Consider the following 111595-nt stretch of genomic DNA (forward strand, 5'->3'; position numbering starts at 1 on the left):
CGGGCTGACCGTGCCGTACGTGGTCATGGAGCTGGTCGACGGCGGCCCGCTCAGCGGCCGGCTCGGCCGCGACGGGCAACTGCCCTGGCGGGAGGCGCTGACCATCGGCGCGGAGGTCGCCTCGGCGCTGGCCACCGCGCACGCCCGCGGCGTGGTGCACCGGGACGTGACGCCCGGCAACGTCATGCTCACCCCGACCGGCGTGAAGGTCGTCGACTTCGGCATCTCGGCGCTGGTGGGGGAGAGCGACAAGGGCCCGGACGGGGCGCTGCTCGGCACGCCGGCCTACCTCGCCCCGGAGCGGTTGGACAACGGTCACGTCTCGCCGGCCACCGACGTCTACGCGGTCGGTCTGCTGCTCTACCGGATGCTCACCGGCCGGCTGCCGTGGCAGGCCAGCACCACCACCGAGATGCTGCGTGCCCACATGTACCGCGACCCGGACCCGATGCCGCCGGTGCCGGGGCTGCCCGGTCAGGTCGCCGACCTGGTCCAGCGGTGCCTGGCGAAGCGCCCGGAGGACCGCCCGCCCACCCCCGGGGTGGCCCGGACGCTCGCCGAGGCGGTCGGGATCGCGTCGATCGTGCCGGTGTCACCGGCGTTCGGCGTCGTCGACCCGGCGCTGACCGAGAACGCCGACACCACGATCCTGCCCTGGTCGGCGGCGACCGACGCGCTGCCGTACTCGGCGATCCGCACCCGGACCCGGCGGTCGGCGGCGCGCCGGCGCAGGGTGGAGGCCGGGGTGGCCGCCGCCGGGCTGATCGCGGTCACCGCCGCCATGTGGGGGGTGACGTCGCGGAGCCCGGCCAGCGGTGGGGTGGAGCCGACGGAGGCGCGGATGGGGCTGCCCGAGCCGGCGCCCTGCGCGGTCGACTACTCGTTGCGCCGCGACACCGGCAAGGACTTCTCGGCCGAGCTGACGCTCACCAACACCGGCACCCGGGAACTGCGCGACTGGACGATGAGCTTCAGCTTCCCCGGTAAGCAGGCGGTCACCACGGCCCGGCCGCCGGCCCGCCAGGTGGGGCGGACCGTCTCGGTGGCGGCCCCGGCGGCGACCCCCGCGCTCGCGCCGGGCGCGTCGACGAAGCTCACGCTGGCCGGGCGCTACACCGGCAGCAACACGCTGCCGGTGGAGTTCGAGGTCGGTGGCCGGGCATGCGGGGTGCAGGTGTCGGGCATCGCCGGGTCGGTGCCGGTCACCACCGCGCCAAAAACCAAGGCGCCGGCCAAACCGCCCACGAAGACCACGAAGAGCACCGCCAAGAGCGGGCCGGCGAAGGCGAAGCCGGCGCCGAAACCCAAGGCGGAACCGCCGAAGCCCGGCAAGAAGGGCAAGGAGGGCGGCAAGGGAAAAGGGTAGGCGAAGCGCCGAAGGGGGGTGGGCCCGGCAAGAAGGGCAAGGGCAAGGGCCCGAAGGGCTGACGGTCAGGTCAGCGCCGCGAAGCGTTGCACCTGGGTGATGCTGCCCTCCACGATGAGCACGCTCTGCGGTGCCAGCACGGTGTCCGGGCCGGCATAGCGGAACGGCTCGCCCGGCAGCTTCGCGCCGACCACCATCACCCCGTACCTGTCGCGCGGGGCCACCTCGCGCAGCGCGCGCCCGACCAGCGGCGCCGGCACCCGGACCTTGGCGATCGCGAAGTCGTCGCCGAACTCGATGAAGTCGAGCATCCGGCTGACGATCAGGTGCGCCACCCGCTCGCCGGTCTCCGCCTTCGGGAACACCACGTGGTGCGCGCCGACCGAGTGCAGGATCTTGGCGTGCTTCTCCGAGGTGGCTCGCGCCCAGATCTGCGGGACGCCCAGCTCGGTCAGCGCCAGCACGGTGAGCACACTGGCCTCGACCGACGCGCCGATGGCGACCACCACGCGGGCGAAGGCGGCCACGCCGAGCTGGCGTAGCGCCACCTCCTCGGTGGCGTCGGCCTGCACCACCCGGTCCAGTTCGGCGGACCACCGCTGGACCCGTGCCGGGTTCCGGTCGATGGCGAGCACCTCGTGGTCCAGGCGCGCCAGCGCGCCGGCCAGGTGGTAGCCGAACCGGCCCAGGCCGATCACGACGACACCGGCGTCGTCCGAGTGTCTAGCCGACAATGGGTTGCTCCTCCGGATAGCGGTACAGGCGTCGTCGGGTGTTCAACGCGATCGCCGACCCGAGGGTGAGCGGTCCGATCCGGCCGATGTACATGAGCACGACCAGCAGGTACTGGCCGGACTCCGGCAGTCGCTGGGCGAGGCCGACGGTGAGGCCGGTGGTGCTGAACGCGGAGGTGATCTCGAACAGCGCGGCGTAGAGCGGCACCCCCGTGGTCAGGCCGATCAGCCCGACCGTGCCGGCGGCCACCAGAGCCAGGCTGAGCAGGGCGACCGTCAGCGCCTGCCGCTGGCTGGCCCGGGACACCCGGCGCCGACCGACGGTGGTGTCCGGCTCGCCACGCAGTTCCGCCCAGATGGCGAAGCCGAGCAGGAAGAACGTCGAGACCTTGATGCCACCGGCGGTGCTGGCGCTGCCACCCCCGATGAACATCAGGCCGGTCAACATCGGGTAGCTCTCCTCGGTGAGCCGTCCGACGTGGATCACGTCGAAGCCGCCGGTGCGGCTCAACGCGATCTGGGCGAACGCGGCGAGCACCTTGCCCGGCACGTCGAAGGTGCCGAGCGTGAACGGATTCGCCCATTCGGCCAGCAGCAGGTAGCCGGAGCCGGCGGCGGTGAGCACCACGCTGCCCCAGACGGTGAGCTTGGTGGCGACCGCCCACCGGCGGGGTCGTCGCCACTCGCGTACCGCCTCGAACAGCGCCGGGAAGCCGAGTCCACCGATGATCGCGCCGACGCTGAGCGGCAACGCCACCCACGGGTCCCGGGAGAACGCGACCAGCCCGTCGGTGTAGAGCGTGAAGCCGCCGTTGTTGAACGCCTGGACCGAGTGGAACACCGCCGACCAGAGCGCCCGCCCGGGCGGGTAGTCGTAGACCAGCCAGAAGCGACCGCCGACCACGGCGGTCATCAACGCCTCGGTGACGAACACGGTGGCCGCGATGCGCAGCAGCAACCGGCGTACGTCGCCGAGGCCGAACTCGGCGGTCTCGGCCTGCACGAGCAGTCGGTTGCGCAGGCCGAGCTGCCGGGAGACCGCCAGGATCACCAGGGCGGCGCCGCTCAGGATGCCGAGCCCGCCGAGCTGGGTCAGCACGGTGATCATCGCGAGTCCGAAGTGGTTCCAGTAGTTCGGCGTGTCGGTGACCTCCATGCCGGTCACCGACACCGCCGAGGTGGAGGTGAAGAGCGCGGTCAGGAACGGCGTCCAACGCTGGTGGCTGGTGGCCCAGGGCAGCATGAGCAGCCCGGCGCCGACCAGGATCACCGCCAGGAACCCGAGCGGCACCAGCCGTACCGGCTTCCGGAGCAGACGGCGCACCACGTCATCTTCCGTCCGGAGATTCACCGGCAGGTCAGGAACCGACCAACTGGACGTCAACCACGCCGGGTCTGCTGGGCGTACCCATCGACGACAGGAGACTGCGTTGCGACGTACCCTTTCCGCCCTCGGCGTGGCCGGCGCGCTGCTCGCGGCGGCGGCCGTGGTGGTGCCGGCCGTGGCCGCCCAGGCCGGCCCGGACGCCCGCGCCGACCGTCCCCGTGCCGCCCCGCGACCGCTGGTGATCGGCCACCGGGGCGCGAGCGGCTACCGCCCGGAGCACACCCTGGAGTCCTACCGGCTCGCCATCCGCCAGGGCGCCGACTTCATCGAGCCGGACCTGGTCTCGACGAAGGACGGCGTCCTGGTGGCCCGGCACGAGAACGAGATCTCGGGTACGACGGACGTGGCCGCGCACCCCGAGTTCGCCGCCCGCAGGGCCACGAAGACCATCGACGGGGTGACGGTGACCGGCTGGTTCACCGAGGACTTCACCCTGGCCGAGTTGAAGACGCTGCGGGCCAAGGAGCGGCTGCCCCAGGTGCGGGTCACCAACACCGCCTTCGACGGGCAGTTCGAGATCCCGACGTTCCAGGAGGTCGTCGACCTGGCCCGGACCGAGTCGAAGGCCCGCGGCCGGACCATCGGCGTCTACCCGGAGACGAAGCACCCGACCTACTTCGCGTCGATCGGCCGCGCGCTGGAGGAGCCGCTGGTCGCGGTGCTCCGCCGGAACCGGCTGACCCACCGCGACGACCCGGTCTTCGTCCAGAGCTTCGAGACCGCCAACCTGCGCAAGCTCGACAAGATGATCGACGTGCGGCTGGTCCAACTCATGGACGCGACCGGGGCGCCCTACGACTTCACCGCGGCCGGCGACCGCCGGACCTACGCCGACCTGGCCACCGCCGCCGGCCTGGCCTGGGTGTCCCGGTACGCCGACGGCGTCGGCCTGAACAAGAACCTGATCGTGCCCCGTGACGCCACCGGTCGGCTGCTCGCGCCGACCTCGGTGATCCGCGACTCGCACCGGCTCGGCCTGGTGGTGCACGCCTGGACGTTCCGCGCCGAGAACCAGTTCCTGCCGCTCGACTTCCGGCTCGGAGCCGACCCGAACGCGCGCGGCGACATCACGTCCGAGTACGAACTCTTCTTCGGCCTGGGCCTGGACGGCGCGTTCGCCGACCAGCCCGACACCGCCGTGGCGGCCCGCGCCGGTCGCTGACGTCTGCTCACCAGTGGGGGTGCCCGCGCTCGCGTGGGCACCCCCACTGCTCCTTGTCGTCGGCGAGGTCGTCGGCGAGCACGCCCGACGGCCCGCCACCGGGCCGTTGGGGAATCGTTCAGACAATGAAGGCGAGAGATCGGTCGGAAAGCGGCCTCACCCTTCCCATGCGTACGGATGTTCGACAAGATGGGCACTTCGCGATCGGGAGGAGGGCGCATGGCAGACAAGAGCGCCATCGAATGGACGGAAGCAACCTGGAATCCCACCACCGGTTGTGACCGCATCTCCGCCGGCTGCGACAACTGTTATGCGTTGACCCTGGCGAAGCGCCTCAAGGCCATGGGCTCGACGAAATACCAGACCGACGGCGACCCGCGTACCTCCGGTCCCGGGTTCGGTGTCGCCCTGCACGCCGATGCCCTGGACGTTCCGCGCCGCTGGCGTGACCCGCGCACCGTTTTCGTCAATTCCATGTCAGACCTATTTCATGCCAGGGTTCCCCTCGACTACGTCCAACAGGTGTTCACCGTGATGCGCGAGACGCCGCGGCACACCTTCCAGGTGCTCACCAAGCGAGCGGCGCGATTGGCGAAGGTCGCTCACCAGCTCGACTGGCCAGCGAATGTCTGGATGGGCGTGAGCGTCGAGGACGGCACGCACCAAGAGCGGGTCGACCAGCTGCGGGAGGTGCCGGCCGCGGTGCGCTTCATCTCGGCGGAGCCGTTGCTCGGCCCACTGTCGGACCTGAATCTCGACGACATCGACTGGTTGATCGCAGGCGGAGAATCTGGGCAGGGCTGCCGGTCGATGGACCCGGCGTGGGTCCGTGACCTACGGGATCAGTGCAGGTCTGCCGGCACCGCCTTCTTCTTCAAGCAGTGGGGCGGGCGTACGCCGAAGATCGGGGGTCGGCTGCTGGACGGCCGGACCTGGGACGAGATGCCACTGCCCCGCACGCTCGCGTCGGCCTAGGGAGCGCAGAGGTCTAGCGATCCCGTCACGGGCGCCAGACGACCTCTTTCCAGAAGTCGCCCGTGCCGGGTCCGCTGATCTGTCCCTGCCGGTGCAGCGCCTTGACGGCCTGCCGCACGTGCGGGGCCCAGGCCTGTCCGAGCACCTCACCGTAGACCTCAGGCACGCGATCCACGATCTTGAAAGACGCATGCTGTTCCAGCATCTTCACGAGGTTCCGCTCGATCGTCCGCGACCAGCGCGGAGCGTTCTCGGCCTTGTACTGCTCGGCATCGAAGACGGGGCCGTCGCCGAACAACGTGTCACCTAGTACGGCAGCCGCCATTCGTGATCATGGTGGGAATTCGAGGTTGAGGCGGCGGGCGTAGTGGGCTCGTTTGGCTCGTGCTTGGTGTCGGCGTCGCCATGTTGACCAGCGCAAACGGTAGGCGATGCTGCGGGTCGGCCGGATGAGCAGGATGTTGATCAGGCGGCGGATCTCGTTGACGGTCAGCTCGATCATGTCGGGTTGACCGTGACGGTCTGCTGTTCGGGCGTCGGCGGCGCAGATCGCGAGGACCGCGAGGGCTGCCAGGGCCAGGGTGGTGAACCGGTGCCAGGACGTCCAGCGGCGGACTTGGTGCTGGTCAAGACCGACCTGACCCTTTCCGGCCTGGAACGATTCCTCCACGACCCAACGAACTCCCGCTACCCGCACGAGCTGGGCGAGGGTGGCCGGGCCGGGTGTCCAGCAACGGTAGAAGGCCAGCTCACCGGTGGTGTTGTTGCGGCGGATCAGCAGACTGTGCCGGCCGTCGTCGTCCGAGTCGCCGTCGGCGCCGACGTCGGTCAGCCATGCCCAGTCGTAGAACCGTGGCCCTTTCGACCCGTCGCCGGCACTGCGCCGGGTCCACGCGGTGGCAGGCAGGTCGGCGGCCAGCCGGTCGGCGCGACAACGGGTCTTCCCGCCGTCGATCGGCACGAGATGATCGCAGGAGACCGCCAGGACGTAGCCGAGGCGCAGTTTGCGCAGTTCACCCCGCAGCCGAGTGTTGTTGCCGTAGGCCTCGTCCGCAGCGACCCATCGGGCCGGGACCAGGGCTTGAACAGCGGCGGTGATCATGTCGTCGGCCAGCTCGGATCGGGTGGCGAACGCGACGTCGTCCGGGACGCCGGCCTGCTCACACCGCTGTCGATCGTCGGTCCAGGACTTCGGTAGGTAGACCCGGCGGTCGATCAGGGTGTGGCCGTGTCTGCTCGCGTAGGCCAGGAACACGCCAACCTGCGCGTTCTCGATCCGCCCGGCGGTGCCGGTGTATTGGCGCTGGACACCGACGGTGTGCACACCTTTTTTCAGATCGCCGGTCTCGTCAACGACGAGGACCCCGTCGGGGTCGCCAAGCCGGTCGACGACGACCTGTCGCACGTCGTCACGCACCGCGTCGGCGTCCCACTTCGCCCGATACAGCAACCTCTGCATCGCGTCCGGCCGGCCATGCCCGGCCTGCTCCGCCAACTGCCAACACGTCTTGATTTCGATATTCGTGAGCAGCCCTGTCACGAACGCCGCCGCCGCCCGCCGCGGCTCCACCCGCCCGAACCGTCCCGCGAACGCATCGCACACCCCGGCCAGGACCTGCCGCCACCGGGCAGGGTCTACGCTGTGGCACGCGGCCACCGCCAGATCTGAAGTTATGTCCACAGCAGACAGACGATCACGCGGTGGCCGCACCTCGTCTACCGACCCCCACCAGCAACATCTCAAACGGCGGCTGCCGTACTAGGTGATCGCCGCGGCGAAGCTGTTCCCTCACCCAAGCCTCCTCCCATTCGACACCGGCCTTACCCAGGGTGTCGGCGAAGTGCCAGGCCCCTTCGCCGTGCCTGGTGAACAGAGTGAGGACATACTTCGGCGCGAGGCCGGGCCGGGGCCGCACGGGCATGCGCACCGCCTGGTAGTCCGATCCCTCGGTGAGGTTCCGGGCGTACCTGTCCGCGACCCGCAGTGCGACGTCGGTGGCACGCTCGTCGTCTCGCGCGTCCGACACCTTGGCGAAATAGTCGCGCCACCAGGCCCCACCGAGGAACCGGTCCAGTCGCGCGGCGGCTTTCTGTTCGCTCCCCGACAGGCCGCTGGGGCGCTGGCCGGCGACATGGACGGCGCGTCCCATTCGGGCCACGGTGGAGACGCTGAAGTGCAGCAACACCTCGGTGGGCGGCCAACTGGGCCGACTGAGCAACCGGGCGCGGATCAGGTCGAAGTCGAGGGCCGGACCGAAGGGATCGAGGAAGGCGAAGAGCGAGGAGCCCTTGGCCCGAGCCAACAACTCGGGGAGGTACTGGTCGAGGCTGCCCTGACGCAGTTCACGTTGGACCGGGCCGCCCTTCTCGCGGAGGACCTGTTCCAGGTTCGCGTAGCTGTCCGGGTCCTGTTCGACGAAGAACGCCAGCACGTCGCGGAAGCCCTGAACGAACTCGGCGCACCGGGACAGGAGCAGCGGTGAACCCGGCTCCCCGCCGTCGTACTCGCCTCGGCCGGCGTAACCGTCCAGGAAGACGATCGGGTTGCCCTGGCCCGTCTTGGACGCGAACACCACCGGATAGCGCTTGAGAATGCCGTGCTTGAGCACGGCGGCTGCCTTCTTGGAGCGGAAGAATTCGTCGTTCGCGGACAAGAGCCCTCTCCACATCACTTACTTATGGTGATGCGAAGATAGCCCTCCGTTATGACTCGCGCTCGCCGTGGGATGGCTGTCGTGAAGTGCTTGGACCGCCCGCGTTGCCTGGTGAGCAGTGGTGATGCCCTCGGTGGAGGCGCGAAGGGCGGCATCGTAGTCCATGATCTGACACCGTCACGTGTCCTAGCCTCATGTGCCGCGGTTCACGACCCGGGTGAGGTCTCGTGGCTGGGCGTGGACATCGGCCCGTACACACCCATGGCGTTCCAGTCACAGTCCGTTCAGCCCGTGGGTGGAACGCTATGAGTGTCTCGGAGGGCCGGAGACGCCCATAGCGTTCCAGTGACGGCCCCTCCGACTGGTGGGTGGAACGCTATGGGTGTCTTGGAGGGCCGCAGGTAACGCGGCTCGGTTGGTGTGCCTCGATGACCTGTCGGCAGGTCCGGGCGTGAGTCGTCTACGCCATCAAGTTGCTAGGCAGCCGGAGGCTATCGGGCCGGAGGGTCGGCGACGTAGGTGCCGCGGCCGGGTTGGCCGGTGATCAGCTCGCGATCGTGCAGCAGAGACAGCGCCCGCGAGGCGGTATTCATGTGGACGTCGTAGCTCTCGGCCAGCTCGCGGGTCGAGGGCAGCTTGTCGCCGGGCCTGAGCTCGCCGCTTTTGATCTTCGCGGCCAACTCGTTGGCGATCTGACGGTATGGGGCTTCGGCTGTGGGCATGGTGAGACTCCGGTCGGTTCGGCACCACCGATCATGCCGGGCCTACACCAGCAACTGCAACAAGCAGAAAGCCCGAAGTGGACGCTCAACCTACACAGGTATTTTGGGTAGGCTGACCCGCGTCCGGCTCCGGTTGGTTCGGCAAATCACGGGAGTCGGGCCCGAGGTGGGCTCCGGGGTCGTGCCGCCGCTCTGGGCTGCGGTCTCGGGGTCGCCTCCACGGCTGGTGAGGAGGACTTGTGGAGAACATGAGCCGGGCGCGGTTCGTCGTACACCTGCCGGTGCTCGTAGCCGACCTCGACGGCGCCCGTGGTTTCGCCCGGGCGATCTGCCGTGCGCTCGGGTTCCTGGCCGACGTGGAGCGGGCCGGGACGACCGTGTCGAGGGAGGACGAGCAGTCCGTACGTCACTGGGTCTGGTGCGACCGGTTGCTCGACGGCGGCCGGCGTTGCCCGCGGGCGGCCGGGCACGACGGTGAGTGCGGTCCGGCGGGCCTGACCCGAGCGTGACGAGCATTCACCATCGGCAAAGTGCCCCAGCAAACGGACATTTCACCCAATACTGGCCTGGTTGTCCTGCGACAAGGGCAGGCGCTGTACGGGGGTTGTGAATGTCCATTCCTACGATGACACGTGCGCGGCGCCGGTGGTGCGCGACCGCCGCCCTGACCCTGGTGGGCGGCCTGCTGCCGCTCATCGGCCCGCAGGCGGCGACGCCGGCCCCGGGCCGCCGACGCCAACAACGCGACGCTCGTCGTCAACAAGGGCGGCGACCGCACCGGCGAACAGACCGTCGGACCGCTGGCCGGCGCCACCTTCGACTTCTACGCGGGCGTCAGCGGGACGCGGCCCGGCCCGGGCGCCACGCCTGACGCGTCCTGCACCACCGACGCCGGCGGCACGTGTGCGGTCGACGTGCCCGGGCGGACCGGCACGAACCAGGGCTACTGGATCGTCGAGCGCAGCGCGCCGAGCGGCTGGCGCGTCGTCGACAGCCTGGTCACCGGCAACGGGGGCAGCGCGCCGTTCCAGTCCACGCCGTACAACGGGGTGTTCACCGGGGCGGTGGCCAACAACCAGACGTACACGTTCCCGGTGGAGACCACCGGGAACACGAACCGGACGGCGCGTGGCCCGGTCCGGGCCGACGAGCGCGACAACCCGGCGCTGCCCGGCTCGTGCGGCCTGCACGTCGCGTTGCTGATCGACGTGTCCGGCTCGATCCGGCCGGACCTGCCGGTGGTGAAGAACGCGGCGAACGGCTTCGTCGACGCGTTGACCGGCACACCGTCCGAGATCGCGCTCTACACGTTCGCGACGAACGCCAGCGCGGTGCTGAACCCGACTCCGGTCTCCGACCAGTCCGGTGCGGACACGGTCAAGACCGCGATCAACGGCCTCACCGCAGGCGGCAACACCAACTGGGACCAGGGGCTGTGGCAGATCGCCGCCGCGCCGTTCGACTACGACGCCGTGATCATCCTGACCGACGGCAACCCCACCGTCTACGGGCCGCCGCCCGTCCAGGGGCCGGGCAACTTCACCCGCTTCGTGGAGGTGGAGAACGGCATCTTCTCCGCCAACGCGGTGAAGGTCAGAGGCACCCGGGTGGTCGCGGTCGGGGTCGGCGCCGGGGTCTCCGGCGCACCGGACAACCTGATCGCCATCTCCGGGCCGGTCGCCAACTCGGACTACTACCAGACCGACTACGACCAGCTCGCCGCCGTCTTCCGGGAACTCGCCCTGGAGAACTGCCGGGGCACGATCAGCGTGGTCAAGAAGGTGATCCCGCCGGGCGGCGGTGACCCGCAACCGGCCGGAGGCTGGATCATCTCCTCCAGCAGCGCCGGCGTGACCCCGCCGAGCGCGGTCACCGACACCTCCACCGGCGGGGTCAACCTCGCCGTCGACCTCGGCGGCCAGCCGAGCCGGGCGGTGGCGATAGCGGAAACCCCGCAGTCCGGGTTCTCGCTGGTCCAACAGGACGGCCTCAACGCCACCTGCACGGCCAGCGGCCAACCGGTGCTGGTCACCAACAACGGCGACGTCGGATTCAACGTCAACGCGCTCGCCAACGACGCGGTGGCCTGCGTGATCCTCAACCAGGCCGAGGTCGCCCCCACCACGGTGGTGGTGAACAAGACCTGGGTGATCAACGGGCAGACCTATCCGGACCCGGAGCAGAGCGCCGCCTTCCAGGCCGCGTTGCTGCTGCCCGGCATCGACCAGCCGGCCTGGGGCGTGGAGTACCACGACTACCAGGTGGGGCAGTCGATCGTCATCGACGAGGCCATCACCGCGCTGCCGCCGGGCTGCTCGAACACGGCGAGCGGCGACCTCGGCGAAAAGACCCTCGCCGCCGGGACCAACACCTTCCAGATCACCAACACGGCGACCTGTGAGACGAAGCTGGCCCTGGTCAAGTCCGTGCAGAACCCGTACGGGGCGCCCGAGCCGCCGCCGACGGCCTGGGACCTGACCGCGTACGGGCCGAACGGATTCACGGTGAAGAGCGGCGACCCGGCCCGTCCGGTCGTCGAGGACGCGATCTACGCGCTCGGCGAGAGCAACGTCCCCGGCTTCACCCAGACCGTGGTGCCGGGCGCGGTGATCGTCCCGCCAGCGACCGGTAGCTGGAGCTGCGCGCTTCGGCTACGGGACGGCTCGATGGGCAACCCGGGCTTCGACGGCTCCGACGGACGGGTGTCCGTACAGATCGGCCAGACGGCGGTCTGCACCGCGGTCAACCAGGCTCAGCCGGCGCTGCTGACCCTGGTCAAGGAGGTGCGTAACACCCACGGCGGCACCGCGACGCCGACCGACTGGGTGCTCGCCGCCACCCCGCCGGCCGGTTCCGCCACGCCGGTCACCGGCCGTAGCGGCGAGCCCAGCGTGACGAAGGCGGCGGTGAACCCGAACCTGGCCTACACGCTCGCCGAGAGCGACGGGCCGGCCGGGTACGAGCAGGTCGGCGAGCCCACCTGCGTGCTGACCGGCACGTCCACCCCGGTCGAGACGCCGGGGAACGTGCTGACGCCGACGTTCGGGCAGGACGTGACCTGCACGTTCGTCAACGCCGATGTGCCGGTGCCACCGACCACCGGCACGGTCACGCTGGTCAAGGAGGTGGCGAACACCTACGGCGGCACCGCGAAGCCGACCGACTGGGTGCTGAGCGCCACCCCGCCGGAGGGTTCCGGGGCGAACCCGGTCAGCGGGCGCAGCGGTGAGCCGGCGGTGACCGACGCCGAGGTGACGGCCGGCGTGCCGTACGGGCTCAGCGAGAGCGGCGGCCCGTCCGGGTACGAGCTGACCGAGCTGCGCTGCGTCTTCAACGACACCGGCGAGCCGGCGCCCACCCCGGGCGACGTGCTCACCCCGGCCGCGGGTCGCGCGTACACCTGCACCTGGCGCAACGGGCAGCTCGACCCGAACGGGGCGTACCTGACCCTGGTCAAGAAGGTGTGGGGCAAGGCCGCGCCGACCGACTGGACGCTGACCGCGGCGCCGGACAACGCGGCGACGCCGATCAGCGGCCCGTCCGGCAGCCCCGAGGTGACAGCGGTGCCGGTGCAGGCCGGGGTCGGCTACCGGCTCGGCGAGTCGGGCGGCCCGAAGGGCTACCAGCAGGTCGGGCCGCCGGAGTGCGTGCTCACCGGCTCCGGAACCCGGGTTCCGGTGGCGGACGGGGTGGTCACCCCGGCGCGGGGGCAGGACATCACCTGCACCTTCACCAACCGGATGGCGGAGAAGCCGTTCCCGCCGTTCCATCCCGGGAAGCACCTGCCGGTCACCGGCATGAAGCTGACCGGGCTGATCGGTGGCGGCGCGCTGGCGATGACCGGCGGCGTGGTGCTGACCGTCCTGGGCTGGCGACGACGCCGGACGATGTGAGTTGAGCAGGGTCGGCCGCTGAACGGTTGACCGGGGGGCGACGGCCCGGCGGGAGACTTCCCGCCGGGCCGTCGCGTGTCCGCGTCCGCGATGGGCCGAGCCGACATTGTGGCCCGGCCCCCCGTGGTGGGCCGGGCCATCCCGGGTCGGTGGGGTTACGAGGTGGTGTCCGACGTTGTAACGTGCGGCCATCCCGCTCCGGAGACTTGTGTGCGCCGACCACATAGCCCGTGGGTGACGTCACTTCTAGCGTGAGCCGACAACTGACATTCCCCTGTCCTCACCTGGAGTCGCAATGACGATCCGGCACACGCGACGGGTGTTCCTTTCCGCCGCCACGATGATGGCGGCCGCGCTGGCCGCCACGGCCTGTGGCAGCCCGCAGGACACCGCCTCCGGCGGCGGCGACGCCGCGCCGGTCAAGGTCGGCCTGGTCTACTCCCAGTCCGGGCCGCTGGCCAGCTACGGCAAGCAGTACATCGAGGGGTTCAAGGCCGGCCTCGACTTCGCCACCAAGGGCACCGGCAAGGTCGGTGACCGCAAGATCGAGGTGACCGAGGCCGACGACGCGGGCGACCCGGCCAAGGCCGTGTCCGCCGCCAAGGACATGATCGGCAAGGGTACGAAGATCATCGCCGGTTCCACCTCCTCCGGGGTGGCGCTCCAGGTGGCCCCGATCGCCGCGCAGAACAAGGTCCTGTTCATCTCCGGCCCGGCCGCCACCGACGCGGTGACCGGCGCGAACAAGTACACGTTCCGGTCCGGCCGGCAGTCCTGGCAGGACGTGACGACCGCGAAGTCGTTCATCGGCGACGCGGCCGGCAAGAAGGTCGTCGTCTTCGCCCAGGACGGCGCGTTCGGCGACGCGAACGAGGCCGCCGTCAAGGCCGTGATCGGCGGCGCCGGCGCGACCGTGAGCAGCGTCCGCGCCCCGGCCAGCGCCACCGAGTTCACCCCGTTCGCCAGCCAGATCAAGGCCGCCAAGCCGGACCTGCTCTTCGTCGCCTGGGCCGGCACCACCGCCGGCGCCATGTGGCAGACGCTGGACCAGCAGGGCGTCCTCGCCTCCACCACGGTCGTCACCGGCCTGGACATCCGCGCCTCCTGGCCGACGTTCGGCGCGGCCGGCAGCAAGATCTCGTTCCTGTCGCACTACTTCGACGGGGCCAGCGACACCGAGGCGGCCAAGGCCGCCAAGGCGAAGATCCCGGGCGGCACGCTCGACCTGTTCCACCCGGACGGGTTCGCCGCCGCGCAGATGATCGTCCGCGCCGTGCAGGAGGGCGGCGACGACGTGGACAAGATGATCAAGGCGCTGGAGGGCTGGGAGTTCGAGGGCGTCAAGGGCACCATGAAGATCCGCGCCGAGGACCACGCGCTGCTCCAGCCGATGTACCAGGCCAAGCTCTCCGGCAGCGGCACCAGCATGACGGCCACCGCGCAGAAGACCCTGACCGGTGCCGAGACCGCGCCGCCGGTCGCGCAGATGAAGGGCTGAGGAAGTGCTCGCCACCCGCGGTCTGACCTGGCGGATCGGTGAGGTCGCCATCGTCGACTCCGTCTACCTCGACCTGGCGCCGGGGGAGTTCCTCGGCGTGATCGGGCCCAACGGCGCCGGCAAGACCTCCCTGTTCAACCTGATCACCGGCCTGCGCCGGCCCACCGAGGGGAAGGTCCTGCTGGACGGCGCGGACATCACCGCGCTGCCCCCGCACCGGCGGGCCCGGCTCGGGCTCGGGCGGACCTTCCAGGCGTCCTCGGTCTTCGGCTCGCTGACGGTGCGGGAGAACGTCCGGCTCGCCGTACAGGCGCACCGGGGTGGCTCGATGAAGCTGTGGCGGCGGGCGGCGGCCGACCGGGAGGTGGCCGCCGCCGCCGACGCGGCGCTCGACCGGGTCGGCCTGCACCATCGGGGTGCGGCGCTGGCCGGCACGCTCGCCCACGGCGAGAAGCGCAAGCTGGAGATCGCCCTGCTGCTCGCCGGGGAACCCCGGGTGATGCTGCTGGACGAGCCGATGGCCGGGGTGAGCGCCGAGGACGTGCCCGAACTGGTCCGCGTGATCAGGTCGCTGACCGGGGACAGCGGGCGGGCGGTGCTCATGGTGGAACACCACATGGACGTGATCCTGGAGTTGGCCGACCGGATCGCCGTGATGCACCACGGCGCGCTGCTGGCCTGCGACACCCCGGACACGGTGATGGCCAACGCCACCGTGCAGGAGGCGTACCTGGGGGAATCCCTATGAATGAGCCTGTGCTGTCGGTGGAGGACCTGTCCGTGCGCATCGCCGGGCTGCACATCCTCCAGGGCGTGTCGTTCGAGGTGGCGCCGACCGGCGTCACCGTGCTGCTCGGGCGCAACGGCGTCGGCAAGACGACCACGTTGCGCGCGATCGTCGGGCTGACCCCCCGGGGCGGCGAGGTGCGTGGCACGGTGCGGATGGGCGCGCAGAGCCTGCTGGCCCGTCCCACCCACCGGCTGGTCCGCGGCGGCCTCGGCTACGTGCCGGAGGACCGGTGTGTCTTCGCCGGGCTCACCGTCGCGGAGAACCTGCGGCTGGCCGAACGGCGGGGCACGACCCCGGCGTACGACAAGGTCTTCGCGCTCTTCCCGGAGCTGGACCGGCGCGGACGGCAACGGGCCGGCTCGCTCTCCGGCGGGCAGCAGCAGATGCTCGCGATCGGCCGGGTGCTGCTCAACGACAACCGGCTGCTGCTGGTCGACGAGCCGACCAAGGGGTTGGCGCCGAAGGTGGTGACCGAGGTGGCCGAGGTGCTGGAACGGGTCGCGGAGTCCGTGCCGGTGCTGCTGGTCGAGCAGAACCTGGCGGTGGTGCGGCGACTGGCGTCCGACGCGGTGGTGCTCTCCGCCGGCCGGGTCGCCTGGACCGGCGACGCCCGCGAGCTGCTGCTGGAGACCGCACTGACCAAGTCGCTGCTGGGCGTCGGCTCCGGGGAGGTGCACGCGTGAACACGGTGGTGCTGCTGACGCTGACCGGGCTGGGCCTGGCGGCGCTCTACTTCCTCGTCGCCTCCGGCCTGTCCCTGGTCTTCGGCCTCGCCGACGTGCTCAACTTCGCGCACGGCCTGTTCCTCGGCGTCGGCGCGTACGCGACCTGGTGGGCGGCGGGCAACCTGCCCGGCGCCGGCCCGGACGGCCTCGGCTTCGTGGTCGCGGTGCTCTTCGGGGTGCTGGCCGGCTCGCTGGTGGCGGTGCTGGTGGAGTTGGTGCTGATCCGGCCGCTCTACTCCCGCACCATCGAGCAGGTGCTGGTCACCGTCGGCCTGTCGCTGGCCGGGGTGGCGCTGCTCCAGGCCACCTGGGGCGCGGACCCGCGGACGTTCCCCCGTCCCGACTGGAGCCGCGAGGTGACCGCGGTGCTGGGCGCGCAGGTGCCGAACGCCGGGCTGCTGCTGATCGTCGCCGCCGTGGTGGTGCTCGGCGCGCTGCTGGCGTTCCTGCGCTGGACCCGCTACGGCCTGATCATCCGGGCCGGCGTGGAGAACCGGGAGATGGTGACCGCGCTCGGCATCGACGTGCGCAAGGCGTTCACGCTGGTCTTCGCGATCGGCGGGGCCGCAGCCGCGCTGGCCGGCGCGCTCGGCGGCGTCTACTTCGGCACCGTCTCACCGGGCCAGGGCGGCTCGCTGCTGATCTTCGCCTTCATCGTGGTGGTGATCGGCGGGATGGGCTCGGTGGTCGGGTCCGCGTACGCGGCGGTCGCGGTGGGGCTGCTGCAACAGTTCGTCAACTACTACGGCACGTCCGGCCTGGGTGACCTGTGTGTGGTCGGCCTGCTCGCCGTGGTGCTGCTGCTGCGTCCGCAGGGCCTGGCCGGAAAGGTGGCTCACGCATGACCAACTCGGTGGTCGACGCGCCCCCGGCGCAGGTGCCCGACGAACTGACCCCCGGGCGTTCCCGCTGGCACGGCCTGCGGCCGTACCTGCCGTTGGTGGCGCTGGTGGTGGCGGCGGTGCTGCCCTATTCGACGCTGAACCTGCCCGGGATCTTCGAGGGGCCGCTCAACTCGCCGGGGACGCTGCAACTGCTCGCCATCTGCCTGGTCTTCGGCGGCCTCGCGGCCGGCTACGACCTGCTGTTCGGGCGCACCGGGATGCTCTCCTTCGGGCACGCGCTCTACTTCGCCGCCGGGGTGTACGGCACCGACATCCTGGTCACCAAGGCCGGGCTGCCGCTGTGGCAGGCCGCGGTGCTGACCGTGCTCGGCGGCACCACGCTCGCCGCGCTGCTCGGCGCGGTGGCGCTGCGCACCGTGGGCATCGCGTTCGCCATGGTGACGCTCGCGTTCGCGCAGGTCGGGGCGATCCTGGTGGCCCGGGACTTCGGCGGGCTGACCGGCGGCGAGGAGGGCCTGCCGCTGGACGTGTCCGGGTTGCCGGGGGCACTCGTCGGCGTCACCAACACGGTCAACCTCTACTGGCTGGCGCTGGCCTACCTGGCGCTCGTGGTGCTGGTGGCGCACCGGGTCAGCGGCTCGCCGACCGGGCGGGTGCTGGCCGGGCTGCGCGACGACGAGCGGCGGATCGGGGTGCTCGGGCTCGACCCGTACCGGTTCAAGCTCGTCGCGTTCACCCTGGCCGGCGGTCTGGCGAGCGCCGGCGGCGTGGTCTACGTGCTGATCGTGGGCGGCGCCAGCCCACACATCACGTCGTCCGAGCTGACGTTGTCGCTGCTGGTCATGGTGGTGCTCGGCGGCCCGGGCACCCGGTGGGGCCCGGTGCTGGGCGGCGTCCTCTACATGTACCTGGACCACCGCCTGACCGCGTTCGGCAGCAGCGACGCGGTGAACAGCCTGCCCGCGTTCCTCAGCCACCCGCTGAGCCAGCCCCTGTTCGTCCTGGGCACCGTCTTCATCTTGGCCGTCTACTTCTTCCCGGGCGGCCTGGCCAGCCTCCGTTCCCGCCTGACCTTCCTCCGCACCGCCCTCCGCCCCCGCCGCTGACCCCACCCCACCCCCCACCCGTTGATCAAGGAGTTCGTGTCGGGCTCACCGGCCTAAGATGACGCGAACTCCTTGATCGACGAGGTCGGGGAGAGACCGGGGGAGGAACGGTGGCGGAACAGCGGCGGCTGGCGGTGGTCAGCGGGGGCGGGACCGGGATCGGGGCCGCCGTGGCGCGGGGCCTCGTGGCGGACGGGTTCGACGTGCTCGTCGTCGGGCGGCGGGGAGAGGTGCTGGACGCGGCGGCCCGGGACATCACCGCCGAGAGTGGACGCGCGGACGCCGTCGTGCCGGTGGTCGCGGACCTGACCGACCCGGGGCAGGTGTCGGCGGTTGTCGACGCGGTCGGGGAGCGGAGCGTGGACGCGATCGTCAACAACGCCGGCGGCTACCTCGGCGGGCCGACCGGCACCCTCGACGAGGTGGCCGCCTGGTGGCGGGCCAACCTCGACGCCAACGTGCTCACCGCGGTCCTGCTCACCGAGGCGCTGCTGCCCGCCCTGCGCCGCCCCGGCGGGCGGGTGGTCCTGCTCAGCTCCATCGCCGCCCAGCGCGGCGGGGGCGGGCCCTACTCGGCGGCCAAGGCGGCGCTGCACGGCTGGGCGTACGACCTGGCCGCGCAGCTCGGCCCGGACCGGATCACGGTCAACGTGGTCAGCCCCGGGTACGTGGCCGAGACCGAGTTCTTCGGCGACCGGATGACGCCGGAGGGGCACGCGAAGCGGGTGGCGGCCACCCTGGTCGGCCGGGCCGGGGTGCCGGACGACATCGCCGCCGCGGTGCGCTACCTGGTCGGCCCGTCCGCCGGCTACGTCACCGGTCAGGTCCTCGGCGTCAACGGCGGCTCCGTCCTCGGTCGGTGACGCGACGGGCGGCGGCCCTCCGTGTGGCCGCCGCCCGTCGAAGCGCGTCGCGGGTCAGCCGTTGAGCATCTCGTACGCCGAGGACGGCGCGTTCTGCACGTCCTCACCGGCGGGCGCGTGGCCCGTACACCTCGATGGAGGAGCTGGTGGCGCGGTGCATGCTGCCGCCGGCGGTGAACGACCGGCTGCGGGATCTGCTGCTCTTCCTGCCGCCCGAGCCCTCGGCCGCCCCCACCTCCCCTGGTAGACATGCCTGATGAACCAGGATCGGACGGCCGTGCGGGAACGCGCCGAGGCGGTGCTGCGTCGGCTGGCGGGTGACCACGCCCGGCTGCGCGAGGACCAGTGGCGGGCCATCGAGGCGCTCGTCGTCGACCGGCGGCGGGTGCTCTGCGTGCAGCGCACCGGCTGGGGCAAGTCGGCCGTCTACTTCGTGGCCACCGCGCTGCTGCGCGAGCACGGTGAGCACGGTCCCACCGTGATCGTCTCGCCGTTGCTGGCGTTGATGCGCAACCAGGTCGACTCCGCCGCCCGGGCCGGCATCCGGGCCCGCACCATCAACTCGGCCAACCTCGACGAGTGGGACGAGATCACCGCCGAGATCACCGCCGGGGCCGTCGACGTGCTGCTGATCAGCCCGGAGCGCCTCAACAACCCGGACTTCCGCGACGGCGTGCTGCCGAAGCTCGCCGCCACCACCGGGCTGCTGGTGGTGGACGAGGCGCACTGCGTCTCCGACTGGGGGCACGACTTCCGCCCCGACTACCGGCGGCTGCGAACGTTCCTGGCCAACCTGCCCGAGCGCACGCCGGTGCTGGCCACCACCGCGACCGCCAACGCCCGGGTCACCCGCGACGTGGCGGAGCAGCTGGGCGACGCCCTGGTGCTGCGCGGCACGCTGGACCGGGAGTCGCTCCGGCTCGGCGTCCTCGACCTGCCCAGCCCGGCGCACCGCCTGGCCTGGCTGGCCGACCACCTGGACCGGCTGCCCGTCTCCGGCATCGTCTACACGCTGACCGTGGCCGCGGCCACCGAGACGACCGAGTTCCTCCGGGCCCGCGGCTGGTCGGTGGCGGCCTACACCGGGCAGGCCGAGGACGCCGACCGCCGCGCCGCCGAGCAGGACCTGCTGGACAACAAGATCAAGGCGCTGGTGGCGACCAGCGCGCTCGGCATGGGCTTCGACAAGCCCGACCTCGGCTTCGTGGTGCACCTCGGCGCGCCGCCCTCGCCGATCGCCTACTACCAGCAGGTCGGTCGCGCCGGTCGCGCCGTCGACCAGGCCGAGGTGCTGCTCCTGCCCGGCGTCGAGGACGCCGCGATCTGGCGCTACTTCGCCTCGCTGGCCTTCCCGCCCGAGGAGCAGGTCCGCGCCGTGCTCGCCGCGCTGGACACCTCCCGGCCGATCTCCACCCAGGCGCTCGAACCGGTCGTCGACCTGCGCCGGGCCCGCCTGGAGCTGATGCTCAAGGTGCTGGACGTGGACGGCGCGGTCCGCCGGGTGCGCGGCGGCTGGCTCGCCACCGGCGAGCCCTGGGTCTACGACGAGGCCCGCCTGCGGCGCGTCGCCGACGCGCGCGCCGCCGAGCAGCGGGCCATGCGCGAGTACGCGGCCACCTCCGGCTGCCGGATGCGCTATCTGCGGGAAGGGCTCGACGACGCCGGGGCCCAGGACTGCGGCCGGTGCGACAACTGCGCCGGCCCGCTGTTCGACGCGGCGGTGTCCGCCGAGGCGCTCACCGTCGCGCAGACCTTCCTCGGTCGCCCCGGCGTCCAGATCGCGCCGAAGAAGCTCTGGCCGACCGGGTTGGACGCGGTGGGCGTACCCCTGAAGGGCCGGATCGCGCCGGCGGAGCAGGCGCTGCCCGGGCGGGCCGTGGGCCGGCTGTCCGACCTGGGGTGGGGCGGGCGGCTGCGGGGCCTGGTCGGGCCGGAGGCGCCGGACGGTCCGGTGCCCGACGACGTGGCCGCGGCCGTGGTCGAGGTGCTGAAGGCGTGGGCGCACGGCGACGACCCCTGGCCGCGTCGCCCGGCCGGGGTGGTCGGGGTCGGCTCCCGGACCCGGCCGCAGCTGGTCGGTTCGCTGGCCGAGCGGATCGCCGCGGTCGGCCGGCTGCCGTTGCTCGGCGTGGTCGTCCCGACCGGCCCGGCCGGCTCCGGCGGTCCGCGCGGCAACAGCGCCCAGCGGGTACGCGCGCTGCACGACGCCTTCCGCCTGCCGGACGAGCTGACCGACGCGCTGCCCGGCCTGGACGGGCCGGTGCTGCTCGTCGACGACCTGGTCGACTCGGGCTGGACGATGGGCATGGTGGCGCGCCTGCTGCGCCGCGCCGGCGCGCCGGACGTGCTGCCGCTCGCGCTCGCCACGGTGTAAGGCGGGGCCCCCTTTTAACGCTTTCGGTAGAGGAAGGGGCCCCGCTTGACACCCGGCGGGTGCGAGCGGCGCCACCGTCCGCGCGGGCGTCGTCGGCCGGCGACCCGGCCGGCGGTACCGTGGGGCCATGACCGAGCAGCGACCCGTCGTCCAGACGTACACCGTGACCGGGATGACCTGCGAACACTGCGTCCGTGCGGTGACCGAGGAGCTGTCCGCGCTGCCGGGCGTCGACGAGGTCCGGATCGACCTGGCCGGGGGCACGGCCACGGTCACCAGCGCGGCCCCGCTGCCGGTGGAGTCCGTCCGCGCCGCCGTCGACGAGGCGGGCTACGAACTGGCCGGCGGCGTTGCCTGAGTCCACCGCCTCCGCGGTCGACGGTCCGGCGACCGTCGACCGCGCCCGGCCGGACGGTCCCGTGCCGGAGGCCGGTGGCGCGGCGGCCGGCTCGACCGGCCGCGCGGTCGGTCCCGCCGCCACGGGCCCGGTCGCGGTGGACCGCGAGACGCTGCGGCTGGCCCTGGTGGTCGGCGGCCTGGTGCTGGCCGTGCTGCTCGGCTTCGGGCTGGGCCGGCTGAACCCGCCCGCCAACCCGGCCGGGGCCGCGCCGCCCGACGCGACCTCCGCCGCCGGTGACCACTCCCACGCGCCGGGGACCGGCGCGCACTCCCACGACGGTGCCACGGTCACCCAGGGCGGTGGCGACGGCGCGACCGGCTTGTCGATCAGTTCGGCCGGCTACACGCTCGTCCCGTCCGGTCCGGCGCTGACCGCCGGCCGCGCCGGCGAGCTGCGGTTCCAGATCCGCGACGACGCCCGCCGGGCGGTCACCCGGTTCGCCGTCGTGCACGACAAGCCGATGCACGTGATCGTGGTGCGCCGCGACCTCACCGGCTACCGGCACCTGCACCCCACGATGTCCGCCGACGGGACCTGGTCGGTGCCGTTGCCGCCGTCCGCCCCGGGCGCCTGGCGGATGTACGCGGACTTCACCGCGGTCGCCGACGACGGCCGCCAGGTCGCCACCGTGCTCGGCGCCGACCTTTCGGTGCCCGGCGGGTACGCGCCCCGCCCGCTGCCCGCCCCGGCCACGTCGGCCACTGTCGACGGGTTCACCGCCGCCTACACCGGCACGCCCGAGGTGGGCCGCTCGGCGCCGCTGCGGTTCCGGGTGACCGGCGCCGGTGGCGCCGCCGCGCCGCTGGAGCCCTACCTGGGCGCGTACGGGCACCTGGTCGCGCTGCGCGAGGGTGACCTCGGCTACCTGCACGTGCACCCGGAGCCGGTGCGCGACGGCGACGCGGTGACGTTCTGGTTGACCGCGCCCGGGCCGGGCCGCTACCGGATGTTCCTGGACTTCCAGGTCGGCGGCGTGGTGCGGACCGCCGCGTTCACCCTCACGGTCGCCTGACCCGGGAAGGGGAGGCCGATCAGCCGGCCCGGCGGACCGGGCGGCGGGCCAGGTAGCGGAGCAGGTCGCGGATGTGGTGCTTCTCCTCGGCGGGGACGTTCGGGTCGGCCAGCCGGTCCAGGATCACTCGCACGTCGGCCTCGACCGGGCCGTCCTCGGCGCCTCGGCGACGGGGCACCGAACCGGCGTCGGGCAGGCCCAGCGCGCGGAACGCGGCGGCCACCGGCAGGTCGAGGGCGGCGCAGAAGCCGCGCACCTTGGCCAGCTCGGGATAGTCCTGCCAGTCGCCGGCGAGCCAGCGGAACACGGTGGAGCGGCCGACGCCGGTGTGGGTCGCGAGGTCGGTCACCGTCCAGCCGCGCTCCTCACGCGCATCGTCGATCGCCCGTCGCACGAAACGTGCGAAGGCCATCTGCGGCGAAACCTCGGTGGAGCCCATCCCTCCGAAATCGTCTCCCTCCGGAATCGGCCCTTTCCGCCGGTGCACCCGGCTCTGCGCCCCGAGCCTAGTACGACCGCGCGACAAAACAACTGACTGATCGGTCGGAAGGTCCCGTGGGTGGGACCGACGCAGCGTGAACACTTGCGGACTGTCAACTAGGCTGGACGAAACTCCCCCGGCGACGAGATCAGAGGAGTAGCGCACCATGGCCGAGCCGGACCGTCCCGTCCCGCACCGCCCCGGCGCGGTGAGCCTCTTCTTCGTGGCCAAGGCCGGCGTCTTCGCGCTCGGCTTCTGGATCTGGCTGCTGGTGCTGGCGGCCCAGGGGGATCCGGCGGAGGGCCTGCATCTGGTCGCCGCGACCGGCGCGGTCTGCACCACTCTCGTCGGCGTGGTGCTGGGCGCGCGGATGGCGCTCCAGCGCAACGCCGCCGTCCGGCACGCCGAGCTGAAGCGACTGCTCGTCGACATCTCCTGGAACGCGTTCGCCGCGGCCGGCAACTCCGACCAGCCGGCGAAGGTGGTGCCGTTCCCGAGCGTGTCGCAGGACATCGAGCGGTCCACCAACCGGGGGCCCGGCGAGCGGGTGTCGGCCTTCGACCGGGGCGAGCGTAACCGGGGCGAGCGCCGCCGCTAGCCCGCCGCCCGGTCCGCGAGCAGCGACTCCAGCCGGGGGGTGACACCCCACCGGTCGACCAACTCGCGATATTCGGAGCGGTTGTCGGGGGTCGGCGTGCCGGCGGTCCGCCGGGCGCGGATCAGCAGGTTGCGCGGGGTGTGCCGGGAGTCGACGAACTCCACCACCTCGGCGCGGTAGCCGTGCAGCCGGAGCAGCCCGGCCCGCAGCGCGTCGGTGAGCACGTCGGCGAAGCGCTCGCGCAGGATGCCCTGCCGGGTGAGCAGCTCGTCCGGTCCCGGCGTGGGGCGGGCCCGCAGCTGCGCGGCCAGGTCGTGGTGGCAACACGGGGCGGCGAGCACCCAGCGGGCGCCCCAGCGCACCGCCCGGGCCAGCGCCTCGTCCGTGGCCGTGTCGCAGGCGTGCAGCGCCAGCACCAGGTCCGGGGCCGGATCCACCGGCGCCTCGGCGATGGTGCCGGCCACGAAGCTGACCCGGTCGGCCCAGCCCAACCGTTCGGCCAGCTCGGTGTTGCGCTGACGCTGGTCCTCGCGGACGTCCACGCCGACGAGCGTCACATCCAGGCCGCGCCGGGTCAGGTAGCGGTGGGCGGCGAAGGTCAGGTAGGCGTTTCCGCAGCCCAGGTCCACCACCCGGAGCGGACCGGTGAGGTCGTCGGGCAGGGTGGCGGCGAGCGCGCGCAGGAACGCGTCGACCTGGCGGCGCTTGGCGGCCGACCCGCCGATCGCGTCGAAGAGCGGGTCGCCCGGGTCGAGCAGCCAGTCCTTGGCCCGGTCGTGCCCGACCGGCTCGCCGGTCGGCCGGCTGGCCGCGGCGCGGTGCACCTGGGCCTCGCCGGACTTGGTCACCCGGAGCTGGAGCGTGGCGTCGACGGTCTCCACGTGCCAGTTGCCGAACGGCTCGGCGAGCAGCTCGTCGACGGCGGTGCCGGCCTCCGCGCCGGGGGCGACGTTGCGGGTGTGCGGCCGGGTGCCGTCCGAGGTGGCGATCTGGAGCCGCGCGCCGGCCTTGAGGGTGACCGGGCGTAGCTCCGCGCGGACCACCGCCGGCCGCCGCCCCCGCCGCCGACCGGCGGCCACGGCTCGGGTCAGGTCGGGGCCGAGCAGCAGTTGCCGTACCTCCCGCAGCGCCGCGTCCAACGGTTCCGCCATGGCGTACCCCTTCCTCCTCCGGCCCCCGGCCGGGCTGGTCGGTCATGAGGTTGGCGGCTGCGTCCGCGGCGTGTCGCGCGGCCAACCTCATGATCGACGCCGTCGGCGTCGGGCAGGGAGCGGCCCCCGGAGCTGGTGGGTCCGGGGGCCGTGTGTGCGTGTCCGGTCAGTCGGTGGTGGTGCTGGTGGCCTCGGCGGGCGTGCCGGAGCTGCCGCCACGGCGGCGACGGCGGCGGCGGGGCTTGGCGGCGGGCTCACCGTCGCCGCTGGCCGCCACGGCCGGCTCCGCGCCGCCCTCCGTGGTGATCACGCTGGTCGGCTGCTCGCCGGCCACCGCCTCACCGGCGCGTCGGCGCCGCCGGCGACGCGGGGTGCGGGTGCCCTCCTCGGCCCCGGCCTCGGTCGCCTCGTTGTCGGCGACGGGTCCGCCGCCGGTCGTCTCACCTCCGCGACCGCGCCTGCGGTCGCCGCCACGGCCCCGGCTGTCCCCACCACGGCCCCGGCTGTCCCCACCACGGCCCCGGCTGTCGCCGCGCCTCGACCGGCCACCGCCCAGGTCCTCCTCGACCTCCGCCGACAGGCCGGCGCGGGTGCGCTCGGCGGTCGGCAGCGTGCCGCTGACGTCGCGGGAGATGTCCAGGTCGGTGTAGAGGTGCGTGGAGGTGTGGTAGGTCTCCGGAGGTTCGGGCATGTCCAGCCCGAGGGTCTTGTCGATGATCCGCCAACGGGGCACGTCGTCCCAGTCGACGAACGTCACCGCGACGCCTGACGCCCCGGCCCGGCCGGTGCGGCCGATCCGGTGGGTGTAGGTGTCCTGGTCCTCGGGGCAGTCGTAGTTGATCACGTGGGTCACGCCCGTGACGTCGATGCCCCGGGCCGCCACGTCGGTGGCGACGAGCGTGTCGATCTTGCCGGCCCGGAACGCCCGCAGGGCCCGCTCCCGGGCGCCCTGGCCCAGGTCGCCGTGCACCGCCGCCACCGCGAAGCCGCGGAAGTCGAGATCCTCGGCGACCCGGTCGGCGGCCCGCTTGGTGCGGGTGAAGATCATCGTCAGCCCGCGCCCCTCGGCCTGGAGGATCCGCGCCACGATCTCGATCTTGTTCATCGAGTGGGTGCGGTAGGCGAGCTGCTGGGTCTGCGGCGACGGGCCCGTCTCGGCGGTGTGACCGGCGTGGATCGTCACCGGCCGGCGGAGGAAGCGCCGCGACAACGCGACGATCGGGTCCGGCATGGTGGCCGAGAAGAGCATCGTCTGCCGGTCCTCCGGCAGCATCGCGAGAATCTTCTCGACGTCGTCCAGGAAGCCCAGGTCGAGCATCCGGTCGGCCTCGTCGAGGACGAGCGCGCGCACCCGGTCGAGCCGCAGGTGCTTCTGCTTCTGCAGGTCGAGCAGGCGGCCGGGCGTGCCGACCAGGATCTCGACGCCCTTGCGCAGCGCCTCGATCTGCGGCTCGTACGCCACGCCGCCGTAGATCGGCAGCACCCGGACACCCCGGGTGCGACCCGCGGCGTCGAGGTCCTTGGCGACCTGGATGCCCAGCTCGCGGGTGGGAACGACGACAAGCGCCTGGGGGACGCCGTCGCTGCCCTCGGACGGGGCGAAGACGCGCTCGAGCAGCGGGATGCCGAAGCCGAGCGTCTTGCCGGTGCCGGTCGGGGCCTGGCCGATCAGGTCGACGCCGCGCAGGCCGATCGGCAGCGCGTATTCCTGGATGGCGAAGGCGCGGGTGATGCCCGCGGCGGCGAGCGCCTCGACGGTCTCCTGACGGGCGCCGAGCGCGGCGAACGTGGGTGCCTCCGGCGGGACCGGAGCTGTGGGGGCCAGTGGCTGGCCGATGGTCTGCTCACTCATGTGGATGTGGGGGTGCCCTCTCGTGGTGCGCCCCTCATGTCCTCAGGGCGCGAACGGTTTGGCGCGGGCCACGCGGTCGGCGGCGGTTTCGCCGAGCCGGACCGGGCCGCACGCGCTCCGGGGGACCGGCGCTGATCAGCGAAGCTGAACCTGGTCGGTGCCCACGGCAACTGTCTCATCGTACCTGAACAGCCTCTCAGCCGTCCCGATTCCGGGTGCCGGCCGCGCAGCCAGGGGTGGCTCATGTGAACTGGGTCACATTGCGGTCGGGCGGTAGCCTGCGGCTCGTGTCCGCCCCCGACCCCGCCGCCGTCGACCTGTTCGGCCTCGTCGCGTACGGCGAGCTGCTCGCCTTCGACCGGCTGGCCGCCGATGCCCGGCTCGCTCCCGACCTGCCCCGCCGGGTCGCGCTCAGCGAGATGGCCGCGGCCGAGATCGCCCACTACCGGTGGCTCGCCGACCGGCTCGGCGCGCTGGGCGTGGCCGTCGAGGAGGCGATGACGCCCTACACCGAGGTGTTGCGGGCGTACCACGACTCGACCGAGCCACGGGACTGGGCGGAGGCGGTGACCAAGGCGTACGTGGGCGACGCGCTCACCGACGACTTCCTGCGCCGGATCGCCGACGGCCTGGCCGGGCCGGATCGCGCGCTGCTGCTCGACGTCCTGCACGACTCCCGGTACGCGGAGTTCGCGGCGGCCGAGATCAGGGCCGCGATCGAGGCCGAACCGGGCACGGCCGGCCGGCTCTCGATGTGGGCGCGGCGGCTGCTCGGCGAGGCGCTCTCGCAGGCCGGCCGGGTCGCCGCCGCCGACCGGGGCGCGCTCGTCGCGGTGCTCGGGCGGGCCGGCGTGGACGTGCCGACGCTGCTGCGCGAGCTGACCGAGGCGCACGCCGCGCGGATGTCGGCCGCCGGCCTCAACAACTGAGCTGAGCCGGCCGGGACGACTGAGTCGCCGCGGCGGGTGACCCCGCCACGGCGACCGGCGCGACGCGGATCAGCGGACGGTGAACCCGACGGCGCGGGGCGACGCCTCGGCGATCTCGACGTAGGCGACCTTGCCGACCGGCACGATCACCCGCCGGCCCTTCTCGTCGGTCAGGGAGAGCGTGCCCTCGCTCCTGGCGAAGGCGTCGGTCACGATCTGCTCGATCTCGGCCGGCGACTGCGCGCTCTCCAGGACCAGCTCCCGCGGCGCGTACTGCACGCCGATCTTGACCTCCACTGTGCCTCCTCAACTGGGGCGAAAAAGCCGCCGTGGGAAGGCTATCCGATCGGGCGGCGCGATGTTCAGGCTGACTCACCCTGGAGCGGGAAGCTGGCGATGCCACGCCAGGACAGCGCCGCCACCAGCGCCTCCGCCTCCGGCTTGGCCACCTGCCGGCCGCCGGCCAGCCAGAACTGGGCGGCCGTCTCGGCCGCGCCGACCAGCCCGGACGCGAGCAGCTCGGCGTGCGCCCGGCTGGACCCGGTGTCCGAGATGATGGTGTCGGTGATCGCCGCGATGCAGCCCTGCTCCACCCGCTCCACCCGCTGCCGCACCGCCGGGTCGTTGCGCAGGTCGGATTCGAAGACCAGCCGGAACGCCTCGCTCTCGTGGTCGACGAAGTCGAAGTACGCCCGCACCGCCGCGCCGACCCGCTCCTTGTTGTCCTGCGTGCCGCGCATCGCGTCGTGCACCTTCGCGACGATGGCGTCACAGTGCGTGTCCAGCAGCGCGAGGTAGAGCTCCATCTTCCCGGGGAAGTGCTGGTAGAGAACCGGCTTGGAGACACCGGCCCGCTCGGCGATGTCGTCCATCGCCGCGGCGTGGTAGCCGTGCGCGACGAACACCTCCTGGGCGGCGGCGAGCAGCTGCTTACGGCGCGCCGAGCGGGGCAGGCGGGTGGGCCGGCCGGCGGTCTGAGAACCGTTCCCCACTGCGGTCATGGGAACCTCCGAGTGTCTGCGTCGAGCCGGCACGTATCGCCCGAACCGGGTCGGGTTCGTGAACCCGTCGCGGAATTGGCCCGCCGCTGTAACTTATCGCCACTGTCACCACACGGTAGCCTCAGCGGGGGCGACCAAGGAGCGCGCGGTGAGTGAAGCAGGGCAACCCGGAGCCGCCACCCCGGGAGAGCACGGCGACGGGACGGGTCAGCAGGACGACCCGGCCCGCACCGGCGGCGGATGGGCGCCCCCGGCGGACGGCTGGTCCCGAGGCGCCCCGGCGCCCGGTGGCTGGCCCTACGGTGACCTGGGCGGTGGCTGGGCCGCCTCCTCTCCCCGGCACGGCGACCTGCCGGCCCCGCTGCCCGGTCACGCGGCCGAGGAGCCGCCGCGCGTCAACGGCCGCCACGTCAACGGCGTGCGTCACGCCGGGGAGGAGTCGCCGGTGACCCGCCAGGCGCCGGTGAGTGCCCCACCCGTGGGTGAGCCGCCGCGGGAGAACGACGGCGACCGGCTGGCCGTGCCGGCCCCGCGGCCCGCGCCCGCGGTCGAGCAGCAGCCCGACGCCGCCGCTTCGCGGCACGCCTCGGACGACACCGCCGCGGGACGGCTTCCGCGCTGGGCCGAGAGCGGCCCGACCTCGGCGCCCCCGGCGCTCCAGGTGCCGCCGGTCGGCGCCGCCGCCTCCGGCTTCGAGGTGCCGCCGGGCTTCCACGCGCCGACCGTCGACCCGGCCGCCCCGTCGCTCTCGCGCGGTTGGGCCGACCGGGGTCCGGTCGAGCCGGCCGCCGCCGGCGACCGCGCCGAGCAGCCCTCGCCCGAGCCGCCGGCGCAGCACCCGGCGGACCGCCGCGCGACCGAGGGCGCCCGCGCCGCCGTCGACCCGCGAGGGGCCGGTGCGGACGACCCGGGCGAGCCGGACTGGTCCGGCCCGTCCTGGAACCGCCCGAGCTGGGGCGACGGCTGGGCCCCGCCGTGGGCCCGCACGGACGAGCCGGCCGGGCGCCGGGCCGGCCGCGACGACGAGCCGTCCGCGCGCCGGGCGGTCCCTGACGACGCCTCCGCCCTCCGCCGGGCCGGCCGCGAGGACGAGCCCGCCGACCGGGCGCCCCAGGACGACGAGCCGACCGGTCGCCGGGCCGGCCGCGAGGACCGGGCCGCCGAGTGGGCCCCCGAGCCGGTGCGGCCCTACGAGCCGGTCCGGGTCGAACCGCCCACCGGATACGAGCCACCCCGACCGGAGCCGGTGCGGCCCTACGAGCCGGTGCGGGCCGAGTCGGCCGCCGGGCACGAGACGCCACGCCCCGAGCCGACCCGGCCGTTCCGGCTGCCCCGGGAGGACCCCGAGCCGCGCCCGGCTCACGAGTCGACCGCCCAGCGGCCCTCCTGGGCGGGCCCGCCGGTGCCGGTGACCCCGTTCGGCGCGCGCCCCGATCCGCCCGCCGCCCCGCCGGCCGCGCGTGAGGCGCCGGCCGGTCCGCCGCCGCCTGCCGCGTACGCTCCCGCGCCGGCCGCCCGGGCCGCCGGTGAGCCGGCCGACGAGCCGCACCGCGCGCCGGACCAGGCACCCGCCGAGCCGGCCGGTGTCCCGCCGGTCTCCGCCGCCCCGGCGCCGTTCGACAGCTACCGCCCCCCCCGGCCGACGAGCGCGCCGCCCTACGCGGCCCGCCGGTCCGCCCCCGAGCCGGCGCCGACCGCCGCCGCGCCGGTCGCCGAGTCCCCGTCCGCGGAGCCGGCCCCGGCGGTGCTGCCGCAGCGCGTCCCCGCCGAGCCGGACGTGCCCGTGGTGCCGGAGCCGCCGGCGGTGGAACCGTCCGCCGAGACTCCCGAGCTGGCCCGCATCGCCACCCATCTGCGCCGGGACGACGAGCCCGCGCCGCTGCGCGAACGGCCGGAGGGCTTCGACGTCAACGCGATCCTGGACGCGGTGCGTGAGGTGGCGGGCGTGCGCGACGCCGCGCTCCGGCGCACCCCGGCCGGCGCGCACAGCCTCCGGCTCGACCTGGCCGACGGCGCCGACCCGGCCGACGTGAGCCGGCTGGTGGCCCGCCTGCTCCAGGAGCGGATGGGTCTGGCCGCCGCGCCGCAGAACCTGCCCGGCGCGCCGGCCGTGCCACCGCCGCCGGTCCGCCGCCGGTCCGCCGCGGCTCGCGCCGACCGCCTCGCCGAGCTTCCGCCGCCCGACCCCCGATCCGGTACGCCCCGGTCGCGCGCCGACGACGAGCCGGACGCCCAGGTGACCGGCGCGGTGCCGCCCGGCCCGGCCGGTGACGACACGTCCGCCCGGCCCGGCGTCATGCGTCCGGCGAACCGGCCGGCCGAGAACCGTTCCGGCGAGGGGCGGTTCGGCGGGGTGGAGTCGCGCACCGGCCGGCCGGCCGACACGCCGGTCGAGAGCGCCGAGCCGGGTGGCGAGCCGCCGCGCCGGCGCCGGCAGTCCACCCACCGGGGCCGGGCCACGGTGGACGAGACGTCGCTGGCCGCCGCGCCGACGGGCATGTCCACCGGCAGCCCGGTCACGCTCGGCACCTCCTACTCCGGTGGGCAGATGACCACGACGGAGACTGCTCCGTCGCGACCGCTGGACCCGGGCGGCGCGCCCGGCCCGCGGGTGGTCATCGACCACGTCCTGGTGAGCACGTTCGGGCTGGACGCCACCACCGAGGTCCGTCTGCTCGCCGGGGACCGGGCGGCCGACGGGCACGCCACCGGCCCGGCGGTCGACGGGTACGTGCTGCGGCTCTGCGCGGTGGCCGCCGCCGCCGCGGTGGACGAACTGCTCGGCGGTGGGGACGTCCCGGCCGGCGATCGGGGCCGCTGCTTCGTCGAGCACGCCGCGGTGGTGCCGTTCGGCAACTGCGAGGTGGCGACCGTGGTGGTGCTGCTGGTCTGCGAGGGGTGGGTGGAGCAGCTCGCCGGGTCGGCGCTGGTGGCCGGCGATCCACGGCAGGCGGTGGTCCGGGCCACCCTGGCCGCGGTCAACCGCCGCCTGGAGGCGCTGCTCGCCTGAGGAATTGTGCGGCCGGGGCCGGCGCGGGGAAGACTGGAGGCATGAAGCGTGCCGCACTCTGGCCGGATCATCTCCTCCCCGCGCACCACGTCCCGCCGCCCTGGCCTGGCCGGCACGTGCCGCTCGACGGCACGCTCGTCCACGTCCGGGACACCCCGGCCACCACGCCGGGTGCCGAGCCGGCGCTCTACGTGCACGGCCTCGGCGGCTCCGCGCAGAACTGGACCGACCTGGCCGGGCTGCTCGCGGGCCGGCTCGACGGCCAGGCGATCGACCTGCCCGGGTTCGGGCGCAGCGAGCCGGGCCGGCGCTACACGATCCCGGCCTTCGCCGACCGGGTGGTCCGCTGGATCGAGCACAGCGACCGGGGGCCGGTGCACCTGTTCGGCAACTCGCTGGGCGGCGCGGTCGCGGTCCGGGTGGCGGCGCTGCGGCCGGACCTGGTCCGCACGCTCACGCTGATCTCGCCGGCCCTGCCGTTCCTGGACTTCCGGCGCTCGTTGCAGGGGCGGATGCTGCCGGTGCTGGTGATCCCCCGGGGCGAGCGGCTGGCCGCCTGGCGGCTGGCCCAGCTCGCCCCGGAGGCGATGGCGCAGCAGGTGATGGAGTCGTGCGTGGCGGACCTGACCCGGATCAGCGAGCAGCGCCGGCAGGAGGCGATCGACGAGATCCGGATCCGGTACGAGGCGGCGCACTACGCCGCCGCCTACGTGCGCACGTTCCGGGGCCTGGTCGGCAGCTTCCTGCGGTCGTACCTGCCGGGGGAGGGTGCGCTGTGGCGGCAGGCCGCGTCGGTGCGGGTGCCCACGCTGGTGGTGGGCGGGCGGCAGGATCGCCTGGTCGACGTGCGGGTCGCCCCGCAGACCGCCCGGGTGGTCCCGGACAGCCGGTTGTTGATGCTCGACGACGTCGGGCACGTGGCCCAGCTGGAGGTGCCCCGGATCGTGGCCCGGGCGGTGCTGGCGCTGCTCGACGAGGCGGCGCCGGCCGGGACGCCGGTGCCGGCCGCCTTGCCGGAGCTGGCCGCCACGCCGGGGACGGCGGAGCGGAAAGCGCAGACCACGGCCCTGGTCACCGGAACGGGGGAGAGCGAAAGCGGTCGCGACGTGGCAGGCTGAGCCGGATGCCCAGCTCCCGCCGTCCGCGTGCCGCACGGTCCACGCCTCTTGCCCGCCGGTGGCGTACCGCCGTGGTGGTCTGCGCCTTCCTGGCCGCCGCCGGGATGGGCGTGGGGGTCGCGTTGCGACTGCCGTCGGCCGGCGCGAAGGAGTTGGTGGCCGACGGGTTCGCCGCGCAGTCGCCGGAGCCGGCCCCGGCCGTGGCGCCGTCGTCGGCCGCGCCGCCGCCCGTGACGCCGCGCTCGCCGGTGGCGCCCGTGCTGGCCCTGCCCGGTCCGGTGCCGGCGCACGGCCGGGGCGGTTTCTCCTACGACGACCGGGCCGGCGGCGTGCTGGGCCGGGCGGGGGAGCTGCGCCGGTTCCGGGTGGCGGTGGAGGTCGGCTCCGGTGAGCGGCCAGGTGCCTTCGGTGACGCGGTGCAGCGGGCCCTGGCCGGGCCGGGCAGCTGGGTGGAGAGCGGCCGGTTGCGGTTGCGGCGGGTGGCGCCGGGCGGGCGTTACGACTTCACGATCTATCTGGCCACCCGGGACACCGCGTTGCGGCTGTGCGGGGCGGGCGGGATCGACATCCGCAAGGGCGGCGTGCCGTACACGTCTTGTCGGGTGCCCGGCAAGGTCGTGATCAATCTCGACCGGTGGCGCACCTCGGCACCGCATCTGGTGGCCGCGCGGATGCCGTTGGACACCTACCGGCTCTATGTGGTCAACCACGAGGTGGGGCACCAGCTCGGGCACCACCACGAGGCGTGTCCGGGCCCGGGCCGGCAGGCGCCCGTGATGCAGCAGCAGACGCTGTTCCTCGACGGCTGCCGCCCGAACCCGTGGCCGTACCTGGGCGGGAAGCGGTACGCGGGGCCGTCGTTGTGAGCCGGTTGCGAAAGTTATTCGCGGCATAAGCGGTAAAAGCAGCTATATGCCCGAATTGCGTGTCACGCTGGTGTCATGACGTCGTCGTCCCCGTACGACCCGCCCGAACGTCCCGAACGTCCCGGGCTGCGCCGAATGCGGCGCCGCCGTCGGCGAGCGGTGCTGCTGCTGGCCATGCTCGTCGCGGCCACCGGCGGCGCGGTGGGGATCACCCGGCTGAGCGAGCCGTCGCGACCCGTGCGGGTTCCGCTCGCCGCCGAGCCCACGCTGATGCCGGACGCCGACACCGCGCCGCCGTCGGCCGGGCCGACCGGCTATCCGACCGCCGGCCCCGGCACCTTCGCGGTGGCCGGGGGCCGCTCACCGGTACGCGGCCACGCCGGCCCGCTGCGCCGCTACCGGGTCGAGGTCGAGCGGGGCGCCGGGCCGGACGTCGACGCGTTCGCCGCGACCGTCGACCGGGTGCTCGGGGACCCGCGCAGTTGGATCGCCTCCGGCCTGCTGCGGGTGCAGCGGGTGCCCGAGGCCGCCGCCGCCGACTTCACCGTCTACCTGGCCACGCCGGTCACGTCGGAGCGGATGTGCGCCGAGGGCGGCCTGCACACCGAGCGGTACACGTCCTGCCGGCTGCCCGGCCGGGTCGTGCTCAACCTGGCGCGCTGGATGACGGCGGTGCCCGACTACGGCGCCCCGCTCGACACCTACCGGACCTACGTCATCAACCACGAGGTCGGGCACGAGTTCGGCGAGCTGCACCAGGCCTGCCCCCACCCCGGCGCACCCGCCCCGGTGATGCAGCAGCAGACGTACGGGCTGGACGGCTGCGTGCCGAACGCCTGGCCGTACGTCGGCGGGGTGCGCTACTCGGGCGAGCCGACCGACGGGGTCTGAGTTATTCCCGGTCCCGCAGTTCGGGCCGGGTGTCCCTCGTCATGGCCGATCCCCACCACGGCGAGCGACAATGGCTCGGTCCCACCGCCGATCCCGGGGAGTTCACCGTGTCGTTGCCCCCGCTCGTCGAGCCCGCCGCCGAGCTGACCGTTGACGAGATCCGCCGCTACTCGCGCCACCTGATCATCCCGGACGTCGGGGTCGAGGGGCAGAAGCGGCTGAAGAACGCCCGGGTGCTCTGCGTCGGCGCCGGCGGTCTCGGCTCGCCCGCCCTGATGTACCTCGCCGCCGCCGGTGTCGGCACGCTCGGCATCATCGACTTCGACACCGTCGACGAGTCGAACCTCCAGCGCCAGATCATCCACGGCGTCTCCGACGTCGGCCGCTCCAAGGCCGAGTCCGCCGCCGCGTCGATCCGGGAGATCAATCCGCTGGTGCACGTGGAGATCCACAACACCGCGCTGGACCGGGAGAACGTCAAGGACATCTTCTCCCGCTACGACCTGATCGTCGACGGCACCGACAACTTCGCCACCCGCTACCTGGTCAACGACGCGGCCGTGCTGCTCGGCAAGCCGTACGTCTGGGGTTCGATCTACCGCTTCGACGGCCAGGCCTCGGTCTTCTGGGCCGAGCACGGCCCCTGCTACCGCTGCCTCTACCCGGAGCCCCCGCCGCCCGGCATGGTCCCGTCCTGCGCCGAGGGCGGCGTGCTCGGCGTGCTCTGCGCGTCCATCGGGTCGATCCAGGTCAACGAGGCGATCAAGCTGCTCGCCGGCATCGGCGAGCCGCTCGTCGGCCGGCTGATGGTCTACGACGCCCTGGAGATGAGCTACCGCAAGATCAAGGTCCGCAAGGACCCGAACTGCGCGCTCTGCGGCGAGAACCCCACGGTCACCAACCTGCTGGAAGACTACGAGGACTTCTGCGGCGCGGTCTCCGAGGAGGCGCAGGAGGCGGTGGTCGACTCCACCATCACGGCGCTGGAGCTGAAGGAGTGGCAGGACGCCGGCAAGGACATCTTCCTGGTCGACGTCCGTGAGCCCGCCGAGTACGAGATCGTCCGGATCCCCGGCTCGACGCTGATCCCCAAGGGCGAGATCCTCTCCGGCGAGGCGCTGGCGAAGTTCCCGCAGGACCGGCAGATCGTGCTGCACTGCAAGTCCGGTGTGCGGTCCGCCGAGGCGCTGGCCGCGCTGAAGGCGGCCGGTTTCAAGGACTCGGTGCACGTGCAGGGCGGCGTGCTCTCCTGGGTCAAGCAGGTCGACCCGTCGCTGCCCTCGTACTGATCCGTCGACCGCCCGAAGGCCCCGTCACTCGCGCAGGCATCCACGCCCGTGAGTGATGGGGTTTTCGCGCCTTGTGCCCCCCGACCGCCCGGCGGTCCTCGGTAAACCCTGGCCGAGCTACCGAGGCGTAACCGCGTCCGCGCAGGTAGCGTCACCGCCGTGGTCGATCTGGAAGCGGCGATCGGGTTCGTCGTGGCACACGGGGACGCGGTGGACCGCGCCCGCCTGTCCCGGTTGCGCTCCGGCGCGCCGGCGTCGCCGGAGCTGCTCGACGCGGCGGAGTCCGGCCAGACCCTCGGCGGCGGCTGGCCCGCCGTCCTCGGCGGTGAGGTCGCCTCGGTCGACGCGACCTGCTTCCGCCTGTCCGAGTTGGACGACCTCGGCGCGCTGGGCCGCCCCGCCGCCCGGCACGCGCTCGACTGGCTGGCCAGCGGCCAACTCGCCGACGGCGGCTGGGACGAGCATGTGTCGCTCGCCGGGTTCGCGCCGGAGTGGGCCACCCCCGGCGACCCGGAGGCGCGGTTCTACCTGACCGCCGGCGCCGGGTTCTGGCTCACCGTGGCCGGGCTGGACGCCCGCGCCGCCGGGCCGCTCGACCACCGGGTCGGCGGGGCGTACGCCGGTGTGGTCCAGGCGGCGGCGCACACGCTCGCCGCGCAGCTCGCGCCGGACGGCGCCTGGCCGTCGTTCCTGCCGGCCGGGTGGCTGGCCGCGGCCGTGCTGCACCGGCAGCAGATGTTCCTGGAGTCGGCCCGGATCCAGGCGATCCTCGCCGACCGGCTCCCGGAGATGTCCCCGGCCGACGTGGCCTGGCTCGCCGCCACGCTGCGGCGGGTGGAGGTGGGCGAGGAGCAGTGGCTGCTGGTCTCGGCCCGGCGGCGGCTCGCCGAGACGCAGCGCAGCGACGGCGGCTGGGACAGCGACGACGGCCACCAGTTCGACGTGCACACCACGCTGCGCGCGATCCGGGCCTGCCGCCCGAACGTTCCGGAGGCCCCGCGCGCCGGCGCGCAGTTCGTGGTGCCGCCCACCGTCACGCTGCCCGCGCCGCGCTCGGGTGAGCCCCCGGCGACACCGGCCGGCGGCCCCCTCCAGGTGGCCTAGACGGGTCGCTCAGCGGAGGTGGCCGTCGCCGGTCACCACGTACTTCGTGCTGGTCAGCTCCGGCAGACCCATCGGGCCGCGGGCGTGCAGCTTCTGGGTGGAGATGCCGATCTCGGCGCCGAAGCCGAACTCGCCGCCGTCGGTGAACCGGGTCGACGCGTTGACCATGACCGCGGCGGCGTCCACCCGGGCCACGAACTCCCGGGCCGCCCGCTGCGAGTCGGTGACGATCGCCTCGGTGTGCCCGGTGCCGTAGCGCCGGATGTGCGCGACCGCCGCGTCGAGCGAGTCGACCACGGCGACCGAGATGTCGGCGGAGAGGTATTCGGTGGCCAAGTCCTCCTCGGTCGCCGGCACCACGGCGGGGGAGTGCGCGGCGACCTCGGCGGTGCCGTGCACGGTCACCCCGGCGTCGGCGAACGCGGTCAGCACCGCCGGCAGGAACGTGTCCGCCACGTCCCGGTGCACCAGCAGCGACTCGGCGGTGTTGCAGGTGGACAGCCGCTGCGTCTTGGCGTTCAGCGTGATCGCGAGCGCCTTGCCGAGGTCGGCGGCGGCGTCCACGTACACGTGGCAGTTGCCCACCCCGGTCTCGATCACCGGCACCGTCGACTCCTCGATCACGGTGCGGATCAGCGACGCGCCGCCACGGGGGATCAGCACGTCGACCAGGCCGCGGGCCCGCATCAGCTCCTTGACCGAGTCGCGCGAGGTGGAGTCGAGCAGTTGCACCGCGTCGGCCGGCAGGCCGGCTCCGGCGACCGCGTCGCGGAGCACCGCGACCAGCGCCGCGTTCGAGTGCGCCGCCGAGGAGGAGCCACGCAGCAGCGCCGCGTTGCCGGATTTCAGGCAGATCCCGGCCGCGTCGACGGTCACGTTCGGTCGGCCCTCGTAGACGATGCCGACCACCCCGAACGGCACCCGCACCTGGCGCAGCTCCAGCCCGTTCGGCAGGGTGGAGCCGCGGACCACCTCGCCGACCGGGTCGGGCAGCGCGGCCATCTGGCGCAGCGCGTCGGCGATGGCGGCGACCCGGCCCTCGTCGAGGGCGAGCCGGTCCAGCACGGCCGCGCTCAGCCCGGCGTCGCGCCCGGCCGCCAGGTCCGTCGCGTTCCCCGACAGAACCTCCGGGGTACGCGCCACCAGCGCGTCGGCCATCGCGTGCAGCGCGGCGTCCTTGACGGTACGGGTGGCCGTGGCGAGATCCTCCGCCGCGTCCCGGGCCCGGCGGGCCTGCTCGACGACGCTCATCGTGCGCTCCTTCGCAGAGATGTTAGGAGAGGCCCCCTGTTATGCAGAATGCGTTAACAGGGGGCCCCTCCTTACAACAAAACGAGGTCGTCTCGGTGGACGACCTCTCGTTCGTAGGCCGGGCCCAGGGCCGCGGCGAGTTCCGAGGTGGAGCGGCCGAGCAGGCCGGGCAGTTCCACCGCGTCGTAGTTGACCAGCCCGCGGGCCACCGGTGCGCCGGCGGTGTCGACCAGGTCCACCGGGTCCCCGGCGGTGAACGCGCCGTCGACGGCGGTGATGCCGGCCGGCAGCAGCGACTTGCGCCGGCCCACCACTGCCTGCACCGCGCCCGGGTCGAGGTGCAGCCGGCCGCGCGGCGCGGTGGCGTGCGCCAGCCAGAACAGCCGGGCGGCCGGGCGGCGGCTGCTGGCGTGGAAGAACGTGCCGACCGGGTCGCCGGCCAGCGCCGGGCCGGCCAGCGGCGCGGCGGTGAGCACGACCGGGATGCCGAAGCCGGTGGCGATGCGGGCCGCCTCGACCTTGGTCACCATGCCGCCGGTGCCCACCCCGGCCCGGCCGGCCCCGCCGACGTCCACGCCGGCCAGGTCGCCCTCGCCGTGCACCTCGGTGATCCGGGTGCTGCCGGGGCGGGCCGGGTCGCCGGTCCAGAGCGCGTCCACGTCGGAGAGCAGCACCAGCAGGTCGGCGTCGACCAGCGCGGCCACCAGCGCGGCGAGGCGATCGTTGTCGCCGAACCGGATCTCCTCGGTGGCCACCGTGTCGTTCTCGTTGACGATCGGCACGGCCCGCAGGTCGAGCAGCTTGCGCAGCGTGCGGTAGGCGTTGCGGTAGTGCGCCCGCCGGGTGACGTCGTCGACGGTGAGCAGCACCTGCCCGACGGTGCGCCCGTGCCGGGCGAACGCGGTCGCGTAGCGCCCGATGAGCAGGCCCTGGCCCACGCTGGCGGCGGCCTGCTGGGTGGCCAGGTCACGCGGGCGCCGGGTCAGCCGGAGCGGGGCGAGGCCGGCGGCGATCGCGCCGGAGGAGACCAGCACCACCTCGCGCCCCTGGGCGGTCAGCGCGCCGAGCGTGTCGACGAGCGCGTCGACCCGGGCGTCGTCGAGGCCGCCCGCCGCCGTGGTCAGCGAGGACGAACCGATCTTGACCACGATCCGGCGGGCCGAGGTGACTGCGTCGCGCACCCGACCATTCTGCGGGTTGCGATCCGCGACGCCGTGGCGCGTTCCCATATCGTGGCAGCTCGTGACACCTGACGAGTATGTCGAGGCGGTGCTGGCGCTGGTCGAGCGGATCCCGCCGGGCCGGGCGATGTCCTACGGGGCGGTGGCCGACGCGCTGGCCGAACGGTCCGGGCGGGCGTCGGCGCGGCTGGTCGGCTCGATCATGGCGCGGCACGGTGGCGGGGTGCCGTGGCACCGGGTGGTGAACGCGGCCGGCCGGCTGCCGCCGGGGCACGAGCGGGCGGCCCGGACCCGGTTGCGCGCCGAGGGGTGCCCGATGCGCGGGGACCGGGTGGACCTGACGGCGGCGGCCTGGTCGCCGGAGGAGGGGATGCGACCGTGACCATAACGTGAGTAGCATTCGGCTCCATGACCGCTTCGGGCCTGCCCCGCCGGGTGCACCTCGGATACGCGTCGGGATCGCTGGTCACCGGCGCGTTCGGGACCGTGCCCGGGCTGCTCCTGCTGCCCTACCTCACCGACACGCTCGGTGTCGCGGCCGGGCTCGCCGCGCTGCTGGTGCTCCTGCCGAAGGCGTGGGACGTACTGGTCAACCCGGTCGCCGGGCGGATCTCCGACCGGACCCGCTCCCGGTGGGGCGCCCGCCGGCCCTGGCTGCTCGGCGGCGGGCTGGCGCTGGCCGTGCTGTTCGCCTCGATCTTCGCCGCGCCGTTCGCGCGCGGCCCGGCCGCCGCCGCGTACGTGGCGCTGGCGTTCCTGGCCACCGCCACCGCGTTCGCATTCTTCCAGGTGCCCTACGTGGCGATGCCGGCCGAGCTGACCGCCGACCCGGCGGAGCGTACCCGGATGATGACCTGGCGGATCGCGGTGCTCGCGCTGGCCATCCTGGTCTCCGGCGCGGTCGCCCCGGCGGTGGTGGCCGCCGGCGGTGACGGCGTGCCCGGCCACCGGTGGATGGGCCTGTTCGTCGCGGCGCTGATCGTCCTCGGCACGCTCGGCGTGTTCCTCGGCACCCGGTCGGCGCCGGCCGGCACGGTGGCGGAGAGCGAGCCGAGCCTGCGCGCCCAGCTCGCGGTCGCCGCAGGCAACCGGCCGTTCCGGGCGCTGCTGGCCTGCTTCGTGATCCAGTCCGCCGGGGTCGCCACCGTGCTGGCCGGCGTCAAGTACTTCGCCGACCAGGTGCTGCGCGCGCCGGACAGCGGCCCCACGCTGCTGTTCGCCTGCTTCGTCGCGCCGGCCCTGCTGGTCATGCCGCTGTGGAGCCGGGCCGGCGCCCGGCTGGGCAAGCGCACCTCGCTGGTCGCCGCGTCGCTGCTCTTCGCGGCCGGCGCGCTCGCCCTGGTCGCCGCGCCCGCGCTGCCGGCCGCCGCAGTGTACGCGGTGGTCGCGCTGATCGGCGTCGGGTACGCCGGCCAGCAGGTCTTCGCGCTGTCCATGCTGCCCGACTGCATCGCCCACGACACCGCGCGCACCGGCCGCCGGCAGGCCGGCGTGTTCACCGGGCTGTGGACCGCCGGCGAGACGTTCGGCCTGGCCCTGGGGCCGGGCATCTACGGCCTGGTGCTTCAGCTCTCCGGCTACGTCTCCTCGTCGACCGGGTCCGCCGCCGCCCAGCCGGCCACCGCCCGGCTCGGCGTGCTGCTCGGCTTCACCGTGCTGCCGGCCCTGCTCGTGGTCGCCCCGGTGGTGCTGCTGCGCGGCTACCCGCTCACCCCGGCCCAGTTGTCCACCGGGGTCACGCCGGCGGTGCGGGCGTGATCCGCCTGCCGGCCGCGGACCGACACGAGAGGAACGTCCGAGACCGATGACCGAGACGGCAGGAACGGGCGCGCTGCCCGCCGAGGGGCTGCCCGCCACGCGGGTGCTCGACGAGATCCGGGCGTTGCGGGCGGCCGACCGGCCGACGCACGGCGGCCGGCTCTTCGCCTACGTCTACGACCCCGGCGTGGCCGGGCTGGACGAGCTGGCCCAGGCCGCGTACGCGGAGAGCGCGCACGTGAACGGCCTCGACCCGACCGCCTTCCCGTCGCTGCTGGCGATGGAGAACGCACTGGTCGCCGCCGCGGCCCGGCTGCTCGGCGGCGGTCCCGGCACGAGCGCGCCGGACGTCGTCGGCAGCGTCACCGGCGGCGGCACCGAATCGCTGCTGCTCGCCGTCAAGGCGGCCCGGGACGCCCGGCCCGACCTCGCCGAACCGCGGATCGTGGTGCCGGCCAGCGCGCACGCCGCGTTCGCCAAGGCGGCGCACTACCTGCGGGTGGCGCTGGACCGGGTGCCGGTCGACCCGGTGACGCTGCGTCCGGCGCTGGACGAGGTGGCCGCCGCGATCCGGCCGGAGACAGTCCTGGTGGTCGCGTCCGCCCCGTCGTACGCGCACGGCGTCGTCGACCCGGTCGCCGAGATCGCCGCCGTCGCGGCGGCCGCCGGGGTGCGCTGTCACGTGGACGCCTGCTTCGGCGGCTGGGCGCTGCCCTGGCTGCGCCGGCTCGGCGTGCCGGTGCCCGCATTCGACTTCGCCGTGGACGGGGTCACCTCGATCTCGGTGGACCTGCACAAATACGCGTACGCGCCGAAGGGGGTGTCGGTGCTGCTGCACCGGGACGCCGCGTGCCGCGCCCCGCAGTTCTTCGCGTACGCGGACTGGCCCGGCTACACGATGGTCAACCCGGTGATCGCCTCGACCCGCTCCGGCGGACCGATCGCCGCCGCGTACGCCACCCTGCGCCACCTGGGTGAGGACGGCTACCTGCGGCTGGCCGCGTCGACCCGGGATGCGGTCGCCGGACTGGCCGACGCGGTGCGGACGACCGACGGCCTGCGGCTGATGGCCGAACCGGAGTCCACAGTGGTCTGCTTCACCGCCGACGACCCGAAGCTGGACCTGTTCGTGCTGGTCGACGAGCTGACCGCGCGTGGCTGGCACACCCAGCCCCAGCTCCGGTACGCCGACCTGCCGGCCAGCGTGCACCTCACGGTGACCGCCGCGGTCGCGCCCCGGGTGGCCGAGTTCGCCCCGGCGCTGGCCGACGCGGTGGCGGCGACACGGACCGCCGGCCCGGTTCAGCTGCCGCCGGAACTGGTGGCGCTGGCCGGCGGCCTCGCCCCGGAGGCGCTCACCCCGGCGCTGGTGGCCGGGCTGGCCGAGGGGCTGGGCCTGGGCGGCGGCGCCGGTGTGCCGGACCGGATGGCGGTGGTCAACACGCTGCTCGACGCCGCCCCGGCGGCGGTGCGCGAGCGGCTGCTCGCCGAGTTCGTCGGGCTGCTCCAACGCCCGGCCTGGTGACCGGGCGGCGACCCTCACTCGAACGTCACCGGGATGTCGGCCCGCGTGGTGGTGCCGGGCACCGCCGCGCCCTCGCCACCCCGTTCCGCCTGGACCGTGAGGTGGTGGTCCGGCCCGGTCGTCCGGCGGATGAAGTGCAGGCCCACCACGGCCCGCCCGCCCGGCTCCAGCGGGCCGGGATAGCAGTAGAAGAAGGTGCCCCGGTGGGCCGCGGTGGGACAGCTCTCGACACGCGTGTGCTCGTGGGTGTCCTCGGCGCTGTCCGGCAGGGTCACCCGGACGTCGGTCAGCCGTCCGGAACCGATGTTGGTGACGGTGACGGTCGTCATGCCCCGCCGCCACCCGTCGGCGTCCGGCGGGCCGTAGACGACCGGGGTGGTGGTGACCGCGAACAACGGTGACACCGGCGTCGGCCCGGTCGCCGAGGTGGACACCGACGGCGGCGGCTCGACCGGGAAGGCCGTCGGTCCGCCGGTCTGGGTGAACTCGGCGTCCGTCCAACGGTAGGTCCGGGTCTGCCGGTGCGCCGCGTCCGGCTCCCGGCCGTCGGTCGGGAGCCGGTCGGCGACCTCGACCCGGAGCGCCCCGTCCGGCCGCGCGTCGAGGGCGACGAACCACTCCGGCCGCCGCGGGTCGGACCGGAAGACCCGCCCGAGCGCCACCGGCACGCCGTCCGCGCCCCGGTCGAACGCCACCACCTGCTCCGGGTACGGGCTGCGCCCGCGCAGGCAGCGCAGCAGCGCCACCGGTTCCGGCACGCCGTCGCCGTCGACGTCGCCGTAGGCGTACGCCGAGGTGGAGAGCAGCACGTCGCCGCTGCCGCCGGTGCGTTCCGCGAGGCGCACGTTCCGGGCCCGGCAGCCCGCGCCGGCCGGCCAGGCCGGCAGATCGACGGTGGCCGCGAGTAGTTCCGCCCGTTCGATCCGGCCGGTCGGCGCGCTCGGCGAGGCCGACGGGCCGACGCTCGGCGATTCGCTCGGAGCGGGTGCCGTGCTCGGCGCCGGCGACGTCACCGGCGCCGGTGTGGGCGCGCGACCCAGCGCGGCCCAGGCGGCCACCGGCGCGGCGACCGCCGCCGCGACCACGACCGCCACGGTGGTCACCCGGCGTCGCCGCCGGCGCCGCACCGTGCGCCGCACCGCGTCCGGCCCGGCCGGCACGACCGCGTCCAGGGTCAGCGTGCGGTACGCCTCGAATGCGCCGCTCAGGCGCGAGTCCCGGGGCTCAGGCATGATCGGTCACCTCGTTCGTGGTGGTGAGCTGGGCCGCCAGCGCGGCCCGCCCCCGGTGCAGCCAGGACTTGACCGTGCCCTCCGGCACGCCCTCCTGCTCCGCGATCTGGCCGACGCTGAGGTCGGCCAGGTGGTGCAGCACCACGGCACGGCGCTGCCTGGGCGGCAACTGGGCGAGCGCCGTGGTCAGCGCCACCCGGTCCGGGCCGGGACCCGGCACGTACTCCTCGCGCTGCTTCCGCAGCCAGGACTCGGCCGTGCGCAGCCGCCGCCAGCGGCTGGTGGCCAGGTTCCAGGCGACCCGGCGCACCCAGGCCACCGGATCGTCGTAGCGGGAGACCCGCGACCAGCGGGCGAAGGCCCGGCAGAACGCCTCCTGCACCAGGTCCTGCGACTGGGACAGGTCGCCGCAGTAGGCGGCGAGTTGCACGGTCAGCGACCGGAAGTGCGCATGGTAGAGCCCGTCGAAGTCGACCGCCTGGTGTCCGTCCGGGCCGTCCGTCGTCTCGTCGGGTGGCGGCTCACCGAGCCGCGCCTCGCTCGTCACGGTCATCCGTTCCTCCCCGTACGCGCCGCCGGGCGCAGTCTTATCCGTCACACGTGCTGACGCCGCCGCCGGTTGCGTCGGTTGCGCCGTCGGTGGCTGTGGTTGACTGTCGGTTCAGAGACAGCGCAGGGGGAGGCCCGAGGTGCAGTTGCCGGCCGTGCTCGGCGAGCCGATCCGGTTCGTGCTCAACTGGGGCCGCCGTTACTCGCTCTGGGTGTTCAACTTCGGGCTGGCCTGCTGCGCCATCGAGTTCATCGCGACCAGCATGGGCCGGCACGACTTCATGCGGCTCGGCGTGATCCCGTTCGCCCACGGCCCCCGGCAGGCCGACCTGATGGTGGTCAGCGGCACGGTCACCGACAAGATGGCCCCAGCGGTCAAGCGACTCTACGACCAGATGCCCGAGCCGAAGTACGTGATCTCGTTCGGCGCCTGCTCCAACTGCGGCGGCCCCTACTGGGATTCCTATTCGGTGACCAAGGGCGTCGACCAGCTCATCCCGGTCGACGTCTACGTGCCCGGCTGCCCGCCGCGCCCGGAGGCGCTGCTGCACGGCATCCTCCGCCTTCAGGCGAAGATCGCCGCCGAGCAGGCCGGCGTGGGCGGCGTGCCCCGCCCGGACGGGCTCGCCTCCCCGGCGGACGTGGTCCCCCGACCGGTGGAGGCGCTGACCGCGCCCCCGGTGCGCCCACCGGCCGGCTGAGCCGTCCGGTGGCGGGGCGGCGCTAGCCATGCGGGCCATGATCGACTCCCCGGAGAAGCGTTCCGCCTTCATCGCCGACGTGCTGACCGAGGAGTTCGGCGCGTCCCTGGCGATCGACCCGGCGGCGTTCCGCCGCAAGTTCCGCAAGATGGCCGCCTCACCGTTCGCGTTCTACCGGGGCAGCGCCTCGCTCTGCTACGCCGACCAGCGCGGCGACTTCGCCGGCGACCGCTACCTCGACGACCGGACCAGCCGGGTGTCGATCCACGGCGACCTGCACGCCGAGAACTTCGGCACCTACCTGAACGCCTCCGGCCGGCTGGTGTTCGACGTCATCGACGACGAGCGGGTCCGGTCGTACTTCCGGCACCAGGGGCACCGCGCCGCGGAGTCGCAGCGGGCGTTGCAGGCGCACGCCGACCCGTGGTTGGGCTTCACCGAGCTGGACGGCGTCGGCCAGCTCGTCGCCGAGGTCTCCCCGTACGCGGCGGACCTCGACTGGGCCGACGTGAACGAGCCCGAGGAGCTGTATGGGGTGCTCACCGACCTGGGCGGGCATCTGAGCGGGTCACTGCGCGAAGTTCAGCACCACCTTGATGTCGTCGCCCGTCGACGCGTACGCCTCGCGGTAGGCGGAGACCGGCACCCGGCGGGTGATCAGCGCGTTCAGCCACGACCGGTCGGCGCGGGCGAGCGCCTCGCCGGCCAGCTCCCAGTGCCGCCGGCCGGCGTTGACCGAGCCGAACACCACGTTGTTCTCCAGCACCAGCTCCCGGTTGAGCGCGCCGGCATCAAAGTCGATGGTCCGGCCGCCGCTGGACACGCCGGTGAGGCAGACGATGCCGTTCGGCGCGGCCTTGCACATCGCGTCCAGCACCACCGGCGGCGCGCCGGTGCACTCGACCACCACGTCCGGTTCGAGATCAAGCTCGGCCACGGTCGAGGTGTGGTAGGTGGCACCGAGCGCCCGGACCAGGTCGGGCTTCGGGCCGGTGGTGTTGCGGTCCAGCACGTGCACGGACAGCTCGCGCTGGCTGGCCAGCAGCGCGGCCAGCAGGCCGATCGGCCCGGCGCCGGTGATCAGCGCGGTCTTCGGCTTCCACTCGGCCCGGCGGCCGATCCGCTCGATGTGGTCCCACGCCTTCGCCACCACGCTCGTCGGCTCCAGCAGCATGCCCACCGACGCGAGCGCCGGGTCGAGGCCGACGGCGAACTTGGGTTGCAGCCGCCACCGCTCGCGGGCGAAGCCGTTCAACCCCTTGATGCCGTGCTCGGTGTACTGCCCGTTGCGGCACATGTCCCACTCGTCCACCGCGCAGTTCGCGCAGGGCACCGGGTCCGGGCGGCGGACCACGCCGGCCACCAGGTCGCCCGGGTGCAGCGTGCCGGTCGGGTCCTCCAGCACCCGGCCCAGCGACTCGTGGCCGAGCACCAGCCGCTCCTGGCCCGGCGGCGCCTCGCCGTACTCCCCGGCGATGATCTCCTGGTCGGTGCCGCAGACGCCGACGGCGAGCGCCTCGACCAGGATCGCGCCCTCCTCGGGCGCCGGCTCGGGCCAGTCCTCGGTCAGGCGTAGCGAGTCCGGGACACCGGGGGTCACAGTCACAGCGCGCACGAGCCCCATCTTTCCCCGCCGGCCGCCGAACCGCTCGGCAAAGCGACGATCCGGGCCTGGACGGCCCGACCCGGGCGGAAGCCGTCGGCCATAGGATCAGCGCATGACTCCGGAAGAGGTAGGCCGGCGGGTGGTCGAGCTGCTCGCGTCCGTCGAGGCCACCGCGTCGGTCTCCGGCGGTCAGGGACACGCCCGCGCCACCGTCGACGTGCCGCCGGCGAGCTGGGCGGACGCGCTGCGCGCGGCACGCGACGACGCCGAGCTGGGGTGCGACTTCCTCGACTGGCTGTCGGCGGTGGACGAGCTGGCCGACGGCTTCGACGTGGTCGCGCACCTGTGGTCGGTGCGGCACCGGCACGGGCTGCTGCTGCGCACCCGGGTGCCCCGGGACACGCCTGTCGTCGCGTCCGTGGTCGACGTCTTCCCGGGCGCCGCCTGGCACGAGCGGGAGACCCACGAGATGTTCGGTATCGACTTCGCCGGCCACGGCGAGCTGCGGCCGCTGCTGCTGCCGCCGGAGTTCGAGGGGCACCCGCTGCGCAAGGAGTTCGTGCTGGCCTCCCGGGTGGCGAAGCCGTGGCCGGGCGCGAAGGAGCCGGGCGAGTCAGAGGCGGGCGGCGGTCGCCGGCCGATCCGGCCGCCGGGCGTGCCCGCGCCGGGGGAGTGGGGCGCGACGCCCACGCCGGCCGGTGCGGCAGGCGTCGGCGAGGGCCCCCGCGGGGGTACGCCGGCCCGCCCGGCCCGCGAACGCCCGGCGCGGCCGGCCCCGGGTGAGCGCCCGGCGCGTCAGGCGTCCGGCGAGCGCTCCGAGCGTCCGGCCGGCGTCCGGCCGGCGTCCGGCGAGCGGCCGGCGCGGCCGGGTCCCGATGATCGTCCGATCCCGGGTGCGTCCCGGCCGACCGGTCCGGCCCGCCGGGAACCCGCCCCGCCGCCGCCGGAACCCGGCCCGCTCGGGCGCCCGGTGCCCGGCGAGCGGCCGACCGGCGCGGCGCGGCACGAGTCGGCGGCCGACCGGACCGCCGACCCGGCCCGGCCGGAGCCGGCGGCCGACCCGGCCCGGCCGGAGCCCGGTGGCGGAGCCGAGGCGGGGGAGGACTGATGCCGGAGTGGTTGGAGCTGGTCCTGCGGGTGGCCGGCGTGCTCGTCGCGTTCCTCACCCTGCCGCTGATCGTGGGCCAGGCCGAGCACAAGGTGATGGCCCACATGCAGGGCCGGCTGGGCCCGATGTACGCGGGCGGTTTCCACGGCTGGGCGCAGCTCGTGGCCGACGGGGTGAAGTTCGTGCAGAAGGAGGACGTCACTCCGCGTGACGCGGACCGGCAGGTGTTCCGGCTGGCCCCGGCCGTGGCGTTGGTGCCCTATCTGCTGGTGCTGCTGGTCATCCCGCTCGGCCCGGGTGACCTGGTCGCCCAGCCGCTCGACATCGGCCTGTTCTTCGTGCTCGCGGTGGTGGGCGTCGGGGTGCTGGCGGTGCTCATGTCGGCCTGGGCGTCGGCCAACAAGTACAGCCTGCTCGGCGGGCTGCGCGGCGCCGCCCAGCTGCTCGGGTACGAGCTGCCGCTGGTGCTGGCCGCCGCCTCGGTGGCGATGGCGGCGGGGACGCTCAGCCTGAGCGGGATCGTCGAGGCGTGGCGGCCGTGGTGGCTGCTCTGGCAGGCGCCGGCCATGGTGATCTTCTTCGTGGCCGGGCTGGCCGAGATCCGCCGCCCGCCGTTCGACATGCCGGTGGCCGACTCCGAGCTGGTGTTCGGCTACATGACCGAATACACCGGCCTGCGGTTCGCGTTCTTCCTGCTCGCCGAGTACGTCGGCATCGTGGTGATCGCGGCGCTGACCACGGTGCTCTTCCTGGGCGGCTGGCAGGGCCCGTTCGCCGACGCCCAGCTCGGCTGGCTGTGGACGCTGCTCAAGGTCTTCGCCGTGGCGTTCGTGATCATCTGGCTGCGGGTGAGTTATCCGCGGCTGCGCGAGGACCAGCTCCAGCGCCTCTGCTGGCTGGTCCTGGTGCCGCTCGCCCTCGCGCAGTTGGTGCTCACCGTCGCCGTCCGGTTGGCGATGTGAGGCGGGGCCCCCGCTTAACGCATTCCGCATAGGAGGGGGCCCCGCTTAACACCACAGCTCAGCGCAGCGGAGTGTGGGCGGGGTCGACCCGCTCCTCGGGAGCGGGCGGCGGGGGCGGGGTGCCGTCGCCGAAGGGGCGGCCGCCCAACTCCTCCCGATGGTGCGGGGTGAGCCAGTTCGACAGGTCCGGGCCGAGCGGCACGATCCCGGTCGGGTTGATGTCCCGGTGGACCTCGTAGTAGTGCCGCTTGATGTGGTCGAAGTCGATCGTGTCGCCGAAGCCCGGCGTGGTGAACAGGTCCCGGGCGTACGCCCAGAGCACCGGCATCTCGCTCAGCTTCTGCCGGTTGCACTTGAAGTGCCCGTGGTAGACCGGGTCGAAGCGGACCAGCGTGGTGAACAGCCGCACGTCCGCCTCGGTGATCGTGTCGCCGACCAGGTAACGCTGCCCGGCCAGCCGCTCGCTCAGCCAGTCCAGCCGGTCGAAGAGCCGGTGGTACGCCCGCTCGTACGCCTCCTGGCTGCCGGCGAAGCCGCACCGGTAGACACCGTTGTTGACGTCGGCGAAGACGACCGCGTTCACTTCGTCGATCTCGCCGCGCAGCCGCTCCGGGTAGAGCTCCGGCGCGTCCGGCCGGTGGTACTCGGTCCACTCGGTCGACAGGTCCAGGCTCATCTGCGCGTAGTCGTTGGTGACCACCTGCCCGGTGGGCACGTCGACCAGCGCCGGGACGGTGATGCCCCGGTCGTAGCCGGGGAACCGGGCGAAGTAGGCGTCGGCCAGCCGTTCGATGCCCAGCACCGGGTCCTTGCCGCCGGGGTCCAGGTCGAACGTCCAGCTCCGCTTGTCGTGGGTGGGGCCGGCGACCGCCTGCGAGATGGCGTCCTCCAGCCCGAGCAGCCGGCGGACGATGATCAACCGGTTCGCCCAGGGGCAGGCCCGGCTGACCGCCAGCCGGTAGCGGCCCGGCTCCACCGGCCAGCCGTCCCGCGCGTCCGCGGTGATCCGGGTCGCGATGTAGCGCTGGTCCCGGGTGAACTCGCCGCCCGGCTCCACGTACTTGCCGCCGGTCCGGTCCAGGACCTCGTCGTCGCTGCCGCCCACGCCCACCTCCCGAGTCGGGTTCCGTTCCCATCATGGTCGCTTCGGCCGGTCCCGGCAGGGCGAGCGGCGCAGAGGACGGCATAGGCTGCCGGGCGTGACCGATGTGGAGGCGGCGGCCCGGCGCTTCGTCGCCGACGTGTGGAACGCCGGCCGCGAGGAGAGCGCGTACGAGCTGGTGGCCCCGGAGTGCCCCGGGCTGGCCGGCGTCGGGCCGGCGGCGGTGCTGGCCTGGCACCGGGACCGGCGGGCGTCGTTCCCCGACCTGCGTTACAAGATCGTCGAGGTGGTGGCCGGCGGCGGGCGGGTCGCGGTGCGCTGGCGGGCCGCCGGCACCCAGGCCGGGCAGTTCGGTCCGGTGCCGCCGACCGGCCGGGTGGTCAGCTATTCCGGGGCGTCGTTCCTGCGCTTCGACGAGGCGGGCCGGATCGCGGACGTGTGGAGCGTCAACGAGCTGTTCCAGGTGCTCCAGCAGCTCGGCGTGCAGATGCTGCCCCCGCTCACACCCGGCGGGGCGTGAGCCTCCCGCGCTCACGATACCGCCGCCAAGAGTCGGGTGGTGGTCGCGCGCGCCCGGGGCACAGGGCAGGATGGGCGGCATGAGCGAGCACGGTGGAGTGCCCGGCGGCGGGCTGGTGAAGGGCCTGGCGGTCACGTTGAAGACGATGACCCGCCGCTCGACCACCCAGCAGTACCCGGACGTCGCGCCCGAGTTGCCGCCCCGCTCCCGTGGCGTGATCGCGCTGCTGGAGGAGAACTGCACGGTCTGCATGCTGTGCGCCCGCGAGTGCCCGGACTGGTGCATCTACATCGACTCGTACAAGGAGGAGGTGGCGGTGCCCGGCGCCGCCCGCCCCCGCCAGCGCAACGTGCTCGACAAGTTCGACATCGACTTCTCGCTCTGCATGTACTGCGGCATCTGCATCGAGGTCTGCCCGTTCGACGCGCTCTACTGGTCGCCCGAGTTCGAGTACGCCGAGTACGACATCAAGGACCTGCTGCACGACAAGGACCATCTGGGCGAGTGGATGGGCACCGTGCCGCCGCCGCCGGCCCACGACCCGCTCGGCGTCCCCTCGAAGGAGGAGACCACCGCCGCCCGCAAGGCCGCGGCGCCCGCCGCCCGTCCGGCCCCGAGCCGGGTACGCTCCGACGCCGCCGAGCCGGGGGAGGGCGCGGCCTCATGACCGGTGCGGACGTGCTGCTGCTCGCGCTCGGCGCGGTGGCGGTGGGCGCGGGCGCGCTGGTGGTGGCCACCCGCCACCTGGTCCGGGCCGGCCTGTGGCTGGTGGTGTGCCTGGGCGCGCTCGCCGGCGACTACCTGGTGCTCACCGCCGAGCTGGTGGCCTGGGTGCAGGTGTTGATCTACGTGGGCGCGGTGGTGGTGCTGCTGCTGTTCGCGGTGATGCTGACCCGCGCCCCGATCGGGCCCTCCGACGACCTGGACCGGCCCGGCTGGCCGGCCGCGCTGGTCGGCGCCGGCAGCGGCCTGGGACTGGCCGTGCTGCTGGTCGACGCGTTCCGCTGGTCCCGGGTGGCGTTGCCCGCCGCGGGCACCGCCGAGCGCCTCGGCGAGCAGGTGTTCCGCTCCTGGGTGCTGCCGTTCGAGGTGCTCTCGGTGCTGCTGCTCGCCGCGCTGGTCGGCGCGATCGTGCTCTCCCGCCCCGACATCGGCCGCCCGGCCACGCCCGACCCGGCCGGCGACGGCCCGGCCCGGCCGGAACCGGCGGCGGTGGCCGTCGACGAGGGCGGGCGCCGGTGAGGCCGGTCATCCCCTACGTCACCGCCGCGCTGCTGTTCGGCCTCGGCGTCTACGGCGTGCTGCGCCGGCGTAACGCGGTGCTGGTGCTGATGGCCGTGGAGCTGATGCTGAACGCGGTCAACCTGGTCCTGGTCACCGCGGACACCACGGTCCGGGCCGCGCTGCCGCACTCCGGTCAGGTGTTCGCGCTGTTCGTGATCGTGCTGGCCGCCGCCGAGATCGGCGTCGGGCTGGCCATTGTGCTCCAGCTCTACCGGTTGCGGGCCAGCGTCACGGTCGACGACGTCCCGCTCACCGAGCGCCCGCCGGCCGTCCGGGACGAGGTGGCCCCATGAGCGCGAGGAATGAGCCGGTTTTGCGAGCCCCGCAGTCGCGAACAAAGGTGGCACGGTGAGCACGTCGACGTTGTGGCTCGCGGCGGTGCTGCCGGGCGCGCCGCTGGTGGCCGGCCTGCTCGGGCTGCTGCTGCCGCCCGTCTCGCACGGGGACCGGGCGCCGGCCCGGAGGCTGGCGGTCGGGTTGGGCGTGACCGGCGCGGCGGTGGCGCTGCTGGCCGCGCTGGCGTTGCTGCTCCGCGTCGACGGGTCGGTGGAGGCGTCCACCACCTGGGTCGAGCTGGGCGGGCTGCGGGTCACGCTGGGCCTGCGGCTGGACGGCGTGGCGGTGCTGGTCGCCACCGCGGTCACCGTGGTGGCGCTCGCCGTGCAGGTCTACTCGACGGGCTACCTGCGTCGCGGCCCGCACGACGACGTGGACGTCGACCACCGTTACCCGCCGTACGCGGCCCAGCTCAGCCTCTTCACCGCCGCCATGCTGACCGTTGTGGTGTCCGGTGACCTGATCATGCTGCTGGTCGGCTGGGAGGTGATGGGCATCTGCTCGTACCTGCTCATCGCCCACGACCGGCGGCTGCCGGAGGCGCCCGGCGCGGCAGTGAAGGCGTTCCTGGTCACCCGGGTGGGTGACGTCGGTTTCCTGCTCGGCATCGCGTTGCTCGGGGTGGGCGCGGGCAGTTTCCGGATCGCCGACGTGCTGGCGCACGACTGGTCCACCGGTACGCTGACCGCCGCCTGCCTGCTGCTGCTCGCCGGGGTGGCCGGCAAGAGCGCCCAGTTCCCGTTGCACACCTGGCTGCCGGACGCGATGGCCGGCCCCACGCCGGTCTCCGCGCTGATCCACGCCGCGACCATGGTGGCCGCCGGGGTCTATGCGGTGGCCCGGCTGTTCCCGCTCTTCGCGCAGGCCCCGGCCGCGCTCGCGGTGCTCGGCGTGCTGGCCGCGATCACCATCCTGTTGGGCGCGTTCGCAGCCACCGCGCAGGACGACATCAAGCGGGTGCTGGCCTGGTCCACGGTCTCCCAGATCGGCTACATGACCGGCGCGCTCGCGGTCGGCGCGCCCGCCGCCGCGCTGTTCCACCTGCTCACCCACGCCGCGTTCAAGGCGTTGCTGTTCCTCGCCGCCGGCGCGGTGATCCACGCGGTGGGCACCACGCTGATGTCCCGGATGGGCGGCCTGCGCACCGGCATGCCGGTCACGTTCTGGTGCGTGGTGGTCGGGCTCGGCGCGCTGGCCGGGGTGCCGCCGCTCTCCGGTTTCTGGAGCAAGGACGGCGTGCTCGCCGCCGCCGAGGCCAACGCGCTCGACGGCGCCGGCCCGACCGCGAGCTGGGTGGGGTGGCTGGTCTGGCTGGCCGGGCTGCTCGGCGTGGCGGTCACCGCCTGGTACGCCACCCGGCTGCTGCTGCGCACGTTCTTCGGCACGGCCCGCGCGCCGCTGGTCCGCCCGCACGACCCGCCGGCGTCGCTGCGCTGGCCGGTGCTGCTGCTCGCGGTCCCGGCCGCGCTGCTCGGGCTGGCCGCGTTCGCGCCGTGGTTCGCCGACCGCCTGCGAGTGCCGGGCGACGACACCGGCGAGGCGGTCGAGCTGGTCCACCTCGCGCCCAACCTGATCCTGCCGTTCCTGCTGCTCGCGGCCGGCGCGGGCGTGGCCTGGGCCGGCTGGCGCCGGGATCCGGCCGCCGACCCGGCCCGCTTCCTGGGTCCGCTGCGGCCGGTGTTCGCCCGGGCGTTCCGGCTCGACGACGTCCAGCACGCTCTCGTCGTACGCCCGACCGGCGTGCTCGCGCGGGCCGTGCGGGCCGGCGACGAGCTGGGGGTGGACGGCCTGGTGGAGGGTGCCGGCCGGGCGGCGGTGGAGCTGGGCGACGGGCTGGCCGCGGCGCACCGGGCGGCGTTGCCGCGCGCGGCGGCCGGCGTGCTCGCCGGCGCGTTGCTGATCGGCCTGGCGGTCGCCCTGATCGGAGTCACCTCATGACGTTCGGGCAGGTCCTGCTGGTCGCGGTGGTCGCGGTCCCGGCGCTGGGCGCGGTCGCGACGGCCGCCGTGCCGGGTGACCGGGCCGGCCGGCTGGTCGGCACGGTGGCCGCCGCCTTGACGCTGCTGGCGACGCTGCCGCTGGTCGGCGGCGAGCACGGCTGGTTCGGGTACGGCCCCCGTCCGGCGGTGCAGCCGTGGCACCAGCTCGACCTGACCTGGGTGCCCGGGCTGGACCTGCGCTTCCACCTCGGGGTGGACGGCATCTCCTGGCCGCTCGTGGTGCTGACCGCGCTGCTCACGCTGCTGTGCTGCGGCTTCACGCTGTGGCGGGTGCCGGCGGGCGGCGGCAGCGGCCGGGCGCTGGTGGCGCTGCTGCTGGTGGTCGAGGTGGGCATCCTCGGCACGTTCCTCGCGCTCGACCTGGTGCTGTTCTTCCTCTTCTTCGAGGTCGTCCTGCTGCCGATGTACGCGATCATCGCCGGCTGGGGCGGCGACGACCGGCGCCGGGCGGCCCGCAAGTTCGCGCTCTACACCCTGTTCGGCTCGGTGCTGCTGCTGGTCGGCGTCTACGTGGTGGTAGCCGCCGCGGGCACCGCCGACCTGACCACGCTGACCGGCGGCGCCGGCCTGTCCCGCGACACGCAGTTGGCCGCGTTCACGCTGTTGGCGTTGGCGTTCGCGGTGAAGAGCCCGTTGTGGCCGCTGCACTCGTGGCTGCCCGACGCGCACACCCAGGCGCCCACCGTGGGCAGTGTGATCCTCGCCGGGGTGCTGCTGAAGATGGGCACGTACGGGCTGATCCGGGTGGCCGTGGGGGTGGCCCCGGAGGGCGCCCGCTGGGCGTCGCCGGTGCTCGGCGCGCTCGCCGTGGCGGCGATCGGAATCGGCGGCCTGGTCTGCCTGGCCCAGGTCGAGCTGAAGCGGCTGATCGCCTACTCCAGCGTGGGGCACATGGGGTTCGTGTTGCTCGGGGTGGCCACGCTCACCGCCACCGGCCTCCAGGCGGCGCTGATCGGCAACATCGCCCACGGGGTGATCACCGGCCTGCTGTTCTTCCTGGCCGGGGCGATCAAGGACCGGACGCACACCGGTGTGCTCGCCGAGCTGTCCGGGTTGCGGGAGACCGCGCCCCGGCTCGCCGGGCTGCTCGGCTTCGCGGCGGTGGCCTCGCTGGGGCTGCCCGGCCTGGCCGGCTTCTGGGGTGAGGCGTTCGCGGTGGTGGCCGCCGTGCGGCGGGGCGGGCCGCTGTGGCTGACGCTCGCCGTGCTGGCGGCGCTGGGCGGCGCGCTGACCGCCGCGTACCTCTTGCGGTTGTTGCGCCGGGTCAGTCACGGCCGGCCCAGCGCGGCGGTCGCGCCGCTCGGGCCGGGGCTGGCCGGGGCGGAGCTGACCGCCTGGGCGCCGCTGGTGGTGCTCGCGCTCGCCGTCGGCCTGGCGCCGGCGCTGGTCCTGTCCTATGCCTCCGGACCGGTGGAGGCCCTGCTGGGGGTCGTGCCATGAGTCTGGTGCAGCGTGTCGACAACGTGGCGCTGCTGCCGGCCTACCTGGCCGCCGGCACGGCCGTGCTGGCGCTCCTGGTCGACCTGCTGGTGGCCCGCCGGACGGTGACCGTGGCCGTGGCGGCGCTCGGCGCGGGCGGCACCACGGCCGGCGCGGCACTGGTCGGGGCGGCCGGTGAGCGGCGCACGTTCTGCGTCGGCGCGGACTGCTCCTGGGTGTGGGGCGGCCGGGCCGCCCTGGTGGCGGCGGTGATCGCCCTGCTCACGCTCGCCGTGCTGGTGATCTCCGGTCCGCTGCTGCGGGCCGGGCGCATCCCGGCCGGCGAATACTGCTTCCTGCTGGCCTGCGCGATGACCGGCGGTGTGGTGCTCGGCGCGGCCGGCGACCTGATCACCCTGCTGGTGGCGTTGGAGACGCTGACGCTGCCGCTCTACGTGCTGGTCGGGCTGCGCCGGGCCAGCCTGGCCGGGGCCGAGGCGGCGGTGACGTTCTTCGTGGTCAGTGTGGTCGCCACCACGGTGACGCTGCTCGGCGCGGCGCTGCTCTACGCGGTCACCGGCGGCCTGCACCTGGACCGGCTCGGCGGCACCCTGGCCGCCCGGGACGACCTGCGCGACCTGCCGCTGACCACTGTCGCGGTGGCGCTGGTGGTGGCCGGGCTGGCGTTCAAGGTGGCCGCCGTGCCGTTCCACGCCTGGGCGCCGGCGACGTACGACGGCGCGCCGCTGCCGGTGGCCGCCTACCTGTCGACCGCGTCGAAGCTGGGCGGCGTGGTGGCGTTGCTGGCGGTGGTGCAGCGGGCGCTGCCGGCCGGCGTGACCGGTCCGGTGCTGGCAGTGCTGGCCGCGTTGACCATGACCGTGGGCAACCTGGTGGCGCTGCGCCAGCGGCGTACCGTCCGGTTGCTGGCCTGGTCGTCGGTGGCCCAGGCGGGTTACATCCTGGCCCCGCTGGGCGCCTTGGCGCTGGCGGCGGGGCGCACCGTCGACGCGCGCGACGGGGCGTACGCGGCGGCAGTCGCGTACGCCGTGTTCTTCGTGCTGCTGGAGCTGGCCGCGTTCGCCGCGGTGGTGGCGTTGCGGCCGGCGGACGGCGACGGCGGCACGCTCGCCGACCTGCGCGGCGCGGCGCGGCGGCACCCGTGGGTGGGTGGCGCGTTCGCGCTGGCGTTGGTCGGGCTGGCCGGCCTGCCGCCGGGGCTGGCCGGGCTGTTCGCGAAGGTGACGGTGGTCCGGTCGCTGCTGGCCGGGCACGCCGGCTGGCTGGCCCTGGTGGTGGCGCTGAACGCGGTGCTCGGCCTGGCCTACTACCTGCGGGTGGCCGCGACGCTCTACGCGCCGGCCGGCGGCACGCCCGTGCGGCCCGCGCGCGGGGTGGTGTGGGCGCTCGGGGTGGCCACCGTGGCGGCCGTGGTGATCGGTTTCGCACCGCAGCTCGTGCTGGACGTCGCGGCGCGCTGACCGGTTCGTGCCCGGGTGGGCGGTCGGTTCAGCGGGCGCACAGGAATCCCCAGCCAACTTTCAGCCATGAGCCGGATGGTTGACGGGTACCGGTGTGTTGAACCGGTCAGCGGGACACCCCGCGCACCGAAGGAGCGATCGATCGTGCATCACAACCGTCTCAAGACCGCAGCGCTGCTCGGCCTGTTGACCTCGCTGATCCTCGCGGTCGGCTACTGGTTCGGCGGTAGCGGCGGTCTCGTCATCGCCGTGGTCGTCTCGTTGTTGATGAACGGCGTCACCTACTTCTTCTCCGACAAGCTCGCGCTGCGCTCGATGAAGGCGCAACCGGTCAGCGAGGCACAGTTCCCCGAGCTGTACCGGATGGTGCGGGAGCTGTCGACGCAGGCCGGCAAGCCGATGCCCCGGCTCTACGTGAGCCCGACGGCGCAGCCGAACGCGTTCGCCACCGGGCGTAACCCGGAGCACGCGGCGGTCTGCGTCACGCAGGGGATCGTGGAGATCCTCGACTACCGGGAGCTGCGCGGCGTGATCGGGCACGAGCTGTCCCACGTCTACAACCGGGACATCCTGATCTCCAGCGTGGCGGCCGGTCTGGCCGGCATCATCACCATGCTGGCCAACCTGGCCTGGTTCATCCCGCTGGGTTCGTCCGACGACGAGGACGGCCCGAACCCGGCGGTGCTGCTGCTCACCCTGATCCTCGGCCCGATCGCGGCCACCGTGATCCAGTTGGCGATCAGCCGCAGCCGGGAATACCAGGCCGACGCGTCCGGCGCCGAGCTGAGCCGCGACCCGCTGGCCCTGGCCAGCGCGCTCAAGAAGATCCACATGGGGACCCAGGCCCGCCCGCTGGCCCCGCAGGGTCAGCTCGCCAGCACCGCCCACCTGATGATCGACAACCCGTTCAAGCGGGGCGGTGGCATCGCCGCGATGTTCGCCACCCACCCGCCGATGGAGCAGCGGGTGGCCCGGCTGGAACAGCTGGCCCGCAACTCGGGGCCGGTGCAGTTCCAGCGCTGATCCGTCCGTCCATCGCCGCCCGCGTCCGCCCCGGACGCGGGCGGGGTCGCGTTCAGGCCGGCTCGGGCAGCCGGTCCGCCCGGGTGGCCAGCAGCACGACGAACAGCACCAGACCCGCCGCCAGGTAGGCCGCCGCCGGACCGAACAGGGCGGCGGTGCCGCCGAGCAGGAAGATCCCGACCCCGGAGAACACGATGTTGGAGGCGATCATGGTGGCCTCCACCTGCCCCATCCGCTCCGGGGGCGCCAGCCGCGCGAACGTCGCCTGCGCCCCGATCAGCCATCCCGCGCCGGCGCCGATCAACGCGTTCGCCGGGACGAGCGCCCAGACCGGGGCGCCGAGCGCGACCAGCAGGCCGGCCAGGAGCAGGGCCAGCCCGAGCGCCCGGACGACCACCACCTGGCCGGACACCCGGGCCAGCCAACCGCGGCTGCCGACCACCAGCACGAACACGGCGCCGCCGAACGACGAGGCGGCCAGCAGCACCGGCCGCCAGCCCCCGCCGGCCAGGTCCGGGGCGAGCGTCTCCGGCAGCGCTCCGGACAGGACCGTGGCCAGGGTGAGCAGGGCGACGACACGCAACACCGGATGACCGGCGATGATCCGGATCCCCGCGGTGGCGGGCGGCCGGCGGCGCCGGCCCTCCTGCGGGCCGACCGGCAGGCCGGCCAGGATCACGGCCGCGAGCAGGAACGAGACCAGATCGATCACGAGCGCCAGCCGGGGGCCGAGCGCCACCGTCAGGCTCGCCCCGGCGAGCAGGCCGACCACCTGGCCACTCTGGTTGGCGAACGCGGAGAGCCCGAACAGCGGCAGCCGCAGCGGCGTCGCCACCGCCTCGGCGGTGACCGCCACGTGCACACTCGAGTAGGCGGCCCGGACCGCGCCGAGCAGGCCGGCGGCCAGGATCGCCGGCAGCGGCCGGGGAACCGCGACCGGTACGGCGATGAGCGCCGCGCCGCCCAGCGACAGCGCGACGAGCATGGTGCGCCGGACCGGCACGTCCAGCCAGCCGCTGAACATCGTGGCCACCAGCAGCGCGGGCAGCATCCGGGCGGCGTAGACGGCGGCCGGCCCGAGCACGGAGTTGGTCTGGTCGTAGGCGAGCAGCAGCAGCGCGGCCAGCCCGATGAAGTCACCCAACTCGGAGATGCCCCGGGCGGCGAGCAGCCGGGCCGCGACCGGGTGTCGGAAGAGCGCGCGGTAGCCGGGGGAGGGCGTCGCGGTGCCGGTCATCGGCGCGACGGGTCCGCGTCCTCGACCCCGACCCCGATCCCGACCCGCAGCGTCCCGACGGCCCTGCCGCTCATCCGACCTCCGATCACGCCGGCGGCCGACCCCGCCGCCGTTGGCATGGACTCAGTTCGATGAGCAACCTACCCCCTGCCGGCAAGCCAGTCAGCCCCGGTCCGACCCCCGATGTGACCGACTCGACGAACACCCGGATGAGCTGGGGCGTTAGGGTCGAATACGGCTTCACCCATTACCTGTCCTCCCGGAGGTGCACACCGTGGCCGCACCGCGCCAGTACCTGGGCGTGTGGCGGATCCCCGGCGCGCCGATGCTGCTGATCCTCGGCATCGTCGGCCGGTTGGGGATCGGCATGACCCCGCTGGCGCTGCTGCTCGTCGTCGAGCAGGTGACCGGCCGCTACTCGCTCGCCGCCGTCGCCGGCGGCATCTACGCGCTCGCCGGCGCCGCGCTCAGCCCGGTCGCCGGCCGGATCGCCGACCGGGTCGGCCCCACACCGGTGCTGCTGGCCACCGCGCTGGCCCACCCCCTGGCCCTGCTCGGGCTGCTCGGCGCCAGCCGCGCCGACGTCGCCAACCTGCCGCTGATCTACCTGGCCGCGGGCGTCGCTGGCGCCACCTACCCGCCGCTGACCGCCGCCATCCGGGGCGCCTGGAACGACCTGACCGCGCCGGCGACCGGGCGGGGCCACCTGCGCAACACCGCGCTCGCCGCCGAAACCTCCCTGTTCGAGGTCGTCTTCGTGCTCGGCCCGCTGCTGGTGGCCGGCTTCGTGCTGGCCGCCGACGCGTCCGCCGCGCTGGTCGGGGCCGCTGTGGTCACCTTCGTCGGCACCGGCTCGGTCGCCCTCGGCCGGGTTATGCGCGGCTGGCGCCCGCACCCACGCGAGCACCACGCCCAGGGTCTCGGCCCGCTGCGGGTCGGTGGCTTCCCCGCGCTGCTGCTCTGCGTGGCGAGCCTCGGCATCGCGTTCGGCGCCTCCGGCGTGATCGTCCCGGCCTTCGCCGGGAACACCGGCGCCGCCGACCCGGAGAGCCTGGCCGGCGTGCTGCTCGCCGTCTGGGGCGTCGGCAGCGCCGTCGGCGGGTTCTCCTTCGGCGTACGCAAGCCCGCCGCCAACATGACCCGCCAGTTCGCCTGGCTGCTCGGCGCGGTCGCGGCCAGCTTCGCCGTCTTCGCGGTGATGCCCGGCCCGGTCGCGCTCGGCGTCGCCCTGGTGCTCGGCGGCGCCGCCATCGCGCCCGCCCTCACCCTGGAGAACACGCTGGTCGGGCGGGTCGCCCCGACCGGCATGCTGAACGAGGCGTACACCTGGGTGGTCACCATGTCGGTGGCGGCCAGCGCCGTCGGCGGCGCGGTCGCCGGTCTGATCGTCGACCACGCCGGCGGCGTGCCGTGGGCGTTCCTCTTCGCCGGCGCGGCGGTCGGCGTCGGCGCGCTGGTCGCGGCGTTGCCGCGTGGGTCGATCGCCCGTGCCGAGGCCGCCGCGGTCCGCGCCGAGCAGTCCCTGGCCGCCTGACCCGGCCGCCACCAGCCCGAGCATTACGGTCCCCGCCGCGCACCACAGGAGCGTGGGCCGCGCCCCGAGCGCGGCGGTCGCCGGCCCGCCGAGCATGGTGCCCAGCGGCACCGCCAGCACCGTGACCGCCCCGTTGGCGGCCAGCACCCGGGGCAGCTCCGCCACGCCGGCGCGACGCTGGAACAGCGCCGTCGCGGTCGGCCGGTAGGGCGCCCAGACCAGGCCGGCGAGGGCGAACGCCGGCAGCGACACGACGACCGGCGCGCCCAGGCCGAGCGGCAGCAACGCCGTGCCGAACACCACCACGACGCCGGCCAGCACACCGCGCGGCGGCCGGTCCCGCAGGAAGCCGGTGAGCAGCCCGCCGAGCAGCGACCCGACGCCGAACGCGGTGTAGAACGCACCGAGCAGCGCCGCCGAGGCGTGCCGGTCCGCCGTCACATGCACCGGCATGGCCACGTAGAACGGCCCGAACAGGAAGAAGAACACGAACGTCAACGCCAGCAGGCCGAGCAGCGCGCGGTCGTGGGCGATGACCCGGAAGCCCGAGGTACGCGGCGGCCCGGCCCCCGCCGCCCGCCCCGCACGCCGGTTGTCCGCCGGAACAGCGAGCCGGTAGCTGACCGCCAGCACCGCGAACGTGCCGGCGTCGACCGCGAGCACCCAAATCGGCCCCACCCCGGCGATGAGCAGCCCGGCCAGCGGCGGCCCGACCACGGTCGCCGCCTGCCCGAACATCCCGAGCAGCGCGTTGCCGGCCAGGTGGTGCCGCTGCGGCAGCAACTCCGCCACCAGCGTGAACCGGCCGGCCGTCCCCCACGGGTGCAGCAACGACGACACCGCCAGCAGCGCCACATAGAGCCCGACGTCCCACACCCCGGCCAGGTGCGCCACCGGAATCGCCCCCAACGCGAGCGCCCGCAGGCTCGCGTCCCAGCCGGCGAGCTGGGCGCCGCTGCGCGCACCCAGCACCCGCCCCAACAGCACCGCGCCGGCCGCGCCCGGCAACGTGTACGCGGCCACCGCGAACGCGGTCCAGGTGCCGCGCTGCCCGACGGGCGCGAGTCGCAGCGCCAGCCAGGTGACCGCGACCAGCGCCAGCCGCTCCCCAGAGGGCGGGTCGACGGCAGACGGGATGGCCCCGGAGCGGTCAGAGACCGAAAGACGTGCGAAGTGCTGCGTCAAGTCGGAGCAGCTGGCTACTGCTCAGTCTGCCGGCATAGTCCTTTAGGCGTGACTTCTCGGCTGTCATGACCTGAAACGCGAGGACAGAACCCTCTTTGTCGAGGGGCTGGCCAGCAGGAAGATGCACCGCAGCAGGCGAGCCCGGACGAACCGACGTGGTGAGAGCTGCGATGATCACAACTTTCATGATCCTGTTGAACGAGTCTTGGGAGATGACCACTGCTGGGCGGTGGCCTGCCTGCTCGGAGCCTCTAGCTGGATTGAAGTCAAACCAGTAGACCTCGCCACGTCGGGGCGGCTCGTTTGGATATGGCACAGGATCAGTATGCGGGCCAAGCCTCTGCCTGGGCATCGAAGGTTGCTTGCGCCCACTCCAGGCTCTCGTCGGCCCAAGCGCTGAAGGCAGCCTCAAGATCCGGGGCGCAGGGCGAGGGAACGGCCACTGTACTGGCGATCGTTGGGCCGACAGCGATCTTGCGTACGGCGTTACCTACCGCCGCCAGCATGCCGACGACGGTCTGATTGCCGACAGTTGAGGGACCGGACGTCAAGACCAACGTGGCGTTCATTGCCGCACCTCCCCTGCTTGCGCTTGGGCGACTGCCTGGTCGTACTTCTCGGCCATCGAAGCCAGTGTATCAACTAACTCCTGGAGCCGATCCCGGGTTATCAGATACTTGCCATGAACCGAGACGTCAATTTTTCCTCCAGCCGATGTTGCAAACGCCCGGATGTCTTCGGCCGATCCCACAACAGTGGGTGGCGCAAGGTGCCCAACCAGCAGGTAGATGCCGTCCGGATTGCCACGCTTTGATGGCAGGCCAAGCGTCACCGCGAACTGGTTAGCTACGACGACCGGGAGCTCGCCCGCAGAGTCCCAGGTCACCCGCAGCGCGGCATCGGCGACATCGTAGGGGGGCTCGGTGCTGTCCACGGAAGAAGTGTCGCATGTCCCTTTGACTCTGTCTGCGTCCTAGAGCACGTCCGTGGCCGGGTCGTGGTGTCTCGTCGGGGGTGGCCGCGTCTCAGGCTCCTTCCCGCGGCCTGCCAGGCCGTCGCTAGGCCGTCGGAAGTCGATCGAGAGCGACCAACGACGACCACTGGTGACGACGTCTGCCCAGGTGGCAGGGCGTGGTTGGCGCCATAACCAGGCCGGCCGAAGCCGCCTTACCTATAGTTGTTGAACTGGAGCGCGACGCCGAAGTCCTCGCCCTTGAGCAGCGCGATAACGGCCTGGAGGTCGTCCTTCTTCTTGCCGGTGACGCGGAGCTGGTCGCCCTGGATCTGCGCCTGGACGCCCTTCGGGCCCTCGTCGCGGATCTTCTTGCTGATCGCCTTCGCCTTGTCGGTGTCGATACCCTGGATCACCTTGGCGTCGATCTTGAAGATCTTGCCCGACGCCTTCGGGTCGCCGGCGTCCAGCGACTTCAGCGAGATGTTGCGCTTGACCAGCTTCTCCTTGAAGACGTCGAGCGCGGCGCGCACCCGCTCCTCGGTCTCCGCCTGGAGGCTGATCCCCTCCTCACCCGACCAGGAGATCTCGGCGCCGGTGCCGCGGAAGTCGAACCGCTGCGAGAGCTCCTTCTCCGCCTGGCGGAGGGCGTTGTCGACCTCCTGGCGGTCGACCTTGCTCACGATGTCGAACGACGGGTTCGCTGCCATGCTCATGCTCCTGCTGTCCGACGGTGTGTCCTGATCCGTCCCGCGCTGACCAGCGTGGGACTCCCTGACGGTACCCCGTTGCGGAGGGACCGGGGGCAACCGCTATCCTTGCTTCCGCCGCCGCGTTGCGACGCGGTGGGGTGCCCTGGCGGGTTGCCCGAGCGGCCAATGGGAGCGGACTGTAAATCCGTCGCGAAAGCTTCAGAGGTTCGAATCCTCTACCCGCCACCAGGTGCAGAAGCGGCCCCTGACCAGCAGAGATGCTGATCGGGGGCCGTTCTCGTTGGACGACATGACGACTGCGGGAGCGGTGGCTCCGACGCTCCTCAGGGCTGCGGGTCTCATGATCCGATGTCAGATATCCCTCTCAACCGGCGTGACGTACGGACCGGTTGGTCGCGCTAGGTCTAGCGGCGACGAGTCCCATCGCATCTATAGCGCACGGGTTGTACGTGGGCTCGATTGGAGCGCGGGCGTCTGGCGGATCGACTCCACCGATGAGGTTGACGACTGGCCGACCCGCCTCGGCAAGGAGGATCCCGACTCGGCGAACCAGGTTGCCGCTGCGCTCGCCATTCTGGCAAGGGAAGGCCCTGCTGTGGGCCGCCCCCTGGTCGACCGGGTCAAGGGCTCGGACTACAAGAACATTAAGGAACTCAGGCCGGGATCCTCGGGTCAGTCCGAGATCCGCATCCTGTTCGCCTTCGACCCGACCCGTGCAGCCATCCTGCTGGTTGCCGGGAATAAGGCCCGCAACTGGAAGGGCTGGCACGAGACCAGCATCCTCGAAGCGGACCGGCTCTTCGCCGCACATCTACGGACGTTGAAGGGACAACGCTGATGGTGCGTAGTTGGCGGGACACCCGCTCACGTATGAATCTTGATGAGGCGAAGGTCGCCGAGCACAAAGAGCGGATGCTCGCCGAGGTGCGAGCCACCCGCCTTCGTGAGATGCGCGAGCATCGTCGTCTGACCCAACAGGAGGTCGCCGATCTCATGCACGTCTCACAGCCGAGAGTGGCCGCGATCGAGAAGGGTGACGTGCCGGCGACTGAGGTAGGCACCATCGACCGGTACGTCTCTGCTCTCGGCGGCCGGCTGGAGATCGTGGCCGACTTCGACGGCGAGCGGTTCGCGCTGAGTTGACTCGTGGCCGAAGGAACGACGCGGCAGTTCGGCGATGAGCTGCCTCAGGACGAGGGCGGCTCCGCTCTCGTGCTCCACGTAGGCGGTGCTGATCCGATTGGTGGCTGGAAGGTCTGCCGCGCCCTCGGACGATTCATCGCGGCGATGCGCGAGGATGGATGGGTGCTTCAAGGGGCCTTCTATGCCTTCGTGCTGCTGTTCCTGGTGCTGCCCGCCCTGGGCTTGGCCGTACTGGTTCCTCTCGTGCGCCTGACGACGTGGCTGTGGCGGTCGGTGCCGCGGTGGCCGTCCAGGGTGTGGCGCTGGGCGAAGGCGCTGAGCGTCGACCCGCACCCGGCCGGACCCTTCAACGACTCGCGGGACGTGTGGCCGATGCCGGCGGATGAATGAGCCTCCGGCTGGGGCCGAACGCGGGACGACCTTCCGCAACCGTTCGCTAGCTGCTGGTGTGGTGCTTCGCGAACTTGACGAAGGAAGCCCAGCGGGCGGGGGCGAAGGCCAGGGCCGGGCCGGCGATGTCCTTGCTGTCGCGCACGCGCACGAGGCCCGGAAGGTTGTCGGCCACCTCGACGCAGGCGCCCTCGTTGCCGCTGTAGCTGCTCTTACGCCAGCGGGCCATGGTCAGTTCAGTCATCGTAAGTCTCCTTGATCAGGGCACCCACCAGATCCTCGGAAGCACGTTCGTCCAAGGCGAGATCCCACAGAGTCTCCCAAGCCGCGACGTAGGTCTCCACCTCGCTGGGGCGATCAAGGTAGAGGCTGCCGGTCAGCGACTCGCTGTAGACGGTGCTGGATTCTGCGGGCCGCGTTCCCTTCGCCGGGAAGTCGAGGATGATGAACGCTCCGGCGACGGATGCCCGGTGAGGGCCGACGCTCGCGGGCAGCACGCGGACCGTGATGTTCCGTGCCTGGGCCGCGTTGACCAGATGGGCTAGCTGAGCCCGCCATGCCTCCACGTCGCTGATGGGGCGGCGAAGGACGGCCCCGTCGACGATCGCTTCGAAGGCCGGCGCGGCAGGGCTCCTTCGCGCCAGAAGCTTCTGCCGCTCCATTCGTAGGGCGACCTTCTGCGCCACCTCCTGCGGCGTGCGACCGGGCTTGGTCTCGAACACCGCTGACATGTACTCCGGCGTCTGGAGCAGTCCCGGAATCAGGTTCGGCTCGTAGTGCCGGACATGACGGGCCGCCGCTTCCAGGCCGACGTACAGCTCGAACCACGCCGGGATCACGTCACCGTAGGCGTGCCACCAGCCCTTGCTCTTGCTCTCCCTGGCGAGCGAGACCAGGACTTCGGTCAGCTCGGTGGAGGTGCCGTAGAGCTGGCACATCAGGTTCACGTCGTGGGTGCGGAGCGACGTCCGGCCGGCCTCCAGCCGGTACATCTTCGCCCGTGACCACTCCAGGGTGGTGGCCGCAGCCTCCAGGGCGATGCCGGCTTCCTCGCGAGCCTGGCGCAGCAACCGTCCCAACTGCCGGCGTGGGACGGAAGATCCCGTCTCGACCATCTGACCCCGATCTCACCTCAGATGCCGGTGTGTCTCATTCGAGCCAGCCTGCACGCGCCGATGGCACGGCGTCAATCTTTTCCTTTGATTCTCTGGATGAGACGTTGCAGACCGAGCACTGGCTCCGCCAGGTTGGCTGCTGACAGGGGTGACCGACGACCGGCGGAGGTGCGAGATGTCCCGGCGCGGCAGACATCGCAACGGCGGCCGGCCGTGACGCCGGAGCGGAGGTTGGACACGCCCTTCCTGGTGGCGCTGTCCTGGGCGGTCATCGACTACCACGTGGCGTACACCTGCTCCCGCTGCCGTCCGTACGGCTGGTGCCCTCGGGTCGTGGTGGCGCGGGCCCGCATCCGCGCGTGGCGGCGGGTCCGCGAGCAGTGGCGGAGCTGAGGTGCGGCGCGCTGCTCCTGATCGGCAGGACGGCGAGCGTTCAGTTCGTGACGCCGTTCCACTTCCGGTTGATCCGGGTGCTCGACTGGACCACCTACGACGGCTGGACGTGGCTGGACGGCTACCAGCTCAACGCATGCGGTGACGCGGTGGCGCGTCGCTCGATCTTCGTCAGGCGAGGCGGGCTACTGCCCGGCTCAGTCCCTGCCCGGCGGCGGAAGGAAGGGCGGTGACGGTGTCAGTGCCCGCCGGCAAGGCGGCGGGCTTCGGCGAGCACGTCCGCGTCGATGTCCGCGGTCGTGTCGCCGACGACCCGGACGGCCTCCGCGTACTCGTAGGAATTTTCGAAGGCGACAAGCTCGGCGGCCAGGGGAGTGCCGTCCCAGGTGATGTGCAGGTACGCCCAGACCGTCAGATCACGTGGCGTGATCTCCCCGGCGAGCGCCCGCCGGGCCATGAGCCGGACGGCCGCCTCCTCGCCGTCTCGGCTCCCCTGCGGGTAGTAGGTGAGGGAGAGTTCGGTCAGCGCGCCGTCGAGCCACCGCCGCAGTTCGTCGCTCTCGCCGCCCTTCGCGCACGAGGCGCCGGCGAGGATCCGGAGGGTCGGGCTGTCCACGCCCGCCACCAGGCAGTCGCAGGCGGCCTCGATCACCTGGGCGGCGGTGCCCGGGCCGGTGCTCCAGAGGACGGCGGACTCCTGGAGTCGGGCGAGGGCGGCATCGGCGAGCACCGCCACATGATCCGTCAACGGAGGTGTGCGGCGGCAACCGGTTTGCGACGGTGCGGCGCGCGGGTATCCAGCGATACATGTCAGTCTCCGGTCGCCGCTCGGTCAACAGGTTCAACACCTACCTCGACGCCAGTGCCGGCCAGCGACTGACCGCGATCGTGCTCGCCCTGGTGGCGGGGCCGGCGGCCGGGCTGCTCTGCGTCTGGCTGGCGACGTCGTTCCTGGGCGGCGCGCACTGGTTGGCGCAGACGCTCGTCTTCGCCGTCATCGGTCTGTTCATCGGTGCCGGGCTGCTCGTCGTGCTGTCGAAGGTCGGTTCCCGTGCCCGGCGTTGACGGTCACGCCACGGTTGGCGTACGTCAGGTGGGTTTAGCCGTCAGTGAGGGAATCACCCTCTGGCGCTCATGCCGAATGCAGGTATGGTGGTCTATGGCCGGAGCCGACTTCGTCCTGCGGACGGGTCGAGGGCCAGGCGAGCATGGGTGCTGGTGGGACGGAGATTTCGCGTGTCTTGATCGTTTCGCGATGAACGTCGGAATCCGCAGTGGACGGTTGCGACGAGCACCTTCCAACCCGATGACCTGGCTGCGTGTGGTGGGTGCTTGGGCCGAACGGCGGAACCTGACAGCTACTCGGGCTGCACAGGTCTTCGCTCCTTTTCTGCCCCTGACCGGTGTGGCACGATCGTGGAACCTCCACCATCCCTGTGACACTCTCCCGACAGGAGCAATCATGTCTGGTCGAAGGTTGGGCCGGCTGCTCGGCTCGCTCCTCGTGCTCGCTGCCCTTCTGGTTGGTTCCAGCGTCATCGGCAGCACCGAAGCGCAACTGGGCGACGTCATCTGGGCCGCCGACATCACGCGGTGACCCACGGACCGCCTCGTGCGGCACAGGGGAGTGGTATGGCCGGCCGGAACCAAGGACGCCGATCGACGGAGCGGGCCTGGCTCATCACCGCACCACTGACGCTCAGCGCGGTCATCTTCAGCACCGCGATCGCGATCATCGCGGACGACCCCCTCGGTGACTGGGGCTGGGGCTTCGTCCTGCTCCTCGTGATGACAGCGGTCAGCGTTCCCGTCCTCAACTTCATCGTCCGGCGCCAGTCGGTCGCCGTGACGCTGACCGAAGTGCCGTTGGTGGTGGCGCTGTTCTACCTGCCACCACTGACGGTGGTCCTCATCTACACGCTGTCGACGCTGGGCTGGTGCGTCTGGCACCGCTTCACGCCGGCGAAGCTGTGGTTCAACGCGGCCAAGGCCGCGGCCGCGACCTCGCTGGCCGGCCTCGTCCTCCTGGCCCTGCCGCCGTTGCAGGGCGTCGACCGGCCGGGCACCTGGGCCAGCCTCTTCGTCGCGATCAACACCATCACCCTGGTCAGCCTGCTCTCCGTGGTCGGCGTGCACGTGCTCCTCCAGGGTTGGCAGCCCGGCCGCGAGGCGTTGCGTACCGCCCCCTCCGTCTTCCTCACCTCGTCGATCAACGCCTCGATCGGGCTGCTCATCCTGATCGCGTTGGAGACGACCTGGTGGTCCGCGTTGCTGCTCGGCGCGCTCTTCGTCGCGCTCGGCCAGGTCTACCGCTCCTACTCCCAGTTCTTCCAGCAGCACCGCACGCTGGCCGGCATGTACGACCTGGCCCGCCTGATCACCACCAGCGCCGAGGGCGCGCTGGGTGACGTGCTGCTCGACCGGGTCCGCGCGCTGATGCAGGCGGAATACGCCACGCTCTGGCTGCCGGCCCAGGGGCGGCACCCGGAGGTGCTGCTCACCGCGCGCGTCGACGCGCCCGGCCTGCTGGACGTCGCCCCGACCCCCGCGGTGTTCCGGGAGCAGGCGCGCAGCCTGGGCCGCACGCTGACCACCGGTCGGCAGTTGGGCGCCGACACCGCGCTGCGCGGCGTCGCCGACGTGAAGCAGGTCAAGGACGCCATCGTGGTGCCGCTGCGCTCGGGCCAGGCGGTGATCGGGACGCTGGAGGTGGTCAACCGGATCAGCGACGTCGGCCACTTCACGCCGCGTGACCTGCCCGTCTTCGAGACGGTCGCCGCGCACGCCGCGGTCGCCCTGGAAAACTCGCGCCTCGTCGACCGGTTGCGGCACGACGCCGACCACGACGGGCTCACCAAGCTGCCCAACCGGCGCCGGCTCGTCTCGGCGGTCGCCGAGGCGATCAAGATCGGCGCGCCGGACGAGGTGGTGGCGCTGCTGCTCTTCGACGTCGACCGGCTGCGCCAGGTCAACGAGTCGCTCGGCCACGCGGCCGGCGACAAGGTGCTGGTCGAGGTGGCCGAGCGGCTGCGCGCCTGCGCCCCCTCCTCGGCGCTCGTCGGCCGCGTCGGTGGCGACGAGTTCCTGGTGACGCTGCGGCTGGAGAGCGCCGACGCGGCGCTGGAGCTGGCCGCCCAGCTTCGCGAGCAGATCCGCGACGAGATGGTCTTCGACACGCTCACCCTGGACGTCGACACCGCCGTCGGCGTGGCCGTGCACCCCGACCACGGCGGCGACGCGGTGGCCCTGCTCCAGCGGGTCGACCTGGCCGCCACCGCGGCCAAGTCGGTGCCGGGCAGCGTGCAGCTCTACAGCCCGGCGCTGGAGTCCCGCTCGCTGCGCCGGCTGGGCCTCGCCGGCGACCTGGAGCGGGCGCTGGCCGACGGCGACCTGGAGGTCTACTTCCAACCCAAGGTGACGCTGCGGGACCGCCGGCTGGTGGGCGTGGAGTGCCTGGCCCGCTGGGAGCACCCGGCGCACGGCACGGTCGAGCCGGACGACTTCGTGGCGGTCGCCGAGCACACCGGCCAGCTCGGCCGGCTCACCGAGTTCGTGCTTCGGGAGAGTCTGCGGCGCAGCCGCGACTGGAGCCACGGGGAGCAGGCGCTCTCCGTCTCGGTCAACCTCGCCGCCCGTACGCTCAACGACCAGCACTTCCCGGCGCTCGTGCGCGACCTGCTGGAGGAGTACGGCGTACCCCCGCAGCGGCTCACCCTGGAGATCACCGAGTCGGGTGTGCTGGACGGCACCGAACGTCCCATCCCGACCCTGCGCAGCCTCCGCGACCTCGGTGTCCGGCTCTCGGTGGACGACTTCGGCACCGGCAATTCGTCCCTGGCCCAGTTGCGCCGGCTGCCGGTGCACGAGGTCAAGGTGGACCGCTCGTTCGTGCAGGGGATGGCGACCGACCCGGGCGACCTGGCCATCGTCAACGCGGTGGTGACGCTCTCCCAGCAGTTCGGTCTGACCGTGGTCGCCGAGGGCGTGGAGAGCGAGCTGACGCTGGAGCTGCTCCAGGACATCGGCTGCGAGATCGGCCAGGGCTTCCTGTTCAGCCGGCCGCTCCCGTACGAGCGTCTGGAGGCGTGGTTCGGCGCCCAGGTCGACCCCGAGACGATCGTCGCCGGAGAGCTTCCGCGCCTGCGTGTGGTGCCCTGATCAGGCCCGACACGTGTCGGGGGGATCCGATTTCACCTCGGGGACGAGGTCGTGTACTGTTTCCTCTGCGCGACACCCCAGGGGTGATCGGGCAGGCCCCCTTAGCTCAGTCGGCAGAGCGTCTCCATGGTAAGGAGAAGGTCTACGGTTCGATTCCGTAAGGGGGCTCAAAGGGTCCGGCTGGACCCGCCACGGCGGTGTAGCTCAGATGGCAGAGCAAGCGGCTCATAATCGCTGTGTCGCCGGTTCAAGTCCGGCCACCGCTACTCTCGTCCTCCGGGTTCGCTCGGTGGCCGGTGGGATGGGCGCCACAGGCGCCCACTTTGCATGTCCGCGTCGTCAGCGCGTAGGCTGACACGCCGTAGTTGATATCCGTGAGCGAGGAAGGCACTCCGCCGTGGCGAAGGCGACCGATGTCCGGCCGAAGATCACTTTGGCGTGTGTGGAGTGCAAGGAGCGCAACTACATCACGCGCAAGAACCGTCGTAACGACCCGGACCGCATCGAGCTGAAGAAGTTCTGCCCCCGGGACGGCAAGCACACCGTCCACCGCGAGACCCGCTGACGCACGGCCGGCGCCGCCGGCCCGCAGCAGCTTTTCCGAACGCCGGTCCGCCCGGTCGACGGCCCTCGGGCCGGCCGACCGCTCGGATCGGCGTTCGTGTTTTCCGTGTAGGTTCGCGGCATGTCCCTGGACCCGTCCTTCGTCGGCCGGACCTATCCGCCGACCGCCCCCTACCAGGTGGGCCGAGAAAAGATCCGCGAGTTCGCCACCGCCATCGGGGCGACCGACCCGGCGCACCACGACCCCGAGGCGGCCCGTGCGCGGGGCCACGCCGACGTGGTGGCGCCGCCGACGTTCCCGGTGCTCGTGACCATGGCGGCCAGCCGGCAGATCGTCGACGACCCGGAGTTGGGCGTCGACTACAGCCGGGTGGTCCACGGCGACCAGCGGTTCGCCTACACCCGGCCGGTGGTGGCCGGCGACGAGCTGGTCTGCGTGAACACCATCGAGGACGTGACCAGCCGGGGTGGGCACGGCTTCCTGACCACCCGCACGGACGTGCGCACGTCCGGCGGTGAACCGGTGGTCACGGTCTGGGCCAAGATCGTCGTACGCGGGGAGGCGTGAGCATGGAGCTGCCGGTGCAGACCTACCGGGTGACCCGGGCGGACCTGGTCCGCTACGCGGGCGCCTCGGGCGACTTCAACCCGATCCACTGGAGCGACCGGACCGCCACCGGCGTGGGCCTGCCCGGCGTCATCGCCCACGGCATGTACACCATGGCCCTGGTCGGTCGCGCGGTCGCCGGCTGGGCCGGCGCGCCGGACGCGGTGGTCGACTTCGGCGTCCGGTTCACCCGCCCGGTGGTCGTCCCGGACGCCGACGAGGGCATCGAGATCGAGGTCTCCGCGGTGGTCAAGGAGGTCACCGAGGACGGACTGACCCGGCTCGACATCACCGCCACCTGCCGGGGTGAGAAGGTGCTGTCGCAGGCCCGGGCACTGATTCGCACTTCTCGCTGAGGGTCACCCGACGCGCGAGGGGTGGACCGGTTGGGAAAGTCGTACGACTACCCGTACACTGGTCCGCCGTGGGGCAAGTGACCTCCGCTCGACACCACGTGTCCGGGTGAAGGTGAGTTGCCGCACAGGGGTGTAGCTCAATTGGCAGAGCAGCGGTCTCCAAAACCGCAGGCTGCAGGTTCAAGTCCTGTCACCCCTGCGCCTCAGGCCTGACCGTTCCCGTGGGTCGCGTCGCCGTTCGCGGTGGCGTCCGGCCCGTGGTGGTGGCACCGGTGGCATGGTCCCGAGGCGATCGGGGCTGTCCCGGCCGGTCCGCCGGCCGCGGCCCGTCGCGGGACGGTTGGTCCGGCCGGCGTGACCAACACGCCGCGCACGCCGCCCGGCGTGCGACCCCAACCCCGCACGGAGGGCGAAGTGGCCGAGAAGAAGCGGCGCGGCGAGAACGACGGCGACGAGCGTCTGAATGACGACGCGATCGTCGACGGCGTTGCCGACGACGATGTGGCCGACGACGCCGCCGACGCGGACGAGCCGGTCTCCCGGGGCGGCACCGCGACCCGCAAGCGGGCGCACGCCGAGCCGGCCGAGGGCCGCAAGACCCGTAAGGACACCGAGCGGATCGGGCTCTTCGCCCGCATCGCGCGGTTCTTCCGCGAGGTCGTGGCGGAGCTGCGTAAGGTCATCTGGCCGACCCGCAAGGAGCTGCTGACCTACACGGCGGTGGTGGTCACCTTCGTCGCGGTGATGCTGGCGATCGTGGCCCTGCTGGACTACGGCTTCGCCAAGGCGGTGCTGTGGGTCTTCGGCAACCCCAGCTGACCTGCGGACAGCAATACTGACGGAAGTGAGCGAGCGTGCCTGAGTACGACGAGACCGCCGAGACCCCGGACGAGCAGTCCGCGGTGGCGACGGCGGCCAACAACGAGTCGGTCGAGGCCGCCAGCGAGCCGGAGTTCCCGACCACCGAGCCGGCTCCGGACGAAGACTTCGACCCGGTCGCCGAGCTGCGCCAGAAGCTGCGCTACGCGCCCGGCGACTGGTATGTGGTGCACTCGTACGCCGGCTACGAGAACAAGGTCAAGACCAACCTCGAGACCCGGATCACGTCCCTCGACATGGAGGACTACATCTACCAGGTCGAGGTGCCGACCCGGGAAGAGGTCGAGGTCAAGAACGGCAAGCGGTCGCAGGTCCAGGCGAAGGTCTTCCCGGGCTACATCCTGGTCCGGATGGAGTTGACCGCCGAGTCCTACTCCTGCGTCCGGAACACCCCGGGCGTCACCGGCTTCGTCGGCGCCACCGACCGGGCGGACCGGCCGGCGCCGCTGAGCCTCGACGAGGTGCTCAAGTGGCTCGCGCCGGCGGTCGAGACCGAGCAGAAGAAGGCCAAGCCCGAGGTCAAGGTCCTCGACTTCGAGGTCGGCGACTCGGTCACCGTCACCGACGGCGCGTTCGCGTCGCTGCCGGCGACGATCAGCGAGATCAACGCCGACCAGCAGAAGCTCAAGGTGCTGGTGTCGATCTTCGGCCGGGAGACGCCGGTCGAGCTGAACTTCAACCAGGTCGCCAAGATCTGACGCACGTCACGTCCGCGCCGGCGGTCGGCCCTCGCGGGCCGGCCGCCGGTGTCGCGTGAGACTGCGTTACTCTTTAACGTCGGCCGTCCGCACCGCGCTGACCGTGCGCGCCCGCGGGCGGCGGAGAATCCCAGTTTCAAGCCCCAGGAAGAGACATGCCTCCGAAGAAGAAGCTCGTCAAGACGTTCACGCTTCAGCTGCCGGCGGGCCAGGCCACGCCGGCGCCGCCGGTCGGCCCCGCGCTCGGCCAGCACGGCGTGAACATCATGGAGTTCTGCAAGTCCTACAACGCGCAGACCGAGTCCCAGCGGGGCGACGTCGTCCCCGCCGAGATCAGCGTCTACGAGGACCGCACCTTCACCTTCGTGCTGAAGACCCCGCCCGCCGCCCGGCTGCTGATCAAGGCCGCCGGTGTGCAGAAGGGCTCGGGTGTCCCGCACAAGGAGAAGGTCGGCTCGGTGACCCGCGCCCAGCTGCGTGAGATCGCCGAGAAGAAGATGGCGGACCTCAACGCCAACGACATCGACCAGGCCGAGAAGATCATCGCCGGCACCGCCCGGTCGATGGGCCTCACCGTCGCCGACTGATCTCGCTCCACCGCTCCACCCGATCCGTTCGTGGGAGGGCCGCCGACCCGCGCGCCCGCCAGAGACCACAGGAGTCACCAGAAATGCAGCGCAGCAAGAGCTACCGCAAGGCCGCCGAGGTCATCGACCGGTCGAAGCTCTACGCCCCCGCCGAGGCCGTCAAGCTGGCCAAGGAGAACACCAACGTCAAGTTCGACGCCACGGTCGAGGTCGCGATGCGCCTCGGCGTCGACCCCCGCAAGGCGGACCAGATGGTCCGCGGCGTGGTCAACCTGCCGCACGGCACCGGTAAGACCGCCCGCGTGATCGTCTTCGCCGCCGGCGCGAAGGCCGAGGAGGCCGCCGCGGCGGGCGCGGACGAGGTGGGCACCGACGAGTTGGTCGCCCGTATCCAGGGCGGTTGGTTGGACTTCGACGCCGCGATCGCCACCCCGGACCAGATGGCCAAGATCGGCCGGATCGCGCGGATCCTGGGCCCGCGCGGCCTGATGCCGAACCCGAAGACCGGCACCGTGACCATGGACGTCACCAAGGCGGTCGCGGACATCAAGGGCGGCAAGATCACCTTCCGGGTGGACAAGCACTCCAACCTGCACCTGATCATCGGTAAGGCCTCCTTCTCCGAGGCCCAGCTGGTCGACAACTACGCCGCGGTCCTCGACGAGGTGCTGCGCGCCAAGCCGTCCGCGGCCAAGGGCACCTACCTCAAGAAGGTCACCCTGACCACCACCATGGGCCCGGGCGTCCCGGTCGACCCGAAGGTGGTCAAGAACCTGCAGGAAGGCTCCGCCGAGAGCTGAGCAACCGCACGTCTCCGACGGGGTCCCGCCACCACACCGTGGCGGGGCCCCGTTCGTCTGTCCGGTGTGGCAGTCTCGGCGCATGCGGCTCGACGGGGTGTGGCTTCGCTACCGACGGCACGGCCCGTGGGTGCTGTGCCAGGTCGACGTGGCGATCGGTCCGGGCGAGGTCGCGGTCGTGCTCGGTCGCAACGGGGCGGGCAAGTCCACCCTGCTTCAGCTCGCCGCCGGGGTGCTGCGACCGAGCCGGGGCCGGGTGACCGGCCGCCCGGTGACGGTCGGCTGGGTGCCGGAGCGGTTCCCCGCCGACCAGCCGTTCACCGTCGGGTCCTACCTCGCCGCGATGGGCCGGGTCGTCGGCCTGCCCGGGCCCGCCGCCGACCGGGCGGTGCGCCACTGAGTCGAGCGGCTGGGCCTGACCCGGTTCCACGACGTGCGCCTGCCCCAGCTGTCCAAGGGCACCGCCCAGAAGGTCGGCCTGGCGCAGGCGTTGCTGCGCCGGCCCGGGCTGCTGGTGCTCGACGAGCCCTGGGAGGGGCTCGACGCGGCCGCCCGCGAGCTGGTCCCCGAGTTGATCGGCGAGGTGCTGGCCGGCGGCGGCGCGGTGCTGGTCAGCGACCACCGGGGCGAGACGGTCCGGCTGCCCGGCGCCCGGCACTGGTCGGTCGCCGACGGCACTCTCACCGAGACGGCGCCGTCCGGGGGTTCGGCCGTCGCGGTGGTCGAGCTGGCGGTGCCGGCCGCGGGCCTCGCCGCCGCCGTCGCCCGCCTGCGCGCCGACGGCCACCAGATCCTTCGGATACGCGACCACGCCGTCCCCGCCGCCGCCACGCCACCCGGTCGACCCGTCGCGGGCCGGCCCACCGTGCCGTCGGGCCAGCCCGCCGCCACGGATGCCGCGCTGTCACCGGCCCTGCCGGGCAACCAGGGCGTGCCGGGGCCGCCGGGCGCGCCGGACACCGCTGATGTCCCGAAGCCACCGGACCGACCTGTCGCGAGCCCGCCCGCCACCCCGGGCGGCGCGTTCGACGGGCAGCCCGCCGGGCGGGGGAGCGCCCTGGCCGGTGCCGCCGAGGGCATCCCGACCGAGCGGTCCGGGCCGGCGTCGGAGGTGACCCGGTGATCGCCCTGGTGCGGCTGCGGCTGGCCGGCTTCGTGCGTACCGGACGGGCGCTGGCGCCGGTGCTGGCCGGCCTGCTCGCCCTCGGCATCCTTTACGGCGGCGGTCAGGCCCGGCCGGCGGAGGCCTACGGCGTCTCCGCGGTGGTGCTCTTCCCGGTGCTGGCCTGGCAGACCAAGATCCTGCTCGACGTCGAGCCCGACGTGCAGCGCCGGCTGGCCCGGGTGGTGGTCGGGCCGGCCCGGGAGCGGGCGGCCGGGCTGCTCGCGGCGCTGGTGGCCGGGCTCGCCGTGGTGGCTGTCGCGCTGGTGCTGCCGTGGCCGATCGGGGGCCTCACCACGGCGGCCGGCCCGGACGGGCGGCCGGCCCTGGTCGGTGTGGCGCTCGGGTTGTGGGCGCACCTGCTCGCCCTGCCGGCGGCGGTGGCCCTCGGCGCGCTGGCCAGTCGGGCGATCACCCGCAGCGCCGGCTACGGGGTGGCCGTGCTGGCGGTCGGCGCGGTCGGGTTCGTGGTGTTCGGGTTGTCCGGCTCGGTGGCGCCGTGGCTGGTCCCGCCGGTGATGGCGACCGCGCGGGCGGTCACCGGGCCGGTCGCGGTGGGCACCGGGCTGCTGCTGACCGGCTGGGCGGCGCTCTGGACGGCGGTGGCGCTGGCCGGCTACGCCTGGGGGCGCCGCACCCGGGCCTGATCGGGCGGGTGACCGGAAGCACCGGGGGGCGATTTGGCGCGAGTGGCGCGGTCGCGTAACCTGGGGCGGTAGTTCCACCCACAGACCGCTGGTCACCGTGCCCTGGCACGGTCGAAGGTCCCGCGACGACGGGCGACCCGCGCAGGGCGGCAAGCGAAACTCGGTGTCATCCACGGTCCGCCGACTGTGCCCATGATCCCGGCCCTCGCCCCGTGCGCCCCGCGCCGGGGCTTTTTCGTTGTCGTGGCGCCTCCGCCGCCGTCGCGAGTTCTCTCGTCGCCGGCGTGCCAGCTCCGAGCAACGAGAGAGGAGGGACATGGCGGACAAGCCGATCCGGGCCGACAAGGCCACGGCCGTCGCCGAGCTGACCGAGAGCTTCCGCTCGTCGGGCGCCACCGTGCTGACCGAGTACCGCGGGCTCACGGTTTCGCAGCTCACCCAGCTGCGGCGCACGCTCGGCAAGGAGACCAGCTACACGGTCGCGAAGAACACGCTGGCCAAGCGTGCCGCGGCCGATGCGGGCATCTCCGGCCTCGACGAGCTGTTCACCGGTCCTACCGCGCTGACTTTCGTTTCGGGCGACGTCGTCGAGGCGGCGAAGGGGCTTCGCGACTTCGCGAAGGCCAACCCGAAGCTCGTCATCAAGGGCGGTGTCTTCGAGGGCAAGGCCATTTCCGCGGCCGAGGTCACGAAGCTCGCCGACCTGGAGTCCCGCGAGGTGCTGCTGGCCAAGCTGGCCGGTGCCATGAAGGGCAACCTGAGCAAGGCCGCGGCCCTGTTCCAGGCGCCGCTCTCCAAGGCCGCCCGCGCGGCGGCCGCCCTGGCGGACAAGAAGCGCGAGCAGGAGGGCGCCGAGGCGGCCTGAGGCCGCGCGGCGCACCACATTCTTAGTTTCCACTTGCAGAAAGGACGCCAGACATGGCGAAGCTCAGCACCGACGAGCTGCTCGACGCGTTCAAGGAGATGACGCTGATCGAGCTCTCCGAGTTCGTGAAGCAGTTCGAGGAGACCTTCGAGGTCACCGCCGCCGCTCCGGTCGCGGTTGCCGCGGCCGGCGGTGCCGCCGGTGGCGCTGCCGCCCCGGCCGAGGAGGAGAAGGACGAGTTCGACGTCATCCTCGACGCCGACGGTGGCAAGAAGATCCAGGTCATCAAGGTCGTGCGTGAGCTGACCGGCCTGGGCCTCAAGGAGGCCAAGGACCTGGTCGAGGCCGCTCCGAAGGCCGTCCTGGAGAAGGCCAACAAGGAGACCGCCGAGAAGGCCAAGGCCAAGCTCGAGGGTGAGGGCGCCAAGGTCACCCTCAAGTGACGTTGGTCTGACCTGACGCGTGTCCGGCTCACGTGAGTCGGCGCACAACCGCGTCGCGGCGGGCGGTGATCCGGGAGCGGATCACCGCCCGCCGTGTTGGTGCTCCCCGACGGTAGCGGTGTGAGCAGGGCGTCCAGGGTTCTCGCACCGGCCTCTCAGGGACGCCGGGTCGGTAGTCCGTCGGTGGGAAAGACACCCCGAGCGGTAACCGGCCCTTGACGCGGCACCGGCAGGACAGGCACGCTGACATCAGCAAGACCTTCCGCGCTTGCAACGGCCGCCACTCGGGTAAGGGCAACGGCAGCACCACCGCCGCCGCACCACGAGCGGACCGGCAGGAGCGTCGCGTTCCGAGCGGCCCCGCGGACCCGGTTTTCCGAGGTCCCAGGGCATGTTCCGCGACGACCTGCGGGGTGGGCTGGACAGCGGTTAGCCTCTCGGCTACACTGCTAGTTTGCGCTGCCTTCCGACTTGACCCCTGCTCGGAAATGTCCGATTGCGGATATTTCTGGTGGGGTCATTGGAGTGCACGCGTACCAGCCGTTCTGCAGCACCGGTCCTCGGAAGGACGCATCTTGGCAGCTTCCCGCCCTGCGAAGACCAGTCGTACGTCGAGCGCTTTCGCACCCCGCCGAGTTTCTTTCGGTCGGATCACCGAACACCTCGAGGTCCCCAACCTCCTCGCCATCCAGAACGAGTCCTTCGACTGGCTCGTCGGCAACGAGGCTTGGCAGGGCCGGTCGGCGGACGACCCGCACGCACGCTCGGGTCTCGCGGAAATCCTCGACGAGATCAGTCCCATTGAGGACTTCTCCGGCACCATGTCGCTCTCCTTCTCCGCTCCGCGCTTCGACGAGGTCAAGGCCTCGATCGAGGAGTGTAAGGAGAAGGACCTGACCTACTGCGCGCCACTGTTCGTGACCGCGGAGTTCACCAACAACACCACCGGCGAGATCAAGAGCCAGACGGTGTTCATGGGTGACTTCCCGATGATGACGCCCAAGGGCACCTTCATCATCAACGGCACCGAGCGCGTCGTGGTCAGCCAGCTCGTCCGCTCGCCGGGCGTCTACTTCGACAAGCAGCCGGACAAGACCTCCGACCGCGACCTCTCCAGCGTCAAGGTCATCCCGAGCCGGGGTGCCTGGCTGGAGTTCGACATCGACAAGCGCGACACGGTCGGCGTCCGCATCGACCGCAAGCGTCGGCAGGCCGTCACCGTCCTGCTCAAGGCCATCGGGTGGTCCGCGGAGCGCATCCGCGAGAAGTTCGGCTGGTCCGAGCTGATGATGACCACGCTCGAGAAGGACCACATCGCCGGGCAGGACGAGGCGCTTCTCGACATCTACCGGAAGCTCCGCCCTGGCGAGCCGCCGACCCGCGAGAACGCCCAGACCCTGCTCGACAACCTCTTCTTCAACCCGAAGCGGTACGACGTCGCCAAGGTCGGGCGCTACAAGTTCAACAAGAAGCTCGAAGTCGACGTGCCGATGAACACCGGCACGCTGACCGAGGACGACATCGTCGCCACCGTGGAATACCTCTGCCGGCTGCACGCCGGTGAGGAGGGCTACGAGGCCGACGACATCGACCACTTCGGCAACCGTCGCCTGCGCACCGTGGGCGAGCTGATCCAGAACCAGGTCCGGGTGGGTCTCTCCCGGATGGAGCGGGTCGTCCGCGAGCGGATGACCACCCAGGACGTCGAGGCGATCACGCCGCAGACCCTGATCAACATCCGCCCGGTGGTGGCGGCGATCAAGGAGTTCTTCGGCACGTCGCAGCTGTCCCAGTTCATGGACCAGACCAACCCGCTGGCGGGTCTGACCCACCGGCGCCGGCTGAGCGCGCTCGGCCCGGGTGGTCTGTCCCGTGAGCGGGCCGGCTTCGAGGTCCGCGACGTGCACCCGTCCCACTACGGCCGGATGTGCCCGATCGAGACGCCGGAAGGCCCGAACATCGGCCTGATCGGCGCGCTCTCCACCTTCGCCCGGGTCAACCCGTTCGGCTTCATCGAGACGCCGTACCGGAAGGTCATCGACGGTCGGGTCACCGACCAGATCGACTACCTGACCGCGGACGAGGAGGACCGGTTCGTCAAGGCCCAGGCCAACGCGCCGCTGAAGTCGGACGGCACGTTCGCCGAGGACCGCGTCCTGGTCCGCCGTAAGGGCGGCGAGACCGAGGACGTGGCGCCCGGGGCCGTGGACTACATGGACGTGTCGCCGCGGCAGATGACCTCGGTCGCCACCGCGATGATCCCGTTCCTGGAGCACGACGACGCGAACCGCGCGCTCATGGGCGCGAACATGCAGCGTCAGGCGGTGCCGCTGGTCAAGGCCGAGGCCCCGCTGGTCGGCACCGGCATGGAATACCGTGCGGCCGTCGACGCCGGCGACGTGGTCGTCGCCGAGGTCGGCGGGGTGGTCGAGGACCTCTGCGCCGACTACGTCACCGTCCACCAGGACGACGGCCACCGCCGGACGTACCTGCTGCACAAGTTCCGCCGCTCCAACGCCGGCTCCTGCGTCAACCAGAAGCCGGTCGTCTTCGAGGGCGACCGCGTCGAGGCCGGTCAGGTCATCGCCGACGGGCCGTGCACCGACGAGGGCGAGATGGCGCTCGGACGCAACCTGCTGGTCGCGTTCATGTGCTGGGAGGGCCACAACTACGAGGACGCGATCATCCTGTCGCAGCGCCTCGTGCAGCAGGACGTGCTCACCTCGATCCACATCGAGGAGCACGAGGTCGACGCCCGGGACACCAAGCTCGGTCCGGAGGAGATCACCCGCGACATCCCGAACGTCAGCGAGGAGATGCTCGCCGACCTCGACGAGCGCGGCATCATCCGGATCGGCGCCGAGGTGGTCCCCGGCGACATCCTGGTCGGCAAGGTCACGCCGAAGGGCGAGACCGAGCTGACCCCCGAGGAGCGGCTGCTCCGCGCGATCTTCGGTGAGAAGGCGCGCGAGGTTCGCGACACCTCGCTGAAGGTGCCGCACGGCGAGACCGGCACGGTCATCGGCGTGCGTACCTTCTCCCGCGAGGACGGCGACGAGCTGCCCCCGGGCGTGAACGAGCTGGTGCGGGTCTACGTGGCCCAGAAGCGCAAGATCCAGGACGGTGACAAGCTCGCGGGCCGCCACGGCAACAAGGGCGTCATCTCCAAGATCCTGCCGATCGAGGACATGCCGTTCCTGGAGGACGGCACCCCGGTCGACATCGTGCTGAACCCGCTCGGTGTGCCGTCCCGGATGAACATCGGCCAGGTCCTGGAGACCCACCTCGGGTGGGTTGCCAAGACCGGCTGGAGCGTCGACGGTGACGACGAGGAGTGGAAGCGCCAGCTCAAGTCGATCAACGCGCACGAGTCCGAGCCGGACACCAACGTGGCCACCCCGGTCTTCGACGGTGCCCGCGAGGAGGAGATCTCCGGCCTGCTGGCGTCGACCCTGCCCAACCGGGACGGCAACCAGCTGATCGGGCGCACCGGCAAGGCGCAGCTGTTCGACGGTCGTTCGGGCGAGCCGCTGCCCGACCCGATCGCGGTCGGCTACGTCTACATCCTGAAGCTCAACCACCTGGTCGACGACAAGATCCACGCCCGGTCGACCGGCCCGTACTCGATGATCACGCAGCAGCCGCTGGGTGGTAAGGCGCAGTTCGGCGGCCAGCGCTTCGGTGAGATGGAGTGCTGGGCGATGCAGGCGTACGGCGCCGCCTACGCCCTGCAGGAGCTGCTGACCATCAAGTCCGACGACGTCCTCGGCCGGGTCAAGGTCTACGAGGCGATCGTCAAGGGCGAGAACATCCCCGAGCCGGGCATCCCGGAGTCGTTCAAGGTGCTGCTCAAGGAGCTGCAGTCGCTGTGCCTCAATGTCGAGGTGCTCTCCAGCGACGGTGTGGCCCTGGAGATGCGCGAGACCGACGACGAGGTGTTCCGGGCGGCGGAGGAGCTGGGCATCGACCTGTCCCGGCGCGAGCCGAGCTCGGTCGAAGAGGTCTGAGGCGGTGAGTCGGGGGCCGGTTCGCCGGCCCCCGATCCCGCCCGTTAGCTAGCAGTACAGACGACGACATAGGGGACACAGTGCTCGACGTCAACTTCTTCGACGAGCTGCGCATCGGTCTCGCCACCGCCGACGACATCCGTCAGTGGTCCCACGGCGAGGTCAAGAAGCCCGAGACCATCAACTACCGCACCCTCAAGCCGGAGAAGGACGGGCTCTTCTGCGAGAAGATCTTCGGTCCGCAGCGGGACTGGGAGTGCTACTGCGGTAAGTACAAGCGGGTCCGTTTCAAGGGCATCATCTGCGAGCGCTGCGGCGTCGAGGTGACCCGCTCCAAGGTTCGCCGGGAGCGGATGGGTCACATCGAGCTGGCCGCTCCGGTGACCCACATCTGGTACTTCAAGGGCGTGCCGAGCCGGCTGGGTTACCTGCTGGACCTCGCCCCGAAGGACCTCGAAAAGATCATCTACTTCGCCTCGTACGTCGTGACGAGCGTGGACGCCGAAGCGCGTCACCGCGACCTCTCGACCATCGAGAACGAGATCCTGGCCGAGAAGCGGCAGGCCGAGAACAGCCGCGACTCGGAGATCGAGAAGCGGGCCGCCAAGCTCGAGGGCGACCTCGCCGAGCTGGAGGCCGAGGGCGCGAAGGCGGACGTCCGGCGCAAGGTCAAGGAGGGCGGAGAGCGCGAGATGCGCCAGATCCGCGACCGGGCCCAGCGCGAGATCGACCGCCTCGACGAGGTCCTCGACACCTTCCGCAAGCTGGAGCCGAAGCAGCTGGTCACCGACGAGCTGCTCTACCGCGAGCTGCGCGACCGCTTCGGTGAGTACTTCACCGGCAGCATGGGCGCCGAGGCCATCAAGGCGCTGGTCCAGAACATGGACCTCACCGCCGAGGCGGAGAACCTCCGCGAGACCATCCGCTCCGGCAAGGGCCAGCGGAAGATCCGGGCGCTCAAGCGGCTGAAGGTCGTCGCGGCGTTCCAGAACACCCGGAACTCGCCGCTCGGCATGGTGCTGGACTGCGTCCCGGTCATCCCGCCGGACCTGCGCCCGATGGTGCAGCTCGACGGTGGCCGCTTCGCGACCTCCGACCTGAACGACCTCTACCGGCGTGTGATCAACCGGAACAACCGCCTCAAGCGGCTGATCGACCTCGGCGCGCCCGAGATCATCGTCAACAACGAGAAGCGGATGCTCCAGGAGGCCGTCGACGCGCTGTTCGACAACGGCCGTCGCGGTCGTCCGGTCACCGGCCCGGGCAACCGGCCGCTGAAGTCGCTCTCCGACATGCTCAAGGGCAAGCAGGGCCGGTTCCGCCAGAACCTGCTGGGCAAGCGCGTCGACTACTCCGGCCGGTCGGTCATCGTGGTCGGCCCGAAGCTCAAGCTGCACCAGTGCGGCCTGCCCAAGCAGATGGCGCTGGAGCTGTTCAAGCCGTTCGTGATGAAGCGGCTGGTCGACCTCAACCACGCGCAGAACATCAAGTCCGCCAAGCGGATGGTCGAGCGGCAGCGCCCGGTCGTGTGGGACGTGCTGGAAGAGGTCATCGGCGAGCACCCGGTCCTGCTGAACCGGGCGCCGACCCTGCACCGCCTGGGCATCCAGGCCTTCGAGCCGCAGCTGGTCGAGGGCAAGGCCATCCAGATCCACCCGCTGGTCTGCACCGCGTTCAACGCCGACTTCGACGGTGACCAGATGGCGGTCCACGTGCCGCTGTCCGCCGAGGCCCAGGCCGAGGCGCGGATCCTGATGCTGTCGTCGAACAACATCCTCAAGCCGGCCGACGGCAAGCCGGTCACCATGCCCACCCAGGACATGGTCATCGGTCTCTACCACCTGACCCACCTCACTCCGGGTGGTCAGGGCGAGGGCCGGGCGTTCAGCTCGGACGCCGAGGCGCGGATGGCGTACGACAACGGTGAGCTGCACCTGCAGACCCCGGTCAAGATCCGGCTGCACGACGTGATCGGTGTCGACAACGGCGCCGGCGCCGAGCCGTGGACCGCGCCCGAGGGCTGGGTCGAGGGCGAGCCGGTGACGGTGGAGACCACCCTGGGCCGGGTCCTGTTCAACGAGACGCTGCCCCCGGGCTACCGCTTCGTGAACTACGAGATCCGCAAGGGCCAGCTCTCCGCGATCGTCAACGACCTCGCCGAGCGCTTCCCGAAGGTGGCCCTGGCGGCCACCCTGGACGGGCTCAAGGAGGCCGGTTTCCACTGGGCCACCTGGTCCGGCGTCACCATCGGCATGGAGGACGTCATCGCTCCGCCGCGCAAGCGGGAGATCCTGGAGCGGTACGAGAAGGAAGCCGACCGGATCGACAAGCAGTACCAGCGTGGTCTGATGACCGCCGAGGAGCGTCGCGGCGAGCTCATCGAGATCTGGACCAAGGCGACCAACGAGGTCGCCAAGGAGATGGACACCGCGCTGCCGCAGGAGAACCCGCTGTGGAAGATGATCAACTCGGGTGCCCGCGGTAACCTGCTCCAGCTCCGGCAGATCGCGGCGATCCGTGGTCTGGTGGCCAACCCGAAGGGCGAGATCATCCCGCGGCCGATCAAGGCCTCGTACCGGGAGGGTCTGTCCGTGCTGGAGTACTTCATCTCCACGCACGGCGCCCGGAAGGGTCTCGCGGACACCGCCCTGCGTACCGCCGACTCGGGTTACCTGACCCGTCGTCTGGTGGACGTCTCGCAGGACGTCATCATCCGCGAGGAGGACTGCGGCACCGACCGGGCCATCCCGATGCAGATCGGTGAGCACCTGGACGGCAAGCTGGTCGTGCACGAGCACGCCGAGACCAGCGTGCACGCCCGGACGCTGGCCGACGACATCAAGGGGCCGGACGGCACCGTGGTGGCCCACCGCGGCCAGGACATCAACTCCATCGGGGTCGACGCGATCGTGGCGGCCGGGGTGGAGACGGTGCGGGTGCGCAGCGTGCTCACCTGCGAGTCGAAGCTGGGCGTCTGCGGTGCGTGCTACGGCCGCTCGCTGCCGACCGGCAAGACCGTGGACGTCGGCGAGGCGGTCGGCATCATCGCCGCCCAGTCGATCGGTGAGCCGGGTACGCAGCTGACCATGCGTACCTTCCACACCGGTGGTGTCGCGGGTGAGGACATCACCCAGGGTCTGCCCCGTGTGCAGGAGATCTTCGAGGCCCGGGTGCCGAAGGGTAAGGCGCCCATCGCCGACACCCCCGGCCGGATCCGGATCGAGGACGGCGAGCGGTCCCGCAAGATCGTGGTCATCCCGGACGACGGCAGCGACGAGATCGTCTACGACAAGATCTCGAAGCGGGTCCGGCTCCGGGCGCACGACGGCGACCACGTCGAGGTCGGCGAGAAGCTCACCGAGGGCACCATCGACCCGCACGAGCTGCTGCGCATCCTCGGCCCGCGCGCGGTCCAGGTCCACCTGACCCAGGAGGTCCAGGAGGTCTACCGCTCGCAGGGTGTGCTCATCCACGACAAGCACATCGAGATCATCATCCGCCAGATGCTCAAGCGGGTGACGGTCATCGACTCCGGCTCGACCGAGTTCCTGCCGGGCGTGCTGGTCGACCGGGCGCTGTTCGAGTCGGAGAACCGCCGGCTCGTCGGCGAGGGCGGCGAGCCCGCCGCCGGTCGTCCGGTGCTGATGGGTATCACCAAGGCCTCGCTGGCCACGGATTCCTGGCTGTCGGCGGCCTCCTTCCAGGAGACCACCCGGGTGCTGACGGACGCGGCGATCCACGCCCGCAGCGACTCGCTGATCGGCCTCAAGGAGAACGTGATCATCGGTAAGCTCATCCCGGCCGGTACGGGCATCAGCAAGTACCGCAACGTCCGGGTCGAGCCGACCGAGGAGGCGAAGGCCAAGGTCTACTCGATGACCGGCTACCCGGAGACCGACTACGGCTTCGGGCCGGCCAGCGGCCAGGCGGTGCCGCTGGACGACTTCGACTTCGGGTCGTACCGCTAAACCGCACGAACGACGAGGCCCCCGGCACCCGCCGGGGGCCTCGTCGCGTCCGGGACCGCTTGCCCCACACCGGTACGCCGAGGTGGTGGGGTCGACCGGCCCCGGATGCCGCCACCTCGGCGAGCTGGCGCGCCGGCTCGTCCGGGCGGGGCAGAATGGGGGCATGACGACCGTGCCGGTGCAGCAGGTGCCCGTCGTGCCGCAGGCGCACCGCCATCCGCACGATCCCGAGCCGGTCCGCTCCACGAAGGCCCGCGCCGTCTTCGCCCTCGGCCTGATCGGCGCGCTGACCGGCTTCTTCGTCGGCGGGGTGGTGCCCGCCACGCTCGCGCTCACCCTGGCCCGGCAGGCCCGCCGGGAGGCGTACGCCTCGGGGGGTTACCTCACCGGCGCCGACTGGCTGCGCCGCGGTGAGCGGCTGGCCCGGGTCGGCCTGGTGCTGACCGCCGTCGCGGTGGTGGCCGCGGTGGTGATCGGGATCATCCGGCACGCCGACGCCTCGTTCGGGCACGACTTCGCGCCGAACTTCGACTGACCCGGTGGGGGAGCGGCCCCGCTCCCACCCACCCGGCGGTGACCCGCGACGGTAGCCTGGCCGGTGTCCGCCGCGCGGCGGGTGAGCCACGTGGACAGGAGGACGCCGTGACGGAACCGGCCCCGCCGGGAGGCGACCCGACCCGCCCAGGTGCCGGGCCGGATCCCGCCGCGCCGGCCGCCGACGCGGTCAGCCCGTGGGCCGCCCCGCGCTCCGCGCCGGACCCGGCGTCGCACTCCGCCGCGCCGTCTCCGCACTCCGCTCCGCCGCCGCACTCCGCTCCGCCGCACTCCGCTCCGCCCGGCCCCTGGCCGCCGGCGGGACCGTACCCGCCGGGCATGCACAACCCGAGGTCCGGTGGGTCGTATCCGCCGGGCACGTACGGCCAGGGGTCCGCGGGGCCGTATCCGCCGAGCACGCACGGTCCCGAGTCCGCGGGGCCGTATCCGCCCGGTCCGCCCGGGTCGGCGTACCAGCCGGGGCACGGCGGGCCCGGGTCGGCGCTCGGGGCGTACCCGGGAAGCGGGCCGGCCCACGGCGGCGGGTGGGGCGCGCCGGGGAGCGCGCCCGGCGGCGGCTGGGCGGGTGAGCCGGCGTTCCCGCCGCCCCCGCGGGAGGCGCCCCGGCCGCCGAAGCGGGTCGACGCGGTGCCGGGCACCCCGTTCGGGGTGGTTCACCTGGACGTGCCGCCGGTCACCTCCGGGCCGGCCATCGGCTCGCTGGTCACCGGGATCGCCTCGATCCTGGTGTCGCTGCTGGTCTTCTGCTTCGGTGTCGCCGGTCCGGACTACGGCGGTGCCTGGGCGGCCGGCGCCTTCACCGTGCTCGGCGCGCTCGCCGGCGTCGGGGCGATCGTGGCCTGGCTGTTCGCCCGCCGCCAGATCAGGCGTCCGGCGCCGCCGCCGGCGGTCCGGTTCACCGGGAACGGCCTGGCGGTGGCCGGGCTCAGCTGCGGCGTGGTGGGGCTGCTGTTGAGCGTGGTGGGGCTGGGAGTCGCGCTGGTGGTGCAGATCACGTGAGGTGCGCCGGACCGGCGACCGGTTGGGGATGGAATGCCCGGTCTGGGGTGGCCGGGGGAGAGCGGGGCCGCCGGGCCGCGCCCGGGACGAGCCGGTACACTTGACGTCGTAGGTGCCCATCGAGGGCGCGCCGGCGATCCGGAAGCCGGCCGGCGGGGCCGCGACGCGGTCCTCCCGAGCCGATCCGTTTTGACCGGCGCGGCTGTGATAGGTACTCTTTTCCCTTGCGCCCGGGCCAGCCCGGGCAATGCGTGCGTGCGCTGGAGCCGGTCAGCCGGTGATCGCGCGGTCGCACCACCAGAGACCAAAGATCCGGTACGACGCGTCAGCGGCGCCACCGGGCCGTGACTCGGGCGACACGCCCGACCGCGGGTGCTGGGACTGCCGTCAGGTGGCCCCGGCTGGAATGTAGGAGAGCCGTCCATCAGGCCGGCTAGAGCAGACGGCGCGGTCGCCTCGCAGCGGCCGAAGGGAGCGGAGAAACCCGGTGCCCACCATTCAGCAGCTGGTCCGAAAGGGCCGACAGGCCAAGACGACCAAGACCAAGACCCCGGCGCTCAAGGGGTCTCCCCAGCGGCGCGGCGTGTGCACCCGCGTGTACACCACCACCCCGAAGAAGCCGAACTCGGCGCTGCGCAAGGTCGCTCGTGTCAAGCTCAGCAGCCAGATCGAGGTGACCGCCTACATCCCGGGCGTCGGCCACAACCTGCAGGAGCACTCGATCGTGCTCGTGCGTGGCGGCCGTGTGAAGGACCTCCCCGGCGTGCGGTACAAGATCGTGCGCGGCTCGCTGGACACCCAGGGTGTCCGCAACCGCAAGCAGGCTCGCAGCCGTTACGGCGCGAAGAAGGAGAAGAGCTGACATGCCGCGTAAGGGACCCGCTCCGCGGAATCCGCTGGTCGCTGACCCGGTGTACAACTCGCCGCTGGTCACCCAGCTGGTGAACAAGATCCTGCTGCGTGGCAAGCGTCAGCTCGCCGAGCGCATCGTGTACGCCGCCCTGGAGGGCTGCCGCGAGAAGTCCGGCACCGACCCCGTCGTCACGCTCAAGCGGGCGATGGACAACGTGAAGCCGACGCTCGAGGTGCGCAGCCGCCGGGTCGGTGGCGCCACCTACCAGGTTCCGGTCGAGGTCCGGCCGGCCCGCGCGACCACGCTCGGTCTGCGCTGGCTGGTGACCTACTCCCGGGCCCGCCGCGAGAAGACCATGATCGAGCGGCTGATGAACGAGCTGCTGGACGCGAGCAACGGCCTCGGTGCCGCCGTCAAGCGGCGCGAGGACACGCACAAGATGGCCGAGTCCAACAAGGCCTTCGCGCACTACCGCTGGTAACACCTGAGGTTCCGGCGCCCACCCGGCGCCGGAACCGCCACCAGTTGTGTCGAGACGACGATAAGTAGGGATTGAAGTGGCCGCCGCAGACGCGCTCGCCAACGTACGCAACATCGGCATCATGGCGCACATCGATGCCGGCAAGACCACGACCACCGAGCGAATCCTCTTCTACACCGGCATCACGTACAAGATCGGCGAGGTCCACGAGGGCGCCGCCGTCATGGACTGGATGGAGCAGGAGCAGGAGCGCGGTATCACCATCACGTCCGCCGCCACGAAGTGCGAGTGGAAGGGCCACACGATCCAGATCATCGACACGCCCGGCCACGTCGACTTCACGGTCGAGGTGGAGCGGTCGCTGCGTGTTCTGGACGGTGCGGTCGCGGTGTACGACGGCGTCGCCGGTGTGGAGCCCCAGACGGAGAACGTCTGGCGCCAGGCGGACAAGTACAACGTCCCCCGGATGTGCTTCGTCAACAAGCTCGACCGGACCGGCGCCGACTTCTTCCGCTGCGTGCAGATGATGATCGACCGGCTCAACGCCACCCCGCTGGTGCTCCAGATCCCGATCGGCCTCGAGGGCGACCACATCGGCGTCGTCGACCTGATCGGCATGCGCGCCCTCACCTGGCGCGGGGAGACCCAGAAGGGTGAGGACTACGCGATCGAGGAGATCCCGGCCGAGCTGGCCGACTCCGCGGCCGAGTGGCGCGAGAAGCTGATGGAGACCCTGGCCGACGTCGACGACGCGGTGATGGAGAAGTACCTGGAGGGCGAGGAGATCTCCGTCGAGGAGATCAAGGCCGCCATCCGTCGTGCCACCATCGCGGGCAAGGCGAACCCGGTGCTCTGCGGTTCGGCGTTCAAGAACAAGGGCGTGCAGCCCATGCTCGACGCCGTCATCGACTTCCTGCCGTCGCCGCTGGACGTTCCGGCGATCGAGGGTACGGCGACCGACGGCGAGACCCCGATGCTGCGGAAGCCGTCGACCTCGGAGCCGTTCTCCGGCCTGGCGTTCAAGATCCAGACCGACAAGCACCTCGGCAAGCTCACCTACGTCCGGGTCTACTCCGGCGTGGTCGAGACCGGCACCCAGGTGGTCAACTCCACCAAGGACCGCAAGGAGCGCATCGGCAAGATCTACCAGATGCACGCCAACAAGCGGGAAGAGCGTGGCTCGGCCAAGGCCGGCGACATCATCGCGGTGCAGGGTCTGAAGCAGACCACCACCGGTGACACCCTGTGCGACTCGGCGAACCCGGTCATCCTGGAGTCGATGACCTTCCCGGAGCCGGTCATCGAGGTCGCGATCGAGCCGAAGACCAAGGCCGACCAGGAGAAGCTCAGCACCGCCATCCAGCGGCTGGCTGAGGAGGACCCGACCTTCCGCGTCAAGCTGGACGACCAGACCGGTCAGACGGTCATCTCCGGCATGGGCGAGCTGCACCTGGACATCCTGGTCGACCGGATGCGCCGCGAGTTCAACGTCGAGGCGAACATCGGTAAGCCGCAGGTGGCGTACCGCGAGACGATCCGCCGCACGGTGGAGAAGATCGAGTACACCCACAAGAAGCAGACCGGTGGCTCCGGCCAGTACGCCCGCGTCATCGTGAGCGTCGAGCCGCTGCCCATGGGCAACGACTCGCCGACCTACGAGTTCGCCAACGCCGTCACCGGTGGCCGTATCCCCCGGGAGTTCATCCCGTCGGTGGACGCCGGCGCCCAGGACGCCATGCAGTACGGCATTCTCGCCGGCTTCCCGCTGGTGGGTGTCAAGCTGACGCTGCTGGACGGCCAGTACCACGAGGTCGACTCGTCGGAAATGGCATTCAAGATCGCCGGCTCGATGGTGATGAAGGAGGCGGCCCGCAAGGCCGACCCCGCACTGCTCGAGCCGATGATGGCTGTTGAGGTCACCACTCCCGAGGAGAACATGGGTGACGTCATCGGCGACCTCAACTCCCGTCGGGGCATCATCCAGGCGATGGAGGAGCGCAGCGGCGCTCGCGTCGTCCGGGCTCTGGTGCCGCTGTCGGAGATGTTCGGCTACGTCGGCGACCTGCGGTCGAAGACCCAGGGCCGGGCTAGCTACAGCATGCAGTTCGACTCCTACGCCGAAGTGCCGCAGAGCGTGGCGAAGGAGATCATCGCCAAGGCGACGGGTGAGTGACGCTCACCCCGAGCTGACCCGATGATCCGGGGGCGGTCGCGGGAGGGATCTCCCGCCCGCGGCCACCTCGGTCGGGTTGGGTGAATCCGGGCCTGTAGGCTTCATCGCCGCAGAACCCACAAAGGCTATCCGGCCGTCAGGTCGGAAAGGCTGTCGACAGAGTCCTACGCGCCGACCGGCGCACCGGGGCGAACGAACCAAGAAAGTCCACCAGGAGGACACCAGTGGCGAAGGCGAAGTTCGAGCGGACTAAGCCGCACGTCAACATCGGCACCATTGGTCACATCGACCACGGTAAGACGACGCTGACGGCGGCCATCACGAAGGTCCTGCACGACCAGTACCCGGACCTGAACCCGTACACGCCGTTCGACGAGATCGACAAGGCGCCGGAGGAGAAGGCCCGCGGCATCACGATCTCGATCGCGCACGTCGAGTACCAGACCGAGGCGCGTCACTACGCGCACGTCGACTGCCCCGGTCACGCCGACTACATCAAGAACATGATCACCGGTGCCGCGCAGATGGACGGCGCGATCCTGGTGGTGGCGGCGACCGACGGCCCGATGCCGCAGACCCGCGAGCACGTGCTGCTGGCCCGTCAGGTCGGTGTGCCGTACATCGTCGTGGCGCTCAACAAGAGCGACATGGTCGACGACGAGGAGCTCCTGGAGCTCGTCGAGCTCGAGGTCCGCGAGCTGCTCTCCTCGCAGGAGTACCCGGGCGACGACCTGCCGGTCGTCCAGGTCTCCGCGCTGAAGGCGCTCGAGGGCGACCCGGTCTGGACCGAGAAGCTGCTCGAGCTGATGAGCGCGGTCGACACCGCGATCCCGCAGCCGGAGCGCGAGACCGAGAAGCCGTTCCTCATGCCCGTCGAGGACGTGTTCACGATCACCGGTCGTGGCACCGTCGTCACCGGTCGTGTCGAGCGTGGCGTGCTGCTCCCGAACGAGGACGTCGAGGTCGTCGGCATCCGCGAGAAGGGCTTCAAGACCAAGGTCACCGCGATCGAGATGTTCCGGAAGACCCTGGACGACGCCCGCGCAGGCGAGAACGTCGGTCTGCTGCTGCGTGGCACCAAGCGCGAGGACGTCGAGCGCGGCATGGTCGTCATCAAGCCGGGCACCACGACCCCGCACACGGAGTTCGAGGCGACGGTCTACATCCTCTCCAAGGAGGAGGGTGGCCGCCACACCCCGTTCTTCCAGAACTACCGTCCGCAGTTCTACTTCCGGACCACGGACGTCACCGGCGTCGTCACGCTGCCCGAGGGCACCGAGATGGTCATGCCGGGCGACAACACCTCGATGTCGGTGAAGCTGATCCAGCCCATCGCCATGGAGGACAACCTGAAGTTCGCGATTCGCGAGGGTGGTCGTACGGTCGGCGCGGGTCGCGTCACCAAGATCATCAAGTGAGCTGGGTAACCCCGATTAGCGTCGCCGCCGGTCGTGCGGCATACTAGTCAGGTTGCGTAACGGCAGTGGGTCGACCGCGTCCGGCTGAGGCTGGACCTCCGGGAGGCAGGCTGTCATCGCGTGGGGTGGTTGATCGCCATCAGCGGTCAACCACCCTCGCGCGGCGTCCAGGTCGTGTTATCCGCGATCGGCGCCATGACCCACCGCGAGGTCAGAGAATCGCTCCGGAGCCCCGGGGCGGAGCCTGGTCCACGGGCGCGACACGCCCGACCGCGGGGGTCGGCGGAAGTGGGCCTGTACCAGCCGGTACAGGTGCCCGCAACACAGCGGCATCGAGAGAAGGAACAGAAGCCACCATGGCGGGACAGAAGATCCGCATCCGGCTCAAGGCCTATGACCACGAGGTCGTCGACTCCTCGGCTCGGAAGATCGTCGAGACGGTGACGCGTACCGGGGCGCAGGTCGCTGGCCCGGTGCCGCTGCCCACGGAGATCAACCGTTTCTGCGTCATCCGCTCGCCGCACAAGTACAAGGACTCGCGCGAGCACTTCGAGATGCGCACGCACAAGCGTCTGATCGACATCATCGACCCGACCCCGAAGACGGTCGACTCGCTCATGCGCCTCGACCTGCCGGCTGGCGTCGACATCGAGATCAAGCTGTAGGGATCGATCAAATGGACAGGCAAGTCAAGGGGATCCTGGGCGCCAAGCTCGGCATGACCCAGGTCTGGGACAACAACAAGGTCGTCCCCGTGACCGTGGTCGAGGCCGGCCCGTGCGTCGTGAGCCAGGTCCGTAGCGCCGACAAGGACGGCTACTCCGCCGTTCAGCTCGCCTACGGAGCCATCGACCCGCGCAAGGTCAAGAAGCCGGTCGCCGGGCACTACGCCAAGGCGGACGTCGCGCCGCGCCGGCACATCGTCGAGCTGCGCACCGCCGACGCCGCGGACTACACGCCGGGCCAGGAGGTCACGGTAGGCGAGTTCCCGGCCGGCGCCGTGATCGATGTGACCGGCAAGACCAAGGGCAAGGGTTACGCCGGCCCGATGAAGCGGCACGGCTTCCACGGTCTGCGCGCCAGCCACGGTGTCGAGCGCAAGCACCGCTCGCCCGGCTCGATCGGCGCCTGCGCGACCCCGGGTCGCGTCTTCAAGGGCACCCGGATGGCGGGCCGGATGGGTGGCGTGCGCTACACCGTCCAGAACCTGACCGTCCAGGCGGTCGACACCGAGAACAACCTCCTGCTCGTCCGCGGCGCCATTCCCGGCCCGAAGGGCGCGCTGGTCCTGGTCCGCACCGCGGCCAAGGCGAAGGTGAAGAAGGGCGGTGTGGCCAAGTGACCACCGTTGACGTCCGCAACGTCGAAGGCGGCAAGAGCGGCTCCGTCGAGCTGCCGGCCGACATCTTCGACGTGCAGGCGAACATCGCGCTGATGCACCAGGTCGTGGTGGCTCAGCTCGCGGCGGCCCGCCAGGGTACGCACAAGACCAAGAGCCGCGGCGAGGTCTCCGGCGGTGGCCGGAAGCCCTACAAGCAGAAGGGCACCGGCCGTGCCCGCCAGGGCTCGACCCGCGCCCCGCAGTTCGCCGGCGGCGGCGTGGTCCACGGCCCGGTGCCGCGCGACTACAGCCAGCGGACCCCGAAGAAGATGAAGGCCGCCGCCCTGCGTGGCGCCCTCTCCGACCGGGCTCGCGCCGGCCAGGTGCACGTCGTCGAGGCGTTCGTCTCGGGCGAGCAGCCGTCCACCAAGGCGGCTCTGGCCACGCTGACCAAGCTGACCAGCGCCCGTCGGGTCCTGGTCGTGCTGAGCAGCACCGACGAGCTGAACTGGGTGTCGCTGCGGAACCTGCGCAACGCGCGGGACAGCCGGGTGCACCTCATCGAGGCCGGCCAGCTCAACACCTATGACGTGCTGGTGGCCGACGACGTGGTCTTCACCAAGGAGGCCCTGGACGAGTTCCTGGGCGTGCCAGCCGAGACCACCGAGGAGGGTGGCAAGTGAGCACGATCGCCGATCCGCGTGACGTCATCGTCGCGCCGGTCGTCTCGGAGAAGAGCTACAGCGAGCTGAACCGGAACTGGTACACCTTCCTGGTGCACCCGGACGCGAACAAGACCGAGATCAAGATCGCTATCCAGCAGATCTTCAACGTCCGCGTCCTGACGGTCAACACGCTCAACCGCGAGGGCAAGCGCAAGCGGACCCGCACCGGGTTCGGCAAGCGCAAGGACACCAAGCGCGCGATGGTGAAGCTGGCTGACGGTGACCGTATCGAGGCCTTCGGCGGCCCGGTCAGCTGAGGGGTGTAGACAATGGCTATCCGTAAGTACAAGCCGACGACGCCGGGCCGACGCGGTTCCAGCGTCGCCGACTTCGCCGAGATCACCCGGTCCACGCCGGAGAAGTCGCTGCTGGCCCCGCTGCCGAAGAAGGGCGGGCGCAACGCCCACGGCCGGATCACCACCCGGCACCACGGTGGCGGTCACAAGCGGCAGTACCGTCTGATCGACTTCAAGCGGGTCGACAAGGACGGCGTGCCTGCGAAGGTCGCCCACATCGAGTACGACCCGAACCGCACCGCGCGCATCGCGCTGCTGCACTACGCCGACGGCGAGAAGCGCTACATCCTCGCGCCGAAGGACCTGAAGCAGGGCGACCGCGTCGAGTCCGGTCCGGGCGCCGACATCAAGCCGGGCAACAACCTGCCGCTGCGCAACATCCCGGTCGGTACGACGGTCCACAACGTGGAGCTGCGTCCGGGCGGTGGCGCCAAGCTGGCCCGCTCGGCCGGCGTCGGCATCCAGCTGCTCGGCCGTGAGGGCGCGTACGCGACCCTGCGTATGCCGTCCGGCGAGATCCGGCGGGTCGACGTGCGCTGCCGCGCGAGCGTCGGCGAGATCGGCAACGCCGACCAGTCGAACATCAACTGGGGCAAGGCCGGCCGCATGCGCTGGAAGGGCAAGCGCCCCACGGTCCGTGGTGTCGCCATGAACCCGGTCGACCACCCGCACGGTGGTGGTGAGGGTAAGACCTCCGGTGGTCGCCACCCGGTCAACCCGCAGGGTAAGCCCGAGGGCCGTACCCGTCGTAAGGGCCAGCCGAGCGACCGGCTGATCGTCCGCCGCCGCTACGCCACGCGTAAGCGCGGCTGAGGGAGATAAGACATGCCTCGCAGCCTGAAGAAGGGCCCGTTCGTCGACGACCACCTGCTCAAGAAGGTGGAGACGCAGAACGACAAGGGCTCGAAGAACGTGATCAAGACCTGGTCGCGGCGCTCGACGATCATCCCGGAGATGCTGGGTCACACGATCGCCGTGCACGACGGACGCAAGCACGTCCCGGTCTTCGTGACCGAGGCCATGGTCGGGCACAAGCTCGGCGAGTTCGCGCTGACCCGCACGTTCAAGGGTCACGAGAAGGACGACCGGAAGAGCCGCCGGCGCTGACGCCGCGGGCATACGGATAGAGGAACAAGGGGTTACAGCGATGCCAGGAAAGGGCGACGCTCCGGTGCTTCCGGGCGCGCGGGCGGTTGCGCGGCACGTGCGCATCTCGCCGATGAAGGCGCGCCGGGTGGTCAACCTCGTCCGCGGCCTGCCCGCGAAGGAGGCGCTCACGGTGCTGCAGTTCGCGCCGCAGGCTGCGAGCGAGCAGGTGTACAAGGTGCTCGCGAGCGCGATCGCCAACGCGGAGAACAACGAGCGGCTGGACCCCGACGCGCTGCTCGTCAGCGAGGCGTTCGTCGACGAGGGCCCGACGATGAAGCGGTTCCGGCCGCGGGCGCAGGGCCGGGCCTACCGGATCCGCAAGCGGACCTGCCACATCACCGTGGCGGTCGAGGCGGTGGCTCCGGCCGCGCCGAGGAAGTCGGCCAAGAAGGCCGCTCCGGCCAAGCAGGCCGAGCCGGCGGCGCAGGGGCAGAGCACGACGGAGGGTGCCGAGTAATGGGTCAGAAGGTTCACCCCACTGGGTTCCGGCTCGGCATCTCGACCGACTGGAAGTCCCGCTGGTTCGCGGACAAGCTCTACAAGGACTACATCGGCGAGGATGTCAAGATCCGCCGGATGATGTCCAAGGGCCTCGAGCGCGCCGGGATCTCCAAGGTCGACATCGAGCGCACCCGGGACCGGGTCCGCGTCGACATCCACACCGCCCGGCCGGGCATCGTCATCGGCCGTAAGGGTGCGGAGGCCGACCGGATCCGCGGCGAGCTGGAGAAGCTCACCGGCAAGCAGGTCCAGCTGAACATCATCGAGGTGAAGAGCCCCGAGGCCGACGCTCAGCTGGTCGCCCAGGGCGTCGCCGAGCAGCTGTCCAGCCGGGTCAGCTTCCGTCGGGCCATGCGCAAGTCGATGCAGTCCGCGATGAAGAACCCCGCCTGCAAGGGCATCCGGGTTCAGGTCTCGGGCCGTCTCGGCGGCGCCGAGATGAGCCGGACCGAGTTCTACCGCGAGGGCCGGGTCCCGCTGCACACGCTGCGGGCCAACATCGAGTACGGCTTCTTCGAGGCCCGTACCACCTTCGGCCGGATCGGCGTGAAGGTCTGGATCTACAAGGGCGACGCCGTCCCGGGCCGCGAGGCCCCGGCCGAGGCCGCCCCGTCGCGCGGCCCGCGCCGCGACCGTGGCGACCGGCCGGACCGGCCGCGTCGTGGCCGGTCGGGCTCGTCGGGTACGACCGCCGGCGGTACCGAGGCCGGCCGGGCTGCCGCGACCACCATCGCGCAGCAGGCGGAGACGCCGGCCGGTGAGCCGGTCGACAGCAACGCTGTCGCCGCCGCCGCCTCGGCTCCGAACCAGCCGGCAGAACAGCAGCAGGAGGGCTGACAGATGCTGATGCCGCGCAAGCCCCCGAAGGGCTTCCGCAAGCCGCACCACCCGGACCGCCACGGCGCGTCCAAGGGTGGTAACCGGGTGGTGTTCGGCGAGTTCGGGATCCAGGCTCTCGAGCCGGCGTACGTGACCAACCGCCAGATCGAGTCGGCGCGTATCGCGATGACCCGCCACATCAAGCGTGGCGGCAAGGTCTGGATCACGATCTTCCCGGACCAGGCCCTCACCAAGAAGCCTGCCGAGACCCGGATGGGTTCCGGTAAGGGTTCGCCCGAGTGGTGGGTCGCCAACGTGAAGCCGGGGCGGGTCCTCTTCGAGATGTCCTTCCCCAACGAGCAGATCGCGCGAGAGGCGATGCGTCGCGCGATCCACAAGCTCCCGATGAAGTGCCGCATTGTTACGCGCGAAGTGGGTGAATCCTGATGGCAGCGGGCGTCAAGGCCTCCGAGCTGCGTGAGCTCTCCGAGGAGGAGCTGGTCACGAAGCTGCGCGAGGCGAAGGCGGAGCTGTTCAACCTCCGCGTGCAGGGCGCGACCGGGCAGCTGGACAACAACCGGCGGCTGCAGGTCATCCGTCGGGAGATCGCCCGGATCTACACGATCATGCGTGAGCGTGAGTTGGGTCTCTCGACCGCGCCGACTGAGGTGACTGCATCATGAGTGACGAGAACGCCACCGCCACCGTGCGGGCCCGCCGTAAGGTCCGTGAGGGCCTCGTGGTGAGCGACAAGATGGACAAGACCGTCGTGGTCGAGGTCGAGGACCGGGTCAAGCACGCGCTGTACGGCAAGATCATGCGCCGTACGAGCAAGCTCAAGGTGCACGACGAGCAGAACTCGGCCGGCATCGGCGACCGGGTCCTGATCATGGAGACCCGGCCGCTCTCCGCCACCAAGCGGTGGCGGCTCGTGGAAATCCTCGAGAAGGCCAAGTAGCGAAGGCTCGAGCTCGGCCGGTATCGGTCGGGCGCAGGTTCCGCCAGGCTCCGGCCGCCCCCGGCGGCCGGAGAACCGGCAGACATAGGAGATAGACGTGATTCAGCAGGAGTCGCGACTGCGCGTCGCCGACAACACGGGTGCCCGGGAGATCCTGTGCATCCGGGTTCTCGGTGGCTCCGGTCGGCGCTACGCGAGCATCGGCGACGTCATCGTGGCCACGGTCAAGGACGCGATCCCCGGTGCCGGTGTGAAGAAGGGCGACGTCGTCAAGGCCGTCGTCGTTCGGACCGCCAAGGAGAGGCGGCGGCCGGACGGGTCGTACATCCGCTTCGACGAGAACGCCGCCGTCATCATCAAGGACGGCGGGGACCCGCGCGGTACCCGCATCTTCGGCCCGGTGGGCCGCGAGCTGCGGGACAAGCGGTTCATGAAGATCATCTCTCTCGCGCCGGAGGTGTTGTGACCGTGAAGGTCAAGAAGGGCGACACGGTCGTCGTCATCGCCGGCAAGGACAAGGGTGCCAAGGGCAAGGTCATCGCGGCCTACCCGCGGCAGGACAAGGTCCTGGTCGAGGGCGTGAACCGGGTCAAGAAGCACACTCGCATCAGCACCACCCAGCGTGGCGCCAAGACCGGTGGCATCGTCACCCAGGAGGCCCCGATCCACGTCTCGAACGTGATGGTCGTGGACTCCGACGGCAAGCCGACCCGCGTCGGCTACCGGATCGACGACAACGGCCAGAAGGTCCGCATCGCGCGTAGCACCGGTAAGGACCTGTGATGACCACGGCTACCGAAACGAAGACCCTGCCGCGTCTCAAGGAGCGGTACCGCAACGAGGTCGTGGCGAAGCTGCAGGAGCAGTACGCCTACGGCAACCCCATGCAGGTGCCCGGTCTGGTCAAGATCGTGGTCAACATGGGTGTCGGCGAGGCCGCTCGGGACGCCAAGCTGATCGACGGCGCCGTCCGCGACCTGGCCACCATCACCGGCCAGAAGCCGCTGGTCCGGCGGGCCACCAAGTCCATCGCGCAGTTCAAGCTGCGCGAGGGCATGCCGATCGGCGCGAAGGTCACCCTGCGCGGCGACCGGATGTGGGAGTTCCTGGACCGGCTGCTGTCCATCGCGCTGCCGCGTATCCGTGACTTCCGCGGTCTGGACGGGCGCAAGCTCGACGGGCACGGCAACTACACGTTCGGCCTGACCGAGCAGTCGGTGTTCCACGAGATCGACCAGGACAAGATCGATCGCCAGCGGGGCATGGACATCACGGTGGTCACGACCGCCACGACCGACGACGAGGGCCGGGCGCTGCTCAAGCTCCTGGGCTTCCCGTTCAAGGAGAACTGAGATGGCCAAGAAGGCGCTGATCCTCAAGGCGGCCGCGAAGCCGAAGTTCTCGGTTCGCGCGTACACCCGCTGCCAGCGGTGCGGGCGTCCGAAGGCGGTCTACCGCAAGTTCGGTCTCTGCCGGGTGTGCATCCGGGAGATGGCCCACCGCGGTGAGCTGCCCGGCGTGTCCAAGGCTTCCTGGTAATAGCCCGGCGCGCTCCGGCGCGTCAGCTGAACTGTCTCTTCGCCGTAGGCCCCGGGCCCGGCCCGGGGAACCCCGGCGAGAAAGGTTGACGAGTTTTCATGACGATGACCGACCCGATCGCAGACATGCTCACGCGTCTGCGTAACGCCAACCAGGCGTACCACGACCGGGTGACGATGCCCTACTCGAAGATCAAGGCGAACATCGCCGAGGTCCTCAAGGCCGAGGGTTACATCGCCACCTGGTCGGTCGAGGACCCCGAGGAGGGTGCCGTCGGCAAGCGACTGGTCGTCGAGCTGAAGTACGGCCAGAACCGCGAGCGGAGCCTGGCCGGCATCAAGCGCGTGTCCAAGCCCGGTCTCCGGGTGTACGCCAAGTCGGACGGGCTCCCGCGGGTGCTCGGCGGGCTGGGCGTGGCGATCATTTCGACGTCCCAGGGGCTGCTCACCGACCGGCAGGCCCGCAAGCGGAGCGTTGGCGGGGAAGTCCTCGCCTTCGTCTGGTAACGGGAGACTGGTAGAAATGTCGCGTATTGGACGTAAGTCGATCCCGGTGCCCTCCGGCGTCGACATCACGATCGACGGCCAGACCGTCAAGGTCAAGGGCCCCAAGGGCGAGCTGAGCCACGTGCTGGCCGAGCCGATCACGGCGGAGCGCAGCGAGAACGGTGAGCTTCAGGTCAACCGGCCCAACGACGAGCGCAAGGCCAAGGAACTGCACGGCCTGAGCCGTACCCTGGTGGCGAACATGATCGTCGGGGTGACCGAGGGCTACCGCAAGAGCCTGGAGATCGCCGGCACCGGTTACCGCGTGACCGCCAAGGGCAAGGACCTGGAGTTCGCACTCGGGTTCTCGCACCCGGTCGTGGTGCAGGCGCCGGACGGCATCACCTTCACGGTCGAGCGGCCGACGCTGTTCCACGTGGCCGGCATCGACAAGCAGCAGGTCGGCGAGGTCGCCGCCAACATCCGGAAGATCCGTCCGCCGGAGCCCTACAAGGGCAAGGGCGTGAAGTACCAGGGCGAGGTCATCCGCCGTAAGGCCGGAAAGGCGGGCAAGAAGTGACCGCGGCCGTCAACACCCGGGCGAGGTCATCCGCCGGCCGTGAGGCCGTGAGAAAGGCAGGTAAGAAGTGAGCGCCACGCTGCTCAAGCGCCGCCGCGGCGTCGCCGCCAAGCGTGCCGTCGGGCGTGCGCGTCGGCACTTCCGGGTCCGCAAGAACGTCAGCGGCACCGGCGAGCGTCCCCGCCTCGTCGTCACCCGTTCCCTGCGGCACATGGTCGCCCAGGTCGTGGACGACACCAAGGGTCACACCCTGGCGTCGGCCTCGACCATGGACGCCTCGCTGCGCGGCGCCGAGGGCGACAAGAGCGCCCTGGCCGGCAAGGTCGGCGCCCTGCTCGCCGAGCGTGCCAAGGCCGCCGGCGTCTCGAAGGTCGTCTTCGACCGCGGTGGCAACCGGTACGCGGGGCGGGTCGCCGCGCTTGCCGACGCCGCCCGCGAAGCCGGGCTCGAGTTCTAGAAACCCCGTCACGAGAGAGAAGGAAGGCTGCTGATGCCAGGTCAACAGCGCCGTGGCGGCGGGTCCGGTGGCAACGAGGGTGGTCGCCGCGACAACCGCCGTGAGGGCGGCCGCGGAAACGCGCCCGTCGAGAAGACCCCGCACCTCGAGCGGGTCGTCGCGATCAACCGCGTCGCCAAGGTCGTGAAGGGTGGTCGTCGCTTCAGCTTCACCGCCCTCGTGATCGTGGGCGACGGCGACGGCACCGTCGGCGTGGGCTACGGAAAGGCCAAGGAGGTGCCCGCGGCGATCGCCAAGGGTGTCGAGGAGGCCAAGAAGCACTTCTTCAAGGTGCCGCGGATCGGTCAGTCGATCCCGCACCCGGTCACGGGCGAGGACGCCGCCGGTGTGGTGCTGCTCAAGCCGGCCTCGGCCGGTACGGGTGTCATCGCCGGTGGTCCGGTGCGTGCCGTGCTGGAGTGCGCGGGCATCCACGACGTGCTCTCCAAGAGCCTCGGCTCGTCCAACCCGATCAACATCGTGCACGCCACCGTGGCGGCCCTGAAGGGGCTCGAGTCCCCCGAGCAGGTCGCGGCGCGTCGTGGCCTGCCGGTGGAGGACGTCGCGCCGGCCGCCATGCTGGCGTCGCGTGCGGGGGTGGCGTCCTGATGGCACGTCTGAAGGTCACCCAGGTCCGGTCCGAGATCGGGCGCAAGCAGAACCAGCGTGACTCGCTGCGTTCGCTCGGGCTCAAGCGGATCAACGACGTGGTGGTCAAGGAGGACCGGCCGGAGATCCGCGGCATGATCTTCACGGTCAGCCACCTCGTGAAGGTCGAGGAGGTCGAGTAATGACGATCAAGGTGCACCACCTGCGCCCGGCGCCCGGAGCCAAGACTGACAAGACCCGTGTGGGTCGCGGTGAGGGTTCGAAGGGCAAGACCGCCGGTCGCGGTACCAAGGGTTCGAAGGCCCGGAAGAACATCTCGGCGGCGTTCGAGGGTGGGCAGATGCCCATCCACATGCGCCTGCCGAAGATGAAGGGCTTCAAGAACAAGTTCAAGGTCGTGTTCCAGGTCGTCAACCTGGACCGGCTGGCGGAGCTCTTCCCGAACGGCGGCCAGGTCGGCCCGGTCGAGCTGGTCGAGTCCGGCGCGGTCCGCAAGGGCCACCCGGTCAAGGTGCTCGGCACCGGCGACCTCGGCGGTGTCTCCCTCCAGGTGTCGGCGCACGCGTTCAGCGCGTCGGCCAAGGAGAAGATCACCGCGGCCGGCGGCTCGGTCACCGAGCTGTAAGGCATGTTCGTGGCGCCCGCTCAGTTGTTCGCAACTGGGCGGGCGTCATGGTCTACCGGCCACGTGTGCGCCGGGTAACATCGGATTCGTTTTATGTAGCCGGGCACATCTGCCCGGACCGGGATCGGACTGTTAGAGTCCGTTGCCAGCCATGGATACCGGGCACTGGGCCCGGCATCCACCCCGCCCCGCCAGGGATCGTCACCGGCGGCCCGCGTCGCGCAGGAGGAAGAAGTTGCTGTCCGCCTTTCTCAGTGCGTTCCGTACGCCTGACCTGCGCAAGAAGCTGCTGTTCACAGTAGGCATCATCGCGGTCTACCGGCTGGGCGCCACGCTGCCCAGCCCGGGCGTCTCGTACGGCAACGTGCAGAAGTGCCTCGACACCATCCAGGGCAGCACCGGCGTGCTCAACCTGCTGGATCTCTTCTCCGGCGGCGCGCTGCTCCAGCTCTCGGTCTTCGCGCTGGGCATCATGCCCTACATCACCGCGTCGATCATCCTGCAGCTGCTCACGGTGGTGATCCCGCGCCTGGAGCAGCTCCGCAAGGAGGGCCAGGCCGGTCAGGCGAAGATCACCCAGTACACCCGCTACCTGACGCTGGGCCTGGGTGTCCTCCAGTCCTCGGCGTTCGTGGCGCTGGCCCGCTCCGGGCAGCTGTTCAACAACCAGTGCGACCAGTTCCCGATCGTGCCCAAGGGCACCGGCATCCCGGACTGGCTGACGCTCATCATCCTGGTCCTGACCATGACCGCCGGCACCGGCGTGGTGATGTGGCTCGGCGAGCTGATCACCGACCGGGGCGTCGGCAACGGCATGTCCGTGCTGATCTTCACCTCGATCGCCGCCCGGCTCCCCAGCGAGGGCTGGAAGATCAAGACCACCAAGGGCTGGGGGATGTTCCTCCTCGTCATCGCCCTGGTGCTGCTGGTCATCACCGCGGTCACCTTCATCGAGCAGGCGCAGCGCCGGATCCCGGTCCAGTACGCGAAGCGCATGATCGGCCGGCGGATGTACGGCGGCACGTCCACCTACATCCCGCTCAAGGTGAACCAGGGCCGGCGTCATCCCGGTCATCTTCGCCTCGTCGCTGCTCTACCTGCCGACGCTCGCGCTCCAGTTCTTCGACCAGAACGACCCGGGCAAGACCCAGGCCTGGATCCAGAACCACATCGTGAAGGCGAGCGCGCCGGAGCACATCGCGATCTACTTCCTGCTGATCATCTTCTTCACGTACTTCTACGTGTCGATCACGTTCAACCCGACCGAGGTCGCGGACAACATGAAGAAGTACGGCGGCTTCGTGCCGGGCATCCGCCCCGGTAAGCCGACCGCCGAGTATCTCGACTTCATCCTCAGCCGGATCACCCTGCCGGGCGCGCTCTACCTGGGCATCGTCGCGATCCTGCCGAACTTCTTCTTCATCTGGCTGGACAACCAGCAGTTCCAGAACTTCCCGTTCGGCGGCACCGCTGTGCTCATCATGGTCGGCGTCGGTCTGGAGACCGTGAAGCAGATCGAGAGCCAACTCATGCAGCGGAACTACGAAGGGTTCCTGCGGTAGATGCGACTCGTTCTGGTTGGCCCGCCGGGCGCGGGCAAGGGCACACAGGCGGAGTTCATCGCCGCTCACCTCTCGGTGCCGAAGATCTCCACCGGTGACATCTTCCGGGCCAACGTCACCCAGGGCACGCCGCTGGGGGTCGAGGCCAAGCGCTACATGGACGCCGGCAAGCTGGTCCCGGACGACGTCACGATCAACATGGTCCGGGACCGGCTCGCCGAGCCGGACGCCGGCGAGGGCTTCCTGCTCGACGGCTTTCCGCGCACCACGCCGCAGGCCGCCGAGCTGGACAAGCTCCTCGCCGACCTGGGCAGCGCGCTGGATCTGGTGCTGGAGCTGGTCGTCGACGACGACGAGGTGATCCGGCGGCTCTCCGGCCGGCGCACCTGCCGCGGCTGCGGCAAGATCTGGCACGTCGAGTTCGACGCGACCACCCGGGAGGGCATCTGCGACCGCTGCGGCGCGGAGCTGTTCCAGCGCGACGACGACAAGCCGGAGACCATCGCCGCCCGGCTCCGGGAATACTCGGAGAAGACCGCGCCGCTCGTCGACTACTACGGCGCGCAGGGCAAGCTGGTGGGCATCGACGCGACCGGGCCGGTGGAGGATGTCACCGTCCGCGCCATCGACGCGTTGCGCTCCTACGGCGGCTGACGACCCGCCGCCGACCGGCGGATAGAGTGAGAACAGCGGGGTACGCGCGACGTGCCCCGCTGTTCCGTGTAACGAAAGGTGACGCCGTCATGCGCCGTCCCCAGCTGGACATCCAGCTGAAGACCCCCGAGCAGATCGAGCTGATGCGGGCCGCCGGTCTGGTGGTGGCCCGTGCGCTGCAACGGATGCGGGAGGCGGTCGCGCCCGGCGTGACGACGGCCGACCTGGACGCGATCGCCGAGGCGACCATCCGGGAGGCCGGTGCCGTCCCGTCGTTCAAGGGCTACCACGGCTTCCCGGCGTCGATCTGCTCCTCGGTCAACGAGCAGGTGGTGCACGCCATCCCGTCGTCGAAGCAGGTGCTGCGCGAGGGCGACCTCATCTCGATCGACTGCGGCGCGGTGCTGGACGGCTGGCACGGCGACGCCGCCGTCACGGTGGCGGTGGGGGAGGTCGACCCGGCGCTGCTGCGGATGGCCGAGGTCGCCGAGGACGCGATGTGGGCCGGGATCGCCGCCGCCGCCCGAGGCGCCGCCTCCGGCCGGGGCCGGCTCACCGACATCTCGCACGCGGTCGAGACCGCGGTCCGCAAGGGCGGCCGGTACGGCATCGTGGACGGCTACGGCGGCCACGGCATCGGCACCGAGATGCACCAGGACCCGCACGTGCTCAACCACGGTCGCCCCGGCAAGGGTCCGCGCCTGGTGCCCGGCCTGGCGCTCGCCATCGAGCCGATGATCACCGCCGGCTCCCCGCGTACCGTCGAACTGGCCGACGGCTGGACGGTGGTGACCCGGGACCGGTCGATGGCGGTGCACGTCGAGCATTCGATGGCGCTGCTGGACGACGGGGTCTGGGTGCTGACCGCGGTCGACGGCGGCCGGGCCCGCCTCGGCGACCTGGTCACCTCCCGCCAGAGCGCGGACTCGCCGGCCCGCTGACGCCCGCGCCGGGAGTCCCTCGTTGGGCCTCGGCCCGGCTGGTTGATCGACTCCAGTTCGGCGAGCTGGCGGTGTCGGGCTGGGTCTGATGCCGCGACCTCGGCGAGCTGGTGTGGATCATGCGGCCATGCGTTTCCGCCCGGTGGCGGGACGGTGGCATCCTTGCGGTCATGGACGGGCACCGGGAGATGCGGGCGGCCGACAGTGACCGGGAGGCCATCGCGGAGCGCCTCCGGGTGGCGCTGGAGGAGGGTCGCCTCGGCCTGCACGAGTACGACGAGCGACTGGGCCGGGCGTACGGGGCCAAGACCTACGGCGAGCTGGACGACCTGCTGAGCGACCTGCCCGGGGAGCGCGCGCTGCCGGCGCCCCGTGCGGCCGGGGAGAGCGTGGCGGCGCCGGTGATCGGCCCGGCTCCGGTGGCGGCGGGCGGGGAGCGCGCCGCCTGGCTGATGGAGACCGGGGGCCCCTGGCTGAAGGTGGCCCTGATCCTGACCGCGATCTGGTTCGTGTCCGGGCTGGGTGGCGGTTTCGGTTACTACTGGCCGCTCTGGGTGCTCGGCCCGTGGGGCGCGGTGGTGCTGTTCCAGATCTGGCAGGGGCTGGCGACCGGGGAACCGGCCAAGGCGGCCGAGCGCCGCCGGCGCAAGGAGGTCTAGCGGGACGCCCGACGCCGGGCGAAGCGGGAGGACGACGCGGGCCGGGAGTTGCCGGAGGCATGACGGTCGTCACATTCACGCCCTGTGGGTGACCTCCCTGCCGGTCGGTTTGGCGACGGTGCGCGGGCGGGCGTACACTTTCAGATCGGCGCACAGCGTCCACTCCGCCATGCCCACCCTGCGCTTCGGTGGGAGTCGGAGCCGCGGCTGGCGCGGGCTTCCTGACTCTGGTCGGGTGGCCCGTGTACGACGTTGTGGGCCGTCCGGAGCAACCGACGTCAGGACAGCGGAGTACATGCCGAAAAAAGACGGAGCCATCGAGATCGAGGGTCGGGTCATCGAGCCCCTGCCGAACGCCATGTTCCGGGTGGAGCTCGCGAACGGCCACAAGGTGCTCGCGCACATCAGCGGCAAGATGCGGCAGCACTACATCCGCATCCTGCCGGAGGACCGGGTCGTCGTCGAACTCTCGCCGTACGACCTGACCCGCGGGCGCATCGTCTACCGCTACAAGTAAGCCTGACGGCGGCCGGGACGTCCCGTGTCCGTCTTCGACGTCCGGGTCGCGCTTGCGCGCTCCGGGCCAGATGGGAAGTAAGGCAACCGTGAAGGTCAAGCCGAGCGTCAAGAGGATCTGCAACAAGTGCCGGGTTATCCGCCGGCACGGCCGGGTCATGGTCATCTGCACCGACCCGCGCCACAAGCAGCGCCAGGGCTGACGCCCCACATCATCAAGCTCGTCCCGGCCGCGGACGGTGCGCGCACCGCGTACCCCTTCGTGGTTGACCCCCGGTCGGAGGCCGGGGCCCGCTCGGGCAGCGGGGTGGGACGGGTCCACACCTCCGCCACAATCATTGAGGAGTACGCCCGCACATGGCACGTCTAGTCGGCGTGGATCTCCCCCGCGAGAAGCGGATGGAGATCGCGCTCACCTACATCTTCGGGGTCGGTCGCACCCGCGCCCTGGAGACGCTCGCCGCGACCGGCATCTCGCCGGACAAGCGCGTTCGGGACCTCACGGACGAGGAGCTCGTCGAGCTCCGGAACCACATCGAGGGCAACTACAAGGTTGAAGGCGACCTGCGCCGCGAGGTCGCCGCCGACATCCGCCGCAAGGTCGAGATCGGCTGCTACGCCGGTATCCGGCACCGCCGCGGTCTGCCGGTGCGTGGTCAGCGCACCAAGACCAACGCGCGGACCCGGAAGGGCCCGAAGCGGACCGTGGCCGGCAAGAAGAAGCCCGGCAAGAAGTAATAGGAGCGCAGAAGACTTATGCCACCGAAGGCTCGTGCCGGAGCCGCCGTCAAGAAGGTCCGGCGCAAGGAACGCAAGAACGTCGCCCACGGGCAGGCGCACATCAAGAGCACCTTCAACAACACCATCGTGTCCATCACGGACCCGACCGGTGCGGTCATCTCCTGGGCCTCCTCCGGCCAGGTGGGCTTCAAGGGCTCCCGCAAGTCGACCCCGTTCGCCGCGCAGCTGGCCGCCGAGGCCGCCGCGCGTCGTGCCATGGAACACGGCATGCGCAAGGTCGACGTGTTCGTCAAGGGACCCGGCTCCGGCCGGGAGACCGCCATCCGTTCGCTGCAGGCCGCCGGCCTCGAGGTCGGGCAGATCTCCGACGTCACGCCGCAGCCGCACAACGGGTGCCGTCCGCCGAAGCGTCGCCGGGTCTGAGAGGTTAGAGAGAGATGGCTCGTTACACCGGTGCTGACTGCCGCCGTTGCCGGCGGGAGAAGATGAAGCTGTTCCTCAAGGGCAGCAAGTGCGATGGCCCGAAGTGCCCGTTCGAGTCCCGGCCGTTCCCGCCCGGGCAGCACGGCCGCGGCCGCACCAAGGAGACGGAGTACCTGCTCCAGCTCCGTGAGAAGCAGAAGGCCCGTCGTGTCTACGGCGTGCTGGAGAAGCAGTTCCGCGGCTACTACGAAGAGGCCGTGGGCAAGAAGGCCAAGACCGGCGAGGTTCTGCTGCAGATCCTCGAGTCGCGGCTGGACAACGTGGTCTACCGGGCCGGCTACGCCAAGTCCCGGGACATGGCCCGCCAGCTGGTCAAGCACGGTCACTTCACGGTGAACGGCAAGAAGGTCGACATCCCGTCGTACCGCGTCAAGGAGCACGACATCGTCGAGGTCCGGGGCAAGAGCAAGGAGCTCACCCCGTTCATCGTCGCGCAGGCCGAGGCCGGCTCCAAGACCGTTCCGGCGTGGCTCGAGGCCATCCCCAGCCAGATGAAGGTCCTCGTGCACTCGCTCCCGGCCCGTCAGGTGATCGACACCCAGGTCCAGGAGCAGCTGATCGTCGAGCTCTACTCCAAGTAGGGCTCGTTGCGGTGGCCCGCCCTCCGGGGCGGGCCACCGGAACAGTTGTGTCGTGGGCGTCAAATAGCGGGCGCCCCGGAAGAGAAGAGAAAAGATGCTCATCAGCCAGCGACCGTCTCTCTCCGAAGAGTCGATCAACGAGACCCGGTCCCGGTTCACCATCGAGCCGCTGGAGCCCGGCTTCGGCTACACGCTCGGCAACTCGCTGCGGCGTACCCTGCTGTCCTCCATCCCCGGTGCGGCGGTCACCTCGATCAAGATCGACGGTGTCCTGCACGAGTTCACCACGATCCCCGGGGTCAAGGAGGACGTGGTCGAGCTCGTCATGAACATCAAGGAGCTGTGCGTCAGCTCCGAGCACGACGAGCCGGTCAGCATGTACCTGCGCAAGCAGGGCCCGGGCGACGTGACCGCCGGCGACATCCAGCCCCCGGCCGGTGTCTCGGTGCACAACCCGGACCTGAAGCTCGCCACCCTCAACGGCAAGGGCCGGCTCGACATGGAGCTGACCGTCGAGCGGGGCCGCGGCTACGTCACGGCGGCGCAGAACAAGCAGGCCGGCGCCGAGATCGGCCGGATCCCGGTCGACTCGATCTACTCGCCGGTGCTCAAGGTGACGTACCGCGTCGAGGCGACCCGGGTCGAGCAGCGGACCGACTTCGACCGGCTGATCATCGACGTCGAGACCAAGCCGTCGATGGGCCCGCGTACCGCGCTGGCCTCCGCCGGCTCGACGCTGGTGGAGCTGTTCGGGCTCGCCCGTGAGCTGGACGAGACCGCCGAGGGCATCGACATCGGGCCGTCCCCGCAGGACGCCCAGCTGGCGGCCGACCTGGCGCTGCCGATCGAGGAGCTGGACCTGACCGTCCGCTCCTACAACTGCCTCAAGCGCGAGGGCATCAACTCCGTTGGTGAACTGATCGGGCGTACCGAGGCCGACCTTCTCGACATCCGCAACTTCGGTCAGAAGTCGATCGACGAGGTCAAGATGAAGCTCGCCGGGATGGGCCTGGGGCTGAAGGACTCGGCTCCGAACTTCGACCCGGCGCACGTCGTGGACGCCTTCGGCGAGGCCGACTACGACACCGACGACTACCGCGAGACCGAGCAGCTCTAGTCCGCGCTGCCGCCACACCTGAGGAGCACCAAGCATGCCCACGCCCACCAAGGGCCCCCGCCTCGGCGGCAGCCCCGCGCACGAGCGGCTGATGCTGGCCAACCTGGCCACCGCGCTGTTCCAGCACGGCAAGATCCAGACCACCGAGACGAAGGCCCGGCGGCTCCGCCCGCTGGCCGAGCAGCTCATCACCAAGGCCAAGCGCGGCGACCTCGCCTCGCGCCGGCGGGTGGCGGGCGTCGTCAAGGACAAGGACGTGGTCTACTCCCTGTTCGACCAGATCGCGCCCCGGTACGCCAACCGCAACGGTGGCTACACCCGGATCGTGAAGACCGGTCCGCGCAAGGGTGACGCCGCTCCGATGGCGATCATCGAGCTGGTGGAGGAGCTTCAGGTCGCCGAGCCGAAGGCGAACAAGAAGACCGCCGCCCGCAAGGCCGCCCAGCAGGACAAGGTCGAGGCCCTGGCCCCGGCCGAGGAGGCCCCGAAGTCGACCGCCGGTGACCAGGACGCCGAGGCGCCCGTCTCCGCGTCGGGCGACACCGCCGCCGCCCGCGAGGACAGCGACGAGGCCACCGAGAACGACAAGGCCTGATCGCACAGGCAGCATCGTCGGGCCCGGCATCCCCCCGCGGGGTGCCGGGCCCGACGCCGTCAACGGGAGGTACGAGGTGGACGAGCGGACCCGGCTGCGGCTGGACGTCTCGTACGACGGCACCGACTTCTCCGGCTGGGCCCCCCAGCCCACCCGGCGCACGGTGGCCGGCGTGCTGATGGAGACGCTGGATCTCGTCCTCGGCGCGGGCACTGTCACCGGCCTGACCGTGGCCGGTCGCACCGACGCCGGGGTGCACGCCACCGGGCAGGTCTGCCACCTCGACCTGCCGGCCGAGGTGTGGCGCGCGCACGAGGGGCGGCTGCTGCGCCGGCTGGCCCGGCTCCTCCCCACCGACGCCCGGGTCCGCGCGATGACCGAGGTGCCGGCCGACTTCGACGCCCGGTTCTCGGCCACGTTCCGCCGCTACGAGTACCGGGTCACCGACGCGCCGTGGGGCGCCGAGCCGCTGCGCCGGCGGGACACGCTGGCCTGGCCGAAGCCGCTGGATCTGGCGGCGTTGAACGAGGCGGCGGCCGGTCTGGTCGGTGAGCACGACTTCGCCGCGTACTGCCGGCGCAAGGAGAACGCCACCACGCTGCGCGAGGTGACCCGGCTCGACTGGCGGCGCGACCCGGACGGGATCCTGGTCGCCACCGTGCAGGCCGACGCGTTCTGCCAGAACATGGTGCGCAGCCTGGTCGGCGCGATGCTCGTCGCCGGCGACGGCCGGCGCCCGGTGGCCTGGCCGGCCGGCCTGCTGACCCGCCGGGAACGGTCCAGCGAGGTGACCGTGGCCCCGGCGCACGGCCTCGCCCTGGTCGAGGTCGGCTACCCGGCCGACCCCGCCGAGTACGCCCGCCGCGCGGAGGCCACCCGCCGGCTGCGGGCGCCGGTCGCGGAGGGCTGAGACGGCCCGCCACCGGT

General features: G+C 71.8%; 118 protein-coding genes, 4 tRNA genes and 6 pseudogenes (1 of these 128 only partly in view). 103 read left to right on the plus strand and 25 right to left on the minus strand.

Translation table 11 applies throughout. The annotated features are described in order from the left end of the window. Positions 1-1366, plus strand: the 3' portion of a protein-coding gene (locus tag O7618_RS29100; protein WP_278109337.1) for a serine/threonine-protein kinase. 263 nt of this gene lie to the left of the window's left edge; the window shows 1366 of its 1629 coding nt (coding positions 264-1629); its start codon lies off the left edge, out of view; the stop codon is at positions 1364-1366. A 65-nt stretch (positions 1367-1431) separates the two neighbouring features. Here the strand turns inward: O7618_RS29100 and O7618_RS29105 are convergent, their stop codons facing one another. Together O7618_RS29105 and O7618_RS29110 are read right to left on the minus strand one after the other, a co-directional pair. After that, positions 1432-2100, minus strand: a complete 669-nt coding sequence (locus O7618_RS29105) for a TrkA family potassium uptake protein (protein WP_278109338.1) — start codon at positions 2098-2100, stop codon at positions 1432-1434. Next, a complete protein-coding gene (locus tag O7618_RS29110; protein ID WP_278109339.1) occupies positions 2090-3424 on the minus strand; it encodes a potassium transporter TrkG in 1335 nt (444 codons plus the stop codon). Before O7618_RS29110 ends, O7618_RS29105 begins: the two co-directional genes overlap by 11 nt. A 106-nt stretch (positions 3425-3530) precedes the next feature. Here O7618_RS29110 and O7618_RS29115 point away from each other — a divergent pair, with 106 nt between their 5' ends. Both O7618_RS29115 and O7618_RS29120 read left to right on the plus strand, forming a co-directional pair. Then, complete coding sequence (locus tag O7618_RS29115) at positions 3531-4649, plus strand: glycerophosphodiester phosphodiesterase (protein ID WP_278109341.1); 1119 nt, start codon at positions 3531-3533, stop codon at positions 4647-4649. Between the two features lie 219 nt (positions 4650-4868). Next, positions 4869-5624 carry a phage Gp37/Gp68 family protein gene (locus tag O7618_RS29120; protein ID WP_278109342.1) on the plus strand — a complete coding sequence of 252 codons (756 nt, stop codon included), beginning with the start codon at positions 4869-4871 and terminating at the stop codon, positions 5622-5624. 25 nt (positions 5625-5649) lie between these two features. Here the strand turns inward: O7618_RS29120 and O7618_RS29125 are convergent, their stop codons facing one another. The 4 genes from O7618_RS29125 to O7618_RS29140 form a co-directional block, all read right to left on the minus strand. Then, positions 5650-5922, minus strand: a complete 273-nt coding sequence (locus tag O7618_RS29125; protein ID WP_278109343.1) for a hypothetical protein — start codon at positions 5920-5922, stop codon at positions 5650-5652. Between the two features lie 33 nt (positions 5923-5955). Beyond that, positions 5956-7236, minus strand: coding sequence for an IS701 family transposase (locus O7618_RS29130; protein WP_278103967.1), 1281 nt, complete (start codon positions 7234-7236; stop codon positions 5956-5958). Positions 7237-7318: 82 nt separating this feature from the next. Further along, complete coding sequence (gene tcmP, locus O7618_RS29135; RefSeq protein WP_278109344.1) at positions 7319-8278, minus strand: three-Cys-motif partner protein TcmP; 960 nt, start codon at positions 8276-8278, stop codon at positions 7319-7321. 491 nt (positions 8279-8769) lie between these two features. After that, entirely contained in the window at positions 8770-9000 is a 231-nt protein-coding gene (locus O7618_RS29140) for a winged helix-turn-helix domain-containing protein (protein ID WP_278109345.1), read from the minus strand. A gap of 248 nt (positions 9001-9248) precedes the next feature. Here O7618_RS29140 and O7618_RS29145 point away from each other — a divergent pair, with 248 nt between their 5' ends. The 12 genes from O7618_RS29145 to O7618_RS29200 all read left to right on the plus strand — a co-directional run bounded on the left by O7618_RS29145 (position 9249) and on the right by O7618_RS29200 (position 22506). Next, complete coding sequence (locus O7618_RS29145) at positions 9249-9509, plus strand: hypothetical protein (protein WP_278110192.1); 261 nt, start codon at positions 9249-9251, stop codon at positions 9507-9509. A gap of 405 nt (positions 9510-9914) precedes the next feature. Continuing rightward, positions 9915-12893: a VWA domain-containing protein gene (locus O7618_RS29150; RefSeq protein WP_278109346.1), complete on the plus strand. Its 2979-nt coding sequence runs from the start codon at positions 9915-9917 to the stop codon at positions 12891-12893. 295 nt (positions 12894-13188) lie between these two features. Further along, positions 13189-14391 (plus strand): substrate-binding domain-containing protein, encoded by a 1203-nt coding sequence (locus tag O7618_RS29155; protein ID WP_278109347.1) that lies wholly within the window; start codon positions 13189-13191, stop codon positions 14389-14391. Between the two features lie 4 nt (positions 14392-14395). Then, entirely contained in the window at positions 14396-15139 is a 744-nt protein-coding gene (locus O7618_RS29160; RefSeq protein ID WP_278109348.1) for an ABC transporter ATP-binding protein, read from the plus strand. Further along, on the plus strand, positions 15136-15864 hold the full coding sequence (locus tag O7618_RS29165) for an ABC transporter ATP-binding protein (protein ID WP_278109349.1): 729 nt from the start codon (positions 15136-15138) through the stop codon (positions 15862-15864). The genes O7618_RS29160 and O7618_RS29165 overlap by 4 nt, the downstream gene beginning before the upstream one ends. After that, complete coding sequence (locus O7618_RS29170) at positions 15861-16751, plus strand: branched-chain amino acid ABC transporter permease (protein ID WP_269689844.1); 891 nt, start codon at positions 15861-15863, stop codon at positions 16749-16751. Before O7618_RS29165 ends, O7618_RS29170 begins: the two co-directional genes overlap by 4 nt. Next, positions 16748-17857: a branched-chain amino acid ABC transporter permease gene (locus tag O7618_RS29175; protein WP_278109350.1), complete on the plus strand. Its 1110-nt coding sequence runs from the start codon at positions 16748-16750 to the stop codon at positions 17855-17857. The genes O7618_RS29170 and O7618_RS29175 overlap by 4 nt, the downstream gene beginning before the upstream one ends. Positions 17858-17967: 110 nt before the next feature. Then, on the plus strand, positions 17968-18720 hold the full coding sequence (locus O7618_RS29180) for an SDR family oxidoreductase (protein ID WP_278109351.1): 753 nt from the start codon (positions 17968-17970) through the stop codon (positions 18718-18720). 134 nt (positions 18721-18854) lie between these two features. Continuing rightward, complete coding sequence (locus O7618_RS29185; RefSeq protein WP_278109352.1) at positions 18855-18977, plus strand: hypothetical protein; 123 nt, start codon at positions 18855-18857, stop codon at positions 18975-18977. Further along, positions 18977-21094, plus strand: coding sequence for a DEAD/DEAH box helicase (locus tag O7618_RS29190; protein WP_278109353.1), 2118 nt, complete (start codon positions 18977-18979; stop codon positions 21092-21094). The genes O7618_RS29185 and O7618_RS29190 overlap by 1 nt, the downstream gene beginning before the upstream one ends. A gap of 127 nt (positions 21095-21221) precedes the next feature. Continuing rightward, on the plus strand, positions 21222-21452 hold the full coding sequence (locus O7618_RS29195; protein WP_278109354.1) for a heavy metal-associated domain-containing protein: 231 nt from the start codon (positions 21222-21224) through the stop codon (positions 21450-21452). Positions 21453-21588: 136 nt separating this feature from the next. After that, entirely contained in the window at positions 21589-22506 is a 918-nt protein-coding gene (locus O7618_RS29200) for a hypothetical protein (protein ID WP_278110193.1), read from the plus strand. Positions 22507-22525: 19 nt separating this feature from the next. On the opposite strand, the gene O7618_RS29205 is transcribed toward O7618_RS29200, so the two are convergent. Then, positions 22526-22945: a helix-turn-helix transcriptional regulator gene (locus O7618_RS29205; RefSeq protein ID WP_278109355.1), complete on the minus strand. Its 420-nt coding sequence runs from the start codon at positions 22943-22945 to the stop codon at positions 22526-22528. A 208-nt stretch (positions 22946-23153) separates the two neighbouring features. Here O7618_RS29205 and O7618_RS29210 point away from each other — a divergent pair, with 208 nt between their 5' ends. Beyond that, complete coding sequence (locus tag O7618_RS29210) at positions 23154-23585, plus strand: hypothetical protein (protein WP_278109357.1); 432 nt, start codon at positions 23154-23156, stop codon at positions 23583-23585. Here the strand turns inward: O7618_RS29210 and O7618_RS29215 are convergent. Then, positions 23582-24736, minus strand: coding sequence for an SAM-dependent methyltransferase (locus O7618_RS29215; RefSeq protein ID WP_278109358.1), 1155 nt, complete (start codon positions 24734-24736; stop codon positions 23582-23584). The genes O7618_RS29210 and O7618_RS29215 overlap by 4 nt on opposite strands. 166 nt (positions 24737-24902) lie before the next feature. Continuing rightward, positions 24903-26588 (minus strand): DEAD/DEAH box helicase, encoded by a 1686-nt coding sequence (locus O7618_RS29220; protein WP_278109359.1) that lies wholly within the window; start codon positions 26586-26588, stop codon positions 24903-24905. 287 nt (positions 26589-26875) lie between these two features. On the opposite strand from O7618_RS29220, the gene O7618_RS29225 reads away from it, so the two are divergent. Continuing rightward, positions 26876-27517 carry a ferritin-like fold-containing protein gene (locus tag O7618_RS29225; RefSeq protein ID WP_278109360.1) on the plus strand — a complete coding sequence of 214 codons (642 nt, stop codon included), beginning with the start codon at positions 26876-26878 and terminating at the stop codon, positions 27515-27517. Positions 27518-27586: 69 nt separating this feature from the next. Here the strand turns inward: O7618_RS29225 and O7618_RS29230 are convergent, their stop codons facing one another. Further along, a complete protein-coding gene (locus tag O7618_RS29230; protein WP_030502928.1) occupies positions 27587-27814 on the minus strand; it encodes a DUF3107 domain-containing protein in 228 nt (75 codons plus the stop codon). 65 nt (positions 27815-27879) lie between these two features. Then, positions 27880-28518 carry a TetR/AcrR family transcriptional regulator gene (locus tag O7618_RS29235; protein WP_269689856.1) on the minus strand — a complete coding sequence of 213 codons (639 nt, stop codon included), beginning with the start codon at positions 28516-28518 and terminating at the stop codon, positions 27880-27882. Between the two features lie 148 nt (positions 28519-28666). Here O7618_RS29235 and O7618_RS29240 point away from each other — a divergent pair, with 148 nt between their 5' ends. The 6 genes and pseudogenes from O7618_RS29240 to O7618_RS29265 all read left to right on the plus strand — a co-directional run. Further along, entirely contained in the window at positions 28667-31528 is a 2862-nt protein-coding gene (locus tag O7618_RS29240; RefSeq protein ID WP_278109361.1) for a hypothetical protein, read from the plus strand. Between the two features lie 41 nt (positions 31529-31569). Beyond that, positions 31570-32646, plus strand: a complete 1077-nt coding sequence (locus O7618_RS29245) for an alpha/beta hydrolase (RefSeq protein ID WP_278109362.1) — start codon at positions 31570-31572, stop codon at positions 32644-32646. 5 nt (positions 32647-32651) lie between these two features. Beyond that, complete coding sequence (locus O7618_RS29250; protein WP_278109363.1) at positions 32652-33512, plus strand: DUF3152 domain-containing protein; 861 nt, start codon at positions 32652-32654, stop codon at positions 33510-33512. A gap of 75 nt (positions 33513-33587) precedes the next feature. Then, a complete protein-coding gene (locus tag O7618_RS29255; protein WP_278109364.1) occupies positions 33588-34403 on the plus strand; it encodes a DUF3152 domain-containing protein in 816 nt (271 codons plus the stop codon). A gap of 41 nt (positions 34404-34444) precedes the next feature. Continuing rightward, a complete protein-coding gene (moeZ, locus tag O7618_RS29260; RefSeq protein ID WP_278109366.1) occupies positions 34445-35692 on the plus strand; it encodes an adenylyltransferase/sulfurtransferase MoeZ in 1248 nt (415 codons plus the stop codon). 108 nt (positions 35693-35800) lie between these two features. Further along, a pseudogene (locus tag O7618_RS29265) lies at positions 35801-36670 on the plus strand (hypothetical protein); the annotation flags it as partial. Positions 36671-36805: 135 nt separating this feature from the next. Here O7618_RS29265 and O7618_RS29270 read toward each other — a convergent pair. Together O7618_RS29270 and proB are read right to left on the minus strand one after the other, a co-directional pair. Beyond that, positions 36806-38047 carry a glutamate-5-semialdehyde dehydrogenase gene (locus O7618_RS29270; RefSeq protein WP_278109368.1) on the minus strand — a complete coding sequence of 414 codons (1242 nt, stop codon included), beginning with the start codon at positions 38045-38047 and terminating at the stop codon, positions 36806-36808. A 71-nt stretch (positions 38048-38118) separates the two neighbouring features. Further along, positions 38119-39228, minus strand: coding sequence for a glutamate 5-kinase (gene proB / locus O7618_RS29275; RefSeq protein WP_278109369.1), 1110 nt, complete (start codon positions 39226-39228; stop codon positions 38119-38121). A 61-nt stretch (positions 39229-39289) separates the two neighbouring features. Between proB and O7618_RS29280 the strand changes: the two genes are divergently transcribed. From O7618_RS29280 to O7618_RS29290, 3 genes are read left to right on the plus strand one after another with little or no spacing between them, the layout of a single operon-like run. After that, complete coding sequence (locus O7618_RS29280) at positions 39290-39610, plus strand: MGMT family protein (RefSeq protein ID WP_278109370.1); 321 nt, start codon at positions 39290-39292, stop codon at positions 39608-39610. 26 nt (positions 39611-39636) lie between these two features. Continuing rightward, positions 39637-40986 (plus strand): MFS transporter, encoded by a 1350-nt coding sequence (locus O7618_RS29285; RefSeq protein ID WP_278109372.1) that lies wholly within the window; start codon positions 39637-39639, stop codon positions 40984-40986. Positions 40987-41032: 46 nt separating this feature from the next. Further along, complete coding sequence (locus O7618_RS29290; protein WP_278109374.1) at positions 41033-42511, plus strand: aminotransferase class V-fold PLP-dependent enzyme; 1479 nt, start codon at positions 41033-41035, stop codon at positions 42509-42511. 14 nt (positions 42512-42525) lie between these two features. On the opposite strand, the gene O7618_RS29295 is transcribed toward O7618_RS29290, so the two are convergent. Together O7618_RS29295 and O7618_RS29300 are read right to left on the minus strand one after the other, a co-directional pair. Next, complete coding sequence (locus tag O7618_RS29295; protein ID WP_278109375.1) at positions 42526-43743, minus strand: hypothetical protein; 1218 nt, start codon at positions 43741-43743, stop codon at positions 42526-42528. Next, positions 43736-44296, minus strand: coding sequence for a SigE family RNA polymerase sigma factor (locus O7618_RS29300; RefSeq protein WP_278109376.1), 561 nt, complete (start codon positions 44294-44296; stop codon positions 43736-43738). Before O7618_RS29300 ends, O7618_RS29295 begins: the two co-directional genes overlap by 8 nt. Positions 44297-44432: 136 nt before the next feature. Here O7618_RS29300 and O7618_RS29305 point away from each other — a divergent pair, with 136 nt between their 5' ends. Continuing rightward, a complete protein-coding gene (locus tag O7618_RS29305; protein ID WP_278109377.1) occupies positions 44433-44993 on the plus strand; it encodes an NADH-quinone oxidoreductase subunit B in 561 nt (186 codons plus the stop codon). Between the two features lie 37 nt (positions 44994-45030). Next, positions 45031-45546, plus strand: a pseudogene (locus O7618_RS29310) (DUF2252 family protein); the annotation flags it as partial. Positions 45547-45561: 15 nt separating this feature from the next. Here the strand turns inward: O7618_RS29310 and O7618_RS29315 are convergent. Next, the gene (locus O7618_RS29315; RefSeq protein WP_278109378.1) at positions 45562-46608 is read right to left on the minus strand and encodes a glucose 1-dehydrogenase; all 1047 of its coding nucleotides are present in this window, start codon (positions 46606-46608) and stop codon (positions 45562-45564) included. A gap of 103 nt (positions 46609-46711) precedes the next feature. Between O7618_RS29315 and O7618_RS29320 the strand changes: the two are divergent. Further along, a pseudogene (locus O7618_RS29320) lies at positions 46712-47278 on the plus strand (NADH-quinone oxidoreductase subunit C); the annotation flags it as partial. A 428-nt stretch (positions 47279-47706) separates the two neighbouring features. After that, entirely contained in the window at positions 47707-48669 is a 963-nt protein-coding gene (locus tag O7618_RS29325) for a complex I subunit 1 family protein (protein ID WP_278109379.1), read from the plus strand. 58 nt (positions 48670-48727) lie between these two features. Here O7618_RS29325 and O7618_RS29330 read toward each other — a convergent pair whose 3' ends face one another. Next, entirely contained in the window at positions 48728-49780 is a 1053-nt protein-coding gene (locus O7618_RS29330; RefSeq protein WP_278109380.1) for a glutathione S-transferase C-terminal domain-containing protein, read from the minus strand. Between the two features lie 88 nt (positions 49781-49868). On the opposite strand from O7618_RS29330, the gene O7618_RS29335 reads away from it, so the two are divergent. The 8 genes from O7618_RS29335 (at position 49869) to htpX (ending at position 57834) form a co-directional block, all read left to right on the plus strand. Further along, positions 49869-50291 (plus strand): ester cyclase, encoded by a 423-nt coding sequence (locus O7618_RS29335; RefSeq protein ID WP_278109381.1) that lies wholly within the window; start codon positions 49869-49871, stop codon positions 50289-50291. A 79-nt stretch (positions 50292-50370) separates the two neighbouring features. Then, the gene (locus tag O7618_RS29340) at positions 50371-50958 is read left to right on the plus strand and encodes an NADH-quinone oxidoreductase subunit I (protein WP_278109382.1); all 588 of its coding nucleotides are present in this window, start codon (positions 50371-50373) and stop codon (positions 50956-50958) included. Continuing rightward, positions 50955-51533 (plus strand): NADH-quinone oxidoreductase subunit J, encoded by a 579-nt coding sequence (locus O7618_RS29345; protein WP_278109383.1) that lies wholly within the window; start codon positions 50955-50957, stop codon positions 51531-51533. Before O7618_RS29340 ends, O7618_RS29345 begins: the two co-directional genes overlap by 4 nt. Beyond that, on the plus strand, positions 51530-51868 hold the full coding sequence (gene nuoK, locus O7618_RS29350; protein ID WP_278109385.1) for an NADH-quinone oxidoreductase subunit NuoK: 339 nt from the start codon (positions 51530-51532) through the stop codon (positions 51866-51868). The genes O7618_RS29345 and nuoK overlap by 4 nt, the downstream gene beginning before the upstream one ends. Before the next feature lie 55 nt (positions 51869-51923). After that, on the plus strand, positions 51924-53849 hold the full coding sequence (locus O7618_RS29355; protein ID WP_278109387.1) for an NADH-quinone oxidoreductase subunit L: 1926 nt from the start codon (positions 51924-51926) through the stop codon (positions 53847-53849). After that, the gene (locus O7618_RS29360; protein ID WP_278109388.1) at positions 53846-55351 is read left to right on the plus strand and encodes an NADH-quinone oxidoreductase subunit M; all 1506 of its coding nucleotides are present in this window, start codon (positions 53846-53848) and stop codon (positions 55349-55351) included. The genes O7618_RS29355 and O7618_RS29360 overlap by 4 nt, the downstream gene beginning before the upstream one ends. Then, a complete protein-coding gene (locus O7618_RS29365; RefSeq protein ID WP_278109390.1) occupies positions 55348-56811 on the plus strand; it encodes a proton-conducting transporter membrane subunit in 1464 nt (487 codons plus the stop codon). Before O7618_RS29360 ends, O7618_RS29365 begins: the two co-directional genes overlap by 4 nt. Before the next feature lie 144 nt (positions 56812-56955). Then, a complete protein-coding gene (gene htpX / locus O7618_RS29370; protein WP_278109391.1) occupies positions 56956-57834 on the plus strand; it encodes a zinc metalloprotease HtpX in 879 nt (292 codons plus the stop codon). A 52-nt stretch (positions 57835-57886) separates the two neighbouring features. Here htpX and O7618_RS29375 read toward each other — a convergent pair whose 3' ends face one another. Continuing rightward, positions 57887-59071 carry an MFS transporter gene (locus tag O7618_RS29375; protein ID WP_278109393.1) on the minus strand — a complete coding sequence of 395 codons (1185 nt, stop codon included), beginning with the start codon at positions 59069-59071 and terminating at the stop codon, positions 57887-57889. A 274-nt stretch (positions 59072-59345) separates the two neighbouring features. Here O7618_RS29375 and O7618_RS29380 point away from each other — a divergent pair, with 274 nt between their 5' ends. Beyond that, positions 59346-60605, plus strand: coding sequence for an MFS transporter (locus tag O7618_RS29380; protein ID WP_278109394.1), 1260 nt, complete (start codon positions 59346-59348; stop codon positions 60603-60605). Between the two features lie 52 nt (positions 60606-60657). Further along, entirely contained in the window at positions 60658-60813 is a 156-nt protein-coding gene (locus tag O7618_RS29385) for a hypothetical protein (RefSeq protein ID WP_278109395.1), read from the plus strand. On the opposite strand, the pseudogene O7618_RS29390 reads toward O7618_RS29385, so the two are convergent. The 4 genes and pseudogenes from O7618_RS29390 to O7618_RS29405 all read right to left on the minus strand — a co-directional run. Then, positions 60765-61628 (minus strand): annotated as a pseudogene (locus O7618_RS29390) (MFS transporter); the annotation flags it as partial. The gene O7618_RS29385 and the pseudogene O7618_RS29390 sit on opposite strands and share 49 nt — an antisense overlap. Before the next feature lie 482 nt (positions 61629-62110). Further along, positions 62111-62359 carry a hypothetical protein gene (locus tag O7618_RS29395; RefSeq protein WP_278109397.1) on the minus strand — a complete coding sequence of 83 codons (249 nt, stop codon included), beginning with the start codon at positions 62357-62359 and terminating at the stop codon, positions 62111-62113. Beyond that, positions 62356-62724, minus strand: a complete 369-nt coding sequence (locus O7618_RS29400; RefSeq protein WP_278109399.1) for a hypothetical protein — start codon at positions 62722-62724, stop codon at positions 62356-62358. Before O7618_RS29400 ends, O7618_RS29395 begins: the two co-directional genes overlap by 4 nt. Positions 62725-62957: 233 nt before the next feature. Continuing rightward, positions 62958-63452, minus strand: coding sequence for a YajQ family cyclic di-GMP-binding protein (locus O7618_RS29405; RefSeq protein WP_091066126.1), 495 nt, complete (start codon positions 63450-63452; stop codon positions 62958-62960). A gap of 147 nt (positions 63453-63599) precedes the next feature. Between O7618_RS29405 and O7618_RS29410 the strand changes: the two genes are divergently transcribed. The 4 genes from O7618_RS29410 (at position 63600) to O7618_RS29425 (ending at position 64988) form a co-directional block, all read left to right on the plus strand. Beyond that, a tRNA-Tyr gene (locus O7618_RS29410) sits at positions 63600-63683 on the plus strand. 1 nt (position 63684) lies between these two features. Next, positions 63685-64293 (plus strand): type II toxin-antitoxin system RelE/ParE family toxin, encoded by a 609-nt coding sequence (locus tag O7618_RS29415; protein ID WP_278109401.1) that lies wholly within the window; start codon positions 63685-63687, stop codon positions 64291-64293. A 74-nt stretch (positions 64294-64367) separates the two neighbouring features. Beyond that, on the plus strand, positions 64368-64598 hold the full coding sequence (locus tag O7618_RS29420; RefSeq protein WP_347405398.1) for a helix-turn-helix domain-containing protein: 231 nt from the start codon (positions 64368-64370) through the stop codon (positions 64596-64598). A 3-nt stretch (positions 64599-64601) separates the two neighbouring features. Continuing rightward, the gene (locus tag O7618_RS29425; protein WP_278109403.1) at positions 64602-64988 is read left to right on the plus strand and encodes a hypothetical protein; all 387 of its coding nucleotides are present in this window, start codon (positions 64602-64604) and stop codon (positions 64986-64988) included. Positions 64989-65034: 46 nt separating this feature from the next. On the opposite strand, the gene O7618_RS29430 is transcribed toward O7618_RS29425, so the two are convergent. Together O7618_RS29430 and O7618_RS29435 are read right to left on the minus strand one after the other, a co-directional pair. Continuing rightward, positions 65035-65232 carry a DUF397 domain-containing protein gene (locus O7618_RS29430; protein WP_278109404.1) on the minus strand — a complete coding sequence of 66 codons (198 nt, stop codon included), beginning with the start codon at positions 65230-65232 and terminating at the stop codon, positions 65035-65037. Continuing rightward, complete coding sequence (locus tag O7618_RS29435) at positions 65225-66103, minus strand: helix-turn-helix transcriptional regulator (RefSeq protein WP_278109405.1); 879 nt, start codon at positions 66101-66103, stop codon at positions 65225-65227. The genes O7618_RS29430 and O7618_RS29435 overlap by 8 nt, the downstream gene beginning before the upstream one ends. A gap of 231 nt (positions 66104-66334) precedes the next feature. Here O7618_RS29435 and O7618_RS29440 point away from each other — a divergent pair, with 231 nt between their 5' ends. Together O7618_RS29440 and O7618_RS29445 are read left to right on the plus strand one after the other, a co-directional pair. Next, positions 66335-66496, plus strand: a complete 162-nt coding sequence (locus O7618_RS29440; RefSeq protein ID WP_278109406.1) for a hypothetical protein — start codon at positions 66335-66337, stop codon at positions 66494-66496. After that, on the plus strand, positions 66484-66729 hold the full coding sequence (locus O7618_RS29445) for a hypothetical protein (RefSeq protein ID WP_278109407.1): 246 nt from the start codon (positions 66484-66486) through the stop codon (positions 66727-66729). The genes O7618_RS29440 and O7618_RS29445 overlap by 13 nt, the downstream gene beginning before the upstream one ends. Positions 66730-66734: 5 nt before the next feature. Here O7618_RS29445 and O7618_RS29450 read toward each other — a convergent pair whose 3' ends face one another. Beyond that, the gene (locus tag O7618_RS29450; protein ID WP_278109409.1) at positions 66735-67226 is read right to left on the minus strand and encodes a hypothetical protein; all 492 of its coding nucleotides are present in this window, start codon (positions 67224-67226) and stop codon (positions 66735-66737) included. A gap of 77 nt (positions 67227-67303) precedes the next feature. Here O7618_RS29450 and O7618_RS29455 point away from each other — a divergent pair, with 77 nt between their 5' ends. From O7618_RS29455 to truA, 57 genes and pseudogenes are all read left to right on the plus strand, one after another. After that, a complete protein-coding gene (locus tag O7618_RS29455; protein WP_278109410.1) occupies positions 67304-67561 on the plus strand; it encodes a hypothetical protein in 258 nt (85 codons plus the stop codon). Between the two features lie 567 nt (positions 67562-68128). Next, positions 68129-70654 carry a bifunctional diguanylate cyclase/phosphodiesterase gene (locus O7618_RS29460; protein ID WP_278109411.1) on the plus strand — a complete coding sequence of 842 codons (2526 nt, stop codon included), beginning with the start codon at positions 68129-68131 and terminating at the stop codon, positions 70652-70654. Positions 70655-70749: 95 nt separating this feature from the next. Continuing rightward, positions 70750-70822 (plus strand) — tRNA-Thr (locus tag O7618_RS29465). A 25-nt stretch (positions 70823-70847) separates the two neighbouring features. Further along, positions 70848-70920 (plus strand) — tRNA-Met (locus tag O7618_RS29470). Positions 70921-71051: 131 nt separating this feature from the next. Continuing rightward, positions 71052-71219: a 50S ribosomal protein L33 gene (gene rpmG / locus O7618_RS29475; RefSeq protein ID WP_013288652.1), complete on the plus strand. Its 168-nt coding sequence runs from the start codon at positions 71052-71054 to the stop codon at positions 71217-71219. A gap of 120 nt (positions 71220-71339) precedes the next feature. After that, the gene (locus O7618_RS29480; protein ID WP_278109412.1) at positions 71340-71786 is read left to right on the plus strand and encodes a MaoC family dehydratase N-terminal domain-containing protein; all 447 of its coding nucleotides are present in this window, start codon (positions 71340-71342) and stop codon (positions 71784-71786) included. 2 nt (positions 71787-71788) lie between these two features. After that, on the plus strand, positions 71789-72181 hold the full coding sequence (locus O7618_RS29485; protein WP_278110194.1) for a MaoC family dehydratase: 393 nt from the start codon (positions 71789-71791) through the stop codon (positions 72179-72181). Between the two features lie 126 nt (positions 72182-72307). Next, positions 72308-72380: transfer RNA gene (locus tag O7618_RS29490), tRNA-Trp, on the plus strand. A 215-nt stretch (positions 72381-72595) separates the two neighbouring features. Further along, positions 72596-73000 carry a preprotein translocase subunit SecE gene (secE, locus tag O7618_RS29495; RefSeq protein ID WP_278109413.1) on the plus strand — a complete coding sequence of 135 codons (405 nt, stop codon included), beginning with the start codon at positions 72596-72598 and terminating at the stop codon, positions 72998-73000. 35 nt (positions 73001-73035) lie between these two features. After that, positions 73036-73758, plus strand: a complete 723-nt coding sequence (nusG, locus tag O7618_RS29500; protein WP_278109414.1) for a transcription termination/antitermination protein NusG — start codon at positions 73036-73038, stop codon at positions 73756-73758. Positions 73759-73913: 155 nt separating this feature from the next. After that, positions 73914-74345, plus strand: coding sequence for a 50S ribosomal protein L11 (gene rplK / locus O7618_RS29505; RefSeq protein WP_091065740.1), 432 nt, complete (start codon positions 73914-73916; stop codon positions 74343-74345). An 83-nt stretch (positions 74346-74428) separates the two neighbouring features. Beyond that, positions 74429-75145: a 50S ribosomal protein L1 gene (rplA, locus tag O7618_RS29510; protein ID WP_278109416.1), complete on the plus strand. Its 717-nt coding sequence runs from the start codon at positions 74429-74431 to the stop codon at positions 75143-75145. 82 nt (positions 75146-75227) lie between these two features. Then, positions 75228-76268 (plus strand): annotated as a pseudogene (locus tag O7618_RS29515) (ATP-binding cassette domain-containing protein). Continuing rightward, a complete protein-coding gene (locus O7618_RS29520; protein WP_278109417.1) occupies positions 76265-76954 on the plus strand; it encodes a hypothetical protein in 690 nt (229 codons plus the stop codon). Before O7618_RS29515 ends, O7618_RS29520 begins: the two are co-directional and overlap by 4 nt. 316 nt (positions 76955-77270) lie before the next feature. Next, the gene (gene rplJ / locus O7618_RS29525) at positions 77271-77819 is read left to right on the plus strand and encodes a 50S ribosomal protein L10 (RefSeq protein WP_091065754.1); all 549 of its coding nucleotides are present in this window, start codon (positions 77271-77273) and stop codon (positions 77817-77819) included. A 53-nt stretch (positions 77820-77872) separates the two neighbouring features. Continuing rightward, positions 77873-78262 (plus strand): 50S ribosomal protein L7/L12, encoded by a 390-nt coding sequence (gene rplL / locus O7618_RS29530; protein ID WP_278109418.1) that lies wholly within the window; start codon positions 77873-77875, stop codon positions 78260-78262. 575 nt (positions 78263-78837) lie between these two features. Beyond that, the gene (locus O7618_RS29535; protein ID WP_091065761.1) at positions 78838-82269 is read left to right on the plus strand and encodes a DNA-directed RNA polymerase subunit beta; all 3432 of its coding nucleotides are present in this window, start codon (positions 78838-78840) and stop codon (positions 82267-82269) included. A gap of 80 nt (positions 82270-82349) precedes the next feature. Further along, positions 82350-86237, plus strand: a complete 3888-nt coding sequence (locus O7618_RS29540; RefSeq protein WP_278109419.1) for a DNA-directed RNA polymerase subunit beta' — start codon at positions 82350-82352, stop codon at positions 86235-86237. A gap of 163 nt (positions 86238-86400) precedes the next feature. Next, positions 86401-86772, plus strand: a complete 372-nt coding sequence (locus O7618_RS29545; protein WP_278109420.1) for a hypothetical protein — start codon at positions 86401-86403, stop codon at positions 86770-86772. 647 nt (positions 86773-87419) lie between these two features. Then, positions 87420-87791, plus strand: a complete 372-nt coding sequence (locus O7618_RS29550; RefSeq protein WP_278110195.1) for a hypothetical protein — start codon at positions 87420-87422, stop codon at positions 87789-87791. 487 nt (positions 87792-88278) lie between these two features. Beyond that, positions 88279-88653, plus strand: coding sequence for a 30S ribosomal protein S12 (gene rpsL / locus O7618_RS29555; protein WP_007465318.1), 375 nt, complete (start codon positions 88279-88281; stop codon positions 88651-88653). A 1-nt stretch (position 88654) separates the two neighbouring features. Continuing rightward, positions 88655-89125 carry a 30S ribosomal protein S7 gene (gene rpsG, locus O7618_RS29560; RefSeq protein WP_091065767.1) on the plus strand — a complete coding sequence of 157 codons (471 nt, stop codon included), beginning with the start codon at positions 88655-88657 and terminating at the stop codon, positions 89123-89125. 76 nt (positions 89126-89201) lie between these two features. Continuing rightward, positions 89202-91298 (plus strand): elongation factor G, encoded by a 2097-nt coding sequence (fusA, locus tag O7618_RS29565; RefSeq protein ID WP_278109423.1) that lies wholly within the window; start codon positions 89202-89204, stop codon positions 91296-91298. 224 nt (positions 91299-91522) lie between these two features. Next, a complete protein-coding gene (gene tuf / locus O7618_RS29570) occupies positions 91523-92716 on the plus strand; it encodes an elongation factor Tu (protein WP_091426406.1) in 1194 nt (397 codons plus the stop codon). A 356-nt stretch (positions 92717-93072) separates the two neighbouring features. After that, a complete protein-coding gene (gene rpsJ / locus O7618_RS29575) occupies positions 93073-93381 on the plus strand; it encodes a 30S ribosomal protein S10 (RefSeq protein WP_007073037.1) in 309 nt (102 codons plus the stop codon). Between the two features lie 11 nt (positions 93382-93392). After that, positions 93393-94058 carry a 50S ribosomal protein L3 gene (gene rplC, locus O7618_RS29580; RefSeq protein WP_181570340.1) on the plus strand — a complete coding sequence of 222 codons (666 nt, stop codon included), beginning with the start codon at positions 93393-93395 and terminating at the stop codon, positions 94056-94058. After that, positions 94055-94720, plus strand: a complete 666-nt coding sequence (rplD, locus tag O7618_RS29585) for a 50S ribosomal protein L4 (RefSeq protein ID WP_278109424.1) — start codon at positions 94055-94057, stop codon at positions 94718-94720. The genes rplC and rplD overlap by 4 nt, the downstream gene beginning before the upstream one ends. Next, positions 94717-95019, plus strand: coding sequence for a 50S ribosomal protein L23 (gene rplW, locus O7618_RS29590; protein WP_013288632.1), 303 nt, complete (start codon positions 94717-94719; stop codon positions 95017-95019). The genes rplD and rplW overlap by 4 nt, the downstream gene beginning before the upstream one ends. A 12-nt stretch (positions 95020-95031) precedes the next feature. Beyond that, positions 95032-95871 (plus strand): 50S ribosomal protein L2, encoded by an 840-nt coding sequence (gene rplB / locus O7618_RS29595; protein WP_278109425.1) that lies wholly within the window; start codon positions 95032-95034, stop codon positions 95869-95871. Between the two features lie 12 nt (positions 95872-95883). Further along, positions 95884-96165: a 30S ribosomal protein S19 gene (gene rpsS / locus O7618_RS29600; protein WP_007073032.1), complete on the plus strand. Its 282-nt coding sequence runs from the start codon at positions 95884-95886 to the stop codon at positions 96163-96165. 40 nt (positions 96166-96205) lie between these two features. After that, positions 96206-96664, plus strand: coding sequence for a 50S ribosomal protein L22 (gene rplV, locus O7618_RS29605; RefSeq protein ID WP_278109426.1), 459 nt, complete (start codon positions 96206-96208; stop codon positions 96662-96664). Continuing rightward, positions 96664-97545, plus strand: a complete 882-nt coding sequence (rpsC, locus tag O7618_RS29610) for a 30S ribosomal protein S3 (protein WP_278109427.1) — start codon at positions 96664-96666, stop codon at positions 97543-97545. The genes rplV and rpsC overlap by 1 nt, the downstream gene beginning before the upstream one ends. A gap of 3 nt (positions 97546-97548) precedes the next feature. Next, positions 97549-97974, plus strand: coding sequence for a 50S ribosomal protein L16 (gene rplP, locus O7618_RS29615; protein WP_073834927.1), 426 nt, complete (start codon positions 97549-97551; stop codon positions 97972-97974). After that, positions 97974-98210 (plus strand): 50S ribosomal protein L29, encoded by a 237-nt coding sequence (gene rpmC / locus O7618_RS29620; RefSeq protein ID WP_091065796.1) that lies wholly within the window; start codon positions 97974-97976, stop codon positions 98208-98210. Before rplP ends, rpmC begins: the two co-directional genes overlap by 1 nt. After that, on the plus strand, positions 98207-98485 hold the full coding sequence (rpsQ, locus tag O7618_RS29625) for a 30S ribosomal protein S17 (protein WP_278109428.1): 279 nt from the start codon (positions 98207-98209) through the stop codon (positions 98483-98485). Before rpmC ends, rpsQ begins: the two co-directional genes overlap by 4 nt. Before the next feature lie 97 nt (positions 98486-98582). Further along, positions 98583-98951 (plus strand): 50S ribosomal protein L14, encoded by a 369-nt coding sequence (rplN, locus tag O7618_RS29630; RefSeq protein ID WP_007465279.1) that lies wholly within the window; start codon positions 98583-98585, stop codon positions 98949-98951. After that, positions 98948-99268: a 50S ribosomal protein L24 gene (gene rplX, locus O7618_RS29635; protein WP_018217055.1), complete on the plus strand. Its 321-nt coding sequence runs from the start codon at positions 98948-98950 to the stop codon at positions 99266-99268. Before rplN ends, rplX begins: the two co-directional genes overlap by 4 nt. Further along, positions 99268-99837 (plus strand): 50S ribosomal protein L5, encoded by a 570-nt coding sequence (gene rplE / locus O7618_RS29640; protein WP_091065804.1) that lies wholly within the window; start codon positions 99268-99270, stop codon positions 99835-99837. The genes rplX and rplE overlap by 1 nt, the downstream gene beginning before the upstream one ends. Position 99838: 1 nt before the next feature. Continuing rightward, positions 99839-100024: a type Z 30S ribosomal protein S14 gene (locus O7618_RS29645; protein ID WP_007073023.1), complete on the plus strand. Its 186-nt coding sequence runs from the start codon at positions 99839-99841 to the stop codon at positions 100022-100024. A 98-nt stretch (positions 100025-100122) separates the two neighbouring features. Continuing rightward, on the plus strand, positions 100123-100530 hold the full coding sequence (gene rpsH, locus O7618_RS29650) for a 30S ribosomal protein S8 (protein ID WP_091594949.1): 408 nt from the start codon (positions 100123-100125) through the stop codon (positions 100528-100530). Positions 100531-100546: 16 nt separating this feature from the next. Further along, positions 100547-101089, plus strand: coding sequence for a 50S ribosomal protein L6 (gene rplF, locus O7618_RS29655; protein ID WP_278109429.1), 543 nt, complete (start codon positions 100547-100549; stop codon positions 101087-101089). 67 nt (positions 101090-101156) lie between these two features. Continuing rightward, positions 101157-101546, plus strand: a complete 390-nt coding sequence (gene rplR, locus O7618_RS29660) for a 50S ribosomal protein L18 (protein ID WP_181570331.1) — start codon at positions 101157-101159, stop codon at positions 101544-101546. 33 nt (positions 101547-101579) lie between these two features. Then, positions 101580-102194, plus strand: a complete 615-nt coding sequence (gene rpsE, locus O7618_RS29665; RefSeq protein WP_013288621.1) for a 30S ribosomal protein S5 — start codon at positions 101580-101582, stop codon at positions 102192-102194. Next, on the plus strand, positions 102194-102376 hold the full coding sequence (rpmD, locus tag O7618_RS29670) for a 50S ribosomal protein L30 (RefSeq protein WP_107157447.1): 183 nt from the start codon (positions 102194-102196) through the stop codon (positions 102374-102376). The genes rpsE and rpmD overlap by 1 nt, the downstream gene beginning before the upstream one ends. After that, a complete protein-coding gene (gene rplO, locus O7618_RS29675; RefSeq protein WP_091065821.1) occupies positions 102376-102819 on the plus strand; it encodes a 50S ribosomal protein L15 in 444 nt (147 codons plus the stop codon). The genes rpmD and rplO overlap by 1 nt, the downstream gene beginning before the upstream one ends. Before the next feature lie 235 nt (positions 102820-103054). Then, positions 103055-104381, plus strand: a pseudogene (gene secY / locus O7618_RS29680) (preprotein translocase subunit SecY). Next, entirely contained in the window at positions 104382-105035 is a 654-nt protein-coding gene (locus O7618_RS29685; RefSeq protein WP_181570328.1) for an adenylate kinase, read from the plus strand. An 89-nt stretch (positions 105036-105124) separates the two neighbouring features. Beyond that, positions 105125-105976, plus strand: coding sequence for a type I methionyl aminopeptidase (map, locus tag O7618_RS29690; protein ID WP_278109431.1), 852 nt, complete (start codon positions 105125-105127; stop codon positions 105974-105976). A gap of 188 nt (positions 105977-106164) precedes the next feature. Then, positions 106165-106635 carry a DUF1707 domain-containing protein gene (locus O7618_RS29695; RefSeq protein WP_278110197.1) on the plus strand — a complete coding sequence of 157 codons (471 nt, stop codon included), beginning with the start codon at positions 106165-106167 and terminating at the stop codon, positions 106633-106635. A 295-nt stretch (positions 106636-106930) separates the two neighbouring features. Further along, positions 106931-107152 (plus strand): translation initiation factor IF-1, encoded by a 222-nt coding sequence (gene infA / locus O7618_RS29700; protein WP_007073013.1) that lies wholly within the window; start codon positions 106931-106933, stop codon positions 107150-107152. An 88-nt stretch (positions 107153-107240) separates the two neighbouring features. Continuing rightward, positions 107241-107354: a 50S ribosomal protein L36 gene (gene rpmJ, locus O7618_RS29705; RefSeq protein WP_012184307.1), complete on the plus strand. Its 114-nt coding sequence runs from the start codon at positions 107241-107243 to the stop codon at positions 107352-107354. A 154-nt stretch (positions 107355-107508) separates the two neighbouring features. Next, positions 107509-107889, plus strand: a complete 381-nt coding sequence (rpsM, locus tag O7618_RS29710; protein ID WP_013288614.1) for a 30S ribosomal protein S13 — start codon at positions 107509-107511, stop codon at positions 107887-107889. An 18-nt stretch (positions 107890-107907) separates the two neighbouring features. Then, a complete protein-coding gene (gene rpsK / locus O7618_RS29715) occupies positions 107908-108315 on the plus strand; it encodes a 30S ribosomal protein S11 (protein ID WP_014440747.1) in 408 nt (135 codons plus the stop codon). Positions 108316-108329: 14 nt separating this feature from the next. Beyond that, complete coding sequence (gene rpsD, locus O7618_RS29720; protein ID WP_091065834.1) at positions 108330-108956, plus strand: 30S ribosomal protein S4; 627 nt, start codon at positions 108330-108332, stop codon at positions 108954-108956. A 94-nt stretch (positions 108957-109050) separates the two neighbouring features. After that, positions 109051-110073, plus strand: coding sequence for a DNA-directed RNA polymerase subunit alpha (locus O7618_RS29725; protein ID WP_007073009.1), 1023 nt, complete (start codon positions 109051-109053; stop codon positions 110071-110073). Positions 110074-110107: 34 nt separating this feature from the next. Further along, positions 110108-110668 carry a 50S ribosomal protein L17 gene (rplQ, locus tag O7618_RS29730; protein ID WP_278109432.1) on the plus strand — a complete coding sequence of 187 codons (561 nt, stop codon included), beginning with the start codon at positions 110108-110110 and terminating at the stop codon, positions 110666-110668. Positions 110669-110744: 76 nt separating this feature from the next. After that, positions 110745-111578: a tRNA pseudouridine(38-40) synthase TruA gene (gene truA, locus O7618_RS29735; RefSeq protein WP_278109433.1), complete on the plus strand. Its 834-nt coding sequence runs from the start codon at positions 110745-110747 to the stop codon at positions 111576-111578. Positions 111579-111595: the final 17 nt, after the last annotated feature.

Origin of the sequence: Micromonospora sp. WMMD980 (genome assembly GCF_029626035.1) — a bacterium.
Taxonomy (GTDB): domain Bacteria; phylum Actinomycetota; class Actinomycetes; order Mycobacteriales; family Micromonosporaceae; genus Micromonospora.

Bases quoted from the DNA above. Each gene is read 5' to 3' on its own strand.
- O7618_RS29545 (WP_278109420.1), top strand. From the start codon at position 86,401: ATGACGACCGTGCCGGTGCAGCAGGTGCCCGTCGTGCCGCAGGCGCAC.
- rplP (WP_073834927.1), top strand. From the start codon at position 97,549: ATGCTGATGCCGCGCAAGCCCCCGAAGGGCTTCCGCAAGCCGCACCAC.
- O7618_RS29360 (WP_278109388.1), top strand. From the start codon at position 53,846: ATGACGTTCGGGCAGGTCCTGCTGGTCGCGGTGGTCGCGGTCCCGGCG.
- O7618_RS29460 (WP_278109411.1), top strand. From the start codon at position 68,129: ATGGCCGGCCGGAACCAAGGACGCCGATCGACGGAGCGGGCCTGGCTC.
- rpsM (WP_013288614.1), top strand. From the start codon at position 107,509: ATGGCACGTCTAGTCGGCGTGGATCTCCCCCGCGAGAAGCGGATGGAG.
- moeZ (WP_278109366.1), top strand. From the start codon at position 34,445: ATGGCCGATCCCCACCACGGCGAGCGACAATGGCTCGGTCCCACCGCC.
- O7618_RS29140 (WP_278109345.1), bottom strand. From the start codon at position 9,000: ATGCCCACAGCCGAAGCCCCATACCGTCAGATCGCCAACGAGTTGGCC.
- rplB (WP_278109425.1), top strand. From the start codon at position 95,032: ATGGCTATCCGTAAGTACAAGCCGACGACGCCGGGCCGACGCGGTTCC.
- O7618_RS29430 (WP_278109404.1), bottom strand. From the start codon at position 65,232: ATGACTGAACTGACCATGGCCCGCTGGCGTAAGAGCAGCTACAGCGGC.
- O7618_RS29235 (WP_269689856.1), bottom strand. From the start codon at position 28,518: ATGACCGCAGTGGGGAACGGTTCTCAGACCGCCGGCCGGCCCACCCGC.
- O7618_RS29120 (WP_278109342.1), top strand. From the start codon at position 4,869: ATGGCAGACAAGAGCGCCATCGAATGGACGGAAGCAACCTGGAATCCC.
- rplQ (WP_278109432.1), top strand. From the start codon at position 110,108: ATGCCCACGCCCACCAAGGGCCCCCGCCTCGGCGGCAGCCCCGCGCAC.
- O7618_RS29175 (WP_278109350.1), top strand. From the start codon at position 16,748: ATGACCAACTCGGTGGTCGACGCGCCCCCGGCGCAGGTGCCCGACGAA.
- rpsE (WP_013288621.1), top strand. From the start codon at position 101,580: ATGCCAGGTCAACAGCGCCGTGGCGGCGGGTCCGGTGGCAACGAGGGT.
- O7618_RS29165 (WP_278109349.1), top strand. From the start codon at position 15,136: ATGAATGAGCCTGTGCTGTCGGTGGAGGACCTGTCCGTGCGCATCGCC.
- rplA (WP_278109416.1), top strand. From the start codon at position 74,429: ATGCAGCGCAGCAAGAGCTACCGCAAGGCCGCCGAGGTCATCGACCGG.
- O7618_RS29155 (WP_278109347.1), top strand. From the start codon at position 13,189: ATGACGATCCGGCACACGCGACGGGTGTTCCTTTCCGCCGCCACGATG.
- O7618_RS29220 (WP_278109359.1), bottom strand. From the start codon at position 26,588: ATGAGTGAGCAGACCATCGGCCAGCCACTGGCCCCCACAGCTCCGGTC.
- rpsS (WP_007073032.1), top strand. From the start codon at position 95,884: ATGCCTCGCAGCCTGAAGAAGGGCCCGTTCGTCGACGACCACCTGCTC.
- infA (WP_007073013.1), top strand. From the start codon at position 106,931: ATGCCGAAAAAAGACGGAGCCATCGAGATCGAGGGTCGGGTCATCGAG.
- O7618_RS29435 (WP_278109405.1), bottom strand. From the start codon at position 66,103: ATGGTCGAGACGGGATCTTCCGTCCCACGCCGGCAGTTGGGACGGTTG.
- rpsC (WP_278109427.1), top strand. From the start codon at position 96,664: ATGGGTCAGAAGGTTCACCCCACTGGGTTCCGGCTCGGCATCTCGACC.
- rplF (WP_278109429.1), top strand. From the start codon at position 100,547: ATGTCGCGTATTGGACGTAAGTCGATCCCGGTGCCCTCCGGCGTCGAC.
- O7618_RS29685 (WP_181570328.1), top strand. From the start codon at position 104,382: ATGCGACTCGTTCTGGTTGGCCCGCCGGGCGCGGGCAAGGGCACACAG.
- rplK (WP_091065740.1), top strand. From the start codon at position 73,914: ATGCCTCCGAAGAAGAAGCTCGTCAAGACGTTCACGCTTCAGCTGCCG.
- O7618_RS29725 (WP_007073009.1), top strand. From the start codon at position 109,051: ATGCTCATCAGCCAGCGACCGTCTCTCTCCGAAGAGTCGATCAACGAG.
- rpmD (WP_107157447.1), top strand. From the start codon at position 102,194: ATGGCACGTCTGAAGGTCACCCAGGTCCGGTCCGAGATCGGGCGCAAG.
- rplL (WP_278109418.1), top strand. From the start codon at position 77,873: ATGGCGAAGCTCAGCACCGACGAGCTGCTCGACGCGTTCAAGGAGATG.
- rplV (WP_278109426.1), top strand. From the start codon at position 96,206: ATGCCAGGAAAGGGCGACGCTCCGGTGCTTCCGGGCGCGCGGGCGGTT.
- O7618_RS29205 (WP_278109355.1), bottom strand. From the start codon at position 22,945: ATGGGCTCCACCGAGGTTTCGCCGCAGATGGCCTTCGCACGTTTCGTG.
- O7618_RS29480 (WP_278109412.1), top strand. From the start codon at position 71,340: ATGTCCCTGGACCCGTCCTTCGTCGGCCGGACCTATCCGCCGACCGCC.
- O7618_RS29395 (WP_278109397.1), bottom strand. From the start codon at position 62,359: ATGAACGCCACGTTGGTCTTGACGTCCGGTCCCTCAACTGTCGGCAAT.
- O7618_RS29295 (WP_278109375.1), bottom strand. From the start codon at position 43,743: ATGCCTGAGCCCCGGGACTCGCGCCTGAGCGGCGCATTCGAGGCGTAC.
- O7618_RS29185 (WP_278109352.1), top strand. From the start codon at position 18,855: ATGGAGGAGCTGGTGGCGCGGTGCATGCTGCCGCCGGCGGTGAACGAC.
- O7618_RS29300 (WP_278109376.1), bottom strand. From the start codon at position 44,296: ATGACCGTGACGAGCGAGGCGCGGCTCGGTGAGCCGCCACCCGACGAG.
- O7618_RS29485 (WP_278110194.1), top strand. From the start codon at position 71,789: ATGGAGCTGCCGGTGCAGACCTACCGGGTGACCCGGGCGGACCTGGTC.
- O7618_RS29250 (WP_278109363.1), top strand. From the start codon at position 32,652: ATGCCCAGCTCCCGCCGTCCGCGTGCCGCACGGTCCACGCCTCTTGCC.
- rpsH (WP_091594949.1), top strand. From the start codon at position 100,123: ATGACGATGACCGACCCGATCGCAGACATGCTCACGCGTCTGCGTAAC.
- O7618_RS29245 (WP_278109362.1), top strand. From the start codon at position 31,570: ATGAAGCGTGCCGCACTCTGGCCGGATCATCTCCTCCCCGCGCACCAC.
- rplE (WP_091065804.1), top strand. From the start codon at position 99,268: ATGACCACGGCTACCGAAACGAAGACCCTGCCGCGTCTCAAGGAGCGG.
- rplJ (WP_091065754.1), top strand. From the start codon at position 77,271: ATGGCGGACAAGCCGATCCGGGCCGACAAGGCCACGGCCGTCGCCGAG.
- O7618_RS29290 (WP_278109374.1), top strand. From the start codon at position 41,033: ATGACCGAGACGGCAGGAACGGGCGCGCTGCCCGCCGAGGGGCTGCCC.
- rpmC (WP_091065796.1), top strand. From the start codon at position 97,974: ATGGCAGCGGGCGTCAAGGCCTCCGAGCTGCGTGAGCTCTCCGAGGAG.
- O7618_RS29375 (WP_278109393.1), bottom strand. From the start codon at position 59,071: ATGACCGGCACCGCGACGCCCTCCCCCGGCTACCGCGCGCTCTTCCGA.
- rpsD (WP_091065834.1), top strand. From the start codon at position 108,330: ATGGCTCGTTACACCGGTGCTGACTGCCGCCGTTGCCGGCGGGAGAAG.
- O7618_RS29455 (WP_278109410.1), top strand. From the start codon at position 67,304: ATGTCAGTCTCCGGTCGCCGCTCGGTCAACAGGTTCAACACCTACCTC.
- O7618_RS29285 (WP_278109372.1), top strand. From the start codon at position 39,637: ATGACCGCTTCGGGCCTGCCCCGCCGGGTGCACCTCGGATACGCGTCG.
- O7618_RS29210 (WP_278109357.1), top strand. From the start codon at position 23,154: ATGGCCGAGCCGGACCGTCCCGTCCCGCACCGCCCCGGCGCGGTGAGC.
- O7618_RS29345 (WP_278109383.1), top strand. From the start codon at position 50,955: ATGACCGGTGCGGACGTGCTGCTGCTCGCGCTCGGCGCGGTGGCGGTG.
- O7618_RS29405 (WP_091066126.1), bottom strand. From the start codon at position 63,452: ATGGCAGCGAACCCGTCGTTCGACATCGTGAGCAAGGTCGACCGCCAG.
- O7618_RS29695 (WP_278110197.1), top strand. From the start codon at position 106,165: ATGCGGGCGGCCGACAGTGACCGGGAGGCCATCGCGGAGCGCCTCCGG.
- rpsQ (WP_278109428.1), top strand. From the start codon at position 98,207: ATGAGTGACGAGAACGCCACCGCCACCGTGCGGGCCCGCCGTAAGGTC.
- O7618_RS29645 (WP_007073023.1), top strand. From the start codon at position 99,839: ATGGCCAAGAAGGCGCTGATCCTCAAGGCGGCCGCGAAGCCGAAGTTC.
- rpsJ (WP_007073037.1), top strand. From the start codon at position 93,073: ATGGCGGGACAGAAGATCCGCATCCGGCTCAAGGCCTATGACCACGAG.
- O7618_RS29215 (WP_278109358.1), bottom strand. From the start codon at position 24,736: ATGGCGGAACCGTTGGACGCGGCGCTGCGGGAGGTACGGCAACTGCTG.
- O7618_RS29195 (WP_278109354.1), top strand. From the start codon at position 21,222: ATGACCGAGCAGCGACCCGTCGTCCAGACGTACACCGTGACCGGGATG.
- O7618_RS29270 (WP_278109368.1), bottom strand. From the start codon at position 38,047: ATGAGCGTCGTCGAGCAGGCCCGCCGGGCCCGGGACGCGGCGGAGGAT.
- O7618_RS29325 (WP_278109379.1), top strand. From the start codon at position 47,707: ATGCCGGAGTGGTTGGAGCTGGTCCTGCGGGTGGCCGGCGTGCTCGTC.
- O7618_RS29420 (WP_347405398.1), top strand. From the start codon at position 64,368: ATGCTCGCCGAGGTGCGAGCCACCCGCCTTCGTGAGATGCGCGAGCAT.
- O7618_RS29145 (WP_278110192.1), top strand. From the start codon at position 9,249: ATGAGCCGGGCGCGGTTCGTCGTACACCTGCCGGTGCTCGTAGCCGAC.
- O7618_RS29365 (WP_278109390.1), top strand. From the start codon at position 55,348: ATGAGTCTGGTGCAGCGTGTCGACAACGTGGCGCTGCTGCCGGCCTAC.
- O7618_RS29255 (WP_278109364.1), top strand. From the start codon at position 33,588: ATGACGTCGTCGTCCCCGTACGACCCGCCCGAACGTCCCGAACGTCCC.
- rpsG (WP_091065767.1), top strand. From the start codon at position 88,655: ATGCCGCGTAAGGGACCCGCTCCGCGGAATCCGCTGGTCGCTGACCCG.
- rplO (WP_091065821.1), top strand. From the start codon at position 102,376: ATGACGATCAAGGTGCACCACCTGCGCCCGGCGCCCGGAGCCAAGACT.
- map (WP_278109431.1), top strand. From the start codon at position 105,125: ATGCGCCGTCCCCAGCTGGACATCCAGCTGAAGACCCCCGAGCAGATC.
- O7618_RS29340 (WP_278109382.1), top strand. From the start codon at position 50,371: ATGAGCGAGCACGGTGGAGTGCCCGGCGGCGGGCTGGTGAAGGGCCTG.
- O7618_RS29190 (WP_278109353.1), top strand. From the start codon at position 18,977: ATGAACCAGGATCGGACGGCCGTGCGGGAACGCGCCGAGGCGGTGCTG.
- rpsK (WP_014440747.1), top strand. From the start codon at position 107,908: ATGCCACCGAAGGCTCGTGCCGGAGCCGCCGTCAAGAAGGTCCGGCGC.
- rplC (WP_181570340.1), top strand. From the start codon at position 93,393: ATGGACAGGCAAGTCAAGGGGATCCTGGGCGCCAAGCTCGGCATGACC.